This window comes from Agrobacterium sp. GW821-FHT02D03 (assembly GCF_059421725.1).
Map to the genome: position 1 here is coordinate 1,249,600 of NZ_JBWKVN010000001.1, position 115,343 is coordinate 1,364,942.

The 115,343-nt window shown below is 58.9% G+C and carries 102 protein-coding genes, 2 other RNA genes and 1 pseudogene (2 of these 105 only partly in view); 68 read left to right on the forward strand and 37 right to left on the reverse strand.

Translation table 11 applies throughout. The features are described from left to right. On the forward strand, nt 1-1,561 hold the 3' portion of the coding sequence (locus AC07U5_RS05800; RefSeq protein ID WP_494722521.1) for a methyl-accepting chemotaxis protein. Its footprint begins 782 nt before the window's first position; only the last 1,561 of its 2,343 coding nucleotides appear in the window; the start codon falls outside the window, past its left edge; its stop codon occupies nt 1,559-1,561. A 76-nt stretch (nt 1,562-1,637) separates the two neighbouring features. On the opposite strand, the gene AC07U5_RS05805 is transcribed toward AC07U5_RS05800, so the two are convergent. Then, nucleotides 1,638-2,108, reverse strand: coding sequence for a VOC family protein (locus tag AC07U5_RS05805; protein ID WP_494722522.1), 471 nt, complete (start codon nt 2,106-2,108; stop codon nt 1,638-1,640). 299 nt (nt 2,109-2,407) lie between these two features. On the opposite strand from AC07U5_RS05805, the gene AC07U5_RS05810 reads away from it, so the two are divergent. Continuing rightward, the gene (locus AC07U5_RS05810) at nt 2,408-3,421 is read left to right on the forward strand and encodes an ArsR/SmtB family transcription factor (protein WP_112360233.1); all 1,014 of its coding nucleotides are present in this window, start codon (nt 2,408-2,410) and stop codon (nt 3,419-3,421) included. A 1-nt stretch (nt 3,422) separates the two neighbouring features. Beyond that, nucleotides 3,423-4,319, forward strand: a complete 897-nt coding sequence (gene metF, locus AC07U5_RS05815) for a methylenetetrahydrofolate reductase [NAD(P)H] (RefSeq protein ID WP_062426501.1) — start codon at nt 3,423-3,425, stop codon at nt 4,317-4,319. 423 nt (nt 4,320-4,742) lie between these two features. On the opposite strand, the gene AC07U5_RS05820 is transcribed toward metF, so the two are convergent. From AC07U5_RS05820 to AC07U5_RS05850, 7 genes are all read right to left on the reverse strand, one after another. Beyond that, the gene (locus AC07U5_RS05820) at nt 4,743-5,969 is read right to left on the reverse strand and encodes a lytic murein transglycosylase (protein ID WP_494722523.1); all 1,227 of its coding nucleotides are present in this window, start codon (nt 5,967-5,969) and stop codon (nt 4,743-4,745) included. Nucleotides 5,970-6,206: 237 nt separating this feature from the next. After that, on the reverse strand, nt 6,207-6,998 hold the full coding sequence (locus tag AC07U5_RS05825) for a glycoside hydrolase family 25 protein (RefSeq protein ID WP_112956652.1): 792 nt from the start codon (nt 6,996-6,998) through the stop codon (nt 6,207-6,209). 155 nt (nt 6,999-7,153) lie between these two features. Beyond that, a complete protein-coding gene (locus AC07U5_RS05830; RefSeq protein WP_162723190.1) occupies nt 7,154-7,831 on the reverse strand; it encodes a class I SAM-dependent methyltransferase in 678 nt (225 codons plus the stop codon). Further along, a complete protein-coding gene (locus AC07U5_RS05835) occupies nt 7,828-9,078 on the reverse strand; it encodes a BtaA family protein (protein WP_494722524.1) in 1,251 nt (416 codons plus the stop codon). The genes AC07U5_RS05830 and AC07U5_RS05835 overlap by 4 nt, the downstream gene beginning before the upstream one ends. Before the next feature lie 206 nt (nt 9,079-9,284). Further along, a complete protein-coding gene (locus tag AC07U5_RS05840) occupies nt 9,285-10,397 on the reverse strand; it encodes a transglycosylase SLT domain-containing protein (RefSeq protein WP_494722525.1) in 1,113 nt (370 codons plus the stop codon). A 121-nt stretch (nt 10,398-10,518) separates the two neighbouring features. Beyond that, nucleotides 10,519-11,154: a LysE family translocator gene (locus AC07U5_RS05845; protein WP_494722526.1), complete on the reverse strand. Its 636-nt coding sequence runs from the start codon at nt 11,152-11,154 to the stop codon at nt 10,519-10,521. Between the two features lie 240 nt (nt 11,155-11,394). Beyond that, nucleotides 11,395-12,606 (reverse strand): pyrophosphate--fructose-6-phosphate 1-phosphotransferase, encoded by a 1,212-nt coding sequence (locus AC07U5_RS05850; protein WP_112521441.1) that lies wholly within the window; start codon nt 12,604-12,606, stop codon nt 11,395-11,397. Between the two features lie 309 nt (nt 12,607-12,915). On the opposite strand from AC07U5_RS05850, the gene AC07U5_RS05855 reads away from it, so the two are divergent. From AC07U5_RS05855 to murB, 18 genes are all read left to right on the forward strand, one after another. Then, nucleotides 12,916-13,656 carry a J domain-containing protein gene (locus AC07U5_RS05855; RefSeq protein WP_062426508.1) on the forward strand — a complete coding sequence of 247 codons (741 nt, stop codon included), beginning with the start codon at nt 12,916-12,918 and terminating at the stop codon, nt 13,654-13,656. Beyond that, the gene (locus tag AC07U5_RS05860; RefSeq protein WP_062426509.1) at nt 13,653-14,420 is read left to right on the forward strand and encodes an N-acetylmuramoyl-L-alanine amidase; all 768 of its coding nucleotides are present in this window, start codon (nt 13,653-13,655) and stop codon (nt 14,418-14,420) included. Before AC07U5_RS05855 ends, AC07U5_RS05860 begins: the two co-directional genes overlap by 4 nt. 247 nt (nt 14,421-14,667) lie before the next feature. Beyond that, complete coding sequence (locus AC07U5_RS05865) at nt 14,668-15,204, forward strand: lytic transglycosylase domain-containing protein (RefSeq protein ID WP_062598594.1); 537 nt, start codon at nt 14,668-14,670, stop codon at nt 15,202-15,204. A gap of 177 nt (nt 15,205-15,381) precedes the next feature. Next, nucleotides 15,382-16,569 carry an FAD-dependent oxidoreductase gene (locus AC07U5_RS05870; RefSeq protein ID WP_494722527.1) on the forward strand — a complete coding sequence of 396 codons (1,188 nt, stop codon included), beginning with the start codon at nt 15,382-15,384 and terminating at the stop codon, nt 16,567-16,569. A 96-nt stretch (nt 16,570-16,665) separates the two neighbouring features. Beyond that, nucleotides 16,666-17,859, forward strand: coding sequence for an NAD(P)/FAD-dependent oxidoreductase (locus tag AC07U5_RS05875; protein WP_494722528.1), 1,194 nt, complete (start codon nt 16,666-16,668; stop codon nt 17,857-17,859). A gap of 84 nt (nt 17,860-17,943) precedes the next feature. Next, nucleotides 17,944-18,347: RNase P RNA component class A (rnpB, locus tag AC07U5_RS05880), an RNA gene on the forward strand. A gap of 389 nt (nt 18,348-18,736) precedes the next feature. Beyond that, nucleotides 18,737-19,177, forward strand: coding sequence for a division/cell wall cluster transcriptional repressor MraZ (mraZ, locus tag AC07U5_RS05885; protein WP_062426513.1), 441 nt, complete (start codon nt 18,737-18,739; stop codon nt 19,175-19,177). A gap of 14 nt (nt 19,178-19,191) precedes the next feature. Next, complete coding sequence (rsmH, locus tag AC07U5_RS05890; protein ID WP_494722529.1) at nt 19,192-20,217, forward strand: 16S rRNA (cytosine(1402)-N(4))-methyltransferase RsmH; 1,026 nt, start codon at nt 19,192-19,194, stop codon at nt 20,215-20,217. A gap of 1 nt (nt 20,218) precedes the next feature. Continuing rightward, nucleotides 20,219-20,782 (forward strand): cell division protein FtsL, encoded by a 564-nt coding sequence (gene ftsL / locus AC07U5_RS05895; protein ID WP_062426515.1) that lies wholly within the window; start codon nt 20,219-20,221, stop codon nt 20,780-20,782. Next, nucleotides 20,782-22,521 (forward strand): peptidoglycan D,D-transpeptidase FtsI family protein, encoded by a 1,740-nt coding sequence (locus AC07U5_RS05900; protein WP_062426516.1) that lies wholly within the window; start codon nt 20,782-20,784, stop codon nt 22,519-22,521. Before ftsL ends, AC07U5_RS05900 begins: the two co-directional genes overlap by 1 nt. A gap of 58 nt (nt 22,522-22,579) precedes the next feature. Beyond that, nucleotides 22,580-24,040, forward strand: a complete 1,461-nt coding sequence (locus AC07U5_RS05905) for a UDP-N-acetylmuramoyl-L-alanyl-D-glutamate--2,6-diaminopimelate ligase (RefSeq protein WP_494722530.1) — start codon at nt 22,580-22,582, stop codon at nt 24,038-24,040. Continuing rightward, complete coding sequence (locus AC07U5_RS05910) at nt 24,037-25,470, forward strand: UDP-N-acetylmuramoylalanyl-D-glutamyl-2,6-diaminopimelate--D-alanyl-D-alanine ligase (protein ID WP_062426518.1); 1,434 nt, start codon at nt 24,037-24,039, stop codon at nt 25,468-25,470. Before AC07U5_RS05905 ends, AC07U5_RS05910 begins: the two co-directional genes overlap by 4 nt. Nucleotides 25,471-25,587: 117 nt before the next feature. Then, a complete protein-coding gene (mraY, locus tag AC07U5_RS05915; RefSeq protein WP_062426519.1) occupies nt 25,588-26,688 on the forward strand; it encodes a phospho-N-acetylmuramoyl-pentapeptide-transferase in 1,101 nt (366 codons plus the stop codon). A 3-nt stretch (nt 26,689-26,691) separates the two neighbouring features. After that, complete coding sequence (gene murD, locus AC07U5_RS05920; RefSeq protein WP_494722531.1) at nt 26,692-28,101, forward strand: UDP-N-acetylmuramoyl-L-alanine--D-glutamate ligase; 1,410 nt, start codon at nt 26,692-26,694, stop codon at nt 28,099-28,101. Nucleotides 28,102-28,105: 4 nt separating this feature from the next. Next, complete coding sequence (gene ftsW, locus AC07U5_RS05925; protein ID WP_062426521.1) at nt 28,106-29,260, forward strand: putative lipid II flippase FtsW; 1,155 nt, start codon at nt 28,106-28,108, stop codon at nt 29,258-29,260. Nucleotides 29,261-29,267: 7 nt separating this feature from the next. Further along, complete coding sequence (gene murG / locus AC07U5_RS05930) at nt 29,268-30,404, forward strand: undecaprenyldiphospho-muramoylpentapeptide beta-N-acetylglucosaminyltransferase (protein WP_494722532.1); 1,137 nt, start codon at nt 29,268-29,270, stop codon at nt 30,402-30,404. Next, the gene (murC, locus tag AC07U5_RS05935; RefSeq protein WP_438370402.1) at nt 30,401-31,816 is read left to right on the forward strand and encodes a UDP-N-acetylmuramate--L-alanine ligase; all 1,416 of its coding nucleotides are present in this window, start codon (nt 30,401-30,403) and stop codon (nt 31,814-31,816) included. Before murG ends, murC begins: the two co-directional genes overlap by 4 nt. After that, nucleotides 31,813-32,778: a UDP-N-acetylmuramate dehydrogenase gene (murB, locus tag AC07U5_RS05940; RefSeq protein WP_062426524.1), complete on the forward strand. Its 966-nt coding sequence runs from the start codon at nt 31,813-31,815 to the stop codon at nt 32,776-32,778. The genes murC and murB overlap by 4 nt, the downstream gene beginning before the upstream one ends. Nucleotides 32,779-32,897: 119 nt before the next feature. Here the strand turns inward: murB and AC07U5_RS05945 are convergent, their stop codons facing one another. After that, nucleotides 32,898-34,202: an MFS transporter gene (locus AC07U5_RS05945; protein ID WP_062426525.1), complete on the reverse strand. Its 1,305-nt coding sequence runs from the start codon at nt 34,200-34,202 to the stop codon at nt 32,898-32,900. A gap of 526 nt (nt 34,203-34,728) precedes the next feature. Here AC07U5_RS05945 and AC07U5_RS05950 point away from each other — a divergent pair. The 7 genes from AC07U5_RS05950 to recN all read left to right on the forward strand — a co-directional run bounded on the left by AC07U5_RS05950 (nt 34,729) and on the right by recN (nt 44,039). Then, complete coding sequence (locus tag AC07U5_RS05950; protein ID WP_494722533.1) at nt 34,729-35,655, forward strand: D-alanine--D-alanine ligase; 927 nt, start codon at nt 34,729-34,731, stop codon at nt 35,653-35,655. Beyond that, the gene (locus tag AC07U5_RS05955) at nt 35,643-36,572 is read left to right on the forward strand and encodes a cell division protein FtsQ/DivIB (RefSeq protein ID WP_062426527.1); all 930 of its coding nucleotides are present in this window, start codon (nt 35,643-35,645) and stop codon (nt 36,570-36,572) included. The genes AC07U5_RS05950 and AC07U5_RS05955 overlap by 13 nt, the downstream gene beginning before the upstream one ends. Then, nucleotides 36,569-37,903, forward strand: coding sequence for a cell division protein FtsA (gene ftsA / locus AC07U5_RS05960; protein WP_062426528.1), 1,335 nt, complete (start codon nt 36,569-36,571; stop codon nt 37,901-37,903). Before AC07U5_RS05955 ends, ftsA begins: the two co-directional genes overlap by 4 nt. 93 nt (nt 37,904-37,996) lie before the next feature. After that, entirely contained in the window at nt 37,997-39,757 is a 1,761-nt protein-coding gene (gene ftsZ, locus AC07U5_RS05965; protein WP_062426529.1) for a cell division protein FtsZ, read from the forward strand. A 297-nt stretch (nt 39,758-40,054) separates the two neighbouring features. Next, nucleotides 40,055-41,014, forward strand: a complete 960-nt coding sequence (lpxC, locus tag AC07U5_RS05970) for a UDP-3-O-acyl-N-acetylglucosamine deacetylase (protein ID WP_494722534.1) — start codon at nt 40,055-40,057, stop codon at nt 41,012-41,014. Between the two features lie 469 nt (nt 41,015-41,483). Continuing rightward, on the forward strand, nt 41,484-42,350 hold the full coding sequence (locus AC07U5_RS05975; protein ID WP_062426531.1) for an outer membrane protein assembly factor BamD: 867 nt from the start codon (nt 41,484-41,486) through the stop codon (nt 42,348-42,350). A 15-nt stretch (nt 42,351-42,365) separates the two neighbouring features. Then, a complete protein-coding gene (recN, locus tag AC07U5_RS05980) occupies nt 42,366-44,039 on the forward strand; it encodes a DNA repair protein RecN (RefSeq protein ID WP_494722535.1) in 1,674 nt (557 codons plus the stop codon). 26 nt (nt 44,040-44,065) lie between these two features. Here the strand turns inward: recN and AC07U5_RS05985 are convergent, their stop codons facing one another. The 3 genes from AC07U5_RS05985 to AC07U5_RS05995 all read right to left on the reverse strand — a co-directional run bounded on the left by AC07U5_RS05985 (nt 44,066) and on the right by AC07U5_RS05995 (nt 45,937). Beyond that, nucleotides 44,066-44,833 (reverse strand): EAL domain-containing protein, encoded by a 768-nt coding sequence (locus AC07U5_RS05985; RefSeq protein WP_440611846.1) that lies wholly within the window; start codon nt 44,831-44,833, stop codon nt 44,066-44,068. A gap of 110 nt (nt 44,834-44,943) precedes the next feature. Next, complete coding sequence (locus AC07U5_RS05990) at nt 44,944-45,306, reverse strand: VOC family protein (protein ID WP_494723262.1); 363 nt, start codon at nt 45,304-45,306, stop codon at nt 44,944-44,946. A 16-nt stretch (nt 45,307-45,322) separates the two neighbouring features. Then, nucleotides 45,323-45,937 (reverse strand): LysE family translocator, encoded by a 615-nt coding sequence (locus AC07U5_RS05995; RefSeq protein ID WP_494722536.1) that lies wholly within the window; start codon nt 45,935-45,937, stop codon nt 45,323-45,325. A gap of 128 nt (nt 45,938-46,065) precedes the next feature. Between AC07U5_RS05995 and ligA the strand changes: the two genes are divergently transcribed. Together ligA and AC07U5_RS06005 are read left to right on the forward strand one after the other, a co-directional pair. After that, a complete protein-coding gene (ligA, locus tag AC07U5_RS06000; RefSeq protein ID WP_494722537.1) occupies nt 46,066-48,240 on the forward strand; it encodes an NAD-dependent DNA ligase LigA in 2,175 nt (724 codons plus the stop codon). A 362-nt stretch (nt 48,241-48,602) separates the two neighbouring features. Then, nucleotides 48,603-49,352, forward strand: a complete 750-nt coding sequence (locus AC07U5_RS06005; protein ID WP_062440570.1) for a metalloprotease — start codon at nt 48,603-48,605, stop codon at nt 49,350-49,352. Nucleotides 49,353-49,515: 163 nt separating this feature from the next. On the opposite strand, the gene AC07U5_RS06010 is transcribed toward AC07U5_RS06005, so the two are convergent. Both AC07U5_RS06010 and AC07U5_RS06015 read right to left on the reverse strand, forming a co-directional pair. Then, a complete protein-coding gene (locus AC07U5_RS06010; RefSeq protein ID WP_113267739.1) occupies nt 49,516-50,046 on the reverse strand; it encodes a GNAT family N-acetyltransferase in 531 nt (176 codons plus the stop codon). A gap of 206 nt (nt 50,047-50,252) precedes the next feature. Then, nucleotides 50,253-51,152, reverse strand: a complete 900-nt coding sequence (locus tag AC07U5_RS06015) for a DMT family transporter (protein ID WP_416334272.1) — start codon at nt 51,150-51,152, stop codon at nt 50,253-50,255. Between the two features lie 147 nt (nt 51,153-51,299). Between AC07U5_RS06015 and AC07U5_RS06020 the strand changes: the two genes are divergently transcribed. Together AC07U5_RS06020 and AC07U5_RS06025 are read left to right on the forward strand one after the other, a co-directional pair. Further along, on the forward strand, nt 51,300-51,890 hold the full coding sequence (locus AC07U5_RS06020) for a 3'-5' exonuclease (protein ID WP_494722538.1): 591 nt from the start codon (nt 51,300-51,302) through the stop codon (nt 51,888-51,890). Nucleotides 51,891-51,954: 64 nt separating this feature from the next. Further along, nucleotides 51,955-52,443 carry a CreA family protein gene (locus tag AC07U5_RS06025; RefSeq protein ID WP_494722539.1) on the forward strand — a complete coding sequence of 163 codons (489 nt, stop codon included), beginning with the start codon at nt 51,955-51,957 and terminating at the stop codon, nt 52,441-52,443. Nucleotides 52,444-52,670: 227 nt separating this feature from the next. Here AC07U5_RS06025 and AC07U5_RS06030 read toward each other — a convergent pair whose 3' ends face one another. Next, nucleotides 52,671-53,138, reverse strand: coding sequence for a chemotaxis protein CheW (locus AC07U5_RS06030; protein WP_062426540.1), 468 nt, complete (start codon nt 53,136-53,138; stop codon nt 52,671-52,673). Nucleotides 53,139-53,357: 219 nt separating this feature from the next. Between AC07U5_RS06030 and AC07U5_RS06035 the strand changes: the two genes are divergently transcribed. From AC07U5_RS06035 to AC07U5_RS06045, 3 genes are all read left to right on the forward strand, one after another. Then, nucleotides 53,358-53,516: a hypothetical protein gene (locus AC07U5_RS06035; RefSeq protein WP_494722540.1), complete on the forward strand. Its 159-nt coding sequence runs from the start codon at nt 53,358-53,360 to the stop codon at nt 53,514-53,516. Nucleotides 53,517-53,667: 151 nt separating this feature from the next. After that, the gene (locus AC07U5_RS06040) at nt 53,668-54,267 is read left to right on the forward strand and encodes an SCO family protein (protein ID WP_062426541.1); all 600 of its coding nucleotides are present in this window, start codon (nt 53,668-53,670) and stop codon (nt 54,265-54,267) included. A 188-nt stretch (nt 54,268-54,455) separates the two neighbouring features. Beyond that, nucleotides 54,456-55,340, forward strand: a complete 885-nt coding sequence (locus AC07U5_RS06045; protein WP_062426637.1) for a 50S ribosomal protein L11 methyltransferase — start codon at nt 54,456-54,458, stop codon at nt 55,338-55,340. Nucleotides 55,341-55,477: 137 nt separating this feature from the next. Here the strand turns inward: AC07U5_RS06045 and AC07U5_RS06050 are convergent, their stop codons facing one another. Continuing rightward, nucleotides 55,478-55,651, reverse strand: a complete 174-nt coding sequence (locus AC07U5_RS06050; RefSeq protein ID WP_494722541.1) for a hypothetical protein — start codon at nt 55,649-55,651, stop codon at nt 55,478-55,480. A 323-nt stretch (nt 55,652-55,974) separates the two neighbouring features. Between AC07U5_RS06050 and AC07U5_RS06055 the strand changes: the two genes are divergently transcribed. Continuing rightward, nucleotides 55,975-57,804 (forward strand): aminopeptidase P family protein, encoded by a 1,830-nt coding sequence (locus AC07U5_RS06055; RefSeq protein WP_494722542.1) that lies wholly within the window; start codon nt 55,975-55,977, stop codon nt 57,802-57,804. 26 nt (nt 57,805-57,830) lie between these two features. Here AC07U5_RS06055 and AC07U5_RS06060 read toward each other — a convergent pair whose 3' ends face one another. Further along, entirely contained in the window at nt 57,831-58,145 is a 315-nt protein-coding gene (locus AC07U5_RS06060; RefSeq protein ID WP_062426543.1) for an AzlD family protein, read from the reverse strand. Beyond that, nucleotides 58,142-58,858 (reverse strand): AzlC family ABC transporter permease, encoded by a 717-nt coding sequence (locus AC07U5_RS06065; RefSeq protein WP_494722543.1) that lies wholly within the window; start codon nt 58,856-58,858, stop codon nt 58,142-58,144. Before AC07U5_RS06065 ends, AC07U5_RS06060 begins: the two co-directional genes overlap by 4 nt. Before the next feature lie 198 nt (nt 58,859-59,056). On the opposite strand from AC07U5_RS06065, the gene AC07U5_RS06070 reads away from it, so the two are divergent. Beyond that, nucleotides 59,057-59,305, forward strand: coding sequence for a DUF2164 domain-containing protein (locus AC07U5_RS06070; RefSeq protein WP_494722544.1), 249 nt, complete (start codon nt 59,057-59,059; stop codon nt 59,303-59,305). Nucleotides 59,306-59,582: 277 nt separating this feature from the next. On the opposite strand, the gene pncA is transcribed toward AC07U5_RS06070, so the two are convergent. After that, nucleotides 59,583-60,209 (reverse strand): bifunctional nicotinamidase/pyrazinamidase, encoded by a 627-nt coding sequence (pncA, locus tag AC07U5_RS06075; protein ID WP_494722545.1) that lies wholly within the window; start codon nt 60,207-60,209, stop codon nt 59,583-59,585. Between the two features lie 424 nt (nt 60,210-60,633). On the opposite strand from pncA, the gene AC07U5_RS06080 reads away from it, so the two are divergent. Further along, entirely contained in the window at nt 60,634-61,911 is a 1,278-nt protein-coding gene (locus AC07U5_RS06080) for a DUF2778 domain-containing protein (protein ID WP_494722546.1), read from the forward strand. Nucleotides 61,912-61,926: 15 nt separating this feature from the next. Here the strand turns inward: AC07U5_RS06080 and AC07U5_RS06085 are convergent, their stop codons facing one another. The 4 genes from AC07U5_RS06085 to AC07U5_RS06100 all read right to left on the reverse strand — a co-directional run bounded on the left by AC07U5_RS06085 (nt 61,927) and on the right by AC07U5_RS06100 (nt 66,713). Next, nucleotides 61,927-62,349, reverse strand: coding sequence for a DMT family transporter (locus AC07U5_RS06085; protein WP_062598572.1), 423 nt, complete (start codon nt 62,347-62,349; stop codon nt 61,927-61,929). After that, a complete protein-coding gene (locus tag AC07U5_RS06090) occupies nt 62,346-62,819 on the reverse strand; it encodes a DMT family transporter (RefSeq protein WP_111846941.1) in 474 nt (157 codons plus the stop codon). Before AC07U5_RS06090 ends, AC07U5_RS06085 begins: the two co-directional genes overlap by 4 nt. A gap of 323 nt (nt 62,820-63,142) precedes the next feature. Next, complete coding sequence (locus AC07U5_RS06095; protein WP_494722547.1) at nt 63,143-64,051, reverse strand: glycosyltransferase family 25 protein; 909 nt, start codon at nt 64,049-64,051, stop codon at nt 63,143-63,145. Between the two features lie 187 nt (nt 64,052-64,238). Continuing rightward, on the reverse strand, nt 64,239-66,713 hold the full coding sequence (locus AC07U5_RS06100) for an ATP-dependent helicase (protein WP_494722548.1): 2,475 nt from the start codon (nt 66,711-66,713) through the stop codon (nt 64,239-64,241). Nucleotides 66,714-67,078: 365 nt separating this feature from the next. Between AC07U5_RS06100 and AC07U5_RS06105 the strand changes: the two genes are divergently transcribed. From AC07U5_RS06105 to AC07U5_RS06120, 4 genes are all read left to right on the forward strand, one after another. Further along, on the forward strand, nt 67,079-68,230 hold the full coding sequence (locus tag AC07U5_RS06105; RefSeq protein WP_494722549.1) for an efflux RND transporter periplasmic adaptor subunit: 1,152 nt from the start codon (nt 67,079-67,081) through the stop codon (nt 68,228-68,230). Then, a complete protein-coding gene (locus AC07U5_RS06110; protein ID WP_494722550.1) occupies nt 68,227-71,391 on the forward strand; it encodes an efflux RND transporter permease subunit in 3,165 nt (1,054 codons plus the stop codon). The genes AC07U5_RS06105 and AC07U5_RS06110 overlap by 4 nt, the downstream gene beginning before the upstream one ends. A gap of 122 nt (nt 71,392-71,513) precedes the next feature. After that, a complete protein-coding gene (locus AC07U5_RS06115; RefSeq protein ID WP_494722551.1) occupies nt 71,514-72,923 on the forward strand; it encodes an FAD-binding oxidoreductase in 1,410 nt (469 codons plus the stop codon). Between the two features lie 95 nt (nt 72,924-73,018). Continuing rightward, nucleotides 73,019-76,726, forward strand: a complete 3,708-nt coding sequence (locus tag AC07U5_RS06120) for an AsmA family protein (protein WP_494722552.1) — start codon at nt 73,019-73,021, stop codon at nt 76,724-76,726. A gap of 48 nt (nt 76,727-76,774) precedes the next feature. Here AC07U5_RS06120 and AC07U5_RS06125 read toward each other — a convergent pair whose 3' ends face one another. From AC07U5_RS06125 to ssrA, 4 genes are all read right to left on the reverse strand, one after another. Continuing rightward, on the reverse strand, nt 76,775-76,987 hold the full coding sequence (locus AC07U5_RS06125) for a ribbon-helix-helix domain-containing protein (RefSeq protein WP_062426641.1): 213 nt from the start codon (nt 76,985-76,987) through the stop codon (nt 76,775-76,777). A 478-nt stretch (nt 76,988-77,465) separates the two neighbouring features. Next, entirely contained in the window at nt 77,466-77,663 is a 198-nt protein-coding gene (locus AC07U5_RS06130) for a DUF4169 family protein (protein WP_062426553.1), read from the reverse strand. A 48-nt stretch (nt 77,664-77,711) separates the two neighbouring features. Beyond that, nucleotides 77,712-78,221 carry an SspB family protein gene (locus AC07U5_RS06135; RefSeq protein WP_062426554.1) on the reverse strand — a complete coding sequence of 170 codons (510 nt, stop codon included), beginning with the start codon at nt 78,219-78,221 and terminating at the stop codon, nt 77,712-77,714. A 190-nt stretch (nt 78,222-78,411) separates the two neighbouring features. Then, nucleotides 78,412-78,784: a transfer-messenger RNA gene (ssrA, locus tag AC07U5_RS06140) on the reverse strand. Nucleotides 78,785-78,918: 134 nt separating this feature from the next. Here ssrA and AC07U5_RS06145 point away from each other — a divergent pair. From AC07U5_RS06145 to AC07U5_RS06190, 10 genes are all read left to right on the forward strand, one after another. Next, nucleotides 78,919-79,227 (forward strand): DUF2853 family protein, encoded by a 309-nt coding sequence (locus tag AC07U5_RS06145; protein ID WP_062426642.1) that lies wholly within the window; start codon nt 78,919-78,921, stop codon nt 79,225-79,227. A gap of 91 nt (nt 79,228-79,318) precedes the next feature. Continuing rightward, nucleotides 79,319-80,113, forward strand: coding sequence for a thymidylate synthase (locus tag AC07U5_RS06150; RefSeq protein WP_062426556.1), 795 nt, complete (start codon nt 79,319-79,321; stop codon nt 80,111-80,113). Beyond that, nucleotides 80,110-80,637, forward strand: a complete 528-nt coding sequence (locus AC07U5_RS06155; RefSeq protein ID WP_494722553.1) for a dihydrofolate reductase — start codon at nt 80,110-80,112, stop codon at nt 80,635-80,637. The genes AC07U5_RS06150 and AC07U5_RS06155 overlap by 4 nt, the downstream gene beginning before the upstream one ends. 146 nt (nt 80,638-80,783) lie before the next feature. Next, nucleotides 80,784-81,926, forward strand: a complete 1,143-nt coding sequence (gene hflK / locus AC07U5_RS06160; protein ID WP_062426558.1) for an FtsH protease activity modulator HflK — start codon at nt 80,784-80,786, stop codon at nt 81,924-81,926. A 1-nt stretch (nt 81,927) separates the two neighbouring features. Beyond that, a complete protein-coding gene (hflC, locus tag AC07U5_RS06165) occupies nt 81,928-82,866 on the forward strand; it encodes a protease modulator HflC (RefSeq protein ID WP_062426559.1) in 939 nt (312 codons plus the stop codon). 220 nt (nt 82,867-83,086) lie between these two features. Then, entirely contained in the window at nt 83,087-84,634 is a 1,548-nt protein-coding gene (locus AC07U5_RS06170) for a Do family serine endopeptidase (RefSeq protein WP_062440619.1), read from the forward strand. Nucleotides 84,635-85,014: 380 nt separating this feature from the next. Then, nucleotides 85,015-86,367 (forward strand): LLM class flavin-dependent oxidoreductase, encoded by a 1,353-nt coding sequence (locus AC07U5_RS06175; RefSeq protein ID WP_494723263.1) that lies wholly within the window; start codon nt 85,015-85,017, stop codon nt 86,365-86,367. 9 nt (nt 86,368-86,376) lie between these two features. After that, a complete protein-coding gene (locus tag AC07U5_RS06180) occupies nt 86,377-87,225 on the forward strand; it encodes an ABC transporter permease (protein ID WP_494722554.1) in 849 nt (282 codons plus the stop codon). A gap of 45 nt (nt 87,226-87,270) precedes the next feature. Continuing rightward, nucleotides 87,271-88,251: an ABC transporter substrate-binding protein gene (locus AC07U5_RS06185; protein WP_112521508.1), complete on the forward strand. Its 981-nt coding sequence runs from the start codon at nt 87,271-87,273 to the stop codon at nt 88,249-88,251. A gap of 9 nt (nt 88,252-88,260) precedes the next feature. After that, nucleotides 88,261-89,028 (forward strand): ABC transporter ATP-binding protein, encoded by a 768-nt coding sequence (locus AC07U5_RS06190; RefSeq protein ID WP_494722555.1) that lies wholly within the window; start codon nt 88,261-88,263, stop codon nt 89,026-89,028. A 119-nt stretch (nt 89,029-89,147) separates the two neighbouring features. Here AC07U5_RS06190 and AC07U5_RS06195 read toward each other — a convergent pair whose 3' ends face one another. Both AC07U5_RS06195 and serB read right to left on the reverse strand, forming a co-directional pair. Then, on the reverse strand, nt 89,148-89,708 hold the full coding sequence (locus AC07U5_RS06195; protein ID WP_494722556.1) for a GNAT family N-acetyltransferase: 561 nt from the start codon (nt 89,706-89,708) through the stop codon (nt 89,148-89,150). Further along, entirely contained in the window at nt 89,705-90,595 is an 891-nt protein-coding gene (serB, locus tag AC07U5_RS06200) for a phosphoserine phosphatase SerB (protein WP_494722557.1), read from the reverse strand. Before serB ends, AC07U5_RS06195 begins: the two co-directional genes overlap by 4 nt. Between serB and miaA the strand changes: the two genes are divergently transcribed. Continuing rightward, entirely contained in the window at nt 90,594-91,490 is an 897-nt protein-coding gene (gene miaA, locus AC07U5_RS06205) for a tRNA (adenosine(37)-N6)-dimethylallyltransferase MiaA (RefSeq protein ID WP_494722558.1), read from the forward strand. The two genes, serB and miaA, sit on opposite strands and share 2 nt — an antisense overlap. 173 nt (nt 91,491-91,663) lie before the next feature. On the opposite strand, the gene AC07U5_RS06210 is transcribed toward miaA, so the two are convergent. Then, nucleotides 91,664-93,622 (reverse strand): ATP-binding protein, encoded by a 1,959-nt coding sequence (locus AC07U5_RS06210; RefSeq protein WP_494722559.1) that lies wholly within the window; start codon nt 93,620-93,622, stop codon nt 91,664-91,666. A 387-nt stretch (nt 93,623-94,009) separates the two neighbouring features. Between AC07U5_RS06210 and AC07U5_RS06215 the strand changes: the two genes are divergently transcribed. The 3 genes from AC07U5_RS06215 to AC07U5_RS06225 all read left to right on the forward strand — a co-directional run bounded on the left by AC07U5_RS06215 (nt 94,010) and on the right by AC07U5_RS06225 (nt 98,785). Further along, on the forward strand, nt 94,010-95,803 hold the full coding sequence (locus AC07U5_RS06215; RefSeq protein ID WP_112521606.1) for an acetolactate synthase 3 large subunit: 1,794 nt from the start codon (nt 94,010-94,012) through the stop codon (nt 95,801-95,803). A 21-nt stretch (nt 95,804-95,824) separates the two neighbouring features. Further along, complete coding sequence (gene ilvN / locus AC07U5_RS06220; protein ID WP_062426570.1) at nt 95,825-96,397, forward strand: acetolactate synthase small subunit; 573 nt, start codon at nt 95,825-95,827, stop codon at nt 96,395-96,397. 546 nt (nt 96,398-96,943) lie between these two features. Further along, nucleotides 96,944-98,785 carry a methyl-accepting chemotaxis protein gene (locus AC07U5_RS06225; protein ID WP_494722560.1) on the forward strand — a complete coding sequence of 614 codons (1,842 nt, stop codon included), beginning with the start codon at nt 96,944-96,946 and terminating at the stop codon, nt 98,783-98,785. 127 nt (nt 98,786-98,912) lie between these two features. Here AC07U5_RS06225 and AC07U5_RS06230 read toward each other — a convergent pair whose 3' ends face one another. Beyond that, nucleotides 98,913-99,758 (reverse strand): aldo/keto reductase, encoded by an 846-nt coding sequence (locus AC07U5_RS06230; protein ID WP_494722561.1) that lies wholly within the window; start codon nt 99,756-99,758, stop codon nt 98,913-98,915. A gap of 142 nt (nt 99,759-99,900) precedes the next feature. Here AC07U5_RS06230 and AC07U5_RS06235 point away from each other — a divergent pair, with 142 nt between their 5' ends. Beyond that, a complete protein-coding gene (locus AC07U5_RS06235; protein WP_494722562.1) occupies nt 99,901-100,494 on the forward strand; it encodes a LysE family translocator in 594 nt (197 codons plus the stop codon). 28 nt (nt 100,495-100,522) lie between these two features. Here the strand turns inward: AC07U5_RS06235 and AC07U5_RS06240 are convergent. Next, a pseudogene (locus tag AC07U5_RS06240) lies at nt 100,523-101,007 on the reverse strand (DUF2269 family protein). Nucleotides 101,008-101,012: 5 nt separating this feature from the next. Next, complete coding sequence (locus AC07U5_RS06245) at nt 101,013-102,293, reverse strand: SDR family oxidoreductase (protein ID WP_494722563.1); 1,281 nt, start codon at nt 102,291-102,293, stop codon at nt 101,013-101,015. Between the two features lie 139 nt (nt 102,294-102,432). Here AC07U5_RS06245 and AC07U5_RS06250 point away from each other — a divergent pair, with 139 nt between their 5' ends. Further along, entirely contained in the window at nt 102,433-103,560 is a 1,128-nt protein-coding gene (locus AC07U5_RS06250; protein ID WP_062426576.1) for an ATP-dependent DNA helicase, read from the forward strand. 25 nt (nt 103,561-103,585) lie between these two features. Here AC07U5_RS06250 and AC07U5_RS06255 read toward each other — a convergent pair whose 3' ends face one another. Beyond that, nucleotides 103,586-104,257: a MerR family transcriptional regulator gene (locus AC07U5_RS06255; protein WP_494722564.1), complete on the reverse strand. Its 672-nt coding sequence runs from the start codon at nt 104,255-104,257 to the stop codon at nt 103,586-103,588. A gap of 204 nt (nt 104,258-104,461) precedes the next feature. Here AC07U5_RS06255 and AC07U5_RS06260 point away from each other — a divergent pair, with 204 nt between their 5' ends. The 3 genes from AC07U5_RS06260 to AC07U5_RS06270 all read left to right on the forward strand — a co-directional run bounded on the left by AC07U5_RS06260 (nt 104,462) and on the right by AC07U5_RS06270 (nt 106,722). Further along, the gene (locus AC07U5_RS06260; RefSeq protein WP_312809082.1) at nt 104,462-104,596 is read left to right on the forward strand and encodes a hypothetical protein; all 135 of its coding nucleotides are present in this window, start codon (nt 104,462-104,464) and stop codon (nt 104,594-104,596) included. Nucleotide 104,597: 1 nt separating this feature from the next. Further along, nucleotides 104,598-105,353 carry a pyridoxine 5'-phosphate synthase gene (locus tag AC07U5_RS06265; RefSeq protein WP_312809083.1) on the forward strand — a complete coding sequence of 252 codons (756 nt, stop codon included), beginning with the start codon at nt 104,598-104,600 and terminating at the stop codon, nt 105,351-105,353. An 82-nt stretch (nt 105,354-105,435) separates the two neighbouring features. Continuing rightward, the gene (locus tag AC07U5_RS06270) at nt 105,436-106,722 is read left to right on the forward strand and encodes an NAD(P)/FAD-dependent oxidoreductase (RefSeq protein ID WP_494722565.1); all 1,287 of its coding nucleotides are present in this window, start codon (nt 105,436-105,438) and stop codon (nt 106,720-106,722) included. A 63-nt stretch (nt 106,723-106,785) separates the two neighbouring features. On the opposite strand, the gene AC07U5_RS06275 is transcribed toward AC07U5_RS06270, so the two are convergent. Then, nucleotides 106,786-107,832, reverse strand: a complete 1,047-nt coding sequence (locus AC07U5_RS06275) for an NAD(P)-dependent alcohol dehydrogenase (protein ID WP_112954283.1) — start codon at nt 107,830-107,832, stop codon at nt 106,786-106,788. Nucleotides 107,833-108,018: 186 nt separating this feature from the next. On the opposite strand from AC07U5_RS06275, the gene AC07U5_RS06280 reads away from it, so the two are divergent. Further along, nucleotides 108,019-108,933: an AraC family transcriptional regulator gene (locus AC07U5_RS06280; protein WP_494722566.1), complete on the forward strand. Its 915-nt coding sequence runs from the start codon at nt 108,019-108,021 to the stop codon at nt 108,931-108,933. Nucleotides 108,934-108,984: 51 nt separating this feature from the next. Here AC07U5_RS06280 and AC07U5_RS06285 read toward each other — a convergent pair whose 3' ends face one another. Then, nucleotides 108,985-109,872, reverse strand: coding sequence for an SDR family oxidoreductase (locus AC07U5_RS06285; protein ID WP_494723264.1), 888 nt, complete (start codon nt 109,870-109,872; stop codon nt 108,985-108,987). A gap of 110 nt (nt 109,873-109,982) precedes the next feature. Here AC07U5_RS06285 and AC07U5_RS06290 point away from each other — a divergent pair, with 110 nt between their 5' ends. From AC07U5_RS06290 to AC07U5_RS06305, 4 genes are all read left to right on the forward strand, one after another. Continuing rightward, nucleotides 109,983-110,411, forward strand: a complete 429-nt coding sequence (locus AC07U5_RS06290; RefSeq protein ID WP_113267710.1) for a winged helix-turn-helix transcriptional regulator — start codon at nt 109,983-109,985, stop codon at nt 110,409-110,411. Nucleotides 110,412-110,566: 155 nt separating this feature from the next. Beyond that, entirely contained in the window at nt 110,567-111,220 is a 654-nt protein-coding gene (locus AC07U5_RS06295) for a TetR/AcrR family transcriptional regulator (RefSeq protein ID WP_062441132.1), read from the forward strand. Between the two features lie 44 nt (nt 111,221-111,264). Beyond that, entirely contained in the window at nt 111,265-112,284 is a 1,020-nt protein-coding gene (gene ilvC, locus AC07U5_RS06300; protein WP_062440673.1) for a ketol-acid reductoisomerase, read from the forward strand. Nucleotides 112,285-112,418: 134 nt separating this feature from the next. Then, entirely contained in the window at nt 112,419-112,616 is a 198-nt protein-coding gene (locus AC07U5_RS06305) for a type II toxin-antitoxin system Phd/YefM family antitoxin (protein WP_113267709.1), read from the forward strand. A gap of 48 nt (nt 112,617-112,664) precedes the next feature. On the opposite strand, the gene AC07U5_RS06310 is transcribed toward AC07U5_RS06305, so the two are convergent. Next, a complete protein-coding gene (locus tag AC07U5_RS06310; RefSeq protein ID WP_494722567.1) occupies nt 112,665-113,117 on the reverse strand; it encodes an RbsD/FucU family protein in 453 nt (150 codons plus the stop codon). 240 nt (nt 113,118-113,357) lie between these two features. Between AC07U5_RS06310 and AC07U5_RS06315 the strand changes: the two genes are divergently transcribed. Further along, on the forward strand, nt 113,358-114,602 hold the full coding sequence (locus AC07U5_RS06315) for an aminotransferase-like domain-containing protein (RefSeq protein WP_494722568.1): 1,245 nt from the start codon (nt 113,358-113,360) through the stop codon (nt 114,600-114,602). Between the two features lie 165 nt (nt 114,603-114,767). Next, nucleotides 114,768-115,343, forward strand: partial view of a PhzF family phenazine biosynthesis protein gene (locus AC07U5_RS06320; RefSeq protein WP_494722569.1) — the 5' portion only. The gene runs 258 nt beyond the window's last position; the window shows 576 of its 834 coding nt (coding positions 1-576); it begins with the start codon at nt 114,768-114,770; its stop codon lies beyond the right edge, outside the window.

The following is a 115,343-nucleotide window of genomic DNA, read 5'->3' on the forward strand; positions in this document are numbered from 1 at the left end:
TTTTGCTGGCTGGCGTTCGGCAATCGTCAGCAAGCTGAAGGCCGGTGAGCCTGGTGGCGTCTCCATCGACGAATGGCGCCCGAAGGTCACGGCTGCGCTGGGCACGATTGCCTCGGTCGCTTCGCTTGCCATGGACGAACTGAACCGCGTCGCGATGGCGCATGAAGCAGCGTATCTGCAGTCGCTTATCTTCTACTCGGTGCTTCTCGTTGCTGCCGTGGCGATCGGCGTCGCTGGTATCGTCATCGTCGTCAACCGTGTGACGAAGCCAGTCTCTGCCCTGACCCGCAGCATGCGCCAGCTTGCTGATGGCGATCTTTCCGTTACAATCGATGGTGCGAGCCGCAACGACGAGATCGGCGGCATGGCGAGCTCCGTGGCGGTCTTCCGCGAGGCTGCTATCCGTAACAAGCAGCTGGAAGCAGAGGCCGAAGCCAATCGTGTTCGTTCTGAGAACGAGCGCGTGGCGATGCAGCGGCAGGCGGAAGAAGAGGCCGAAGCACGACTGGTGCAGGCCACCGGCACCTTTGCCTCGGCCATGAAACGCCTCGCGGCGGGAGACATGCTGTGCGAAGTCAATGAGCCTCTCGCTGCACAGTTCGAGGGACTGCGCCACGATTTCAACACCTCGGTTCGCCAGTTGCGCGAAGCCCTGGTAAGCGTCGGGGGCTCTGTCGATACGGTCACCGGCGGCTCCAGGGAGATATCGGACGCGTCCGACGATCTTTCCAAGCGTACGGAACAGCAGGCTGCTTCTCTAGAGGAGACGGCTGCTGCGCTCGAAGAGATCACGGCGAATGTGACGGCGACATCCAGACGCACGAATGAAGCCCGCGACGTGGTGCTTGAGGCCCGCAAGAAGGCCGATCATTCCGGTGAGGTCGTCGGCAACGCCGTTGCTGCGATGGAGCGGATCGAAGGGTCTTCGAAGCAGATCGGCCAGATCATCAGCGTCATCGACGAGATCGCGTTCCAGACCAATCTTCTGGCGTTGAACGCTGGCGTTGAAGCGGCACGCGCCGGCGACGCGGGTAAGGGCTTTGCAGTCGTCGCGCAGGAAGTGCGCGAACTGGCGCAACGCTCCGCCAGTGCGGCCAAGGAGATCAAGCAGCTGATCAGCAACTCCGCCATCGCGGTCAGCGAAGGTGTGCGCCTCGTCAGCGATACCGGTTCAGGTCTTTCGCAAATTGCTGAGCTCGTACAGTCGGTCAATATCCACATGGACGCCATCGCCACTGCCGCGCAGGAGCAGTCTGTGGGGCTGGCCGAAGTCAATCACGCCGTCAACCACATGGATCAGGCTACCCAGCAGAACGCCGCGATGGTGGAGGAGATGAGTGCATCTGGCGCCGCACTTGCGCAGGAAAGCATCAAGCTCAAGGAGCTTCTCTCGCAGTTCGAGCTTGGCCACGCCGCAAGCCAATTGCGCGGCATGGGCGAAACGATGCGTCACGCAGCATCTTCGCGACCGGCGCCGCAGCCACAAGCCGCTCGCATGCGCTCGGCGCCGATGACGCATGGCAACGCAGCCGTCGCGGCAAATGAGTGGACCGAGTTCTGAAAGCGGCTCGCGTCCTAGGATAATGAGAGAGGTGGGAGATCATTCCGCCTCTTTTTTTTGTGGAGCGGTCTCTGCTTTAGGATTGGCCAGCGGCAATTTGCTTCCACTCGGAGAAGGTTAGCGTCCCTGGTATGTCTCTGCGGGGCTGGTCTGGCAGGAGCGCGATATACTCCAGTGAGTGGCCATCGGGATCATCAAAGTAGACGCTGGCAGCCGGCATCCAGGGGAAGATGATGGGCTCTTCGATCTCCGATCCCGCACCGTCGCGTGGAGTGATGTCCTTGGAGCGCAGATAGTCGGAAGACTTCAGCAATTGCTCAAGGCTTGTCTGGAAAGCGATGTGCAGCCGGTTTCGCAGTGGAGAACTGTGTATGGACCACAGGCCGAGCATGGAGGTTTCACGGCCTGCGACCCAGAAGAACGCAACATTCCTTTCGGGTATGACATGCGCCAGCTCCAATCCGACGACATCGCGGTAGAAATCGGTGGATCGATCGAGGTTCGAGACGGTCAAATGGGTTTCGTACAGACCTTTGAGGGAAATCATGAGCGTACTCCTGGTTATGCGCCTGCTTCGAGGCTGGCTTGTGAGTTGCTCGTGTTGGTACGACCTCAACCTTAGTTGAGGTCAAGGCATTATCTGAAGAAATTTCTCGTGGCGGAAAGCCGCTGATCTTGGTGGAAGCAATCCTTGGTGGCCGGCCGCGAGGTGTTCGGTCGCGGGAAGGACCATTTTGTGTGTTTGCTCCTCCACTGGTTTTCGCCTTCGGATACAAGTCCAGTCTTGCATCTCTCCGCTAATCGTATAAAGATATCTTTATATGTTGATTGGATGAGGTTTCGGCTTTGGCGCTCGGGTTGGATAATCTGGTGGATCTGTTGAAGGCAGCGGGGGAGCCGACGCGCTTTCGCTTGCTGGCGCTGCTGTCTGCCGGTGATTTGACGGTGACCGATCTCACCGAAATTCTCGGTCAGTCGCAGCCGCGCATCTCACGTCATCTCAAGCTTCTGGCCGAAGAAGATCTGATCGACCGCTATCAGGAAGGTGCCTGGGCTTACTTCCGCCTGAAGCAGGATGGCAAGTCTGCCGAACTCGTCAAGCAGTTGCTGTCGCTTGCGTCTTCTGCCGACGCCGTTTTGTCGCGGGACAATGAGCGACTTGCGGCCGTCAAGCGCGTGCGCGCAACGCGCGCGCAGGAATATTTCAGCCGTAACGCCTCTGCCTGGGACGAGCTTCGCCGCCTGCATGTCAGCGATGAGGCCGTCGATGCGGCACTTTTGAAGCTTATCGGTACGACACCGGTGGATTCGATGCTCGATCTCGGAACGGGTACGGGCCGTATCCTGCAATTGCTGAGCGGCATTTATCGTCGCGCCATCGGCATCGATGCCAGCCGCGACATGCTGGCTGTTGCGCGATCCAATCTGGACAAGGTGGGTGTGGCGCATGCCTCCGTGCGCCACGGCGATATTCTCAACCTGCCGCTCGAAGGCCAGGATTTCGATCTGGTCGTCGTCCACCAGGTTCTGCATTTTCTCGATCATCCGGAAATGGCGATTGCCGAGGCGGCGCGCATGCTGCGCCCCAATGGCCGTCTGGTGATCATCGATCTGGCGCCCCATTCGCTGGAATATCTGCGGGAAGAGCACGCGCATGTCCGCTTGGGATTTTCGAACCAGACCATGGAAGAGTGGCTGAAGAAGGCCGGTCTCTCGCCGGAAAAGTCGATGGACTTGCATTCCGGCAAGGCATCCGCCCAGTCGCTGGACGTCACCATCTGGGTTGCACGCGACCCGCGCCTGCTGATTGCCGGGGATCAATCCGCAGAGCCTCAATTCGTTTCCGCCGGGAGGGCATGACATGACCAAGACAGAGATCGACCGCAACCCTTCCAGCGACTTCAAGCTCTCCTTCGAGTTCTTCCCGCCGAAGAGTCCCGATATGGATGTGCAGCTTTGGGAGACGGTGGAAGACCTGTCGCGCTGGAACCCGGACTTCGTGTCCGTGACCTATGGGGCAGGGGGCACCACCAAGGCGCCGACGCTGGAAGCAGTGCGCCGGATGATCTCGGTGGCAGGCTTGTCGACGGCATCGCACCTGACCTGCGTGGATGCCAGCAAGCGCGAGACACACGAGGTCGTGGAAGAGCTGCGCAATGTGGGCGTCAAGCATTTCGTTGCGCTTCGCGGCGATCCTGCGACGGGAATCGGTACGGCCTACAAGCCGCACCCGGAAGGCTACGAGAACGCCGCTGCCCTGGTGCGCGGCCTGAAGGAACTGGGCGACTTCGAGATTTCCGTGTCCTCCTATCCGGAAAAGCATCCGGAGAGCGAAAGCAATGCCGTCGATATCGAGATGCTGAAGCTCAAGGCGGATAACGGCGCAACCCGGGCGCTGACACAATTCTTCTTCGACAATGATATCTTCGAGCGTTACATGGAGCGCGTCACCAAAGCCGGTATCAAAATACCGGTCGTGCCGGGCATCATGCCGATCCAGAACCTCACACAGTTGAAGCGTTTCGCCGGTCGCTGCGGCACCAGCATTCCAGCTTTCCTCGATGAACGTTTTGCCGGTTATGATGATGATCCGGTCGGTCGTGCCAAGGTTGCCGCCGATGTTGCTGCCGAGCAGATCTTCGACCTGCAGCGTCGCGGCGTTAACGAATTCCATCTCTACACGATGAACCGCGCACCACTGGTCAATGCTGTTCTTGAGAATGTCGGCTTCCGTCCGGCGCGCAAATCTGCCGCCTGATCGCGCCGCGATCAAATAGACATAAAAAAAGCGCAGGTAGAAAAACCTGCGCTTTTTTAATGGCTTATGAGGATCAACTTGCGGCCGGGCGTCCTAAACCCCAACGTCTCGTCAGATGAAAAGCATCAATCCGACAAACGCAAACGCCACGCCGACTGCCAAGGCATTAAGAGAATTTGTAAGTCCCATGCTCTGCCTCCTGTTCGTTGACAGTAAGCATTATGACCCTTTTGTGTCTTTTGAAAAGCGCTTTTTATGATGCGCTGCACACCAAGCAGGCCGCTTCTGGGTGAAATTGCGGCAGCAATCCATTGAAAAACAACTTATATTACACGGTGAAGATTTCGTTATCCCGGTCGTAAAAAAAGTAAATGGCCGAGGTTTCCCCCGGCCATTTTCATAGAATCCGATCGTCTCAGATTATTAAAGCTTGTCGAGGAGCTCGCGGGTCGGCCAGCCATCGGCGGGGAGGCCCAGACGCTGCTGTTCGCGCTGAACGGCGATGCGCGTCCCGGAGCCGAGAATGCCATCAATCTTGCCGACATCATGTGTCTTGGCATCCAGCTTCGTCTGCAGTTCCTTCATCTCGGCATCGTTGAGGCCGGGATCCGGGTTGCCCTTGTTATAGACCGGAGCGCCCATCAGGCGTGTGGCGAAATAGGCCGCAGAGGTCGTGTAGATGAAGGACTGGTTCCACTCGAGATAGATGTTGAAGTTCGGGTAGGTGAGGAAGGTCGGTCCCTTGCGGCCCTGCGGCATGATGAGCGCTGCCTGGAGATTGGCAAACTTCTTGTCGCCATCGCGCGGCGTAACGCCAAGGTTGAACCAGTCACCAGCGGTCATGGTGCCGCCAAGGCCGGATTTTTCCCACGGCAGGTTTTCCGGTACCGAGACCTCCTGGATCCAGGACTCGCCCTTCTTAAAGCCGAGGTGCTGGATGAACTTCGCGGCCGTCAGGATCGCGTCCGGTGAGCTACCCTTGACGTTGACGTGGCCATCGCCATCACCATCGACGCCGAATGCAATAATGTCCTTCGGCAGCATCTGCACCTGGCCGATTTCGCCGGCCCATGCACCGGTGTTGGTCGCAGGGTCGAGATCGCCATGCTGGACCATCTCGGTGAGTGCGATCAGTTGCGGACGGAAGAGCTCCGGACGGCGGCAATCATGCGACAGCGTGACCAGCGCATTGCGGGTGTTGAAATCGCCCTGTACGGCGCCGAAATCGGTTTCCATGGCCCAGAAGGCGGCGATGACGCCGGCGGGCACACCGAACTCGTCCTCGGCGCGCTTGAAGGTGGAGGAATATTCCTGAAGCTTCTTGCGACCCATGTCCAGACGGCCCTGGCTGACGGTGCGCTGTGAGAATTCGAGGAAGGTCTGGCGGAAGACGCCTTGGGCGCGGTCTCGCGAAAGAACCTTCTGGTCGATCTGGGCGCCGGCGAGCGCCTTGTCGACAGCCTCTGCCGATACGCCCTTGCCGACGGCTTCGTCCTTCACGCCCTTGAGGAAGGTCGAAAGATCGCCACCGCAAGGAACCTGCTTCGGATCATCGGGGGAGACGGTTGGGGTCACGGCGAGCGCGGAACCGCAGGACAAGGCAAAAAGAGTGGCAGCAAGAACCAGGCTGCGTTGCGAGAAGCTGAACATCAGAATTCCTCAAATGTGCGATTGGCCCACTGGTTTCCTTCCCTTTGTGGCGGAAGCATGGGCAAGATCGTGAAAGACAATCGCCGAGGTTTTGTTTCGTCGCCCCTGCGATTATTTCGTCGCACATCTGCCTGTATTGGCTCAAAAAGCAAGTCCAAAGCAGGTCGCGCAGAAGTAGTATACGCTTTTGTGCCAACTGAACCCGCTACCCACGGCGGTCTGGCGTTTCGTTCGTCGTCAGCTGCGGGCGTTGGAGGCAGACGCGACCCATGTGCGCCAGTTCTTCTCGCTTCCGGAGAAGACGTTGATGTCGGTCGGGGTGCTGATGCCCGGAATGACGCCCGTGCCGGTATATTGCCAGAAAGCCCATTGGCGCTGCGGATAGATTTCCGATGGATGAGCTGCGACCGAACGAACCCAGAAATGATAGTTCTTGAACTGGCCGACCAGATTGTCCCGGTGGAAATCGACGCTGGTATAGATGATCGGCCGCTTGCCGTAGTAGGTTTCGATGCGGGTGAGGAAGCGCTGGATTTCGGAGCGAACCACATCGGGTGACGGCCGCGTCTTGCAGGTCGGGGAGGCGGGGTTCCACTCCACATCGAGTACCGGCGGCAGCTTCATCGATTCCTTCGGAACGTTGCGGATGAACCAGTCGGCCTGCGCATCGGCGGGCGCGCAGAAGTAATAGAAATGATAAGGCGCGTGCGGCACACCGGCGGCGGCCGCGCCGCGCCAATATTCTTCGAATCGGGAATCGAGACGATCGGTACCTTCGGTCGCCTTGATGAAGGCGAAGGATACGCCGGACTTGCGCACGGTCGCCCACTCGATTTCGCCATTCCATTTGGAAACGTCGATGCCGTGGACCTCGTGCCTGTGTGGCGAATCGCGCCCGAAATCGTGCGGATCGTTATCCTTGAACTTCGGTCGTGCGACCGAGGCCGTCTCCAGGAAATCGTAACTGGTCGAGGTGCAGCCGCTAAGGACCAGCAAGGTGCCAAGAAGAGCCGGAATGAGCCGCCGCATGATGTTCCCAGTTGAATGAGTTCCCGCCGATTGCGCGCGCCGGCTCATTGGCCGGCGCGGCATATCGTTAATCCGCATTTACCATAACAGGGTAAACAAGCGGTTATGACAAGAGGACGGATGAGAATTCATTCCTGAGCGGTGAGGCTGCTTTCTCAAATTTTCGGCATTGTCAGAACGGCACGCCATGCATAGCCGCGGGCGAGCGGCTCGAACTCCAGGGATGCATTATGGCTTCCGGCAAGCGTCTCGAGCACGTAGCGCAGGTTTGCACGCGGCGTGACGTGGAACTTCGTCAGCCACGCCTGCAGCAGGCTGCGGAACCAGACGGGCAGGTGTTCCTGCTGGCCGAAATCGACGATGTGCAGTGATCCGCCCGGCGCCAGGGACAGGAGGGCACGTTCCACGGCCTTTTCCCATTCGGGAATCATCGAGATCGCATAGGAGATCATGATGCGATCGAACCCTTCGCTGCGACCGAACTCTCCTAGTCTGAAGGTGGTGGCGTCGGAAACGCGTAGCGTCGGACGCGCCACCTTGCCCGCGAAGTTCTCTGCCGCCGTGGTCAGCATCTCGGCGGAGATATCGAGACCATAGAGCCTGGCCAGCGGAAAATGACGGGCGGCGAGCAGTAGATTGCGGCCTGTGCCGCAGCCGACCTCCAGAAGGCTGCCGCCATGGGGAACATCCAGACGTTCAATCGTGCGGTCACGGCCGAGCAGATAGTATTTGCGGGTGATGTCGTAAATGTGCCGCTGATGGCGGTACATTCTGTCCATCATGGTCGCATGCTGGGCGTTTGCGAGGCCGACGCTGTCTCCGATGCTCTTCATGCCGATGCCCTCTGATAGATGTGGAAGCCGCCATAGATGGCTGACCGGTCCTTTGCATTGAGTTCAAGGGAGCGGTCTTCGAGATAGGACCATTGGGCACGGATATCGGCAGATAGGCGGCCTTCGATGACACTCTTTTCTGCCGCCGTGCGGAAGATCACGCGTGCGTCGGGTGTCGCGGTACGGCTGATCTGGGCCCATAGCTCGTTGATCTGCACGTCGCTCATCCAGTCCTGCGCATCGAGCAGAACATAGCGATCCACCGACGAGGCGGGTTTGGACGCAAGAAGCTCGGTGAAGGTGGCGTGATGGACGGTGACGCGATCGGCATTCTTGCGAATGGCGTCATAATATTCGGGTTTCAGATAATCCGGTAGCGTCCCTTCGCCGGCATCGGGGTAGCGGCGGGCAAAGGCCTGCCAGGCAAAGTAGTTGTCTTTCAGGGAGAAGTCGCAGGCGAGCTTTTCCAAGCGTCTGCGCAAGACGGGCGCGATGGTGTTGCCGTCCGAGAGGCTGGCAAGCTCGTCATATTGGCGCGGTGGAATGCCAAGGCCGAAGAGCGAGCTCTTGCGCTTGGTCAGCCAGCGGATCATCGGCTTGTCGAAGAGAGGCGCCACTTTCTCATCGAAGAACTGACGCTGCTCCTCCATCGAGCGGGTCTTTGCAATATCCTGGAGCTTGACGCCGTGCAGGCGCGCCAGGAGGTGTCCGGCGCCGATGAAGCGGCCGAGCAGTCCGGTACGGTAGATGTTGCGATCGAAAACGGAGATGCGACGGCGTCCCGCGATTGTGCGCTTCGACCAATAAGCGCGTGTCTGCGCGTCGAGGTTCGGGGCGATAAAGCGGTCATAGCCTTCGCTGTTGGAGCCGATATTGGCCTTGCCGAATTGGCGCACGACATCGCCATGGCTCGGCAGGTGGCGGAAGGCAGCGAGCTTCAGCCGATTGAGAGCAATGTGGTGGGGATTGAGATCGACGACGTCGATGCTTTTCGGGCTCTGCGACAGGTAGGCGAGCGCATTGCAGCCGCCCGAACCGATAGTCACGATGCTATGACCTTCGCAAAGCTCCATGGCCTGCATGTCGACATCCGGGTCTTCCCAGATTTGCGGATAGACGAGGCCGGAAAACAGCATGCCGAACAGCCGCTCCGACAGGCCGCTGGTCGAAAGCGCCTTGTGCTGGAGAAGGGCGGCCTTGAGCTTGGTATTCTTGCTGAAGCCGGTTTTGGGGGCAGCACTCGTCATATGATTCCACCTATCGTTCGGGTGACAGGCGTGTAGCGTCAGGACGCAACAGTTTAATGACGGGAGGAGCGGGAGGCAGTCGCAACGTTAGCCCGCGTTGATACAGACGGTGCCCGGAGCAATGCCGCAGACGCCAAAAGGCGTTCGACTGCCCTTTGTTCAAGGGCAGGTCAGATCATAGAGAGTTGAGGGATTAGAGCGTTCTGCTACTGACGCAGGACGTGGAGCATGTTCTTGCGCTTGGCGTCGTAATAATAGCCGCGGGCATAAAGACGCACAGCGCCGTCACGATCGTTCTCAGATACCTTCCACGCACCGCTCAGATATTTGACGGCATAGCGCAGATTTGTCTCTGCATCGAAAAGACCGGAGGCGGGGCCACTGAAACCCATGGAACGGGCGGTGGCATGCTTGATCTGCATCAGGCCAAAGTGGCCACGATTATAGGCGCCGGGATTGTAGCGGCTTTCGCGCATGACGACGCGGTGCACCAGATCTTCAGGCACGCTGTACATGGTGGCGTATTTGGAGATCAGACCGCTGAGCTTCTCGCGACCGACGGGCTGCGGCCCGGTGCTGAGCCCCTCGCGCGTGCTGATCGCAGCCAATGCTGCGTTCTGCGGGGCGGAAGCGTAGGCGAGAACGGTGCTGTCAGGCCTGGGCAGCGGCACGATCGTTTGCGCGCGCACCATGTCTTCCGTCAACTGCACAGGGGCCGCCGATGGCGTACCGGGTGGTGGCGGGGCCGGTGGGAAGGAGCCCTTGACGGCTACGACCTGCGGCAGGGATGCGGTGGCGGAGGTGTTTGCTGCGGCCTGAAGGCCGGCGGCGTGATTGGTCGTCATTGCCGTCGCGGCAACTGGCGTTGCGCCAAGCGATGCTGCCGTTGTAGCCGATGCCATTTGTGGCGTGCCGGTCGGCGATTGCATCTGTGCGAAGATTGCGGCTGCGGCTGCAATTTCTGCTGCCGGGGGAAGGGCGACACGACCGCCCTTTAGGGCCGGCGTGGAGGGCATAGGGGTTGTCGCGGAATTGGATGCGACCTGAACCGGGGAGGCCGCGTCGGCTGTCGGCGCGTTGGTCGCTGCCGCTGCTACGGTGCCGGGCTGATGGCCCTCGGTCGTCGTTTGCGTGCCGGGCGCTACCGTACCTGCCGCCGTTGCCGGCGCTGCGACGGGTGCGGCTGCAATCTTGGGGGAATGAACGTTGGAATTCGCTGAATATTCGACGCTGGTGCATCCTGCCAAGGCAAGCGTCAAGCCCATGGTGGACGACAAAAGTGACGCCGATTTACGGCGCAAATTGCCAGAAAATATCATGCTGCCGCCTCTACTTTGCCTGCCCGTCGATGCCCCCGTATCAAACGAAGCACGCAGTCTCCTGGGCGGATCATTAACCTATCGTAAGGATTCCGGCAAGACGGGAGGCGTCAGATGTGTTTCAGGCGGCGATGCGACGGTAGCCAGCAGAGACGGCGCGGCCGGTAATGAAGCGCGTTCCGCGGTTGTTTCGGACCTTTTTCGTCACCGATGCACGACGCACCATGGCGAGCGTCGAGCGGGCAAAAGTGGCCTGCAGAGTGAGGCAAAGAAGCGACAGGACCAGGGTCGCGGCCTGCATCTGCGTCAATGTTTCCACCACGTCGCGGGAGCGATTGATGAACTGCGACAGGAAGGCGATGAAGAAGGCGAAGTAGCGCAGGCGCAGCGCCGCCAAGACGAAGCAATCGACAAAGATGGCGCCGAGTGTTCTGGCGCGCAGATTGTCATTCTCCGCCTGTGATTCGCGCGCGGCAGGCGTTGCGATCGTCCACAGGCCAAACAGCATCAGCCAGCCGATTCCAGCCCATTGGATGACATCAAGAAAGGATGAGGGTACATAGGACGCGCCAGCTACCACGATGGCAGCCGCGGTAAATGTCGTCATGACGCCAAGCGTCGCGCCGCTGACCGAAGCGATCATGGTGCGCTTGCCGCGCACAGCTGCATAATTTGCAACCTTGAAAGCAATTGGCGATGGCAGCGCAAAAAGAATGGCACAGGCTGTGCAGAACACCAGCCAGACTTGTGCGGACATGACGACCTCCTTGCCCTTCACATCTTTTTACCAAGCGATGAGGCGATAATAAAGCCTTCGTCACGTGGAGTTTGGAACAATGCGGGCTTTCCCGCGCTGCGTTGTGCGAAAGCCACGCATTCCTCCAGGAGAAGACCATAGGGGAATAAATCATCGGCCCGGAAACCAAAACGGATTTCCGGGCCGATGGATGCATCACGTCAATCACGTCTTCCTAATTATTTAGGGAGACAGGAACTGTTACGCCGCTTTGAAGGGCTGGCCGATATGGTCCATCACCTCGGAGAACCAAGGCGTAGAGATATCGAAATGCTTGCCGCCCTTGATGCGCGGGAACTCGATGGTGCGCAGCTTGCCGCCCTGATCTTCGTCATGACCGGTGACGCCTGAGACCTTGTTCAGCGCGCTTTCGACTGCCAGATCCACCATGCTGTGGATCAAGCGCAGGTCTTCGCCATTGGCCGGGGCCGAACGCGCGTAGTAGCCGGACTTCTGTACCATGGTGCGCTCGGCGCCGATCAGGCTTGCAAACTGCTTCTGGAACCAGCCGCCGACATTGATCGTGTCGATCTTCACATGGCCGAAGGCGTCGCGCTTGACCGCTTCGCCGGCCGCTTCACGCTCCGCCACGATCGAATCGAGGCCTGCACCTTCGGAGACGAAGAGGGTGACGAAGCCGTTCTTCTCCATGATCTTCTTCAGGCGGTTCGCTTCCGCCTGAATGTCGAAGGCCATTTCCGGCAAATAAAGACCGTCGATGCGCTTCAACTCTTCTCCCATCAGAAGGCCCTCGACATAGTCGTTGCCCTTGACCTTCTGGATATAGGCGCGTGCGGTGGCAGCCGTGAGCCAGCCGCAGTGACGCCCCATGACTTCGTGGATGACGAAGGTCTTTGGTGCTGCACTCTGTTCATTGCTGACATTGTCGAAGAAATTTGCGCCGACTTCGGCAGCCGTCCAGGCGCCAAGCGACTGCTTGATCGGGACCACGTCATTATCAACCGTCTTGGGAAGACCGACGACGGTGAGGTTGTAGCCATTGGCGCCGAGATAGGCGGCAAGGTCGGCCGCGGTGGTGTTGGTGTCGTCGCCGCCAATCGTGTGAAGAATGGTGACGCCATCCTTGGCGAGACGATCGGCAGCAACCTGCAACGGGTTTTCGCCTTCCTTTACCAGTCCACGCTTGGCGCAGTCGGCCGCATTGGTCAGCTTCACGCGGCTGTTGCCGATCGGAGAGCCGCCATAGCGATGCAGCAGGGGAGCCTTCTCGCGCATCTCTTTGGTGATGGCGACGCTGTCGCCGAGAAGCACGCCCTGATAGCCGGAGCGGTAGGCCACGATGTCGATTTCGGGGGCGATGTCGGTGTAACGCTCGATCAATCCGCCCACGGCAGACGAGAGGCAGGGCGCCAGTCCGCCTGCGGTCAACATTGCGACTTTCTGTTTGGCCATTGGGGCTCTCCTTTGTCGGTTCTCAATGCGTGTTGGGGCAAATGGATGCGACAGCCTGTTTTGCATGTAAAGTGAATTTCTCAAGAAAAACGGGTATTTCGCGGTATTTTCGAATATCGGTGAACTGCTTGGCGAATATAATCGTTTCAATGCCAAGAAGTGTCGACGACCGCGGAACCGGCTTGTGAAAAAGCTGTTACGACGGTGTCAGACGATCAGCATAAAGCGAAGCTAAGATGACGAAAACTTAATGATCTGCGACCTTTATGCGTCTTGCATTCACACCATGGAGCCGTCATGCTGAGAGACATGATGTTCGATTTCGCCTGTTTGCACATTTCATCCCTCTGGGAGCGGCTGCTCGGCGCGATCGGCGAAGCGGCAGGAAACGTGCTGGGTCGAGTGATCGAAGCGGTTCGCACCGTTTTCGAAGGCGATCCTGAAACCCGCCGCAAGGTCTCCTTCTCCGTTGCGATCATTGCTCTTTCTGCCAAGATGGCGAAGGCCGACGGTGTCGTGAACGATGCCGAGGTGCGCGCCTTTCGCCAGATATTCGATTTTCCCGAAGAGGAAGCCAAGAACGTCGCAAGGCTCTATAACCTCGCGCGTCAGGACGTTGCCGGCTACGAAGCCTATGCCGAACGACTTGCGGGTCTCTGCGGTACGGGCCGTGAAAATTGCGAGATGCTGGAAAGCGTCGTCGATGGCCTGTTCCACATTGCCAAGGCCGATGGCCTGATTCACGAGCGTGAAATGGCCTTTCTCGGACGGATCGCGGAAATCTTCCGGATCACCGAGGATCATTTCGAGACGATCATGGCGCGCCATGTCCACATGGACGGTCGCGATCCCTACCGCGTCCTCGGCGTTTCGCCATCCGACGACTTCTCCGATATCCGCAAGCGCTACCGTCTGCTGGTGGCCGAGCATCATCCCGACAAGCTCATTGCCCGTGGCGTTCCGATGGAATTGCATGCGGCCGCGAATGAGCGTATGGCGGCACTCAATGCCGCCTATGCGGCCATCGAGAGAGAACGCCGCGTCGCATGAGTGACTTTCTGCCGGATTATGCCGGTGCCAGCGTCCAGCCCTCGCCAAACCATGGCGAGCGGGTGGGGGTAAGCGCACCCGACTCCATCATTCTTCACTATACGGGCATGGAAAGCGCCGAGCGCGCGCTGTCCTGGCTTTGCGAGCCGGAAAGTCAGGTTTCCAGCCACTATCTCGTTTTTGAAGACGGACATGTCATTCAGATGGTGCCGGAAAGCCGTCGCGCCTGGCATGCGGGCAAGAGCTTCTGGGCGGGCGAAATCGATCTGAACTCGCGTTCTATCGGCATCGAGATCGCCAATGGCGGCCACCCTGCCGGCCTTCCGGATTTCCCTAAAGCTCAGATCGACGCCGTTGCCGAATTATGTCGCGACTGTGGCGCGCGGTGGTCGATAGCTCCGGAGAGGGTGCTCGCGCACTCCGATATTGCCCCCGTTCGCAAGGTGGATCCGGGCGAGAAGTTCCCATGGGACATCCTGTCGCAGAAGGGTGTTGGCCATTGGGTCCAGCCCGCGCCAATCGGTGGCGGACGCTTCTTCCAGCGAGGCGACAGCGGACAACCGGTTGAGGCCTTGCAGTCCATGCTGTCGCTCTATGGCTACGGCGTTGAAATTTCGGGCAGTTATTGTGAAAAGACGGAAGGCGCAGTTGCAGCTTTCCAGCGTCATTTCCGGCCTGCGCTGGTGGATGGCATCGCCGATTTCTCCACCATCGACACGCTGCACCGGTTGATTTCGCAACTGCCCAAGTTCAAGCGCGCGTAGGCGTCGTTCTCGATAAAAGCGGCGTGATCGGCGCTGGTCCACATTGCGTTCCTAGGCCCTTGCCACAGTAAATCCTTATTGGCCGACTTTAAACGCCGCATCGAAATGCGGCTGGCTGGGTGTTGTCCTAGACGCCGTCAATATCAATGACGAAGATTTTCCGGAGGATCGTCCCCGTGACTTTCCTGATGCGCGCCCTCGCGCGTCCATTACTGGATGTCTTTGTGACTGGAGACTATTTCTACTGATGAGAAGAGTGATTGTTGCTGTCTCGGTCTGCATCTCGATGCTGGCCGCGCAGACCGGAATTGTTGTTGCCAAGGATGACGTGAAAACCAAGACCGTGACGCTGCAGACCTATTTCCGCAAACCCGGTTACCCCATCCCTGAGCGAACCCTTCCTGCGACGCTGAAGAACGATTACTCCGATCTCATCGTCAAATATGCCAAGCGGTACGGCGTGCCGACGAACCTCGCGCATGCGGTCGTTTCGGTGGAAAGCCGGTTCAATCCGAAGGCCCGCGGAAGTGCCGGCGAAGTCGGGCTCATGCAGATCAAGCCCGCCACCGCACGGATGATGGGCTATCGCGGCACGGTCAAAGCGCTATACGATCCGGAAACCAATATTCGCTGGGGTATGCAATATCTCGCCACGGCGCATCAACTGGGCGGCGGCGAAGTCTGCAGCACCATTCTGCGCTACAATGCAGGCCATGGGGCAACCCGCATGAACCCGGTGTCGAAGGCCTATTGCGGCAAGGTGCAGGCGCTGCTCCAGGGGTGATCGTATCGATGCGGTTTGGGCTTCTTTCTGCCGGCAGATTTTGTTAGTCGAGAACGGCGACAGCATCGGCCCGAAAATCGGATGCGATTTTCGGAAAACACGATGCGTCGATTCAAAAAGGTAAGGCGTCCTTTGTGCGTCCAATAGGACGCACGGCGCTCTACGAGGGAGCGCAGGATGACCGACTTCAGATATATCGTGATCGGCGCTGGAATGATGGGAGCCGCTGCGGCACGCCATCTTTCTTCGCAGACGGACGGCGTGGCGCTGATCGGTCCTGCTGAGCCGACAGACCGCAAGAATCACTACGGCGTCTTCTCCAGCCATTATGACGAGGCGCGGATCACGCGCGGTTTTGACGGCGACCCGGTATGGGCGGAACTCGCGAAGCGCTCGATCGAACGATATGCCGAGATCGAGCAAAAGAGCGGCATCCGGTTTTACCACGAGGTGGGCTGCCTCTTCACCGGCAATGGCAATGGGCTGGGCGGTGATTATGTCTCGGGCGCCATGAGCAGGAAAGACGCTCTGGGTCTGACAGTCGAGACCTACGAGCCGGACGCGCTTTCCTCTCGTTTTCCAATGTTCTCTCTGCCGGACGATCACCATGGCTGGTTCGAGCCGCACAATGCCGGTTACGTCAATCCACGCGCCTTGGTGAAGGCTCAAATCACGATTGCCGGGCAACAGGGTGCCTCGATCCTTCGTCAGACGGTGGTGAAGGTCTTCGATGGCGGTTCAGGCGTCGAAATAGAGACCTTGGAGGGCCATCGATACACGGCGGAGAAGGTAATCGTCGCAGCGGGCGGCTTCACCAATATGGCCGACATTCTGCCTGTTAAAGTGGACATGACGGCAACAGGCCGCACCATCGCCTTCTTCGAACTGAACGAGGAGAAGCAGGAAGCCTTTGCCGGCATGCCCTCCACCATCGTGCTGGCGGCGAGCGAAGACGACATTGTCTACATTCTGCCACCCGTTCGCTATCCGGATGGCAAGGTCTATTTGAAGATTGGCGGGGAGAGCGAAAAGGGCAGGCTGGAAACGCTCGATCAGGCGGTCCAATGGTTTCATTCCGACGGGACTGCAAGTGAGGTGGATTTCCTTGTCCGTCGCGCCATCGAGTTGATGCCCGCTCTTGTTGGATGCCCCGTCACCTCCGGCTCCTGCGTTGCCTCCATTACCCGCACTGGCTATCCGTATATCGGCTACACATCGTCTTCCAATATTGCGGTGCTGACCGGTGGCAATTTCGTTTCGGCCAAATCCTCGGATGAGATTGGCCGGCTTGGGGCGGTGCTTCTGCTTGAGGGGCAGTTGAGCGAGGATAATTTTGCGGCGCAGATGGCGCCGGTTTTTGTTTGACGGCCGTCTTCATCAAAACCTCAAATCCCTCTGGCAGTGAATCAGGAAGCCGCTACAAGTCTTTGACGCAGAATCTGAAATCGGTTGAGAGTAGTTATGGCAGCGCAGTTCAAATATATCGTCGTCGGTGCGGGCATGATGGGGGCTGCTGCTGCCCGGCATCTGTCTCTCGAATCGGATGGTGTGGCTCTGATCGGACCGCATGAGCCCGCCGACATCCAGAATCATCAGGGCGTGTTTGCCAGCCATTACGATGCGGCGCGGATCACGCGGACCATCGATGACGATGCGGATTGGGCGCGGCTCGCCAACCGTTCGATTGAGCGCTACCGGGAGATCGAGCGCGAGAGCGGGATAGGCTTTTACCACGAGGTCGGCTGCCTGATCGTCGGCAAGGCGCGTGGCACGGGTGTGCCTTATATCGAGAATGTCTGCTCTGCGGCCGAGACGCTTGGGGTGGATGCCGACGTTTTTGGGGATGCCGAGTTGATCCAGCGCTTCCCGTATTTTTCCTTCGAAATCGGTTGCGAAGGTGTCTTCGAGCGGCACAATGCCGGTCACATCAATCCACGCGAACTGGTGCGCGCGCAAATCCTGGCAGCGCAGAAGCGCGGCGCGATGCGCTATGACGATATTGTCGTTTCGGTCCGGGACGAGGGTGGTGTGGCGACCGTCACCACTGCCTCCGGCAAAAACTACACGGCGGAAAAGGTGCTCGTGGCTGCGGGCGGATTTTCGATTGCGGAAGGGCTGTTGCCGCAGGCACTTTCGATGAAAGTGTATGCTCGTACTGTTGCATTCTTCGAGGTCGATGATGCAGATCTTCGAGGCTTTTCAGAGATGCCGTCGCTGATCTATGAGCCGAGTGACCCGACCAAGCACATCTATCTTCTGCCGCCGGTCGTCTATCCCGATGGCAAGGCCTATCTGAAGATTGGCGGCGATCCGGAAAATATTCTGCTCGGTACGGATGCGGAGATCCGCGCCTGGTTCCGGACTGGCGGAAAGCCTGAGGTGCGGGATAATTTCGCAGCAATCATAGAGACGCTTGTTCCCAGCATCGATGTGGCAAGGCTCTCAATGGCAGGCTGTGTCACGTCCTACACGCCAAGCGGATATCCGGCGATCGGTTATTGCGGGTCTGAGCGGATTGCGGTTCTGACCGGCGGCTGTGGCGCAGCGGCAAAGAGTTCAGATGAGACCGGGCGGCTCGGCGCGGTGCTGTTGGCGCAAGGCCATATCGAGGACGAAGGTTACGAGACGGATTTCGCACCGGTCTTCGCCTCGTAAGTCTGGCGGCTCCCTTTAACCGCAGCCCAACTTGCGGCGATTTTCCGTTGGCTTTTCATCTTGAACCCGTCTAAGGAGCGCGTGCCAGTTGGCCGGGCAGCCGCGCTTTACCAATGTCGAAAGACGGTAAGGTGAGGAAAGTCCGGGCTCCACGGAAACACGGTGCCGGATAACGTCCGGCGGGGGCGACCCTAGGGAAAGTGCCGCAGAGAGTAGACCGCCACCTTTCAGGTGGTAAGGGTGAAAGGGTGGGGTAAAAGCCCACCGCGCCGCTGGTAACAGGGGTGGCATGGTAAACCCCACCGGGAGCAAGACCGAATAGGGATGACGTGGGGTGCCGCGAAAGCAGCGCCTACAGCCTGTTTCTGGGCGAGTCATCCGGGTGGGTTGCGCGAGGCGGCATGCAAATGTCGTCCCAGATGAATGGCTGCCACGTTCCGGGTCAAACCGGGGCCATACAGAACCCGGCTTACAGGCCAACTGGCGATTTCTCTCTTTTTCATTCCTCATGCGAAGCCGATTCCGGCGACCGCAATAGGTCATTGTTATCGTTCAATTATTTTTCATTAAAACTTCCGTTACGGAAGGCAGAGATGCCGCGTGAAACGGTTGCCGGTAAACCATTCGTTAAACTTAACGGGATATGAATATTCGAATCCGAAGTCGGTTCGCGCCGCCTTCTCCCATTGACGCCCATAGTGTCCCATGGTATCCCAAATGCACACCACAAGGGGTCGTGTTTTTGACCCGCAATCGCTGAAACGGAGACAAGGCCTTTCCAAGGCTGCAGGACTTTTTGTTCTGCCGGTCAGCGATTTGTCGTGCGTATCGGTGTCGCCTGAGCATGCGGCTTCAGGCGTTTCTGGCGAGTTGTCATATGGGGCGCTTTTTATCGAACGTGACGAACAGGATCGACGCCAAGGGGCGCGTTTCGGTTCCCTCGGCGTTTCGTTCGGTATTGGCGCAACGCGACATCCAGGAGCTTTATTGTCTTCAGGATTTCGCTTTTCCGGCCATCAGCATTGGCGGGCCGGACCTGTTGGATCGCTACGAGCGGCAGATCGCGTCGATGGATGCGTTTTCGCCGGAAGCCAATGCAATGTCGCTGCTGGTTCACGGTGGCGGCGTGTTCATGAAGCTCGACGGGGAAGGGCGGTTGATGGTCACGGATTTCATCCGGGACTTCACCGCTATCACCACCGAAGTGACCTTTGTCGGTCGGGCGGATCATTTTCAGTTGTGGCAGCCGGAAGCGTTTCACGAGGCGCAGACGGCGGCAAGAACGGGGCGCAGTTTTTCTGCTGTTCGTCCCGTATAAGGCGGGGACACGGAATGGCGGCGAATTCTGGCGGACGATCTTCTGATGCCGGTGGCGGACCTGTTCGCCACATTCCGGTTCTTCTTCGCGAAGTTCTAAGCGCGCTCGATCCCGCGGAAAGCAAGATCATTCTCGACGGAACTTTCGGCGCTGGCGGCTATACCCAGGCGATCCTCGAGCGCGGTGCGAATGTCATAGCTCTTGACCGTGATCCCACTGCCATCGCTGGCGGCCAGCCGATGGTTGCCGCCAATGGCGGGCGGCTCTCTCTTATTCAATCGCAGTTTTCCGACCTGGCAGCGCATGCGCCTGCACAAGGCCTTGATGGCGTCGTCTTGGATATCGGTGTCTCCTCCATGCAGATCGATGAGGCCGAGCGCGGCTTCTCCTTTCAGAAAAACGGACCGCTCGACATGCGCATGTCGGCGTCCGGCGTCTCCGCAGCCGATGTCGTCAACCGCTGCAAGGTCGGCGACCTGATCCGGATCTTCGGTTTTCTCGGTGAAGAAAAGCAGTCAGGACGCATTGCCCGTGCCATCGAAAAGAAGCGCGCGGAGGAGCCCTTCCGCACGACGCGCGACCTTGCCGGGCTGATCGAAATCGTCACGCCGCGCAAGGCGAAGGACAAGATCCATCCGGCAACCCGCGTTTTCCAGGCGCTGCGCGTCTTCGTCAATGACGAGTTGGGCGAGCTGGCAAAGGCCTTGTTTGCGGCCGAACAGGTGTTGAAGCCCGGCGGACGTCTCGTCGTCGTCACCTTCCACTCGCTGGAAGACCGTATCGTGAAGAAGTACTTCGCCGACCGTTCCGGTCGCGCGGCAGGGTCTCGCCACATGCCGATGGTGGAAGACAAGCCGGGGATCTTCGATTCGCTCGGCAAGCCGATGATTGCAGCGAGCGAGGAAGAGGCGGAGTTGAACCCGCGCGCCCGTTCCGCCAAGCTGCGTGCCGGCATCCGCACCACCGCTCCGGCACGTCCGGCAGACATTTCCATTTTCGAACTTCCCGATCTCGCCAGCCTTGAAAAGATGGGAGGCTGACATGCTGCGCACACTCGACCTCATTCTCGTCGGCGTGATGGTGTCAGCGGCCGTCGTCACCTATTCCATCAAGCATCAGGCCGATCTCAAGCTTGAATCCGTCAAGAAGCTTGAAGCCGAAATCAAACTCGAGCGCGATACGATCGATCTTCTACGCGCTGACTGGGCGCTTCTGACGCAGCCGAACCGATTGCATCGTCTGGTCAACGCCTATCAGGCCGATCTTCAATTGACGCCGACGCTGCCGACGCAACTCGCACAGCCGCAGGAGCTGCCCATGTTGCGTTCGCAACTGCCCCAGCCGCCAGAGCCGGAGGGCATGAGCGTCGAGGACGTGATTGCTGCTGCGGTCAACGGCTCCAAGCCGGGCGCCACACTTGGTGGTGCCAAGCCGAAATCGGCACCTGCCGGCCAGATCGTCGCCACGGGCGGCAAGCCTGTTCCGGCACCAGCGCCGCGCTCGCACGTGGCCCGTGTGCCCAAGCAGCCAATGCCTGCTGCGAAAGCGCCGATTGGCGACGAGTCCGGCGAAATGGATGAAACGATAACAGGATCGGTGGACTGATGTCTTTTCTCTCTCGCGTCATGGTTTTGAAGAGCAAGGCCCATTTTTCCGCCAGCACGATCGGTGGGGCGGACCATGCTGCCTTTGAGGGCGCACGCAAGAAGCGCGCTTCGCAGGCCAAGAGCCGCGTTGGCCTGTTGATCTTCGGCTTCGTCTGCTTCTATGGCGTCATCGGCGGTCGTCTGGTGCAATATGGCTTGGCCCAGCAGGAAACCGTTTCCAGTATTGCGCCCGCCGACAGGCTGATGGCCTCGCGTCCCGATCTTCTGGATCGCAATGGCGAAGTATTGGCCACCGATATCCGCACCGTGTCGCTGTTTGCCGAGCCGCATCGCATCGTTGACGTGGATGAGGCCATCGAGAAGCTGCGCACCGTTCTGCCCGATCTCGACACGCGCGGCACCTATCAGAAGCTGACGAACAATTCGCGCTTCCAGTGGTTGCGCCGTCAGTTGACGCCGAAGCAGCAGAGCCAGATCCTGGCCCTTGGCATTCCCGGCATCGGTTTCCGTCCTGAAAAGCGCCGCTTCTATCCGGGTGGTCCGACGGCGGCCCACGTTGTCGGTCACGTGAACATCGATAATCGCGGCGTTGCCGGCATGGAGCGCTATCTCGACAGCCAGGGGCTGGCCGATCTGACAGCGCTTGGCATGACCTCCGACCAGCCGCTTGAGCCGGTGAAGCTCTCCATCGATCTGCGCGTCCAGGCAATCGTGCGCGAAGTGGTGGTCAACGCCATTCAGAAGTTCCAGGCGATTGGCGCCGGTGCCGTCGTCATCAACGTGCATACGGGCGAAATCCTTGCCATGGCGTCGCTGCCGGACTACGATCCGAACAACCCGGCGGAAGGCGCCAAGGAAGGCTGGCTCAACCGCATGTCGAACGGTACGTTCGAAATGGGCTCGACCTTCAAGTCCTTCACCATCGCCATGGGTCTGGACGAAGGCGGTATCTCGCTCGGCTCCACCTTCGATGCGCGCTTCCCGATCCGCATCGGTGGCTTCACCATCAAGGATTTCCACGGCAAGGGACGCATCTTGTCGGTGCCGGAAATCTTCCAGTACTCGTCCAATATCGGTACGGCGAAAATTGCCGATACGGTTGGGACCGAAGGGCATAAGGAATTCCTGACGCGTCTTGGCCTGCTGTCCCGGATGCAGACGGAACTGCCGGAAGTGGCGATGCCCACACAGCCGCGCCAGTGGAAGAAGATCAACTCCATTACGATTTCCTTCGGTCACGGTGTATCGACCACGCCTCTGCAGACGGCAATTGCCGGTGCGGCCCTCGTCAATGGCGGCAAGCTGATCGAGCCGACCTTCTTGCCGCGCACCGTCGAACAGGCCGACCTTGTGGCCAAGCAAGTGATCAAGCCGACCACCAGCCGCGACATGCGCTTCCTGTTCGAATGGAACGGCGTCAATGGCTCCGGCCGTAACGCCCGCGTCGAAGGCTTCAACGTCGGCGGAAAGACCGGAACGGCCGACAAGGTGGTCAATGGCCGCTATGTCCACGACAAGAACTTCAACGCTTTCCTATCGGCCTTCCCGATGGATAAGCCCGAATATGTGGTCCTCTCCTTCATCGACGAACCGAAGACGGACAAGGGCAATGGTGCGGCACTTGCAGGTACGTCCGCGGCCCCGATGGTGCATGACATCATCACCCGCTCGGCTGCGATCCTTGGCGTCAAGCCGAAGTTCGGCAAGGATGGCTCGGCCTTGCTCGTGTCTTATTGATTGGTACAGCTTATGATGGACCGGCGATTCGCGTCGGGGGGACATGACGGACACATTAATGAATTTGCGAGATCTATCGGGACAGTCGTTTCCGGAACTGAATGAATTGCTTCGCGCAGATGCCGGAGCGCTGACCATCACCTCGATTACGGCGGACAGCCGCAAGGTCGAGCCGGGCGCGCTCTTTGTCGCCGTTTCGGGCAACAAAGCGGATGGCGCGACCTTCGTGCAGGACGCGGTTGCCAAGGGTGCTGCCGCGATCGTTTCGGGCCAGCCCGTTTCCGCAGATGTGCCGGTTCTCGTCGTTTCCGATCCAAGATTGTATCTCGCGCTTGCCGCTGCCCGCTTCTATGGGAAGCAGCCTGAGACGATGGTTGCCGTCACCGGCACGGCAGGCAAGACGTCGGTTGCGTCCTTCACCCGACAGATCTGGGCTTTCGCCGGTCATCCAGCCGCGCAGATCGGCACGACTGGCGTGATTGCGCCCGGCCGCGAAGAATATGGTTCGCTGACAACGCCCGACCCGGTTTCGCTGCATGCGCTTCTGGCCGAGTTGGCGTCCGAAGGTGTGACCCATGCGGCGATGGAAGCATCCAGCCACGGTCTTGATCAACGTCGTCTGGATGGCGTGAAACTCTCTGCTGCCGGTTTTACCAATCTCGGTCGCGACCATATGGATTACCATCCAACGGTCGAGGACTATATGGCCGCGAAGATGCGGCTGTTCGATACGCTGCTGCCGAAGGGCTCACCGGTTGTCATCTTTGCCGACGATCCATGGTCGGCTCAGGCGATAGAGGTGGCGACAAAGGCCGGTCACGATGTGCGCACGGTTGGCCGCAAGGGCGATTATCTGGCGTTGAAGCGCGTCGAGCACTTCCGCCACAAGCAGATGATCGAGGTGCATCACGAAGGCGCAATCCACGAGGTGGATATCCCGCTTGCGGGCGACTTCCAGGTTGCCAACGCGCTGGTCGCGGCGGGTCTTGCCATGTCGACCGGCGTGTCCGCACCGGTGGCGATGAAGGCGCTGGAAAAGCTGATCGGCGCTGCCGGTCGTCTCGAACTCGTCGGACAGACGAAGAATGGCGCGCTGGCTTATGTGGATTATGCCCATAAGCCCGATGCGCTGGAAAATGTCCTAACCTCCGTGCGTCCCTTCACCTCGGGCCGCATCATCACTGTGTTTGGCTGCGGCGGTGATCGCGACAAGGGCAAGCGTCCGATCATGGGCGAGGTGGCAACACGGCTTTCGGATGTGGTGATCGTCACGGACGACAATCCACGCTCCGAGGAGCCTGCCACCATTCGATCCGAAATCATGGCGGCGGCGCCCGGTGCAGTGGAAATCGCAGACCGCGCAGAGGCGATCCGCCATGCCGTGTCGATGCTGGGGAATGGAGACACATTGATCGTTGCGGGCAAGGGGCACGAGGAAGGTCAGATCATTGGTGGCGTGACGCTGCCGTTTTCGGACCATGAACAGGTGCGTTCGGCGCTGGAAGGATTGAGGATTTGAACTGGTTATGGACAGTTGCGGACATGATTGCCGTTACGTCGGGACGTCCGGTCGGCAATCTGCCGCAAGGTATCACGGGAATTTCCATCGACAGCCGCACGGTGCAGCAGGGCGAAGCCTTCTTCGCCATCAAGGGCGACCGGGTCGACGGCCATGATTATGCAAGTTTTGCCGTTGCCAATGGCGCGAGCCTGATGGTCGTCGCCGAGGCCAAGCTGCCGGCACTTGGACGGCTGACGGTGCCGATGATCGTCGTCGATGATGTTCTCTCCGCCCTCGTCAAGCTTGGTATTGCTGCGCGTGAAAGGACCTCGGCACGCATCATTGCGGTCACCGGTTCCGTTGGCAAGACCACCACCAAGGAAATGCTGCGGCAGGTGCTGGCCCCATCGGGCAAGGTGCATGCGGCGGTCTCGTCCTTCAACAATCACTGGGGCGTGCCGCTGACGCTGGCGCGTATGCCCGCCGATACCGAATTCGGCGTGTTCGAAGTGGGCATGAACCATCCGAACGAAATTCGTCCGCTGGTGAAGCAGGTGAAGCCGCATGTGGCCATCATCACCACCATTGCGGCGGCGCATCTCGGCAACTTCAACAGTCTCGAAGAGATCGCCGACGCAAAGGCTGAAATTTTCGAGGGCGTCTTGCCCGGCGGTGCGGTGATCCTCAACCGCGACAATGCGCAATTCGAGCGGCTTGAGGCGGCAGCACTTCATGTCGGCATCGAACATATTCTGACTTTCGGCCAGCACGCCAAGGCCGACTTCCGGCTGGCGGATTTCGAAAGCACGCCGAACGGCTCGACCATCTGGGCGATCATCAACGGCGAGACCAGCGAGTTGAATATTGGCACGCCGGGTCGCCATGTCGCAGAAAATGCCATGGCTGCTCTTGGCGTCGTCGCTGTGACCGGTGCCAACCTCGATCGCGCTTTCCATGCGCTCGGCGATCTTCGAGCCGTCAAGGGCAGGGGAGAGCGCCACCGCCTTTCGGTCGGCGATGGGTCGTTCCTTCTGATCGACGAGAGCTATAACGCCAACCCGGCCTCGATGCGCGCGGCGATTGCGCTTCTGGCGCAGGCGGAAGTGCGCGGCAACGGGCGTCGCATCGCGGTTCTCGGCGATATGCTCGAGATGGGCGAGTTTGCCGCGGAGGTGCATGAAGAGCTATCCGGTCCGATCCTTTCTGCCGGCATCGAACATGTGTGGCTTGCCGGAGAATCGATGGCGCATCTTCGCGATGCGCTTCCCGAAAGCGTCAATGTGTCCTGGTTCCCGACGACCGCTGAGCTGGCTGACTTCGTGTTGAAATGGGTGCAGCCGGGCGATGTGGTGATGATAAAATCGTCACTTGGCATCGGTTTTGGCAAGATTGTCTCGGCTCTTCTTGACAAGTATCCGGCATTCCCCGAGACGGAGCGCCAGAATTAGGAAGCCTGAAAGCCCGAAATCTTCGGCTTTCTGCGCTCGATACGGAAACAAGGACCTTGAAGCGGCGCTGGCCTTACCTCCCGCCCGCCGCTTCGACCGCCTTTCGAAAGGGCAAACATGCTGATCTGGCTCGTTGAACTGTCGGACAAAATTCAAATCTTCAACCTGTTCAGGTACATCACGTTCCGGGCGGGTGCAGCGCTCTTCACCTCCGCTCTCATCGTCTTCCTGTTTGGACCGGCCATCATCAATTCGCTGCGCATTCGCCAGGGCAAGGGTCAGCCGATCCGCGCCGATGGCCCGCAGACCCACTTCAAGAAGGCCGGTACGCCGACCATGGGCGGCTTGATGATCCTCGCAGGCATCCTCGGCGGCTCGCTGCTCTGGGGCGATCTGTCGAATGTCTACGTGGTTGCGGTTCTTCTCGTAACGCTCGGCTTTGGCGCCATCGGCTTTTACGACGACTACCTGAAGGTGACCAAGCAGAGCGACAAGGGTTTTTCCGGCAAGGCGCGTCTCGGCATCGAATTCGTTATCGCTGCCATCGCCACCTTCTTCATGATGAAGATTGCACTTGCGACGGCACCGCATGGCGGAACGCTTGGAAGCTCGGTCGCCTTTCCCTTCTTCAAGGAATTCGTGATCAATCTCGGCTACTTCTTCGTTCTCTTCGGCGCTTTCGTCATCGTCGCGGCCGGTAACGCGGTCAACCTGACCGATGGTCTCGATGGTCTTGCCATCGTGCCGGTGATGATTGCGGCTGCGACCTTCGGCGTGATTTCCTATCTCGTCGGTAATGCGATCTTTGCGAACTACCTTCAGATCAACTTCGTGCCCGGAACCGGTGAGCTTGCGGTGATCGTCGGTGCCGTGATCGGTGCCGGTCTCGGCTTCCTCTGGTTCAATGCGCCGCCCGCGGCCATCTTCATGGGCGACACCGGTTCTCTGGCGCTTGGCGGCCTGATCGGCTCCATCGCCGTCGCGGTCAAGCATGAGATCGTGATGGTGATCGTCGGGGGTCTGTTCGTCATGGAGACGCTCTCGGTCATTATCCAGGTCTTCTGGTTCAAGCGCACCGGACGGCGCGTGTTTTTGATGGCGCCGATCCACCACCATTTCGAAAAGAAGGGTTGGACGGAGAGCCAGGTGGTCATCCGCTTCTGGATCATCTCCGTCGGTCTCGCCATGCTCGGCCTCGCGACACTGAAGCTGAGGTAAGCGATGATCCCCGTCACCTCACTTGCGGACAAGAAGGTTGCTCTCTTTGGTCTTGGTGGCTCCGGCCTCGTGACCGCCAAGGCCCTGGTCGCCGGCGGCGCCGATGTCATTGCCTTTGATGACAATCCCGACAGTGTTGCGAAGGCGCAAAGCGAGGGTATCCCGACCGCTGACCTGCGCACGCTGGACTGGTCGAAGCTGGCCGTCTTCGTGCTGGCGCCGGGCGTGCCGTTGACACATCCGAAGCCGCACTGGTCTGTGGATCTCGCCAGGGCGGCGGGCGTCGAGGTGATCGGCGATATCGAGCTTTTCGTTCGCGAACGCCGCGCTCATGCGCCGGATTGCCCATTCATTGCCATTACCGGCACCAATGGCAAATCCACCACGACGGCATTGATTGCGCATATTCTGAAATCGGCAGGTCGCGACACACAGCTTGGCGGCAATATCGGCACGGCTGTTCTCAGCCTCGACCCGCCGAAAGCAGAACGCTTCTATGTCGTCGAGTGCTCGTCCTATCAGATCGATCTTGCTCCGACATTGAGCCCGACCGCTGGTATTTTGCTCAACCTGACGCCGGATCACCTCGATCGCCACGGCACGATGCAGCATTATGCCGATGTGAAGGAGCGTCTCGTTGCAGGAAGCGATACCGCCATCGTCGGCGTCGATGATAGCTACTGCACGCTGATTGCAGACCGCATCGAACGTGCTGGCGTGAACGTCACGCGGATATCCAAGCGCAATGTCGTGGCGGACGGGCTTTATGCCGAAGGCAGCCGGATCATGAAGGCCGAAGGGGGCACGTCCTCGCTGCTCGTCGATCTTGACGGCATCCAGACGCTGCGCGGCAGCCACAATGCCCAGAACGCGGCCGCTGCGATCGCGGCTTGCCTTGCGGTCGGCATCTCCGACGATGAGGTGAGGGCAGGGTTGACATCATTCCCGGGCCTGAAGCATCGCATGCAGCCCGTCGGGCGGCGTGGCAACGTCACCTTCATCAATGACAGCAAGGCGACCAATGCAGACGCTTCGGCGCCGGCGCTGTCGAGCTACGAGCGGATTTACTGGATTGCTGGCGGCTTGCCCAAGGCCGGCGGCATCACCAGCCTGTCACCGCTCTTTCCCCACATCGCCAAGGCCTATCTGATTGGCGAGGCGGCGGCGGAATTTGCTGCGACGCTGGGCGAAGCGGTGCCTTACGAGATCTCCGGCACGCTGGACAAGGCGGTACAGCATGCCGCGACCGATGCCCTTGCCGATGGTGCAAGCGGCAACGTCGTGATGCTCTCCCCGGCTTGCGCAAGTTTCGATCAATATAAGAATTTTGAAATACGTGGTGATTCGTTCGTTTCCCACGTCGCTGCACTAGATGGTGTGACGATGCTGGTGGAAGTGCAAAAGGAGCACTGAAGACATGGTAAGCCGTACTGACCGCGGTCCAGTCGCGGAGTGGTTCTGGACAATCGACCGCTTCTTCCTGGCGGCCTTCATTGCTCTCATCGGCATTGGCCTGATGTTGTCCTTTGCTGCGTCCCCCGCAGTTGCCGAGCGCATCGGTCTCAACAGCTTCTTCTTCGTCGAGCGCCAGGCGATGTTCATCGTCCCGTCGCTGGCGATCATGATCGGTCTGTCGTTTCTTTCGCCGCGCCAGGTGCGGCGCGTCGCCATCGTGCTGTTGATCGCCTCACTGCTGATGATGATCTTCGCGCTGTTCTTCGGCATCGAGGTCAAAGGTGCCCGCCGCTGGATTTCGATCGGCAGCTTCTCCATCCAGCCATCCGAATTCATGAAGCCGGCCTTCGTCATTGTCTGCGCCTGGCTTTTTGCCGAGCGGGCTCGTCATCCGGAAATTCCGGGCAATCTTTTCGCCATCATCACCTTCGGCATTGTTGCAGCCCTTCTGATTGCACAGCCGGACTTCGGGCAGACGATTCTGACATCCGTCGTCTGGGGCGGCATGTTCTTCATGGCCGGTGTGCCGTGGTTCTGGATCATCATGCTTGGCGGTCTTGGCGTCGGTGGTATCGTCACCGCGTATCTGATGCTGCCGCACGTTGCGGGTCGTATCGACCGTTTCTGGACGGGTGAGGGCGACACGTTCCAGGTGGACACGGCGCGTGAAGCGATCATTCGCGGCGACTGGTTCGGCCAGGGACCGGGTGAAGGCATCGTCAAGCGCATCATTCCCGATAGCCATACCGACTTCATCTTCTCCGTTGCTGCGGAAGAGTTCGGCATCGTCTTCTGCATGGCCCTGGTTGCGATCTTCGCCTTCATCGTGCTGCGCGGCTTAAGCCACGCCTTCAAGGAAAAGGACGATTTCGTCCGCTTTGCGGTGGCTGGTCTGGTTCTCCAGATCGGTATCCAGTCGATGATCAATATCGGCGTCAATCTCGAACTCATGCCGGCCAAGGGCATGACGCTGCCGCTGATTTCCTATGGCGGTTCTTCGATGATGGCTATATGCGTGACGGCTGGCTTCCTGCTGGCGCTGACACGACACAGGCCCGAGAAGCGCGCACAGGAGCGCAGCTTCTTCCGCGTCGGCGCGGGTCTTCCTGCGGAGTAAAAGAGTGATGAGCAAGGGTATCGTTTTGCTTGCCGCCGGCGGAACCGGCGGCCATGTTTTTCCGGCAGAGGCACTTGCCTATGAGTTGAAGGCGCGCGGTTACTCCGTGCATCTGGTGACCGACAGCCGTGCCGAGCGCTATGCGGGTAAATTTCCCGCAGACGAAATTCACGTCGTGCCGTCTGCGACGATCGGTTCGAAGAACCCGATCCGCGTGATCAAGGCGCTTGCCACGCTCTGGACCGGTCTTCGCTCTGCGCGCAAGCTGATGACGCGCTTGAAGCCGGTTGCCGTCGTCGGCTTCGGCGGCTATCCGACAGTGCCGCCGCTTCTCGCTTCGACCGGCATGGGTGTCCCTTCGCTGCTGCATGAACAGAATGCCGTCATGGGCCGCGCCAACAAGGCGCTGGCAAAGCGGGTTAAGGCGATCGCCGGTGGCTTCCTGCCGGAGAACCAGGGCGAGTTCGGTGACAAGATCGTCATGACGGGCAACCCTGTCCGCCCTGCGGTGCTGTCTGCTGCCGAAATTGCCTATACGCCATCTCAGGCGGGTGAAGATTTCAATCTCGTGGTGTTTGGCGGAAGCCAGGGCGCTCAGTTTTTCTCGGCTGCTGTTCCTGCTGCCATCTGCCTGTTGCCCAATGATCTGCGCAACCGCATCAAACTGACCCAGCAGGCTCGCGTCGAAGACAAGGACAGCGTTGTCGAATCTTACAAGAAGCTTGGCGTCAAGGCGGATATCTCGCCATTCTTCGGCGATATGGCCGAGCGGATCGCGCAGGCCGATCTGGTGATCAGCCGCTCCGGCGCTTCGACCGTCTCGGAGCTTTCCGTGATCGGCCGTCCGTCTGTTTTGGTTCCCTATCCGCACGCTCTCGATCACGATCAGGCGGCCAATGCGGCGGCTCTTTCTGCCGCTGGCGGCGCCAGCGTCATCAAGCAGCCCGAGCTTTCGCCGAAGGCACTTTCTGCCCTTCTGGCAGACGCGATGAACGACCCGGCGCGACTGGAAAAGACTGCCGTTGCCGCCAAGGCGACCGGCAAGCCGGATGCCGCCAAGCGCCTTGCCGATCTTGTGGAGGCGATCGCCGCAGGGACAAGCGTTCAGCAATTCAAATCGAAGAATGAAGGAGTGCATCCATGAAGATGCCGAAAGCCATCGGTCTTGTCCATTTCATCGGAATTGGCGGCATCGGCATGAGCGGCATTGCCGAAGTGCTGCACAATCTCGGCCATCGCGTTCAGGGTTCCGATCAGGCAGACAGCGCCAATGTGCAGCGTCTGCGCGACAAGGGCATCGAGGTTTTCGTCGGTCACAAGTCCGAGAACCTGGGTGACGCAGAAGTGGTCGTCGTGTCGACCGCTATCAAGAAGAACAATCCGGAACTGGTTGCCGCGCGCGAAAAGCACCTGCCGATCGTTCGCCGGGCGGAAATGCTGGCCGAACTGATGCGCTTTCGCAATGCGATCGCCATTGGCGGTACGCATGGCAAGACCACGACGACCTCCATGGTGGCGACGCTCTTGGAAGCCGGCAATCTCGATCCGACCGTGATCAATGGCGGCATCATCAACGCCTACGGCACCAATGCCCGCATGGGCGAGGGTGAGTGGATGGTGGTGGAGGCCGATGAGTCCGACGGCACCTTCCTGAAGCTTCCCGCCGATGTGGCGGTCGTGACCAATATCGACCCGGAGCATCTCGACCATTACGGCAATTTCGATGCCGTGCGTGAAGCCTTCCGCCAGTTCGTGGAAAACGTACCATTCTATGGCTTCGGCGTCATGTGCCTCGACCATCCTGAAGTGCAGACGCTTGTCGGCAAGATCGAGGACCGCAAGGTCATCACCTATGGTGAGAACCCGCAGGCCGATGTGCGCTTCTCCAATGTCCGCATCGACGGCACGAAGTCCATCTTCGACGTGGAGATCCGCCGTCGCCGCACGGGCAAGGTGTTTTCCTTCAAGGATCTCGTCCTGCCGATGCCCGGCCGTCACAATATCTCGAACGCCACGGCGGCGATCGCCGTTGCCAACCGCCTTGGCATTTCAGAGGCCGACATCAAGAAGGGGCTCGGCTCCTTCGGTGGGGTCAAGCGTCGCTTCACGTTGACGGGGGAGTCCAACGGCGTTCAGGTCTTCGACGATTACGGTCATCATCCGGTGGAAATCAAGGCGGTGTTGAAGGCCGCACGTGAGGCTTGCCAGGGCCGTATCATCGCCGTGCATCAGCCTCACCGCTTCACGCGCCTGTCGAGCCTTTTCGAGGATTTCGCCCATTGCTTCAACGATGCAGACACGATTCTTCTTGCTCCGGTTTATGCTGCGGGTGAAGATGCCATTGAGGGCGTGAACTCCGAGACGCTGGTTTCCGCAACCAGAGCTGCGGGACATCGCGATGCCCGATACCTCGCCTCGCGCGACGATCTGGCAAAGACGGTCGCAGCCATTGCGAATCCGGGTGATTTCGTGGTTCTCTTGGGGGCTGGTAATATTACGCAGTGGGCGGCGGCGCTGCCCTCGGAATTGGATAGCATTTCAGGAAAGTCTGCATGAGACAGGTGGATGGGGTAAAGTTGCTGGGAAGGCTCGGCGACGGAGTAAAGGAACTAAGAGGACGTGTGACGCCGGACTCGCCAATGGACCGCGTGACGTGGTTCAGGGCCGGTGGTCTTGCGGAACTGATGTTCCAGCCCCACGATACCGATGATCTCATCACCTTCCTCAAGCTTCTGCCGGACGATGTTCCGCTGACAGTTGTTGGCGTCGGTTCCAACCTGCTCGTGCGTGATGGGGGCATTCCAGGCGTGGTTGTGCGTCTCTCCGCCAAGGGCTTCGGTCAGGTGGAGCTTGCGGGCGAGAACCGCATCAAGGCCGGTGCGATCTGCCCGGACAAGCATATCGCTGCCATGGCGATGGACAACAGCATTGGCGGCTTCCATTTCTACTATGGCATTCCAGGCTCCATCGGCGGCGCGCTGCGCATGAATGCCGGCGCCAATGGTGGCGAGACCCGCGATCGCGTTGTCGAAGTCTACGCATTGGATCGCAAGGGCAACAGCCACGTCCTTTCCAATGCCGATATGCAGTATAGCTACCGTCACTCGGGTGCGGACAAGGATCTGATCTTTACCGGTGCGCTGTTTGAGGGGTATCCGGAAGACCGTGCAAAAATCCGCGCCGACATGGATGCTGTGCGTCATCACCGCGAGACGGTTCAGCCGATCCGCGAACAGACGGGCGGTTCGACCTTCAAGAACCCGGAAGGTCATTCCGCCTGGGAACTGATCGACGAGGCGGGTGGTCGCGGCATGGTGATCGGCGGCGCACAGATGTCGTCGCTGCATTGCAACTTCATGATCAATACCGGCCACGCGACGGGCTACGATCTCGAATATCTCGGTGAAGCCGTGCGCAAGCGGGTCTTCGAAAATTCGGGTATTCGTCTCGAATGGGAAATCAAGCGCCTTGGGCTTTTCATGCCAGGCCGGGAAGTCGAGCCGTTTCTCGGCGCATAAGCGCCGTCGTTAGCAGTCAAAGAAAAGCCCGCGAAGTCAGAAACTTCGCGGGCTTTTTTGTGAGCTTGATTCAGGGACAAGCGGCGCATCCTTGATGGTGCGCCGCTTGTCCGTGGTCCTTAGACTTCGTCCTTGCCGGAGGCCAGGATGCAGATCAGCGTGATGACAGCAGCAAGGCCGAGATAGTAGCCGACGGCTGCCATGCCGTAAGTCGTCTGCAGCCACGTCGCGATGTAGGGAGCGAGCGAGGCGCCGACGATGCCTGCGAAGTTGAAGGTCAGCGACGCGCCGGTGTAGCGCACGCTGGTGGGGAAGGGTGCTGCGAGTGCTGCACCGATCAGCGCATAGGTCATGCCCATCAGCGCCATCGCAGAAGCTGCGAAGATCGCAACGCCTGCTTCACCGCCGCCCAGCAGAACCGGAAGAAGGAAGGAGAAGGCGGCAATCAGGACCGTGATGACGATCAGGGACAGGCGACGACCGACCTTGTCACCGACGATGCCGGTCAGCGGAATGAAGATGCCGAAGACGACGGCGCTGAGGATCTGGATTTCCAGCGCGTCAAGGAAGGGGATCTTCAGGACCTTGACGTTGTAGGACAGCAGCCAGGCGGTTGCGATATAGAACAGCACGAAGGTGACGAGCGCTACGAAGGTGCCGAGGAACAGGCTGCGCTTGTACTTGGTGAAGATTTCCTTGGCAGGAACCGCGACGCGCTCATGCTTGTCGATGGCCTTCTGGAAGGCAGGCGTCTCTGAGATGGAGAAACGGACCCACAGACCAACCGCGATCAGCAGCGTGGAAGCGATGAATGGAATACGCCAGCCCCAGGAGATCAGCGCTTCATTCGACATGACATGCAGAAGCAGCCAGAAGATGCCGGAGGACAGGAAGAGGCCGACCGGCGCGCCAAGCTGCGGGAACATGGCGTACCAGTTGCGTTTGCCGGGAGGCGCGTTTTCCGTTGCCAGAAGAACGGCACCGCCCCATTCACCGCCAAGGCCAAAGCCCTGACCGAAACGGCATAGTGCCAGCAGCAGCGGAGCGAGAACGCCGGCGGTCTCATAGGACGGCAGAAGACCGATCACGACGGTGGAAATGCCCATTGTCAGGAGAGCCGCAACCAGCGTCGTCTTGCGTCCGACGCGGTCACCGTAGTGGCCGAACACCAGCGCGCCTAGCGGACGGGCAAAGAAGGCGATCGAGAAGGTGGCGAAGGATGCAAGAAGCGCCGTCATCGGATCGCTGTTGGGGAAGAACAGCGTCGGAAACACGAGCACGGCTGCGGTCGCATAAACGTAGAAATCGAAGAATTCGATGGTCGTGCCGACCAGGCTGGCAGTGAGAACTCGTGCAGGCGAATTTGTCTTTACATCGTTCGGCTTGTCAGCTGTCGGCGATACAGGCGATATCGCGTCAGTCATTATATTCGTTCCATTGTTAAGTAGGACTTATGACCTTCAAGAGGCTGCGGTTGCGTTAACGCAATTTTCGATCCTTTGAAACGCTTAAAGCGCAATAAGCAGCAAAAAATACGAGGGAAGGCAGGGCGTTTCCGTTCGCGGCGATTGCAACCGGCTTGCCGCTTGCCCGTGATAAGCGTGACGAATGGTGTCGCGAGGCGGTGTTAAAAACCCTGGGGACAAGCTGGCGATCTTAACGAATCGATCTTGCTTTCGATGCCGATGCTCAAACTCTGCGCAACGGATTTATTTGATCCGGTTGAAATTCTGAATCTTGCATCGACCGCAACACTCTGATTCCAAGGAAGGAATCCGTGCCTCATGTGATTCTTTAACAAAAATCGCATCGCGGGCCGTTTCGGTTAAGGAAAGTAAACGCTTCGTTAACCTTAATGACGTTTAAGTGTCTCGTACGGGTCGGGCGAGAGAATCGCGAACCATTCCGGTTCCGGTGCCTCGTCTGGAATTTCAGGTGTTAGAGGTTTTTATGAGCGGCAAGCACGTAGCTGTTCTTATGGGTGGGTTTTCTTCGGAGCGGCCGGTCAGCCTCTCGTCGGGAGAGGCTTGCGCGTCCGCGCTGGAAGGCGAGGGCTATAAGGTCACGCGTGTGGATGTTGACCGTAACATCGCTGCCGTTCTTGCGGATATCAGGCCCGATGTCGCCTTCAATGCGCTGCATGGTCCATTCGGTGAAGACGGTACGATCCAGGGCATCCTGGAATATCTTGAAATTCCCTATACGCATTCGGGCGTTGCCGCGTCTTCTCTGGCGATGAACAAGTCGCAGTCCAAGAAGATTGCTGCTGCCGCCGGCATTCCTGTTGCTGCTGAAAAGCTGATGAACCGTTTCGATATCGGTTCGGAGCATCCGATGGCGACGCCTTACGTCGTCAAGCCGGTTCGTGAAGGATCGAGCTTCGGCGTCGTCATCGTCAAGGAAGATCAATCCCATCCACCGCAAGTGCTTGGCTCCACCGAATGGCGTTATGGTGATTCGGTCATGGTCGAGCGCTATGTTCATGGCCGTGAAATGACCTGCGGCGTGATGAACGGCGAGGCTCTCGGCGTCACGGAAGTGGTGCCGCTCGGCCATAATTTTTACGATTACGACGCGAAATACGCCAATGGTGGCTCAAAGCATGTCATCCCGGCGGAAATTTCACCGAATATTTACCAAAAAATCCAATCATTGGCAGTCATGGCGCATCAGGTGATTGGCTGCCGTGGCGTGAGCCGTTCGGATTTTCGCTACGACGACCGTTTCTCAGAAGATGGCGAACTTATCTGGCTGGAGATCAATACCCAGCCGGGCATGACGCCAACCTCCCTCGTGCCCGAAATGGCGGCTTATCAGGGCCGTTCCTTTGGTGAGCTTGTCCGGTGGATGGTGGAGGACGCGTCGTGCTTGCGGTAAACGGCAAAAGATCGACAGCTAAAAAACGTGCGAACAACGCATCGGTCGGTGCGGACGATCGCCTCGTCCTTCCGCGTCCGCTGCGTCGTGTGTTCCGCTTCTGCGCCAGCCTTGCGACGGGGCGCATTCACATTCCAGCTCACACCGGTACGGCTTCGACACTGGTATTCTTCTCCGCCGTTGGTCTCTATGGCATGTCGCTTGGTGGCCACACGGAACTGGTCGCTCAGGCGACGACCTCTGCTGCCGGTTTTGCCGTCGAAGACGTGAAAGTCTCCGGCAATCTGCAGACCTCGGAGATCGAAGTCTTTCAGCTTCTTGGTCTCGATGGTGCGACCTCGCTGATCGCGCTCGACGTCAATGCAGCCCGCAAGAAGCTGACCGAGCTCCCCTGGGTCGAAGATGTCGAAGTGCGCAAGGTCTATCCGAAGACGATCGAAGTTCGTCTGAAGGAGCGCCAGGCTTTCGGCATCTGGCAGCACGGTTCGGAACTCTCGCTGATCGAAAAGAGCGGCAGCGTGATCGCACCGTTGCGGGACAATAAATATGCCGGCCTGCCGCTCTTCGTCGGTCGTGACGCCGAAACGGGCGCTGCAGGTTTCGTCGACGAGTTGGCCGACTGGCCGGAAATCCGCAACCGCGTTCGCGCATATGTCCGCGTTGCCGGTCGTCGCTGGGATCTGCATCTCGACAACGGGATCGTCGTCAAACTGCCGGAAGAAAATGTGCCGAAGGCGCTGCAGCTTCTTGCTCGCCTCGACATGGAGCAGAAAATCCTCTCGCGCGATGTCGCAGCCGTTGACCTGCGTCTTTCCGACCGCACCACGGTGCAGTTGACGGAAGGTGCGGCCGAGCGTCGCCAGACCGCCGTTGACGCCCGCAGCAAAGCCCTCAAGAAAGCGGAGAAGAGCACATGAGCTTATTCGGTTCTTCTCAGTTCGGTCTTCCGCGCCTGAAGCCCTTGTCGTCGAAGCGCAACCATGTGGTTTCCGTTCTCGATATCGGCTCCACCAAGGTGGTCTGCATGATCGGCCGCCTGACGCCGCGTCAGGAGAGCGAAGTTCTGCCCGGTCGCACCCATAAGGTGGATGTGATCGGCATTGGTCATCAGCGCTCGCGTGGCGTGAAATCCGGTGTGATCGCCGATCTCGATGCGCTGGAAGGCGTCATTCGTCTGGCCGTCGATGCGGCCGAGCGGATGGCAGGTCTCACGGTTGACAGCCTGATCGTCAATGTTTCGGCTGGCCGTCTGGCAAGCGATATCTACACCGCCTCCATCGATCTCGGCGGCCAGGAAGTGGAAGCCGGCGATCTGCGCAAGGTTCTGATTGCCGCAAGCCAGCAGTCGCTGCGTCAGGACCGTGCAATTCTCCACTCGCTTCCGACTGGCTATTCGCTGGATGGCGAGCGCGGCATTCGCGATCCGCTTTCCATGTATGGCGACCTGCTGGGCGTGGACATGCATGTGGTCACCGCTGAGCGCACGGCGCTGAAGAACCTCGAGCTCTGCATCAACCGCGCGCATCTGTCGGTCGAAGGCATTGTTGCCACCCCCTATGCCAGCGGTCTTGCGGCACTTGTGGATGACGAAGTTGAACTTGGATGTGCTGCCATCGACATGGGCGGCGGCACCACGACGATTTCGGTTTTTGCCGAAGGTCGCCTGGTTCACACGGATGCTATCGGTCTTGGCGGTCATCACGTCACCACCGACCTCGCACGTGGTCTTTCCACGCGCATCGAGGATGCCGAGCGTCTGAAGGTCGTTCACGGTTCCTCGCTTGCCAATGGTGGCGTGGACGATCGCGAGATGATCGCCGTTCCGCCGATCGGCGAGGACGATCGCGATCAGCCATCGCAGGTTTCGAAGGCACTGGTCAGTCGCATCATTCGCGCTCGTATCGAAGAGACGCTCGAACTGATCCGCGACCGTATCCAGAAGTCTGGTTTCAGCCCGATCGTGGGCAAGCGCGTGGTGCTGACGGGTGGCGCGAGCCAGCTCACCGGTCTGCCGGAAACGGCGCGTCGCATTCTGGCTCGCAATGTGCGCATCGGTCGTCCGATGGGCGTGGCGGGCCTGCCGGTTGCGGCCAAGGGCCCGGCCTTTTCCACGGCTTGCGGATTGATGATCTATCCGCAGATCGCGGACATTGAAATTCACGCGGCGCAGAGCGGAATGTTCTCGCCGTTTGGAATGGGCAGCGGGCGGATCGCCCGTGTGGGGCAGTGGCTGAAAGAAAGTTTCTGATCCTCTTCCTGCGTATCACGGAAGAGGAATGAGTGAAGTTCAAAGAAATTGGCCAGCGGGGCGTTGCCGGCCATCAAAAGAAGGAATGGTAAAATGACGATACAGCTGCAAAAGCCGGATATCACCGAGCTGAAGCCACGCATCACCGTTTTCGGTGTTGGCGGCGGTGGCGGTAACGCTGTCAATAACATGATCACGGCAGGTCTGCAGGGCGTCGATTTCGTCGTCGCCAACACTGACGCGCAGGCCCTGACAATGACGAAGGCCGATCGGGTAATCCAGCTCGGCGTCAACGTCACCGAAGGTCTCGGCGCCGGCTCGCAGCCGGAAGTCGGTCGCGCTGCTGCCGAAGAGTGCATCGATGAAATCATCGACCACCTGAACGGCACCCACATGTGCTTCGTCACCGCCGGCATGGGCGGCGGCACGGGCACTGGTGCGGCTCCGGTCGTTGCACAGGCTGCCCGCAACAAGGGCATCCTGACGGTCGGCGTTGTTACCAAGCCGTTCCATTTTGAAGGTGGACGCCGCATGCGTCTGGCCGAACAGGGCATCGAAGAGCTGCAGAAGTCTGTCGATACGCTGATCGTCATTCCGAACCAGAACCTCTTCCGCATTGCCAACGACAAGACGACCTTTGCCGATGCCTTCGCAATGGCCGACCAGGTTCTCTATTCCGGCGTCGCCTGCATCACCGACCTGATGGTGAAGGAAGGTCTCATCAACCTCGACTTCGCCGACGTTCGCTCGGTCATGCGCGAAATGGGCCGCGCAATGATGGGTACGGGTGAAGCGTCCGGCGAAGGCCGCGCAATGCAGGCTGCGGAAGCGGCTATTGCCAACCCGCTGCTCGACGAAACCTCGATGAAGGGCGCACAGGGCCTCCTGATCTCCATCACCGGTGGTCGCGACCTGACCCTCTTCGAAGTCGACGAAGCTGCAACGCGTATTCGCGAAGAAGTCGATCCGGATGCCAACATCATCCTCGGCGCGACTTTCGACGAAGCGCTCGAAGGCCTCATCCGCGTCTCTGTCGTTGCCACCGGCATCGACCGTGTACCGGGCCAGATGGAAAAGAACATCGCCGAAATGCGTGCAGCCGCCGCTGCAGCAGCAAAGCCCGTTATCCGTCCCTCCGCGGCCGTTGCATCCGCTCCGGCCGCAGTTCAGCCTGCCCCAGTTATGCAGGCACCAAAGTCCGTAGATCCGATTGCTCAGACCATCCGCGCTGCGGAAGTCGATATGGAGCGCGAACTCGCTCTGGCCGCTGCTGAACAGCAGTTGCGCCAGGCACAGGCAGAAGCCGAGTTCCGCCCACAGAGCAAGCTGTTCGCATCTGCTCCGGCCGAATCGCCGGTCGTTGCTCGCCCCGCAGCACCGGTTCAGGCTGCTCCGGCACCTGTATACCACGCTCCGGAGCAGGTCGCAGCGCCGGCTCCGCGCATGGCACAGCCACAGGCTCAGGTTTATCATGAACCAGCTCCTGTCGCGCGCCAGCCGGAGCCGGTTCGCATGCCAAAGGTCGAGGACTTTCCGCCAGTGGTGAAGGCTGAAATGGATCACCGTGCACAGGTTGCTCACGCAGCGCCTGAAGAGCGCGGCCCCATGGGTCTCTTGAAGCGAATCACAAATTCGCTCGGCCGTCGCGATGAAGAAGAAACTGTTCCTTCCGACATGATGGATGCTCCGAGCCTTGCTCCGCAGCAGCGCCGTCCGATGTCTCCGGAAGCGAGCATGTACGCACCGCGTCGCGGCAATCTGGATGACCACGGTCGCCAGTCGCCGGCTTCTTCCAGCCATCACGAAGACGATCAGCTCGAAATTCCGGCCTTCCTGCGCCGTCAGTCGAACTGATCGGATAGCCGGTCGGTGAACCGATCAGGCGATTCCGCGTTAAGCGAATACCCGGGTCTAAAAGGCCCGGGTATTTGTGTTTCACCGCCTCGGTGCGAGGGTGCTTCTCTCAATTCTTTCAAATGCTTGGGTCTGTAACAAAGCGAAATCAACAGTGATTTGTGATGGCGCTGCAGTGTGCGTATGTAAGAACATGGGAATGGGAAATAATGTCTCCGTGAGCGCTGCATTTCCCCTCTTTTGACTTCGGACCAAGCCGGCATCGCTGGCGGGGTCACATGAAAAGGCTTGATACGCATGACCATCGGATTGCTCGGTTTTCAGACAACTATCGCCAACCCTGTTCAACTCAAGGGTATCGGCGTGCATTCGGGCAACCCGGCTTCCATGACGTTTCAGCCGGCGGAAGCCGGAACGGGCATCGTCTTCAGCCGCACGCTGGAGAACGGTACCGTGGTGGAAGTGAAGGCGGTTTCTGCCAATGTCGGCAACACCGATCTTTGCACCGTGATCGGCCGTTCGCCCGCACAGTCCGTTGCAACCGTCGAGCATGTCATGGCCGGCATCTACGCCATGGGTATCGACAACCTGATCGTTGAAGTCGACGGTCCGGAAGTGCCGATCATGGATGGCAGCTCCGCGCCGTTCATCGAAGCGATCGAATCGGTTGGCATCGTCAATCTTGGCGTGAAGCGCCGCTACATCCGCGTCATCAAGCCGGTTCGTATTGATGCTGGCCCATCCTGGGCGGAGTTCCGTCCGTATGATGGTACGCGCTTCGAAGTCGAAATCGATTTCGATACGCCGCTGATCGGTCGCCAGACCTGGAAGGGCGACCTGACCGCTGAGACGTTCAAGAACGAGCTTTCGCGTGCTCGCACCTTTGGCTTCATGCGTGATGTGGAGCGCCTGTGGGCTGCCGGTTACGCGCTCGGCTCCTCGCTGGAAAATTCGGTCGTCATCTCCGACGACCATACGGTCATCAATATGGAAGGCCTGCGCTACGAGAAGGAAGAGTTCGTCCGTCACAAGACGCTCGACGCCGTTGGCGATCTGGCGCTCGCCGGCGCACAATTCATCGGCTGCTACCGTTCCTATCGCGGCGGTCACAAGGTCAATGCGAACGCACTGAAGGCGCTTTTGAGCGACCCGACCGCCTATGAGATCGTCGAGGCGCCTGCCGCTCGTCAGCCGGTCGTCCGTGCGCGTGAATTCGTGGCGATCAACCAGCCGGAATTTGCTCCCTGGTCTGCATAAGATCATCATTGCATTCGACTTTTCATAAAGGCTGTCCTCCAGGCAGCCTTTTTTCTTTTGTCCCTGCTGAGGCCTGATCGAGTGCAGTCGACGGGCGGTGGCTTTTGCCAGCTGGAAGGCTGGCAAAAGCGATGACAATCGTCAGAGAGTTTCTTGGGGTGAGGGTGGTTTGTCGGGGAATTGGTTGCCGCGGCAACGGTGATCGGCTTTTCTGTACCTGTGGGTACGCTCTTCGACGATCACCTTCGGCGCAAAGGAAATCTGCTCCGGCAGAACGCTTCCATTTAAAAAGGAAACGCTCTAATAGGAGTTGCAAGGGTGGAGGCCGGGATTATCGCGTTTCATGCGTGAGCCTGCCATAAAAATGCGTTAATGCGTCATCATTGCGTTGCCCTGCTGGTACTTTTGCGGCTAGAACCGCCTGCGAAAGCCTAAGCTCTGTAGTGACGCGGGAAGTGGGAACTGTCGAATGAAGCGTGTAGGGTCTGGTGCAATGAATGGAACGGTGCGGGTTGGGCTCGTATCGCTGATGCTGCTTGGCGCCGGAACGCTGGTCACTGCCTGCCAGTCCGATCCCGACATCGACATTACCAAGCTCGGCGTTGAAACCGATCCGCCGGATGTGCTTTACCGCCAGGCGCTTGCCAATATGAACAAGGGCAACATGACGGAAGCCGGTCGCAAGTTCACCGCGATCGACAAGCAGTACCCCTTCACCGAGTGGGGCCAGAAGGCTCTGGTGATGAACACCTTCATCGCCACGCGTCAGAACAAGAACGAAGCAGCGATCACATCCGGTCAGCGCTTCCTCAAGCAATATCCGCGCGCGAAAGACGCAGCCTACGTTCAGTACATGATCGGTCTTGCTTACTCCAAGCAGATCGCCGACGTGACGCAGGACCAGCGCGCCGCGCAGCGTACCATCGAAGCGATGAGCAAGGTGGTCAACGACTATCCGAATTCGGAATATGTCGCCGATGCGCAGGCGAAGATCCGCTTTGCACGCGACCAGCTTGCCGGTCGCGAAATGCAGGTCGGTCGCTACTATCTTGAGCGCAAGGAATATCTGGCTGCTGTGTCCCGCTTCCGCATTGTCGTGGAGCAGTACCAGAACACCAACCAGATCGAAGAGGCGCTCGCACGTCTCACCGAAGCCTATTACGCCATGGGCCTAGTGGATGAAGCCCAGACGGCAGCTGCCGTTCTCGGCAACAACTACCCGGACAGCCAATGGTATGCCGATTCCTACAAGCTCTTGAAGGGTCAGGGTCTGGAGCCGCGTGAAAACCGCGAATCCTGGATTTCCCGCGCCGGCAAGAAGCTGATCGGAGCGTAAGGCAAAGGCGTTCCCATGCTGGTCCAGCTTTCGATCCGCGACATCGTTCTGATCGAACGGCTCGACCTTGGGTTCGAGGCCGGTCTCTCCGTGCTGACCGGCGAAACCGGCGCCGGTAAATCCATTCTTCTCGATAGCCTGTCGCTTGCCCTCGGTGGGCGTGGCGATGGCGGTCTCGTGCGCCATGGCGAAGATAAGGGGCAGGTGACGGCCACCTTCGAAGTTGGCATGGATCATCCTGCACGTCTGCTGCTGCGCGAAAACGGTCTGGACGATGATGGCGATCTGATCTTTCGCCGCGTACAATCCGCCGATGGTCGCACCAAGGCCTATGTCAACGATCAGGCCGTTTCGGTGCAGATGATGCGCCAGCTTGGCCAGCATCTGGTGGAAATTCACGGGCAGCACGACGATCGGGCACTGGTGGACACCAATGCGCACCGTGCGCTTCTCGATGCCTTTGCAGGCCTCAGCGATGAGGTTATCTCCGTTCAAGGCCTCTACCGCACCTGGAAGGACGCCGAGCGCGGCTTGAAGGTGCACCGCGCCAAGGTGGAGGCGGCTGCCCGCGAGGCGGATTATCTGCGCTCGTCCGTGGAAGAGTTGGAAGCGCTTTCTCCTCGCGATGGCGAGGAGGAGGAACTGGCGGAACGCCGTTCTGTGATGCAGAAATCCGAACGCATTGCTGGCGATATCGCCGAGGCCAGCGAATTTCTGAATGGTAACGCGTCGCCTGTGCCGATCATCGCCTCGATGATGCGGCGGCTGGAGCGCAAGAGCCATGAGGCTCCGGGTCTGCTCGAAGACACCGTACAACTGCTCGACGCAGCACTCGACAATCTTTCCAATGCGCAGATGGAAGTGGAAGCGGCGCTTCGCCGGACAGAGTTCGACCCGCGCGAGCTGGAGCGCGTCGAAGAGCGTCTCTTTGCGCTTCGCGCTGCAGGCCGCAAATATTCCGTTCCCGTAAGCGATCTCCCAGCGCTGGCCGAGCGCATGGTGACGGATCTTGCCGACCTGGATGCAGGCGAAGAAAAGCTGGCGAAGCTCGAAGCGCAGCTTGGCGTCGTGAAGGCCGATTTCGACCGAGCGGCACTGTCGCTTTCCGACAAGCGGCGCAATGCGGCCGCGGCACTGTCCGAGGCGGTGATGGCGGAGCTTCCGGCCTTGAAGCTGGAGCGGGCGCGCTTTACCGTGGAAGTCACGAGCGATGCCTCGTCAGCGACAGCAGACGGTATCGATGTGGTCGAATTCCACGTTCAGACCAACCCCGGCACCCGACCTGGCCCGATCATGAAGGTGGCGTCCGGCGGCGAGCTTTCACGCTTCCTGCTGGCGCTGAAAGTGGCGCTTGCCGATCGCGGTTCGGCACCGACACTGGTCTTCGATGAAATCGACACGGGCGTGGGCGGTGCGGTGGCGGATGCCATTGGCCAGCGGCTGAAGCGGCTATCAAAGACAGTTCAGGTCTTGTCGGTGACCCATGCGCCACAGGTCGCAGCGCGTGCCTCAACCCATCTGCTGATCGCCAAGGGACCGGCAGGCGATGGCACCGAGCGGATCGCTACCCGCGTCGCGACCATGCAGCCGGAACATCGCACCGAAGAGATTGCGCGCATGCTGGCCGGTGCATCGGTGACGGATGAGGCGAGGGCGGCGGCTGCGCGACTGCTGGCCGCACAGGACTGAGCTCTCGATCGAAGCTTTCTTTAAGATTATGCGGCAGGCGCCAGCACATCCGCGATCGTGCTGGGCACGGTTATGGATTCGAAGGCGGGCTTTGCCAGAAGATATCCCTGCATCAGGTTGACGCCAAGGTCGCGGAGTGCTGAAAGTTCGTCAGCTGTTTCGACGCCCTCGCAAAGTGGTGTGATGTTCAGGTCGGCCAGCATGTTCAGCGTGTTGCGCAGGATCACGCGTCTAACCGGATCGCGATCAATGCCGCGGATCAGGTCCATGTCGAGCTTGACGATATCGGGCTGGAAATGGGTGAGAAGGTTGAGGCCGGAATAGCCTGCGCCAAAATCATCGATCGCTGTCATGAAACCGATGTCACGGTAGGTGCGCAGGATGTTCAGCACATGCACCGAGTCCAGCTTTTCGGTCTCGGTGAACTCGAAAATGATGCGGTTCAGCGGGAAGCCGGTCTTCATGGCGGTTGCCAGCGTCAGGCGGATGCAGGCGCGCGGCTCATAGACGGCGTTCGGCATGAAGTTGATCGAAAGCTTGGTGGTGTCCGTCGGATCGAACAGCCGCGCGGCAAGCTCGATCGCCTTGACGCGGCATTGCTGATCGAACGTATATCGGTTGCTCTCGTCGACCTTTGACAGAACCGTTCCCGCACCCTCGCCATTTGGGCCGCGCACCAGCGCTTCATTGGCAAAAACCACGCCGGTGTTGACGTCAAAGATAGGCTGAAATGCCATCGAGAATGGGAAGTCGAGTTCTTTGCCGTCGCGGCAACCTTCACATTTTGTCGACATGTCCGCCTTTTCTCCGTGATTTTTGCGGACAATCTAGCCGGGTAGTCTTAAGTATTCGTGTGAAGACGATGCTATATCTGCGTACAAAAACGTACGGTTCGAGGGCGCGCTCACCCCTCTTCTTCGTGAGACAGGATATTGATCAGCCGGCCAAAGGGGTCACGCAGATAGAAGCGCTTCACGCCCCATGGCTCACGGGCAGGGCCATATTCGAGCTTCAGGCCTGCCGCTTTCACACGCCGAAGCACTTCCTCAAGATCGTCAACCTCAATCGACAAATCCGGGACGGGGGTTCCTGATCCGCCTTGCGTCGCAATGCTCACTTGGGGTCGCGCCTCGATTATGGGCGCTGCGAAGGTGACGATCCAGCCATGGTCCATGACGAGGTCGAGGCCGATGATGTCGCCATAGAAGGCTTGGGCGGCTTTGACGTCTGTGGCGGCGATATTGGCGATGATCCTTCTAACAACTATGATTGCTTCGCTCGTTTCAGCGGCTGGCCGCAACGGCCACGCCGGAGCCGATCATCACTCCGCCCGCCACGCGGTTGACGCGGCGAACGATGCGTTCCGAGCGCAGCAGCTTTCGTGCTCTCACCGCAAGCAGCACGTGCCCGCCGATCACCACGACCTCGACGCAAAGAATGACGGCGGCGAGCGCTGCCAGATGATCCACGGTCAGCGATGCACCGACGATGTTTGGTAGGAGCGCGACATAAAAGAGCGGCATTTTCGGATTGCCGAGATTGAGAACGAAGCCGGTGACAAAGATGGAGAAGAGGCCACGTCTCTCACTCACGGGCTGAAGCTGCGGCACGACCGCCGGTGCCGTCCACATCTTCACTCCCATCCAGATCAGATAGGCCGCACCGCCATAGCGCAGAACCGTCATGGCGACGCCCATTTCCTGCGCAATCAGCGACAGGCCAAAGGCGGCCAGTGTGAGAAAGATCAGAATACCGGCAACGGTACCAAGCCCGTAGGCGATGCCGGAGGGCGCGCCATGAGTGATGGTTCGCGCAACGATGGTCATATTGTCGGGGCCGGGACTGGCTGCGAAGACGAAGAAGGCAGCGGCAAAGGCAATCAGGGTCGTCGTGTCCATGGGCAGCTCCAGAACAGAGGGATGATCCGGATGTTCAGAGTAATCGATTCCGTCCTGATGAAAAGGGGCCGTTTCGCCAGCTCCAATAATTGGATAAAAGCTCAGGCAGATTCCCGAATGAGGCCGCCATGTCGAACGACCAGACACCCGTCGAAAACCTGACCGAGCTTGAAGCGTCTTCCGAGCTTGCCTTTCTCGCGGCGGAAATTGCGCGGCACGATGCGCTCTATCACGGCAAGGATCAGCCGGAGGTTTCGGACGCAGAGTATGACGCGCTGAAACGGCGCAACGATGCGATCGAGGCGGCTTTTCCGGCACTGGTGCGCGCCGACAGCCCATCGAAAAAGGTGGGCTTTGCGCCGCTGCCGACTTTTGCGCCCATCGTCCACGCGCGCCCGATGCTCTCACTCGACAACACCTTTTCGGATGAGGATGTCGCCGACTTCGTCGCCTCGGTCTACCGCTTCCTCGGGCGGCTGCCGGATGATTCGATTGCCTTTACCGCCGAGCCGAAAATCGATGGGCTTTCCATGTCCATTCGCTATGAACGGGGCAGGCTGGTGACGGCGGCGACGCGTGGCGATGGCACGACGGGTGAGAATGTCACCGCCAATATCCGCACCATCAAGGAAATCCCAAACGAGCTTCCCGCCGGGGTTCCGGAAGTGGTGGAAGTGCGTGGCGAAGTCTATATGGCCAAGAGCGACTTTCTGGCGCTGAATGCGCAGATGGAGGCGGAGGGCAAGCAGACCTACGTCAATCCGCGCAACACGGCGTCCGGATCGTTGCGCCAGCTCGATCCGAATGTCACCGCACGGCGCAAGCTGAAGTTCTTCGCCTATGCGCTGGGTGAGGTCTCCAATGGCGGGCAGCCGACGCGCATTGCCGACACGCAGCACGGCATTGTCGAAAAATTTCGCGACTGGGGTTTTCCCGTCAATCCGTTGATGAAGAGATTCGCTTCCGCCTCGCAACTGCTTGAGCACTATCATGAAATCGGTATTGCGCGACCGGACCTCGATTACGATATCGACGGCGTCGTCTACAAGGTCGATGAGCTTGATGTGCAGGAACGTCTCGGCTTTCGCTCGCGCAGCCCCCGCTGGGCAACGGCGCATAAGTTTCCCGCCGAGCAGGCATTCACCACCGTCGAGGCGATCGACATTCAGGTCGGTCGCACAGGCGCGCTGACGCCCGTTGCGCGGCTGACGCCGATTACCGTTGGCGGTGTGGTGGTGACGAATGCGACGCTGCACAATGCCGATTACATCGAGGGGATCGGCAATCACGGCGAACGTATCCGGCCTGAGGAGCACGATATCCGGATCGGCGACACCGTCATCGTCCAGCGCGCTGGCGATGTTATTCCGCAGGTTCTGGATGTCGTTCTGGAACGGCGACCCGACAATCTGAAGCCTTACGAGTTTCCGAAGAAGTGCCCTGTCTGTGGCAGCCATGCGGTGCGCGAGCGCAATGAAAAGACCGGCAAGCTCGACTCCGTAACACGCTGCACCGGCGGCTTTGTCTGCCGGGCGCAGGCGGTGGAGCACCTTAAGCACTTCGTCTCGCGCAATGCCTTTGACATTGAGGGGCTCGGCACCAAGCAGATCGAGTTCTTCTTCGAGAGCGAAGATCCCGCGCTGTCGATCAAGACCGCTCCCGATATCTTCACGCTGAAAGAACGGCAGGAGAAGAGCCACCTCACCAGGCTTGAAAATATCGATGGCTTCGGCAAGGTCAGCGTCAAGAAGCTGTTCGATGCCATCGATGCCAGGCGCGAGATTGATCTGCACCGGCTCATTTTCGCGCTCGGCATTCGCCATGTGGGGGAAACGACCGCGAAGCTTCTCGCCCGCAGCTATGGCACCTATGCGCATTTCGAGGAGTCGATGAAGGCTGCCGCCGATTCTTCCGGCGACGCCTGGAACGAACTCAACAGCATTGATGGCATCGGTGAAGTGGTGGCGCGCGCCATTGTGGAGTTCTACAAGGAGCCCCGCAATCTCGATGTCATCGACCGGTTGATGAAGGAGCTTCGCCCGAAGGAGGCGGATAAGCCATCGACGGAAGGAAGTCCTGTTGCTGGAAAGACGGTGGTCTTCACCGGATCGCTGGAAAAATTCACCCGCGACGAGGCAAAGGCGCGGGCCGAAAGCCTTGGCGCCAAGGTCGCAGGCTCGGTGTCGAAGAAGACGGATATTGTCGTGGCGGGTCCGGGTGCCGGATCGAAGCTCGACAAGGCGCGCGAGCTTGGTGTGCAAACGATGGATGAGGATGAGTGGCTGGCTCTGATCGGCGGGTGACGATATCAAAATCGTTCTGTCGGTTTGATACAGTCATAGAGAGGGCCTCACGAGCGATCGGCTGGAGACGGTAGCGCGGCTGATTGCCGAGCAGTTTCCGCGATGGGCCGATTTGCAAGTTAGGCCCACGCGCCACAGCGGTTGGAAGAGAGTAACGGGGACGAAGCTGCGTGCTGTGGGAGACCATCATTGTGATTGCCGCACAGCACAGGTGAGATGAGAGGATGAGCGGATGGTCCCGGGAGGACCCTCCGCGACGGTGATGGCTTCAAGACGCGCTTTGCGCAATAATACCTCGACCTCTTTGATGGTATGGTCCACATAAGAACGACCGTAGATGTGAAACTGCGCCGGGAGCACACGTGAAATTCAGCCACTATGATGACGGTGTAGAGCTATCGCTCGGAAACGCCCCGCCTGTGTGGATACACGGCAGCATAATTATCCTGGTTACAGCCCTGACGTTCCCTATCTGGTACAAGTTCTCATCTCGCGGGTTTGCCACTGCCAGCGTTGTTGCCATCGGAATCGTGTTGTCGATTTTCATTCATGAGGCTGCACATGCATGGGCAGCCATAAAACTTGGCCACCGTGTCGTGCTAATCCGTCTTCATGTGAGAGGAGGAGAAACGCTTTGGGAGACCGACCGATACAGCAGAAGAGATGACTACCTCGTTACTTTCGCCGGGCCGTTGGCCAATCTCTGCGCGGGCATAATTGGGCTTGTATTGTATTACGTATTCCTTCCCGATCCCGTTTCTGTTGGGACGGATCAACTATGGCATCGGCCTCCGCCGACATCGCGACCTTTCATTTTTGCCGCAATCTTTTGGCTTTCCAATTTCAATCTGGTTCTAACCGTGATTAATTTGCTTCCAGCTTATCCCCTTGATGGAGGTCATATCCTTCATAACGTCCTGGAAACCCGGTACGGTATACACCGTGCTTTGTTTTGGACGGGCCTTGCCGGAACGATCCTCGCGGTTATATCCAAGTTGATCTTCGTGGTATCGATCATGGGCGGCGTGCTGATATGGTCCCCGCCAAATTTCCAGGTGAACTACAATGCGATGCAAGCTGGTCGGCAAAAATGGCCGCGACGCGTGACGTAGCCCAAACTCAGCAGGCGAAATTCAAAGTAAGCAGAGAAATCGTTGTGCTGACAAAAATTCTTCGCTCCGCTTTTGTTAAAGGGTTGATCCCACGTACGCGGCCTTACGTCGAGCGCAAATTTTCAATTCGCGAAACGTATTTATAAATGCAGTCGAAGCAGGGCTACCTCACCCGTGCCATCAGATAGCAGTCGGCATAGACGCCGTTTCGAAGAGCGTATTGGCGCATTGTTCCTTCCCTCTCGAAGCCAAACTTTTCATACAACCGGATGGCGGGAGCGTTGTCGGTGAAGACATTGAGCTCGATCCGTTTCAAGTCATGCCAGTTATCGGCTGCATCCAGCAATGTTTTGATGAAGAGCGTTCCGAGGCCCTTGCCGGTAAAATCATCGTGGATGCCGAGCCCTAACGAAGCGGCATGGCGCCTGCGACCCCGCTCCGCGTGGAGGCCAGCATTGCCGATCAGTCGACCGCGCCATTCAGCAACGATCATGATATCGGCTGGTGTAAGGGATTCCATATATCGGCGAGTATGAGCAACGCTCTGAAACGGCTGGCGAAGGGTACCGTAGCGGACGCCCGGCATGTTCAGGACTTCTGTCAGGGCTTCCGCATCATCCGGACGGAAACCACGGATGATGACGTCATCGAGGGAAAAATCGGCGGGTGAGGGTGGTTCCTGGGATTGCGACATGCTGTTTCCTTTCAATCGGAAGAGCAGGTGCATTGTGTTGCCCTGCTGCTTCGGCAGGGCTTCGGTGGAATGATCGCGAGACCTATCGCGAAAAGGCTCCACACAAGGCTCCACCGTCCACCGGCGCGCCGGTGGTACCCACGGTAAGCATCATTGTGTTGGTCTTTGCGATCATGGCTACAGGATGCGGTGGCCGGTCGGTGCTGTCAAGTCTTGAAGGACTTGCGCTGCAACAGCCGCCCGTCGATGGCGACGAGACCGGCGGCGATCATTGCCATGCCGATAAAGTGCTTCAGGGCAAGCTGTTCTCCCAGGACCAGCGAGCCGAGGACGATGGCACTGACCGGAATGAGAAAGGTAACGAGCGCAAGGTTTGTCGCGCCAGCTGAAGAGAGAATGCGGAAGAAGATGAGATAGGCGAGTGCGGTGGAAAGAAGCGCGATGCCGAAGAGGGCGGCCCATGTTTCGCCGCTCGGCATGGCAAGCGTCCAGGGCCTGTCGATAAGGAGTGCAACAGGAATGAGAACGAGGCTTGAAGCGGAAATCTGGCCTGTGGCGGTTACCAGAGGCGGCACGCCCATGGCCTTGAAACGCCGTCCGAAAATGCCGGCGAAGGCGTAGGAGATGGCAGCGCCGAGGATGGCAAGCTGGCCCCAGAGGCTCGAGCGCTCACCTGTGAGGGCCGCAGGGCCGATCATGGTCGCGACGCCGACAAAACCGATGATGACGCCGGCAAGTTTGTTGGCGCTGAGCTTCTCGTCCGTCGTCATCATATGGGCGACAAGCACGGTGAAGAGCGGCGTCGTGGCGTTGAGAATAGAGGCGACACCGCTGGCAATATGGGTCTGTCCCCAGACGATCAAGGAGAAGGGGATAATATTGTTGAGGAGTCCCATGATCAGGAAGGCGCGCAGCACCTCCGGCTTTCGTGGCAGGCTGTAGCCGAGGACACGGCACACGGTGAGAAGCGCGAGCGCGGCGATGGTGACCCGCAGCGTGACGATGGTGATCGGCGGCAGTTCCTTGACCGCGATGCCGACAAAGAAGAAGGAGCCGCCCCAGAGGATGGACAGCGCGACGAGCATTGCCCATTCCGTTGCATTCATTCGGCTGTGTACGCTCATCTCGATCATCCCCATCGCGTTATCGGGTTCTAAGCTGTTGAGGTTGTCGTTCCCACCCGTTTCTTGCCTGGTGGTTCATTTCCAAGCCATTTTGTTCTATGCCGTTTGCAACGCACCGGGAATCGCCTCTTGAAAACAATCGCCATCGATTTTGAAACCGCCAATGAAGAGCGTGGCAGCGCCTGTTCCGTCGGGCTGGCATGGATCGAGGATGGTGTGATCACGCGGGTGGAAGAGCGGCTGATTCGACCGAAGGAGATGCGCTTTTCCCACTTCAACATTGCGGTGCACGGCATTCGCCCGGCCGATGTGGAAGATGCGCCTGAATTTCCCGAGGTCATGGACGAGTTCGTCGACGATTTTCGAGAGGCGACGATGATTGCCCATAACGCGGCCTTTGATTTCAGCGTCATGCGCGCGAGCTTCGACAAGTACCGCCAGAGCTATCCGTCGCTCTCTTACTTCTGCAGCGTGAAGATGGCGCAGCGCGTCTGGCCTTCTCTGCCGTCGCATAAGCTCAACATCATCGCCCATCATTTGCAGCTTCGCTTCGTCCACCACAATGCGGCTGAGGATGCCGTGGTTTGCGCCTCTGCGGCCATTGCCGCTGCCAAGTCTCTCACCTTGCAGCATGTGCGCGATATTCCTGCGAAGATCGGCATGGTGGCGGGGCGCCTGCACGCGATGGGTTATGAGCCCTGCACGATGAGAAAACGCTAACACGCCGATCTTGTTACGCTGACGCGCCTTCCTATCTGTTGTCTCAGACATGGAGGTAAAGGCGATGACATCAAGAAAACTTCGGGCGATCCTGGTTGCGGGACTGGCACTTTTCCCACTTGGCGCATTGGCGCAGGTGGTGGGCAAGGTCGGTGTCGACTGGACCGGCAATGATATCGTCGTGGAAGCCATCTCCGATCCTAAGGTGAAGGGCGTCACCTGCCACATCACCTATTTCGAGCGCGGCGTGATTGATCGCCTGAAAAACGGCAATTGGTTCGAAGACCCTTCGAACAACGCCATTTCCTGCAGCCAGACAGGGCCGGTTGAAGTGGGCGATATCGATCTCTCAAAGGGCGGCGAAGAGGTCTTCCGCCAGGGCATGTCGCTGGTCTGGAAGAAGATGGTGGTCAACCGGATCTACGATAAGACAAACGACACGCTGGTCTATCTGGTCCATACGCGCGAGCTGACGGACGGTTCGGCGAAGATGGCGATCTCGACCGTGCCACTCTATGGGCAGACCGTGACGTGGAAAAACGGCAAGCCATAACAGTCTATCCAATAATCGCATTTGGTCGCCTGCAAATGGTAACTTCTGCGCTTCCGGTGCTCACGTACCGAAGTACGCTGCGCTCCGGTTCTCGAAATCACCCTGTTCGGCAGACCAACCACAATTCTTGAACAGACTGTAGGTACGGGTGGGTATACAGGAAGTCGCCCAACGAAAAACGGCGGACCAAAGGCCCGCCGTTCTAGGAAAATCCAAGGTGCCTGAGGTTATGCGGCTTCGCGCGACAATTCGTCGGCAATGACCGTGTCGAGGTTGAGGAAGCAAACCATGCTCTTTTCCAGCGCCACGATGCCGCGGCAGAAATTGCGCTGCTCTTCCGGGATAATTTCCGGGGCGGGCTGGAGGTCTTCGGAGCGGATGGTCATCATGTCAGAGACCTGTTCGACCAGAAGGCCGACCAGCTTGCCGCCGATGTCTGTAACGATGATCGCGGAACGCTCGGAGGGCTCGGTCATCTTCATGCCGAGGCGGCAGGCCATGTCGATAACCGGGATCACCGCACCGCGAAGGTTGATGAGGCCGAGAACGTAGGGCGGTGTGTGTGGCATCGGGGTCACCGGCGCCCAACCGCGGATTTCGCGGATCGCCATGATGTCGATGCAGAATTCCTGATCGCCGAGATGGAAGGAAACGATTTCGAGGTATGCGCCGGATTGTTTGATGGCGTTCGACATGGTCGTTGCTTGTCCTGGCGGCTCTCTGGCGGGCCGTGTGCTGGGAAGGATGAATGCGGCGTCCAGGTGAAATCCGGTGACATCATGTCGTGCGCTTGCGCGGACCGCTGGCGACGATGATGGCAAGAATCGTTTAAACTTTCACTAACGGATGTGAAAGCTTACAATCCAGGACGGTCCGCGCTTCTCCTTGGGGCCGCCGTGGAGTAAGGTAGGAAGATGAGCGCATTATTGTCCCACTCCGGCAAGCTTCTGCTTGCAGCTCTTGCCACGGGCGCTGTTCTTTTCGGCGTGATCGCCACCTTTGACAGCTGGCTTCGACACGGCACCGATATCTTTATTGCGTCTGTGCAGAATGGCATCGCCTGGTGCTTCTGACAGGCGGCTCTCAAGGCTGCGGCACATTAGGGTATTGAGACAAAAGAGCGCGGTTGCGCTTTCCAGCCGTTCTTGATTTGCGCAACCTCAATGGCTTGGCTATCACTCGCATAGGGCGCCTGCCGCCAATTATCGCATGGTGAGGAACAGCATGAAATCGATCCGTCTCGCGCTCTGGGGTGCCGTCGTCGTTCTCTTGGGCGTCATGGGCTGGTTGACGATGGAATTGACCAACAGCCGTGAGCAGATGGTGGAGGAGGCCTATGGCACGCCCTTCCAGCTTGTTGCACAGAACGGTCAGCCGATCACCGAGAAGGCGTTTCAGGGCAAGCCGACAGCGCTGTTCTTCGGCTTCACCCATTGCCCTGAAGTCTGCCCCACCACGCTGTTCGAACTGAATGGCTGGATGGAGAAGGTCGACCCGGCGGGCGACAAGCTGCAGGCCTATTTCGTTTCGGTCGATCCCGAACGCGATACGCCCGAGGTGATGAACCAGTATATCTCCAACGTCTCCAAGCGCATTACCGGTATTACCGGCGCACCGGACAAGATCGCCGAAACGCTGAAGGGTTATCGCATCTACGCCAAAAAGGTCCCGGTCGACGAGAAGGACCCGAATGGTGATTACACCATGGACCATACGGCCTCGGTGATCCTGCTTCGCCCGGACGGTTCCTTCGGCGGCACCATTGCTTACGGCGAAAATCCTGATGTCGCCGTTCAGAAGCTGCAAAATCTCGTCAAGTCCTGACACGTCGGCGTAAGAAACGCCTTCCGCTCCATTGGATTGCCGCGTGTTTTGTGGCAAAGGCTGACGCTTCAACCAGCTGAAGCGTGTGGCGATTGATCCTCACGCTTGAAGCCCTCGTTTCGTTGCATGTCATCATCGCAAGATCGCTTACCGGGATTGCGCAACATGCCTTAGGGAAAGCGTCTGTCGTGAGCGAAATCCGTCTCTATGTCACCACAACCGAAGTTCAGGCAGGCGACGTGCTTGATGTGATGTCGGAAGTCTTCGGCGAGGAAGATATTGCGATCGCGACCACCGAGGTCGATGAGAAGCGCGATATCTGGGAAGCATCGATCTATTTGCTTCTGGAGCAGGAAGACGAGATCACCGAGCGCTTTCAGACGCTGTTGCAGGCTTCTTTTCCGCATCTTACGATCGAGCGCGAAGTCATTCCCGATGTCGACTGGATCGCCAAGTCGCTGGAAGGACTAAAGCCCGTGCGGGCAGGGCGCTTCCTGGTGCATGGTTCGCATGACCGCGACAAGGTTCGTCCAAACGATCTTGCCATCGAAATCGAGGCCGGTCAGGCTTTCGGCACGGGGCATCACGGCACCACGTCAGGCTGCCTGGAGATGATCGAGGACGTGCTGCGTTCGCGCACAATCCGCAACGCGCTGGATCTCGGCACGGGCAGTGGTGTTTTGGCAATCGCGACGGCAAAGATGCGCAAGGTGCCGGTACTGGCCACCGATATCGATCCGATCGCGACGCGCGTCGCCAAGGAGAATGCTAAGCTGAACGGTATCGTCTCCGGCATCGCCTTCGAGACGGCGCCCGGTTTCCATTCGGATTCCTTCCGCCGTCATGGGCCATTTGACCTCATCATTGCCAATATCTTGGCGCGACCGTTGATCAAGATGGCGCCGCAGCTCGTGGCGCATCTGGCGCCCGGCGGCACAGTCATTCTATCGGGTATTCTCAGCAGCCAACGCTGGAAGGTTCTGTCGGCCTATAACGGCATGAAGCTCAGCCACATCCGCACCATCTGGCGCAACGGCTGGGTCACCATCCATCTCCGTCGCGACATGCTCTGACGACATGAAAAAGGCGACGCTTGCGCGCCGCCTTTTCAATCGGTCCTGCCGACCGAATCCGCGAGCCTTGGGAGGAGAGGCTCAAGCGGATAAACGTATTCCTTGTTCAGCGAGCCGGGAGGAAGATCGCCTCACGATCAGAATACGTAAGTGGATTTCGCTTTGCGACGCAGCTCTTCGCGCGTAGTGCCGAAAGCGGCAATGGTGGTGTCGTCCAGGTTCAGCATTGCGCTGCTGACATAACGGTCTGCCTGCCGCTGACGGGCTTCGACGACACGTTGAAATGCGGTGCGAAAGATCGACTTCGACATGTTGGACATCCTTGTTCTGCGGGGTTTTCGTTGCCCCTTCGATGCTTTGGAATTTAAGGCAGTGCAGCTCGGGACGCCATAGCCGCTTCGACATTCGTGCTATGCGTTATATGCAATCCTGAGCGTGATCGCCCCTCATATTTGTGCGATCTGCCTAACTATTGGGCGGATGGAGGTGCCGTGGGATGGCGCTCGCTTTGATCTGGACCTGCGAGAGGCTGCCGCGCTATGGTCTGTAAAAGATGCGTAGATTCCAAAAGACAGAGCGTCCTTTGTGCGTCCAATAAGACGCACGGCGCTCTGGACAATCCAGAAAGCATGCCATGTTCCAGTCCTTTGACAACAAGTCCACTCCGCAGTTCGGTGAGGCCCGCGTGGAGGCGTTGCGCTCGACCTTCGATGCGCTCGGCATAGACGGGTTTCTCATTCCCCGCGCCGATGAATACCAAGGTGAGTACGTACCGGAATGTGCCGAGCGGATGGCGTGGCTGACGGGCTTTACCGGTTCTGCCGGTGTGGTGCTGGTGACCCGGTCGCAAGCCATCGTGTTTGTCGATGAGCGCTATACGACCCAGCTTGCGTCACAGGTTGACCCGGCGGTGTTCACGGGCGGTGATCTTGTCGGCGCACCGCCAGCCAAGTGGCTGGGTGAACATGCGCCGAGCGGCTTCCGTCTCGGTATCGACCCCTGGCTGCATACGAGCGCGGAACTGCTCCGCCTGGAAAAGGCTCTTGCCGAGAAGGGTGGCTCCGTCGTGCTGCTGGCTGCCAACCCGCTCGATCCTCTGTGGGAAGGGCGCCCTGCGGAGCCTCTGGAGCCAGTCACGATTCAGCCGGAAGCCTTTAGTGGAACGCCCGCGCGGCAGAAGATCGACAACATTGCCGAGGATGTGAAAGGCCGCAAGGCGGATGCGGTTCTCGTGACCGATCCATCGTCGATCGCGTGGATCTTCAACATCCGCGGCAACGACGTGCCGCACACACCGCATCCGCTGGCTCGCGCGATCATCTATGCCGATGGCAAAGCCGATCTCTTTTTGGATGAGCGGAAATTAAACGGCGAGGTCAAAGCCTATCTCAAAGACCTCGTGAAGCGTCACGCGCCGACAGAAATCGAGCAGACTCTTCGCGGACTTGCTGAGAAGGGCGCGTCGATCCTGGTGGATGCCGACGTGGTGCCGGTGGCGCTGACGCGTGTCATCAAGGACAATGGCGGCACGGTTATCGAGGCGATCGACCCCGTCAAGCTGCCGCGTGCCTGTAAGAACGAAGCGGAGCTGGCCGGTTCCGCTGCCGCTCATGTTCAAGATGGCGCGGCGATGGTGGAATATCTGGCATGGCTCGATAGCCAGCAGCCCGGTACCGTCAGCGAAATCCAGGCGGTAACGAAGCTGGAGCAGGCACGGGCGCGCCTTGGCGAAGCGATGCAGAACCCGCTCAAGGACGTTTCCTTCGATACGATTTCCGGCTCCGGCCCGAACGCAGCGATCATCCATTACCGCGTGACCACCGATAGCGACCGCCGCCTGCAGGATGGCGAGATGTTTTTGGTGGATTCCGGTGCGCAATATGTGAACGGCACCACCGATATCACGCGCACCGTTGCCATCGGCAATGTGCCAGACGAGCAGAAGCGCTTCTTCACGCTGGTGCTGAAGGGCATTATCGCCATCAGCGACGCGAAGTTTCCGAAGGGAACGCGCGGTTGCGATCTCGATCCGCTGGCGCGCATTGCGCTTTGGAAGGCGGGGGCTGATTACGGCCACGGAACCGGTCACGGAGTCGGCTCCTATCTGTCAGTGCATGAAGGCCCGCAGCGCATTTCCCGCGTGTCGCAGCAGGAAATTCTGCCGGGGATGATCCTGTCCAACGAGCCTGGCTATTACCGTCCCGGCGCTTTCGGCATCCGCATCGAGAACCTGATCTATGTGCGAGAGGCCGAGGCAATCGAAGGCGGTGATCAGCCGATGCTTTCCTTCGAGACGCTGACCTGGTGCCCGATCGACCGCAGACTCGTTATCGTTGCGCTGCTGACGGGAGACGAGCGCATTTGGCTGAACGATTATCACGCCAAGACGCGCGAGAAGCTGATGCCGCTGATCAGCGATGAGAGTGTAAAGCAGTGGCTGGTGGCTGCGACCGAAGCCATCTGATGTGAGCCTGTGACGGCATTTTCAATTCATGAGAGCTGAAAATGCCGGAGCGCCACGACCAGCGCCCAGCCGGCGAAGAGCATGATCAGGCCGGGGAAGCGCAGACCGACGATTAGCGCCACGATCAAGCCGAGCTTCACATCATATCCGCCTTCGAAAAAGGCGGGTGCGACGAGCGTCGTCAGAACGGCGACGGGGACAGCATTCAACCCAGCTTCCACGCGCGGCGGGATGGATTTCATCCGCGTCATCAGCACGTAACCGCCGACGCGGGTGAGGTAGGTCGCAACAGCACCGGCAACGATGATGATGAGTGTCTGGAGGTGGAAGAACTCGCTCATGGGGTCTGCACCTCGGGCTCTTCGATGGTTTCACTTTTCGCGGGCGGCAGGATGACGGCGATGATGATGCCGGTCATCGCGCCGATGCTGACATGCCAGGGCGAGCCAACGAAGTGGAAGGAAGCGATCGCGCCGACGGCGCTTGCCAGCATGACAGGGTAGAAGCTGTTGCGCTTGCGAAAGCCGAGCACCATGCCCATGAAATAGATCGGCAGCAGCACGTCGAAGCCAAGCGCTTTTGGATCGCCGACGAGATTGCCGAGCGAGGCGCCGACGACGGTGGAGATCATCCACAGCGCATAGACGACGAAGGCGTAGCCCATATAGAGCGAATAGCGCACCTCGCCATGCATTTCCTTCTGCCGGACGGATTCGGCAAATTGCGGGTCGACCAGGAAGAAGAAGCCGATGGCTTTGCGGACAAAGGACCATTCCGGAACGATGCGGACCATGGCGGCGGAATAGAGCACATGCCGGAAGTTGACGGCAAAGATCGACAGCACCACGAGCCATGCCGGCAGATTTTGATTGAAAAGCTCGATGCCGACCAACTGGCTGGCCCCGGCATAGATGATGCCGCTCATCAGCGTCGCTTCATAAATGGTCATGCCATTGTCGATGGCGACGGCGCCAAATAGCGCGCCGAAGGGCAAGACGGCAAGAGCAACGGGGAGGCCAAGGCGGATGCCCGACCTGAAGGGTGACTGTGTCATGGGGTAGCCGGTCCTGTACCGGAGAACATGGGATGTTCGTCTCCTACAGTCTCGGGCGTATGCGCACAAACAAAAATAAGGAATAGCTTGATTGATTTATTTGAAGCTTGGCCTACCTTTCCACCTCTTGTTCTGCCGCATATCGTTGTCGCACAGTCGCTTTATGCTTTGCACGACCGGCGAGAGGAGGGCCGCATCTTGGAACTGAAAATCGACAAGCAGCAGAAAGCAGGGCTGGCCAAGGCATTCCAGGATTATCTGGTGAATGAGCTGGATGTCGATGTCAGCGGGCTGCAATGCGAGATGTTGCTGGACCACGTGGCGGAGGTGATCGGTCCGGCATTCTACAATCAGGGACTACGGGACGCGCAAGCAGTGATCTCACGTCGAATGGACGACGCAGCGGCTGATATCGACGTGCTGGAGCAGCCATTGAACGGCCGCTGAAGGGGGTAGAGCGTTTCCTTGCTAAATAGAAACGTTCTGCCGGAGCAGGTTTTCGTCAGGGCAAAGGCGATTGGCGAAGGGCATACCCAAAGGTACGGTCGAGCCGATCGCCTTTGAGCCTGGCGGAAAGATGCCCGGCCCTTTGGGTTGGTTGAAACGGGCCACCTGCTTGCCCGGACGGCTTGGCCGTATGATTTGGCTACGGCACGCGCCGCCCGGACAATCAGTCGATCCCGTTTGAACCAACAGAACTGCTTCTATTTAGCAAGGAAACGCTCTAAGCTTTCAGAATATCGCTGCTGTTGACCACCGCAATGCCCTTGGCGCGCATGGCGGCAATGGCGGCCTTGATGCCTTCCGGGTCGATGCCGCGGCTGGCATCTTCGATGAAGCGCACTTTCACATCCGGCAGCATGTCGCGCGCATCGAGTGCGGAGAAACTGACGCAGTAATCCGTTGCAAGCCCGCAGATGTCGAGAACGGTTACGCCCTGGCGATTGAGGTAATCGGCAAGGCCCGTTGTTGCCGACTGATCATTGTCGCGAAAGGCTGAGTAGCTATCGACGGCTGGGTTCTCTCCCTTTTGCTGGACGTGATCGAAGGCTTGAGTATTGAGATCCGGATGGAAGTCCGCATCCGGCGTTTCCTGAACGCAGTGATCCGGCCACATGATCTGCGGCTTGCCCGACAGTTCGCCCATCTCGAAGGGCTGCTTACCGGGGTGTTGAGATGCGAAGCTGCCATGATTGGCCGGGTGCCAATCCTGCGAGGCGACGATCAGGTCGTAGCCGCCATTTTCGATCAGCGCATTGGCAATCGGCACGATCTTGTCGCCATCGGCCACGGGAAGATTTCCGCCGGGGCAAAAGCCGTTCTGGATGTCGATCAGCAGCAGCGCCTTCATTTGTCGTTCCTTCAAGTCGATTGCTTGTGGCGGAGCTTAGAAGGTTTTCGTCAAAATGAAAACGACGGGATGACCGGGGTCGCCCTCATCGCCGCATTTTAGGCAAAGTCGAAAGATACAGGCTTTGCCCAGAAGAGGGGACCCCGACTCAGCCATATGTGTGCTGCACGGACAGCCTTGCTCTTCGGTTTCGACGCCCGGAAAACAATGGGGCGCGAACATCGGATCTTACCTGCATGAACATGGCTTGCGCTTTTAGGGACAGCGTTTTCAGGGGACTCGTAAAGACTTTGGTTACCATAATTCGGCATGCTTCGAACCTGTTCGCTTCGAGGATGGTGCGATTCGCATCTGACGATCGAGGCCAACGCCAAGTCGCCGGCGACAAGCCGGTTTTGCGTAAACGGTTCGAGTAACGAGTATCATGGCGTCATCAGTCGTGACCTATCAGGGCGTGCCCATGCGCGGTGCAGCCCATGCAAAAAAACGTGCTGGCCTGTCGTCAGGCGGCCTCTCCGCTCTTCTGGGCGGCGGGATCCTTGCCAGTGTCTGCGCTGTGGCGGCTTTCGCTTCGCTTCATGGTATGGCGCAAGCGTCGCATGGCACTCAACGTTTTGACAAGATGCTGCTGGCTCAGCTGGATCGGCCCGTGAGCGAGGCGCCCGATGACGTGCAGCCAACCATTCACGTCCATAAGTTCTCGCGCCTTTCGGCCAATCCCGAAGGCCACCAGAAGATGACGCGCTTGGCAGCAGAGCACCACCTCAATGCCAAGCTCTTTGCAGCGCGCTTCGGCACGGCAGCGGCCATCGACGCTCAGGGCCAGGCGACGGTCACGGAACTGGCAGCGCTTCGCCCGTCGGCAATCGTCGATTCAGCGCTTGGACGCGGGCCTGAGACCGCCATGCTGGAACCACAGGAAGCAAAAGAGCATCCTGCGTTTGAAGCCGCGCTCGGTCGCCCGCAGGCGAAGGCCGATGAAGAGATCGATCTTCTGCCGGAAACCGTCCCGCTCCCGAATTTCCGCCCTGAGATCGCAAAAGCTTTCGAGGTCGAGCCAACACCGCGTCCTGCCAGCCCATCTGTCGTAGAGAAGGAGATCGCTGCGCAAGCGACCGTTCCGACGCCCGCCAAATCACCGGTGCAGCAGCCTGCGACATCCACGATGGTTGCCTTCGCGCGGCCCGACAATCCGATGCGCGAAACGAAAATGGACGCCGTCGTTCCGTGGCCGGATCGCGGTAATGGCACCGCCATCTATGATATTTCTGCAGGTGTCGTGCATCTTCCAAGCGGCGAGAAGCTTGAGGCCCATTCGGGTATCGGCAAGATGCGTGACAATCCCGATTTCGTGCACGTCAAGATGCGCGGTGCGACGCCACCGTCAAGCTATCGCCTGACCATGCGCGAATCGCTCTTCCACGGCGTGGAAGCCATTCGCCTGACGCCGGAAAGCGGCGTCAATCCCCATGGCCGTAACGGACTTTTGGCGCATACCTATATGCTGGCGAAGCGCGGTGAATCGAATGGCTGCGTCGTCTTCAAGGAATATCCAAAGTTCCTGGCAGCCTTCAAGCGCGGTGAGGTCAAGCGTCTCATCGTCGTGCCGAAGCTGAACGGTCGTCCGTCCGCTGTTGCAGCCAGCAGCGGTGGAAAGAGCGGCGGCAAGACATTGTTCGGCAGCCTGTTCGGCAAGAGCTGAGGTCGCGGACCAGATTTAACGGCGGCGTTGGGTCAGTACCATGCCGCCGAGAATGAAGATCACGCCGAGCGCAGTCGCCCAGATTTTCGGCGGCTGGTCGCTAAAGAAATCCAGGACGACACCTGAGACCATCTGGCCGCTGATGACGAGGAGTGCCGTGTTGACGGCACCGATGCGCGCGATCAGCCAGCTGCCGGAGGCGATGAAGACAACGCCGATCGGCCCGCCGATAAAGGCGTACCATGGCGCATCGCCCGCACCTGGCGGGAAAAGACCACCAATCACCAGTCCCACCAGCGTCAGCACGACCAATCCGACAAAGTGATTCCAGAAGGATGCAGTCAGCGGTGACGTGGACAGGCTGAGGCGGCCATTGATCTGGCGGCTGAGCGAAACGAAGACGCCGCCGACAAAGGCCATTGCGATCCAGACGATCATGTCGCTCTCCCCACCAGAATGATGAGAGCGCTGCCGCCGAGGATGAGGGCGATTGCGAGAATGTCCTGTCCCTGTGGCCGGCGCTTGGGAAAGCCGAACAGGCCCCAGAAATCCGCCGCTAGGCTGAAAATCACCTGCCCAGCCAGTCCAAGGGCGATCGTGCCGGAAAGTGCAAGAGGCGAATTCACCGCCGTGGAGGTCAGCATGACAAGGACAGCGCCGATCATCCCGCCCATATAGGCCCAGAGGGGTGCCTTGGGTTTTGCCGGCTGTCCCGGCTCCGGTTTGCGGTAGAGCAGCCCCATGACGATGATTGCCGCGACCGTTCCTGTGGCGTGAGCCGTCCAGGAGGAAAACAGCGCATTGCCATAATGGGCGAGCATTCCGTTGAAATGCACCATCAAAGTCAAAAGACCGCCGCTGGCGAAAGCGGCCGCCAGGTGAAGCGGATTGGAACGTGTCGGCGTCATGGGAAACTTTGTCTGTTTGAGATGGCCCTGAAGAAGTCATCTGGCTTTAGAACCTTACGGCGCAAAAACAAAACGAAATGCGTTGATGGGTTCGGCCATTCGCAGTGATGGGTGAGGCATCACCACAGCGCCACGCGTCCATTTCTACACACAAGGGACGCTTCATCTCTTTTGAGACGACGCGTCGTGCTTCCGATGTTTTAGGGAACAAAATCAGCGCAAAGTTGTTGTTTGCGCATGAAGAAAACGACACGCAAACCACTGAGCCGGATGACGATCTTCGTCATCTCGATCTTTATCATCGCCGCTATTGTTGCCGCAGTTTACCTGATCGGGTTTACGCCGGGCGAGACGACCGCGTGAACCGGTGCCGGGTCGTAGGAGGCCGGGTGGGCCGGCACTGATGTGCCCGAAGAATCACTCTTCCTCTTTGCAGCTGGCAGTGCTCGCGGCGTGCGCATATTTCCCGCATAGCCCAAAAGGAGCCTCGCCCCTCTGAACACGAAGCGGGTCACCTCCAGGTATGCGCGGAAGGACAGGACGGTGAAGTACCGCCAGCGGGGCAGCTTGTAAGCGCGAGCGACGCTTTGAATAGAACTGGTGTTGTCTGCATCCTGAGAGGCGCAGAGAGGATATATGAAGGCTGACTTGAGGCCCGCCAGATATTCCAGATCGTAGGCGATATCGTATGCCAGCCGCATCGGGACCAGCTTCTCCGCGATCCACTTGGCCGCTTTGCGATTGACGATATAGGCACCCGAGCCTTTTTCGCGCGTCAGTGCGATGCTCAACGAGCGATCAGCCGTCAGCTTGCGGAAGGCATGTTTTTTCCCGTGGCTGACTGTCGATAGCCGCAGAATATCCCAATCGTTTCGATAATCGATTGCCGCCTCTATCGATTCCATGAAACCCTGCCTGAAGACCACGTCGTCCTCGAGGATCAGCGCAAACTCGGCATCGCTTCGCAGCAGTCGGCGTGCGCATTCCACGTGGCTCAGATAACAGCCAATTTCCGGCGGACAGGTCCGGCGGCCGTGCATGAGCTTGTAGGAAAGCTCGCTGAATGCCGGGATCGGAAATGTCAGGGCTCTGCCATCCACCGCTTCGACACGCTCTGCCGTGAGCCCGATGGCAGAGAGCTTGTCGACCATGGCCTGCTTGCGTTGCTGTGCATTGGCCATGTTGATGAGGTAAACTGCAAGTATTGAATTAGAATTCTCGAATATATGCAATTTAACCTCAGGAGGACGACTCTGCGAAACCATGTGGTTATTGCCGAGAATCGCCCCGAGGGAAATAGTCGAAGCCGTCAGTTACTCAAAAATACGAGGTGAAAACTTAGGGGCCAGCGCGCCTTTTTTGGGCGCATGAGGCACGCTTATCTTCTTTAAGCTGGCGAGGCTTCTTTATGTTTGGGAATCAGGCCTTTTCGACGAAGCCGTCGAGCACGCGTTTCTGGCCTGCTCGGTCGAAATCGATCGTCAGCTTGTTGCCTTCGACGGTCGCGACATTGCCGTTCCCGAACTTGATATGGAAGACGCGATCTCCGACCGCAAATTTCGAGGGCGCGTCGGCCACCGACTTCGCGACCAGTTCTCCATCGATGGTTCGGGCACGCGGACCGCTCTCACCATAACCGATCCGCTCTACCGCATGTCCTGACCGGCTGCCCCAGTTGTCGCGCGTCGCATCGGAGCGGTTGGCTTGAGCGCGCTTCCAGCCGGGCGTGGTGTAATTATTGGCAAAGGGTTCGGCCTTGTCGAAGCGGGACTGGCCGTAGCCGCCGCGACCGCCATAGCCACCATAACTGCTTTCTGATGCCGTGACTTCGACATGGGATGCCGGCAGCTCATCCAGGAAGCGTGAGGGCAGGGTGGATTGCCAGAGACCGTGTATACGGCGGTTGGAGACGAACCAGATGTGGCAGCGGCGCTTGGCGCGGGTAATGCCGACATAGGCAAGGCGTCGTTCTTCCTCCAGACCGGAGCGTCCGCCTTCGTCCAAAGAGCGCTGATGTGGGAACAGACCTTCTTCCCATCCGGGCAGGAAGACGGTTTCGAATTCCAGGCCCTTGGCGGAGTGCAGCGTCATGATCGAGACGGCATCGAGCTCTTCATTCTGCTCGGCATCCATGACGAGCGCCACATGCTCCAGGAAGCCGCGCATGCTCTCGAAGGAGTCCATCGAGCGAATGAGTTCCTTCAGGTTTTCCAGGCGTCCCGGCGCTTCTGCGGTCTTGTCGGCCTGCCACATGGCGGTGTAGCCGCTTTCATCCAGGATCTGTTCTGCAAGCACCGTGTGTTCGGTGTTTTCCAGTAGCCCTTGCCAACGGCGAAAATCCTGCACCACATCGAAGAGCGCCCTGCGCGCCTTGGGCTTCAGCTCGTCCGTCTCGATAATATCGGCGGCGGCCGCCAGCATGGGGATATCGCGGGCGCGGGCATAGTCATGCAGCGTGCGAATGGTCGTGTCGCCAAGCCCGCGCTTCGGCGTGTTGACGATGCGCTCGAAGGCCAGATCGTCGGCCGGTTGGCAGACGAGGCGGAAATAGGCCATGGCATCGCGGATTTCCATGCGCTCATAGAAGCGTGGGCCGCCGATGACGCGGTAGTTGAGACCTAGCGTGACGAAGCGATCTTCGAATTCGCGCATCTGGAACGAGGCACGCACGAGGATCGCCATGTCGTTGAGATTGTGCTTCGTGTTGCGTTGAAGCGCCTCGATCTCTTCGCCGACGGCACGGGCTTCCTCTTCGGAATCCCACGCAGCATGCACCACGACCTTTTCGTCGTTCGGGTCGACGCGATCGGTGAAGAGTGTTTTGCCCAAGCGACCTTCATTATGGGCGATCAGATGACCGGCGGCGCCCAGAATATGCTCGGTGGAGCGATAGTTGCGCTCGAGCTTGATGACCTTGGCACCGGGAAAATCCTTGTCGAAGCGCAGGATATTGTCCACTTCGGCACCGCGCCAGCCATAGATGGACTGATCGTCGTCGCCAACGCAGCAGACGTTCTGCGGCTCGCCCTTCGCGCGCTGCGCCAGAAGCCGTAGCCACATATATTGGCAGGTGTTGGTATCCTGATACTCGTCCACCAGAATGTAGCGGAAGCGCTGGTGATAATCCTTGAGGATATCGCCATGGCGGCGGAATATGGTGATTGGGTGCAGCAGAAGATCGCCGAAATCGCAGGCATTCAGCGTCTTCAGTCTTGCCTGATAGGCTGCATAAAGCTCGCGGCCCTTGCCATTGGCAAAGGCGCGGCTATCGCCTTCAGGAATATCGGGCGGTGTCAGGCCCTTGTTCTTCCAGTTGTCGATCATCCCGGCGAACTGCTTGGCCGGCCAGCGCTTGTCATCCAGACCTTCGGACTGGATCAACTGCTTGATGAGCCGCACCACGTCATCGGTATCGAGAATCGTGAAGTCCGATTTCAGCCCGACGAGTTCGGCGTGCCGACGCAGAAGCTTCACGCCGATGGAGTGGAAGGTGCCAAGCCATGGCATGCCTTCGACCGCGCCGCCGACGAGGACGCCGATACGTTCCTTCATTTCGCGCGCCGCCTTGTTGGTGAAGGTCACGGCGAGGATCTGGCTTGGATAGGCTTTGTTGGTTGCGAGAATGTGGGCGATACGTGTCGTCAGCACGCGGGTCTTGCCCGTGCCGGCACCGGCAAGAACCAGCACTGGACCATCCACCGTTTCGACCGCCTCCCGCTGCTCCGGATTGAGGCCGGAGAGATAATCGGGCGTGCCACGTGCCTGATCACGCGCCGCCATGGCGCGCGCGGCAATGCCCAGGCCACCGGGGGCGGGAGCTGCGTTTGGGGCCAGACGGCGCGGCTCGTTTGGTTCTTCGTCGAAGAACGGCATATCGTCGAAACTATTGCTCATGCGGCTCAATGTAGTGATTCGGGATATAAACGCTAGAACGTCGTTCTGCTTTTATTCCCGTATTCACGGTGATCGCGACCAATAGAAGGCGAAATGCCGGTTTTATGCATGCTCGCGACCTCGCGGGACAGGCGCGTCCGATGCTGAGCCGAGGACGGCTTCGAAGCGGAATTACAACTGCCGATAAAGTATATCGTCGATTTTTCGATGTCTTGCCGCAAAATTTTCGCAAATTACAATTCGGTAAGAAACGAAATGTTGCGTTGCGTTGTTAAGCAGCAGCAAAGATACTGCCCCAAATCATTCGCCTGCCCGTCCGCGCTGCGGCACGGCTGCGGTTGTGGATGGATCACACGGAGAATTGCATGCGGGTTTGGAAGCAGGTTGGTGTCAGTCTGGCGGTCGTCGGGGCTGGTTTCTTTTTGTGGGCGTTCAATTCGTCCACAGGGCAGAACCTGCTGGCGAAGGCTGGCATCGTCACGACGGGAGAGCCTGCCGCAAACAATGCCGCAAGTGCTTCGTCCAGACCTGCAGGCCAAGGTGGCGGGGGCGGGCGCAGCAATGCCACGCTCGTGATGACCGCGCCTGCCAAGACCGGCACAGTTAACGATCGCCTCAATGCCATCGGCAACGGTGAGGCGATCCAGACCGTCGTCGTGACACCTCAGGCGTCCGGATTGATTTCCGAGATCCTCGTGTCGTCCGGTCAGAAGGTGAAGAAGGGCGATGTGCTGGCGAGGCTTGATGATGACGAGCAACTGATCGAGCGCGACAAGGCGCAGGTCGCGCTCAAAAGTGCGGTCGAAAAATCGTCCTCCTATAAAAATCTTCAGTCGGTGGCCCGTCTCGATGTTCTCGACGCGCAGATTGCCGAAGAGTCGGCCAAGCTTGCGGTCAGCACGGCCGAACTCAATCTGAAACGGCGCAATATCGTCGCGCCGATCGACGGCATTGCCGGCATCGTCGCCATTAATGTCGGCGATAATGCAACGACACAGACCAGCATCGTCAGCATCGATGATCGCTCTAAGATCCTCGTCAACTTCTGGGCACCGGAACGATTTGCCACGGCGATCAAGGTCGGCATGCCGGTGGAAGCGACCTCGATTGCCCGCCCGGGTGAGACCTTTACAGGCGAGGTGGAGGCGGTCGACAATCGCGTGGACGAAGCAAGCCGCACCGTTCGTGTGCGCGCCGTTTTCGATAACGCCAAGGATGAGCTGCGCGCCGGCATGTCGTTCAGCGTCACCATGAAGTTCGAAGGCGAAACCTATCCATCGGTCGATCCGCTGGCCGTGCAGTGGGACGCCGACGGTTCGTATGTGTGGCGCGTGAAGGACAACAAGTCGAACAAGGTCCGCGTTCAGGTGGTGCAGCGCAACCCTGACGCTGTTCTGGTGAAGGCCGAGCTTTCACCCAATGACCCCCTGGTAACGGAAGGTCTGCAGCGCGTGCGTGAAGGCGGCGCTGTGCGCATCGGCAACGAACCGAAAGCACCGGAGGTCGCCAGCCAATGAGCGGTTCATCAACTGGACAGACGCCGCCCGCAGGGCAGGACTCGAAGCTTGCTTTTACCGCGCTCTTCGTAAGACGGCCGATCCTTGCCGCGGTGATCAACACGTTGCTCGTGGTCGCGGGTCTCGCGGCCCTTGTCGGCGTAGAGGTCCGTGAATTGCCGGATGTGGACCGTCCGGTCATCTCCGTGCGCACGACCTATGACGGTGCGTCGCCGCAGACGATCGACCAGGAGGTGACGCAGACGATCGAAGGTGCTGTCGCCCGTGTCAGCGGGGTCAAGTCCATCTCGTCGGCCTCGCAGTTCGGTACCAGCCGTGTAACGCTGGAGTTTGGCGACAATATCGATCTCGCGGTTGCCGCCAATGATGTGCGCGACGCGATCGGACGCGTCACCAATCAGATGCCGGAAGATGCCGATGAACCGCAGATCATCAAGGCCGATTCCGACAGCCAGCCGATCATGCGTCTTGCTGTCACATCCTCCACGCTCAGCATGGAAGACCTGACCAAGCTTGTCGAGGATGAGGTCGTCGACCGCCTGGCTGCCGTCGACGGCGTTGCCGATGTGGAGCTTTACGGCGACCAGGAGAAGGTGTTCCGGATCGATCTCGATCAGGCAGCACTTGCAAGCCGCGGTCTCACCGTAACCGATGTCTCCAATGCGCTGGCAACCGCAGCACTGGATGTTCCGGCGGGCTCGCTGAAAAGCTCCACGCAGGACATCGTGGTGCGCGCGACAGCCAATCTCACAACGCCTGCCGAATTTGAAAATCTGCTGATCAAGGACAAGGTGCGTCTTCGCGATGTGGCGAGCGTGCAGCTTGGTGCCGATGATGAAAGCACGTCCCTGCGTTCCAACGGCGTGCAGGGCGTTGGCCTTGGCGTGATCCGTCAGGCACAGTCCAACACGTTGAACATTTCGACCGGCGTCAAGGCAGCTGTCGATGCGATGACGCCGAACCTGCCAGAGGGCACACGGATCGTTGTCACCAGCGACGACGCTGTCTTCATCGAAGGCGCGCTTCACGAGGTGGAACTGGCGCTTGGTCTTTCTGCGCTGATCGTCGTTGTGGTTCTCTATCTCTTCCTGCGCGACTGGCGCGCTACGCTTATTCCAGCCATCACCATGCCGGTCGCGCTGATTGGCACGCTGGTTGCCATCTATATGGTTGGCTTTTCCATCAACATTCTGACGCTGCTTGCCATCGTGCTGGCGACGGGTCTTGTGGTGGATGATGCGATCGTGGTTCTGGAAAACATCGTGCGCCGCAGAGCCGAAGGGATGGGGCCGCGTGCCGCCGCCGTGCTTGGTACGCAAGAGGTGTTCTTCGCAGTTCTCGCGACAACCGCGACGCTCGCCGCTGTCTTCATTCCGCTGTCCTTCCTGCCCGGCCAGTTGGGCGGCCTGTTCCGTGAGTTTGGCTTCGTGCTGGCCTTTGCCGTTGGCTTGTCCTCGATTGTGGCGTTGACGCTCTGCCCTATGCTCGCGTCACGCATGTTGAAGAAGACTGTGGAGCATAAGACCGGCCCGCTTGCCTGGTTTGGCAATCTCTTTGCCAGCACCTACAAGAACACGCTGTCGAGCTGTCTTAACAATCCGCTGATCGTTATCGTCGTGTCGATCGCCTTTGCAGGCGTCTCCTGGGTCGCCTTCGGCATGGTGCAGAACGAATTGACGCCGCGCGAGGACCGCTCGTCGATCTTCCTGCGGGTGACTGCGCCGCAGGGCGTCAGCCTGGAATATACGCGCGACCAGCTGCAGCGGATCGAAGAGAATCTGATGCCGCTGCGCGAAAGCGGGGAAATCCGTAACGTCTATTCAATCACCGGGATGAATGGCTCGTCCAATACCGGCTTCATGGTGCTGACGCTGGCACCATGGGCGGATCGTGATCGCACGCAGAACCAGATCGCTCAGGATATCAATGCCGCCGCACAAAAGGTGCCGGCGCTTCGCGGCACGGCGCAGCAGCCGAACAGCCTGCGCATTCGCGGCGCAGGCAATGGTCTCAGCATGGCGATGGTCGGCTCCAACTATCAGGCGCTGACCGAGTCCACGCAGAAGCTGCTGTTGTCGATGGAAGAAACCGGCATGTTCGACACGCCGCGCTTCGATAATGAGCCGAACCAGGCGCAGCTTTCCGTCTCCATCGATCGCGAGCGGGCATCCGATCTCGGCATCGACATCACCGGCCTGTCGCGCGCCATGCAGTCGCTTCTCGAAGGCCGCTCCATCGTCGACGTCTTTGTGAATGGTGACGCGATCCCTGTCAGGCTTCTTGCCTCCACCCGGCCGATCAACGATCCGACGGATCTTGAGAACATTTTCTTGAAGACAGACGATGGCAAGATCGTGCCGATGTCGGTGATCGCGTCGCTGAAGGAAAATGCGGTCTCGCCGCAGCTGAACCGCGAGCAGCAGCTGCCATCGGTTGGCTTCTCCGCCAACCTGCGCGAAGGTGTTTCGCTCGGTGATGCGGTCGCCAAGGTCAATGAACTGGCGGGCCAGATCATGCCATCCGGTGCGCGGCTGATCCCGCTCGGTGAAGCCGCCACGCTTCAGGAAAATTCCAGCGGCATGTTGCTGACCTTCGGCTTTGCCATTGCGATCATCTTCCTAGTGCTGGCAGCGCAGTTCGAAAGTGTCCTGAGCTCGCTGATCATCATGACGACGGTGCCGCTCGGTCTTGCCTGCGCGGTGATCGCGCTGCTCGTTACCGGATCAAGCCTCAATGTCTATAGTCAGATCGGTCTTGTGCTTCTGGTCGGTGTGATGGCGAAGAACGGCATTCTGATCGTGGAATTCGCCAACCATCTGCGTGATCAGGGCGCGAGCGTACGCGAAGCCATCGAGAAGGCTTGCAGCATTCGCCTTCGCCCGGTGATGATGACGATGATCGCCACCATTCTCGGCGGTGTGCCGCTGGTGCTGGCACAGGGTGCGGGTGCTGAAGCCCGTATCGCGCTGGGTTGGGTCATCGTCGGTGGTCTCGGCTTTGCGACGCTGGTGACGCTCTACATCACCCCGGTTTCGTACCTGCTCCTGGCACGCTTCGCCAAGCCGCAGGCGGATGAGGAAATTCGTCTGCATCGCGAACTGGAGACCGCCATTCGCCGCCGCGCCCTGGAGGAGGAAAAGCCACTTCTCGCCGCGGAATGATTTGGCGTCAAACACCGGACAGTCGCAAAGCCCGCGCTGGACAAAGTGAGAGCCTTGTCACATACCACGCCGTGGCCCGCGCGCGACGCGGGCTAAAAACTTGCAGCGTGGTGGAGCATGTCATGGCTTTGAAGGATGTCGTATCGGGAACACGAAACGAGGCTGGCATTGCCGCTGTTCTGACGATGCTGAAGCGCGATCTCGGCGAAAAATTCCAGACGGGCCAGTCTTTCCGCGAACAGCACGCCCACACCACGACCTATCTGACGACCCAGCTTCCCGATGGTGTTGCCTTCGTTGAAACCGCCGATGACGTGAAGACGGTGGTGAAGGCCTGCGCGGAGCACAAGGTGCCGGTCATTCCCTTCGGCATAGGTTCTTCGCTGGAGGGCCAGGTCAACGCGCCATCCGGTGGCATTTCCATCGATTTCAGCCGGATGAACCGCATCATCGAGGTCAATGCCGAGGATTTGGACGTGACGGTGGAGCCCGGTGTCAACCGCGAGCAGCTGAACACCTATCTGCGCGATACCGGGCTTTTCTTTCCGATCGATCCGGGCGCCAATGCGTCGATTGGCGGAATGGCATCGACGCGCGCATCCGGCACGAACGCGGTGCGCTATGGGACGATGAAGGATAATGTTCTGGCCGTTACCGCTGTCACTGCCAATGGTGAGGAAATCCGTACCGGCAGGCGCGCGCGCAAATCCTCTGCCGGCTACGATCTGACTCGGCTTTTCGTCGGTGCGGAGGGCACACTCGGTGTGCTCACATCCGTTACGCTTCGTCTTCAGGGCATTCCGGAGAAGATCGCCGGCGGCGTCTGCACTTTCGAAACGATCAAGGCCGCCTGCGATGCGGTGATCATGACCATCCAGATCGGTATTCCGGTGGCTCGTATCGAGCTGCTGGACGAGGTCCAGATCCGTGCCTGCAACGCTTATTCCGGTCTGGGATATGAGGAGAAGCCGACGCTCTTCGTCGAATTTCACGGGACGGAAGAAACGACTGCGCTGCAATCGCAGCAATTCGCCGAAATCGTCGCCGAGTTTGGCAGCACGGATTTCAAATGGACCGGTGACGCGCAGGAGCGCAACAAGCTGTGGAAAGCCCGCCATGATGCCTATTGGGCATCGCGTGCGCTGGCGCCGCATCTCGACGGCCTTTCGACCGATGTTTGCGTTCCGATCTCCCGCCTTGCCGATTGCGTCGTGGAAACGCAGCGCGACATCATGGAAAACAACATGCTGGCGCCGATCGTCGGGCATGCGGGGGATGGCAACTTCCATGTTCTCGTGCTTTTCGACGGCAAGGATCCAGAGAGCGTGGCGAAAACCGAAGCCTTTGTGGCGCGCCTCAATCGTCGTGCGCTGTCCATGGATGGTACCTGCACCGGAGAGCACGGTGTGGGGCAGGGGAAGATGAGTTTTCTGGAAGAAGAGGCCGGTCCTGCACTCGATACGATGCGCGCCATCAAGCGGTCTCTTGATCCGGATAATATTTTCAATCCTGGCAAGCTCTTTCGTCTTTGATCTGGTTAGAGAGCAAAGGGCTTTCGACCAAATGATGCTTGCCCTAGGGCGAAAAACCGCTAGTTTTCAGCGGTGATTATGGGAGACGACGGGTCGTGCTCGGACGCATATTGGTTTTTCTGGGCGGACTGCTGGTTGTGGCGCTCTTCGCGGCGCTTCTGATTCCCTATTTCATCGACTGGACCGACTTTCGTCGCGACTTCGAAGATCAGGCAAGCCGCATTCTGGGCAAGAAGGTGGTGGTCCACGGACCGGTCGAAGCCCGGCTTCTGCCGTTTCCATCGGTGACGCTGCATGATGTGAGAGCAGGCACCGACGCCGATGGTTCGCCACTCATTCAGGTGGCACGTTTTTCCATGGATGCCGAACTCGCGCCGTTTCTTTCAGGAGAAGCGCGCATCTTCGACATGCGTATCGAAGAGCCAAAAGCGAAAATCCGGCTGCTGAAGGATGGCACGCTGGACTGGATGCGTGGCGGTCGCGTCGAGATCCCCGCCCGCACCGTGGTGCTCGAAAGCGTCAACATTGAAGATGGGCAGATCGAGTTCATCGACGAGCAATCTGGTCGTAACCGCACCATCACCGGGCTGAATGCGGCGATGTCGGCAAAATCACTGGCTGGACCATGGCGGGCGGAAGGCCGGGCCGCGATTGATGGCCACGCCGGATCGTTCTCGCTTTCAAGCGGCGAGCCGGACCCGACGGTCGGCCGCATGGGACTTCGCCTGCGGCTGCAGCCGGATGAGTATCCCGTCGAGATCGATCTCGATGGCGGCATTGGCGCGACGGCTGGTCGTCCTGTCTATAGCGGCTCCTTCGCCTTCAATTTCCGCCGTGACGACAATCAACAGCAAAAAGCGCAGCAGAAGCAGGATCAGTCGATCTTCTCGGCGCCGCGCACACGCGGCAGCTTTGAACTGACCAACGGGCGCCTGCGTATTCCCAGCTACCGTATGGAGCTGGGCGCTATCGACAATCCCTATATCGTCACCGGCGAAGCCACGCTCGATACGGGTGCGGCGCCCGAATTCCTGCTGACCGCCGACGGACAGCAGATCGATTTCAACCGCTTGACGCCGGTTCCGGTCCCGTCCAGCGGCAAGACATCCCGTGTACCGACAGTGTCGGTGCGCCAGCGTATCGAGGCTTTTGCCGATCTGATTGCACGCATTCCGGTGCCGCAGGTGCCGGGTAAGGCCAGTATCAGTCTGCCCGCACTCATCTCCGACGACACGACCATTCGCGATATTCGGCTTGATGTACGACCGGATGGGGCAGGGTGGCAGGTGGTGAACGCCGTTGCCGTGCTGCCAGGTCGCACACAGTTCGAGGCCAAGGGCTCGCTGACGCTGACGGACGGCCCCGCCTTTAACGGCGATCTTCTGGTGGCCTCCAACCAGCCGTCCGGCCTTGCCAATTGGCTGACGGGCAGCGTCGATCCGGCCATTCGCCAGCTCAACGCTGCCGGCTTCTCATCCAAGGTCTCGCTGACGACCAAGGCGCAGCGCTTCAACGATCTCGAACTTGCCATCGGTCGGGCATCTTTGCGCGGCAGCCTGCTGCGTCAGACGACGGATAAGGGGGCAAGCATCGATGTCGATCTTGCCGGCGACGAGATCGATCTCGACGCGCTGAAAGCGCTTGGGAGCCTTGTTCTTGGCGATCCGAATGGCGCATCCGTCTTCGATGAGCGCATCGCCGCGAAATTCAAGGCCGACCGCTTCAATATGGCGGGTGTGACGGCGAACAAGGTGGAGACCGCCTTTACGGTGTCGGACGGCGTTCTCTCCCTCGATACGATGACGGCTGGCGATATTGCCGGTGCCGAGGTGCATGCCAAGGGACAGTTGCAAGGCACTCTGCTGAAATATGGCGGCAAGGGCACCATCAATCTGCGCGCCGCAGACATGCAGCCGGTGCTTGAACTGATCCGGCAGAAACTGCCACACCATCCGCTGCTGGATCGTCTGGTGAGAAGCGCGCCCTGGTACGCCAATTCGGATGTTACCGTTGATCTTTCCGTCTATAGCAACAGTGGTGGCGCCAATGCCGCCGTCTCCGGCACGATCAATGGCAGCCGTCTGTCGGCAGTTGCCAAGTTGCCGGACTTCTTCTCGATCACGGACGATACCGCGCTGACGCTGGAAGCGGTTCTCAAGAACCAGTCGACTGCGATTCTCTTCGGCCAGGCGGGGCTTGATCCGCTGCCCTTTGATGCGGACGGCGAAGGTCTGCTTTCGGTCAAGCTCAATGGCAGCCTCGGCTCCGCGATGCAGACGGATTTCCGCTTCTCGACGGAACGCACCCATTTTACCGCCGGCGGCAGCTTTTCACTTGCGCCCGAGACCTTCGGTGAAGGCAGCGCCGATCTCGCGCTCGAAAGCGCGGATATCGAGCCTTACCTTATCATGAACGCCGTTGGCTTGCCGCAGCTCGGTGGCGGGATGTCGACCAAGGCAAATGCCAAGCTTTCCGTCGACAAGGAAAAGGCCACCTTTGCCAATCTGACTGGCCAGGCCGGCGGCAACGCCTTTTCCGGCAATGTCGCACTATCGCGCGCCGCACCCTACAAGGTGACGGGCGATGTCTCGCTTGCGAGCGTCGATATGGCGTGGCTGGGTGACGCCATGTATGGACCGGTCATTGATCCGGAAAGTGGCGGGCTGAACGCCAAGCCGGTCGCGCTTCCGTCCTTCCCGAAGATCGAGGCGGCACTGTCCGTCAAGGCGGCGAAATTCGAGGTCGGCCCTTTCGGCACCGTTACCGGATCGTCCTTCTCGATGACCCATGGAAACGGCACGCTGTCGCTCGATAACATCGCGGGCGACTGGATGGGCGGCAAACTGTCCGGAAGAATGGCGATGGCGACGGGCGAGGGGGCTGGAATCTTCCGCACCAAGCTTGCCATCTCCGGGGCCAATCCGGAAGGCATCATCTGGAAGAGCGGCAACAGCCCGGTGGCAACGGGTCGCTATGCGGCTGATCTGACGGCGGAAGCAACCGGCAAGAGTGTCCGCGAATTGCTGACATCCGCCAGCGGCTCAGGTGAAATCCGCACCAATGATCTGGTTCTGCGCGGCATCAACCCGAATGCCTTCCAGCCCTGGCTTCAGGCGGCTGCTAGCCTGCAGGGCAATATCGACGCGGCAAAAGTTCGTCCATTGGTGGATCAGCAACTCTGGCAGGGCGACGTTGCGCTGGGTCAGATCTCCATGCCTTTCACCATCAGCGATGGCAGCCTGAAGATGCAGAATGTCACGGCATCCACAGACCAGTTGTCCCTCAAAGGCGATCTGTCGCTGAACATTGCCGACGAAACACTGACCGGAGGTCTTGAGCTCGACTACAAGCCGGGCATCGAGGAGCTTGCCGGTGCCACGCCTTCCATCCGGCTGAACTATGTCGGTCCTCTGGCGCAGCCAGCTTTGACGACAGATGTTTCCGGTCTCACCGGCTATCTCTCTCTTCGCGCCTTCGAAAAGGAGCGCCGCCGTGTGGAAGCGCTACAGGCGAGCGTGCTGGAAAAACAGCGACTGCGACGCGAGGTTGCGCTTTATCGCTTCCAGGCGGCGGAGCGGCAGGCGGCAAAAGAACGGGCAGAGGCGGAAGAAAGAGCAAGAAAGGCGGAGGAGGAACGGCTGAGGGCTTTGGCGCAGGAGCGTCTGCAGGCAGAGAAGGAGCAGCAGGAGCGGTTGCAGCGCCAGCAGCAAACACCTGAGGCAACACCGACGCTCAGAGTTCCGCCGACGCAGGATGTGATCAGGCAGTTCTCCGATCCGTCGAACGCATCCCCACCTCAATAAGCGTTTAACGCTTGCTGCCATTTGTGTTGGGCAAAGTGGGTGGATCGACTACTTCTGACTCTTGAGCCAGATCAGCACATAGACCCTCAGCGCCGATGACAGGTTGCTGCTTTCCGATCTGTTGTCGTCTATCTCCGCCAACAGGGACGCGAAGCTCATCTTCCGCTTTTCCGCAATCGCGCGGAGTTCGTCCCAAAACGCATCCTCCAATGAGATGCTTGTGCGGTGACCATGAAGAGTCGTGGAGTGCTTGCGTATCAAGGTCGCTGCTTTCCAAGCCGATTCAAGAGGGTGCCAATCTGATTCATTTTCTGCCTGCAAGTCCATGAAATGTATAGGAGCTTGCGTTCGATAACGTTGTTATGTGTCCTCGGTTCCACCACTTCTCATCCAGGATGGGCGATATCGAAAGACAGGCCGAAAAAAAGTCCGATGCCGTCGACACGATCCGGAATGTCGGGTGGGATGCGTGCTTTGGTGTGTGGTGAGAAGCTCGGCCCCGTGCGCGCTCTAGCAGAAAGCACCAGAGCTTCGCGATCAAGAGGGCAGGCAGCATACTGCCTTCAATGAACCAGGTGCTTAAAGCGCCTTGCGTTTCTGCATCGACGCATCGTGCCTTCCGAAAATCGAATCCGATTTTCGGGCCGATGCTGTGAACCCGAGTTCGAGAACTGAATGCGGCAAAGCTTTTGGAGGGAGGTTGCCGTGAGGTGGTAGGCGATGATCTTGGCGGCTGGCCCTATTCGGACTCGCCATCCTGACGATCGAGCTTGCCCTGATCGAGCTGGCGCTCAGCCTTGTCATTCAAGGCTGTCGTCAGAGACTTTTCCGATTTCGTTCTGCCAAATGACAGGCGGTTTTGCTCCGCCTGTTTTTCCTTTTCGGAGCGCGCCTTTTGCTTGCGAAACTGGCGCAGGTTGACGACATCACCCGTCATGAGGCCCTCTCATTGGTCAGCACCGCGTTGAGGACAGCGCCAGACGCCTTACTTGTTCTTGCGGAAAGCATCCAGGGAGACGACCGAGCCGGCCTTCTTTTCTTCGTCCGTCTTCTTCTCTTCAGAAGGCTGAACCTTGGCTTCAGCGGGTGCAGGATAGGCGGTGATTTCCGCTTCCTGAACTTCTTCCTCTTCGGCCAAAGGCACGTCGAATTCGAGTTCGAAGTTCACCGACGGGTCGTAGAATCCACGGATGGCGTTGAAGGGGATGACGAGCTTTTCAGGCGTGTCGGAGAAGGACAGGCCGATCTCGAAAAGGGTCTCGGTCACCTTCAGATCCCAGAACTGATGCTGAATGACGATCGTCATCTGCTCGGCATATTTCGCCTTGAGATGCTGCGAAATCCGCACACCCGGCGCGCCGGTGAGGAACGTGATGAAGAAGTGGTGATCGCCCGGCAGCCGGCCAGTGGCCGCAACCTCGCTCAGAACCTTGCGGATAACGCCGCGAAGGGCATCCTGTGCGAGAATGTCGTAACGGATATGATCCTGCCCCATACGGTCCTGTCTTTCCTTATTCGAACGTCTTTTACCTGAGTATACGCAATGTCTTAGTGCGCAGCAACGAAAAAGCCTTCATCGCCTGCAGCATGTTTTAGCCTTCAACCGCGGCAAATATATGCGCGATCTCAAGCGTACCAGAAGCGAGTCAGGCGCACCATATAGCGAATTTCAAGAGAGGGGAGAAGGTGGAGGTTTCTGTTGCCAGGTACCTCCGAACCCCGCCTTACGGGGCTAACCGTAAGGACTTAGAGCGGAATTCCCGCACCGCCATTAGGCAGCGAGAGCGTATTCCTTAGCGTTGTTGTCATTTGCAACTACACTTGTGACCCGATAACGGCGGTATCATGCCGAGCAAAAGTTCGATCTTTACGCCCTTGTCGATCCTATTTCGCCCCCATCAAAAGCCGGCCTTTTCTCAAGAAGCCGCCGGTTTTTGGTGGAGGCGCCGGGTACCGCCCCCGGGTCCAATAGGTTTATTCCATCGACCGTTTATCGCCATAGCCGGATTTGCATCCGGCAAAGGTCATATAGGCATTTCCGCGCGCTGAGGAAAGAGGCCTTGTGACATTTCGGTAAAGGACTGACCTGCAGACGGTTGCATGAGATTCTTGACGCGGTTGCAGGCTTGGAACATCTTCTCCCTGAAGTGGCCGTGGATACGATCCGGCTGCTCAACATGGAGGATGAGGACATGACGGACTATCTTGCAGATGTGAAGAAGTACGATGCCGATGCCGATGAAGGTGTGGTGAACAAGATCGTCAAATATTTGGGTATTGCGCTTCGCAATCGCGACTCGGCGCTGGTGTCGTCGTCGGACCCGGAGGAGCTTGCGCGGGTCAAGAGCGGATGGTGCGCCAAGAAGCTCGGCGTCGATGGCGCGGAGGCGGATGCAGCGATCGACGCAACCGCCAAGGCGATGGCGGCAGACCGCAGCAAATCCCGTGTGACCTTCTACTACCTCGTGGCCAAGCATCTCGGAAAGCTTGATACGGTCTAGGCGCAAAAGTTGTGACGAACCGAGTCCATCGATTGGTTCCGCTGCCGGGAAGGGGTATAACAACCCCATAGAGACTCGGTGGCGGAACGACATGAAGCAATATCTCGATCTTCTTCGGCATGTGATGGAAACGGGCAGCGATCGTGGCGATCGCACCGGTACGGGCACCCGCTCTGTCTTCGGCTACCAGATGCGTTTCGATCTCTCAGAAGGCTTCCCGGTGCTGACCACCAAGAAGCTTCATCTCCGCTCCATCATCCATGAGCTGCTGTGGTTCCTCAAGGGCGACACCAACATTGCCTATCTCAAGGAACACGGCGTGACCATCTGGGACGAGTGGGCGGATGAGAAGGGCGATCTCGGGCCTGTCTACGGCGCGCAGTGGCGCTCATGGCCCGCACCGGATGGTCGCCATATCGACCAGATTCAGCTTTTGATCGAAGGCCTGAAGACCAATCCCAATTCGCGCCGTCACATCGTTTCGGCATGGAATCCGGCGCTGGTGGACGAGATGGCGCTTCCGCCATGCCACTGCCTGTTCCAGTTCTATGTTTCGGATGGCAAGCTCTCCTGCCAGCTCTACCAGCGCTCGGCCGATATCTTCCTTGGCGTGCCGTTCAACATTGCCTCCTACGCCCTGTTGACGCTGATGGTGGCGCAGGTCACGGGTTTGAAGCCTGGTGATTTTGTCCATACGCTGGGTGACGCGCATATCTATGCGAACCACTTCGAGCAGGCAAAGTTGCAGATGACGCGGACGCCGAAGGCCTTGCCGACCATGCGGCTCAATCCGGACGTGCGGGATCTGTTTGCCTTTAAGTTCGAAGACTTTACGCTGGAGAACTACGAAGCCGATTCAAGCATCAAGGCGCCGATTGCGGTATGAGTGAACCCCGCATCATTCTGATCGCTGCCGTGTCCTGCAACAATGTTATCGGGCGCGAGCTGGACATGCCCTGGAAGCTGTCTTCCGATCTCAAGCGCTTCAAGGCTGAGACCATGGGCAAGCCGATGATCATGGGGCGCAAGACGTTTCTCTCCGTCGGCGAGCGGCCGTTGCCCGGTCGTCCACATATCATCATCAGCCGCAACCCGGATTATCGCCCTGACGGCGTGGAGGTCGTTTCCTCGCTTGAGGAAGCGCTGTCTCGAGCAAAATCCAAAGCTCGAGAGCTTGGTGTGGAAGCGGTTTATGTGGCCGGTGGGGGCGAGATTTACCGCCAGGCCATGCCCTTCGCCGATCAACTTTCCGTCACCCATTTGGAGGTCGAACTGGATGGCGACACGTTTTTCCCGGAAATCGATCCAGCCGTTTTTGAGAAAACCGACGAAACTGCCCTGCCAGCCGGGGAAAAGGACGATTACGCCGTGCGTTTCGCAACCTATCAGCGGCGCGGTGCGGCAAAGTGAACTATTTGGGTCTATCTGGTACTAAGTTACCGCCCCTGCGTTGAAACAGACGCTTCGCCTTCTTATAACGAGGACGATATTCCCGCCGGCATCGCAAAAGCGCGTTGGAGAGGGAGCGGGAAAGTTTTTATAACAAAGAGGTATGAATGCCCTGGAGCAATCAGAATGGCGGCGGTGGCCCTTGGGGCGGCGGCGGCGGTAATAGTGGCGGCGGCGGAGGAAACAACCAGGGTGGACCTTGGGGACAAGGGCCAAACCGGCCACGCGGCGGTGGCGGAGGCGGCGGTAACGGCAATGGCGGCCCGCCCGATCTGGAAGAAATCATCCGTCGCAGTCAGGATCGTTTCAAGCGCATGCTGCCGGGCGGCTTCAATGGTGGCGTCGTGGCCATCCTTGTTCTCGTGGTTCTTGCCTTTATCGGCATTCAGTCCATCTACACCGTCCAGCCGGACGAGCGCGGCGTAGAACTTCGTTTCGGCAAGCCGAAGAACGAAGTGTCGATGCCGGGTCTGCACTATCACTTCTGGCCTATCGAGACTGTCGAGATCGTCAAGGTGACAGAGCAGCAACAGAATATCGGTGCACGTGCGACGTCTTCGTCGGCTGCCACCGGCGTGATGCTGACCGGCGACCAGAATATCGTCAACGTCCAGTTCTCGGTTCTCTACACGGTCTCCGATCCGAAATCATATCTCTTCAACGTCGATACGCCGGCTGAAACCCTTCAGCAGGTGTCTGAAAGCGCGATGCGCGAAGTCGTTGGTCGCCGTCCGGCGCAGGATATTTTCCGTGACAATCGTCAGGCGATTGCCGCCGATGTTCGCTCCATCATTCAGGCGACGATGGACAGCTACGGTGCCGGTATCTCCATCAATGCGGTTGCGATCGAGGATGCGGCACCGCCGCGCGAAGTCGCCGATGCTTTCGATGAAGTGCAGCGTGCCGAACAGGATGAAGATCGCTTCGTGCAGGAAGCCAACCAGTATGCCAACCAGAAGCTTGGTGCGGCACGCGGTCAGGCAGCCCAGATCGTCGAAGAGGCGAACGCTTACAAGAGCCGTGTCGTCAACGAATCTCAGGGTGAGGCTCAGCGCTTCATCTCGATCTACGACCAGTACCAAACGGCACCGGAAGTGACCCGCGAGCGCATGTTCATCGAAACGATGGAGCAGGTCCTCAAGGGTTCGAACAAGATCATCATCGATGAAAAGCAGGGCGTGGTGCCATATCTGCCTCTGAATGAAATGATGCGCGGCAATACCGGCGCAGCACAGCAGGGAGGCAACTGATATGAGCAATCGTCTTACGGCAATTCTCGTTGGCCTCGCGATCCTGTTCTTCCTCGTCTACTCCTCGGTCTTCGTCGTGAATGAGCGGCAGCAGGCAATCGTCGTCCGCTTCGGTCAGATCCAGGATGTGAAGACGCAGCCGGGCCTTTACTTCAAGCTGCCATTCGCCTTCATGGATGCCGATCGCGTTCAGTATATCGAAAACCGCGCGCTGCGCTTCGACCACGACAATATTCGTGTTCAGGTTTCGGGCGGCAAGTTCTACGAAGTCGATGCTTTCGTGGTCTATCGCATCACCGATGCACGTCGCTTCCGCGAAACCGTGTCGGGCGATCAGCTCTCGGCTGAAACGCGTCTGCGCACGCGTCTCGATGCATCGCTTCGCCGGGTCTACGGTCTGCGTGGCTTCGAATCCGCGCTGTCGGATGCCCGCGCATCGATGATGCAGGAAGTGCGTGACGATCTGCGTCCTGACGCCGAGTCGCTCGGTATCAGCATCGTCGACGTCCGCATCCGTCGTACGGACCTGACGCAGGAAGTCTCACAGCAGACCTTCGAGCGCATGAAGTCTGAGCGTCTGGCGGAAGCCGAACTGATCCGCGCCCGCGGTAACGAAGAGGGCCAGCGTCGCCGCGCTATCGCCGATCGTCAGGTCGTCGAGCTTGAATCCGATGCCCAGCGCCAGTCCGAAGTGCTGCGCGGTGAGGGTGATGCCGAACGCAACCGCATCTTCGGTGAAGCCTTCCAGCGTGACCCGGCCTTCTTCGAGTTCTATCGCTCGATGACAGCCTACACCAACGCGCTGACGGGTAACGGTACGACCCTGGTTCTTTCGCCAGATTCGACCTTCTTCCGCTATTTCAACAATATCAACGGCACGCAGCCGCAGGGTGCAGCACCCGCAGCTCCGCCAGCGCCGGCACAGGCGCCAGCGAACTGATTGTTGGATATGTGAGACTGAAAAGGCCGCCTCGAGCGGCCTTTTCTTATGGAAGAAAATAGGTGTGATCGTCGGGGCTTTACGATAGGCCTGCATTTGCAGTGGAAGGAGCGCGAAGATTCGCGTGCTCTTCACGAAAAGGTTTTTCACACTTCATCATTCCGCCTTATGCTTGGCTACTAAAGCTTGAGGCTACTATTTGCAGATGCGAGGACGCTTGATGCCCGTGACCCGATTTTCGCCCTTCCGCAGCAGCGTTGCCGGTCTGGCCGCCTTTGCCATCGTGACCGGTGGTGTGGCTGTGCCGGTAGGCGCGATGGCGCAGACCAATGGGCCAGCTTCCGTGGCCGATCTCGCGGCGCCGCTTCTTGATGCGGTGGTGAATATTTCGACATCGCAAAGCGTCAAGGCGGAGGGCAAGGGGCCGACGCCGCCGCGTATCCCGGATGGTTCACCCTTCCAGGAGTTCTTCAAGGACTATTTTGACAACCAGAAGCCGGAGAGCGGGGAGAAGGTCAATTCGCTCGGCTCCGGCTTCGTCATCGATCCGGCGGGTTACGTCGTCACCAACAATCACGTCATCGAAGGCGCTGACGATATCGAGGTGATCTTCCCCAATGGTACCAAGCTCAAAGCGAAGCTCGTGGGAACCGACACCAAGACGGACTTGTCCGTTCTGAAGGTCGAGCCGAAAGCGCCGCTGAAGGCGGTGAAGTTCGGGGATTCCCGCACCATGCGCATCGGCGACTGGGTTATGGCGATCGGCAATCCTTTCGGCCTCGGCGGCTCGCTGACCGTCGGCGTTGTTTCGGCCCGCGGCCGCAACATCAATGCCGGTCCCTATGACAACTTCATCCAGACGGATGCCGCCATCAACAAGGGCAACTCCGGTGGTCCGCTCTTCAACATGAAGGGTGAAGTCATCGGCATCAATACGGCGATCATTTCCCCAAGCGGTGGCTCGATCGGTATCGGCTTTGCCGTACCAACCGAGCTTGCGCAAAACATCGTGCAGCAGCTGATCGAGTTCGGCGAAACCCGGCGCGGCTGGCTTGGCGTGCGCGTTCAGCCGGTCACCGACGATATTGCCTCCAGCCTTGGCATGGACACCGCCAAGGGCGCGCTGATTTCCGGCGTTGTGAAGGGCGGTCCGGTTGAGAACGGGCCGATCAAGCCCGGTGATGTGGTGCTGAATTTCGATGGCAAGCCAATCCAGGAGATGCGCGACCTGCCGCGGATCGTGGCCGAAAGCCCGGTGGGCAAGGAAGTCGATGTCGTGGTGCTCCGCGACGGCAAGGAAGAGACGGTCAAGGTCAAGCTCGGTCAGTTGCAGGATAGTGCCGAAGATCAGCAGCCCGGTGCCGGCAGCGACGACGCCATGCCTGAAGATGGTGAGGGTGGCGAAATGACCGCGCCTGAGCAGAAGAACGGCGAGACCGAGCAGCAGGCGCCCGATACACGCGAGGCAGCACAGACGGTGCTCGGCATGAACCTCGTGACGCTGACCGACGAGTTGAAGACCGAGAAGGGCGTCGCCGAAAGCGTCGAGGGCGTCTATGTGGCAAGCGTTGCGCCGGGTTCCATTGCAGAGCAGAAGGGCGTCAAGGCGGGCGATGTAATCGTCGAAGTCGGACAGGATTTCATGGAAGTTCCCGGCGACGTGATGGTACGCGTCAATGGCCTGAAGTCTGCTGGACGCAAGAATGCGCATATGATGATTGCCGATGCGCAAGGTAATCTGCGTTTCGTCGCGATACCGCTGGAATAGTCTGCTCCACGCCAAGCGTTGTGCTTGGTGAGCTTGAATTGAACGGGCTGTCTTTTTTGTTGGCGGCTTACAAATTGAAGGCCGGAACATCGGATATGATGTTCCGGCCTTTTTTGTCTTGAGGTTGGCTGCCACGCCGTTGACACGGAGTTGCATGAGCTCCTCCACTGCCGAACATATTTTGCGCTCGTTCTGCCTCTGCGCTCAAGAACAGAAATATTTTTGCTCATGATGCGTAACAGAGCAATCTCCTTTCTATATAAAAATAGTAGACAATGTAGGGTTCTTCTCAAGCGGCACGTGGTGAACGGGTGCTGCAGCTGGATGGTCCGCTTCTCTGCCTGAAGGCAGATGCGGCAAAGCTTCAAAGCGAGGAACCAATGGCACGCAAGATCAGACTGGGCGCATTCCTGCCGGGCGGTGGACAGCATATCGCATCATGGCGTCATCCCGATCAGCCGGTGGATGGCGCGGTGAGCTTCGAGTTTCACAAGCAATTGGCGCAAACCGCCGAACGTGGATTGTTCGACGCCTATTTCCTGGCAGACAATCTGGCTGTCGGCTTTGGTGGCGCGCGGGAAGGTGGCAATGCCAGGGTGGCGGGTTTTGAACCGACGACGCTGTTCTCGGCGCTGGCGCCTTTCACCAAGAACCTTGGCTTCATCGCCACCTCGTCAACCACCTATGAAGAGCCTTATCTGACCGCGCGCAAGTTTGCGTCTCTGGATCTGATTTCCGGCGGCCGGGCAGGTTGGAACGTGGTGACGACCACTGGCGATTCCGCCGCACAGAACTTCAATCTGGACACCCAACTGCCCCATGCCAGCCGCTACAAGCGCGCTGCCGAGCATGTGGATGTCGTCAAGGCGCTGTGGGACAGTTTCGAGGATGATGCCTTTGTCCGCGATGTCGAAAGCGGCGTCTTCTATGACAAGGCCAAGCTGCACGAGACCAATCATCGCGGTGAGCATTTTCAGGTGCGCGGTCCGCTGAACGTGCCGCGCTCGCCGCAGGGTCACCCCGTCATCGTTCAGGCGGGGCAGTCCGAAGATGGCCGCGATCTGGCGGCCGCGACCGCCGAGGTGATCTTCACCGCGCACCAGCATATCGAGACGGCCCAGGAGTTTTATCGCGACATCAAGACACGCGCTCGCCGTCTTGGCCGAGATCCGAACCATATTCTCGTCATGCCGGGTGTGTCGCCCTTCGTTGGCAGAACCCTGGCGGAAGCGCAGGAGAAATATGAAAGGCTGACCTCGTTCATCCTCGAGGACGACGGCGTCGGTCTTCTGAACGGTCTGACGGGCGGCACGCTGGACCTTAAAGGCTACGATCTCGATGGACCGCTCCCTGTCGCGCCGCCGACGGAAGGGATGAAGAGCCGGCAGGCGCTGCTGCGTCAGATTGCCGACGAGAACAACTTCACCATCCGCCAACTCTATCAGTGGGTCGCTTCTGCCCGTGGCCACTACACGATCGTCGGTACGCCGGAAACCATCGTCGACACGCTGCAGGAGTGGTTCGAGAACGAGGCCGCCGACGGTTTCAACATCCTGCCGCCATGGCTTCCGACTGCGCTCGACGATTTCGTCGATCTCGTCATTCCCGAATTGCAGCGTCGCGGGCTCTTCAGGACGGAATATGAAGGGACGACTCTTCGCGAGAATCTCGGCCTGCCATATCCCGTCAATCGCTGGTCTGTAGAGCGGCCAGTTGCCCAGGCAGCGGAGTGAGGTGCGATCATGTCCTATGACGAAGTAAAGTCCACGCATTCAGGGGTTCTGGATTATCGGGGCGAGAAGCCAGCACCCGTCGCTCTACAGGTGGCGAACCGATACGTCGCGCCGTTCCTCTCCCGCTACGGGCTCGTGCTTGGTTTTCTGGCAGCCTGGCAAATTTCGAGCACGCAGGGGTGGATCAACCCGGCGGTCTTTCCGCGGCTCGACATCATCGTCGCCGCTCTGTGGAAGGGCATTGTCGGCGGGGCGCTGATCGATGACATCGCTATCAGCCTCCAGAGATCTGGCATTGCCTTTGCAGCGGCTGTCGCCATCGGCATTCCGCTCGGCCTTTTCATGGGGCAAGTGGCGGCCGTTGAGCGCGCGCTCGACCCGCTGCTGCAATTCTTCCGCCAGACCTCGGCGCTCGCCCTCTATCCTGTCTTCATTCTGATGCTGGGGCTGGGTGAAGCATCCAAGGTCTTCGTCATCTTCTGGGCAACGCTCTTTCCGATCCTGCTGTCCACCATTGGCGGCGTGAAGGAAGTGGATCGCAAGCTGATCGAAATGGCGCGCACCTATGGCGCAGGACCGATCGCGATCTTCCGCCGTGTGGTGTTGCCTGCTTCCGTGCTGGCGATTTTCGTCGGCTTGCGTCTTTCCGCCACCACCGCGCTCCTCCTGCTCATCGCTGCCGAGATGATCGGTGCGAATAAGGGTGTCGGCTTCCAGGTGATGAACGCCCAGTACAATTTCCAGATTCCGCTGATGTATGCGTCGATCCTTCTTCTGGCGCTTCTCGGGCTCGCGGCCAATGCCGGGCTCGTGCTGCTCCAGCGCAAGCTTTGCCGCTGGTCTGCGCCGTCCCATTGATCCCCGCATCGATCCCCGTTTTTTTCAAATTCAAAGGATAAGACCATGACGTTCCATTCCCGCAAGCTGCTGCTCTCGGCAGCCATCCTTTTCGGTCTGACCAACATCGCCTCGGCGGAAGAGGTGAAGCTGCGCTATCTCGCAAGCCAGGGCGGTCTTGCCGCCCATGAGCTTGCCGAAAAGCTCGGCTACTTCAAAGGTACCGGTGTGAGCTTTGAAAATGTCGGCTATGCCCAAGGTGGCCCGGCCTCACTCTTTGCTCTTGCTTCCGGTGATGTCGAAATCGGCAGCGCTGCGACATCCGCCGTGTTGAACTCGATTGCCGGCGGAAACGACTTCGTCGCCGCCTATCCGTCGAATGGCATCAACGATCAGGTCCAGTCGGTCTTCTACGTTCTGGATGACAGCCCGATCAAGTCGATCAAGGATATTGCCGGCAAGACGATTGCAGTGAATACGCTTGGCGCCCATCTGGACTACACGATCCGCGAGGCACTGCATTCGCAGGGACTGCCGGTCGATGCGGCAAAGCCGGTGGTCGTGCCGGGACCGCAGCTGGAGCAGGTGCTTCGCTCCAACCAAGTGGACATCGCCGCCTTCGGCTACTGGCAGACGACCTTCGAAGGGCTAGCGAAGACGCATGGCGGTATCCGGCCGGTTTTCGATGACACGGATGTTCTCGGCGATATTGCCGGCGGCTTCGTGGTCTTGCGCCGCGATTTCATCAAGGCGCATCCAGAAGCGGCCAAGACCTTCGTCGAACAGTCTCAACGCGCGCTTGATTACGCGCGCGAACATCCGGAGGAAACCAAGGCAATATTTGCCAAGGCCCTGGAAGAGCGCGGCGAAAATCCCGAACTGGCGAAGTATTTCCTCGGTTATGGCGTCCGCCCCGGCGGGAAGGCTGTCGATCGCGACCTGCAGTTCTGGATCGACGTGCTGACGCGCGAAGGCAAGGTAGAGCAGGGCCAGCTCTCGACGGAGAAGATCCTCTATTCGCCTGAAACCGCGACCGCCAGCAATTGAGGTGACGTGATGAGTGCCGTGCAATCGTTACGGGGAGAGGTGGCGATCCGCCACCTCTCCAAATCCTACCAGTTGAACGGCAAGCCGTTCCAGGTGCTGAAAGACTTGAACCTGACGATCCGATCCGGCGAGAGTCTGGCGATCGTCGGCGCCAGCGGTTCGGGCAAGACGACACTGCTGAGGGTGCTGGCTGGGCTTGAAGAGGCCGATCGTGGTGATGTGCTGATCGATGGAAACGCGGTGCGTGGCGTCGGTCGTGAGAGGGCGGTGATTTTTCAGGAGCCGCGGCTTCTGCCTTGGTTGACCGTGCTTGACAATGTTGCCTTCGGGCTCGAGACGCAAGGATTGAGCCGGGAAGAGGCACGCAGCCGCGCCCGTCGCTACATCAACCTCGTTGGCCTGCAGCAGTTCGAAAGTGCCTATCCGCGGCAGCTCTCCGGCGGCATGGCGCAGCGTGTGGGCATTGCCCGCGCTCTCGCCGTTCAGCCGGAAATCCTGCTTCTGGACGAGCCGCTCGGCGCGCTGGATGCGATGACAAAAATCGGCATGCAGCAGGAATTGGCAAGGATCTGGCGCGAGGAAGACGTGACCACGGTTCTCGTGACGCATGATCTCGAAGAGGCGATCTATCTCGCTGACCGGATTCTGATCCTGCCACGGGAAAAGGGCGCGACACCCCGTCTGATCGATGTCGATCTTCCGCGCCCTCGTGATCGCAGTTCAGCTGCCTTCGTTCGCCAGCGCGAGGAGCTGCTCAATCTCTTCGGTCTTCACTAAAGCGCGGCGCGACCTTTCAGATTCGCTGTCGCGCTTTGCATTCTTGTTGTTCGCATGTCGTCATCGCAACACCGCTGCACAGTCTTGCTTGCACCATGCGTTGGCGAGGAGGCGTGACGTTATCGCGCGCGCCACTCCTCCAGCGTCAGCGCGTAGGTCACGTGGGGCCTCAGATGCGGATGTGTCTCTTCCGGCACGCGCGGATGATCGAAATCGCGTGAGGGGTTACGTTTCAAACCAATGCGCTTCATCACCGCGGTGGAACGATGGTTATTGTGGACGGCGAAAGAGACGACCTCTGTAAGGCGCTTGTCGTCGAAAGCCATGGCCAGCAGCGCTTTGGCCGCCTCGGTCACATAGCCCTTTCCCCAGTATCGGGTAGCAAGTCGCCAGCCGATTTCCATGGTGCCGGGCGCAAAGACGTCGTCGACCGTGACGGGGGCGACGCCGCAAAATCCCATGGGTTCGCCGGTCTCGCGATTTTCCATGGCATAGAAACCGAAGCCGGTGGCGTGGATCATGGCATTGATCCGATCCATCATGGCGTCGGATTCTTCATCGCTCCGACGAACGGCAAAGAACTCCATAACCTCGGGATCGGCATTGATCTCGCGGAAGAGGGCGCGGTCGCTGTCCTTCCAGTCGCGCAGGATGAGGCGCGGTGTGCCGTGAATGATCATGCGGTAACGAAATCCGACTTGCGATAGCCCTGGAGATAAAGAAGGGCGGTCAGATCGCCGTGATCGATGCGGATCTTTGCTTCGGCTGCGACGGCAGGCTTGGCATGGAGTGCCACACCGCTACCAGCAAGGTGAAGCATGCCGAGATCGTTTGCGCCATCGCCAACGGCCAGCGCATCTTCCGGCGAGATACCGAGCGTGTCGGCAATGTCGATCAGGGCGTCGACCTTGGCCTGCTTGCCGAGGATGGGTTCGGCCACGGTGCCGTCCAGTTGTCCGTCCTGCTCACCCAGAATGTTGGCACGATTTTCCTGGAAGCCGATCATGTCCGCGACGCGTGTGGTGAACACGGTGAAGCCACCGGAAACGAGCGCGGTATAGTATCCCTTCGCCCTCATCGTCGCCACGAGTTCCTTGCCACCGGGGGTCAGCGTGATGCGCTTTTCAATGACCTCATCGATGACGGAGACAGGCAGGCCCTTCAGTAGCGCGACGCGCTCGCGCAGTGCAGGCTCGAAGGCGATCTCGCCATTCATTGCACGCGCGGTGATCGCCGAGACCTTGTCCTTCAATCCAACCTCGGCAGCCAGTTCATCAATGCATTCCTGGCCGATCATGGTGGAATCCATATCGGCGATCAGGATTTTCTTGCGGCGGGTGTCCTGATCCTGAATGACGATATCGATCGGCTGGCCGGCTATCGCGGAGGACAGGGTCTTGTGCGCCGCGTCCGTATCGGCGCCTTGCGGCAGCACGATATCGCAGGCAATGCCGTCTGCCAGCCAATAGAGCCCGGACGCGCCAACGGCCTGCGCCGCGGTTTCGCCAAGGGCTGGGCCGAGAACAGGATTTGACGGATTGGCGATAAGCGTGGCAACGAAAGCCATGATGAAAAACCTTGATGAACCATTCGATGCGATCCTGATAACCGGCCCGACGGCAAGCGGCAAGTCCGCGCTTGCGCTTCGTCTGGCGCGCGAACACGGCGGCGTCGTCATCAATGCAGACAGCATGCAGGTTTACGACACCCTACAGGTGCTGACGGCCCGGCCTTCGGTGGCGGAGATGGAGGGTGTGCCGCATTATCTTTACGGTCACGTCCCCGCCAACGCGCTCTATTCGACGGGTGAATGGCTGCGGGACATAACGTCACGTCTCGATGAGGTGAGGGGAAAGGGGCAGCTCCCTGTGATCGTGGGAGGCACGGGGCTCTACTTCAAGGCGCTGACCGGTGGGTTGTCGGACATGCCGGCGATTCCTGCGGAAATAAGGGAAGGGTATAGGCAGCGGCTGTTGGACGAGGGAAGCGCTGCTCTCTACCGCGAACTGGAAGCGCGAGATCCGGAGATGGCAGGGACGCTGATGCCGACGGATGGCCAACGGATCGTGCGAGCACTGGAGATTTTCGAGACGACCGGGCAATCGATCCGGTCATTTCAGACTGCAACGGGTCCGATGATCGTCAATCCCGATCGTGCGCGCAAGATCGTGGTTCTGCCGGAGCGCAGCGTTTTGCATGATCGCATCAACCGCCGTTTTGCCGGCATGATGCAAAGCGGGGCGGTTGAGGAGGTCAAGGCGCTTCTTGCTCTTGCGCTTCCCTCAGACTCGACTGCGATGAAGGCGATCGGCGTATCGCAGATTGCCGAGATGCTGGACGGTCGAATGACTGAGGCCGAGGTCATCGAGAAAGCCGCAGCGGCGACCCGTCAATATGCCAAGCGGCAAATGACCTGGTTTCGCAACCAGATGGGGCCGGACTGGCAGCGCATCATCCCGTGAGCCTCTTACCGCATCGGCCCGAAAGTCGGAATCGATTTTCGGAAAGCACGATGGGTTGATCAAGGAAGAGAGCGCGCGTCACGATCTCTCAGATTCGCTTCCTGCGCTATAGTCTTTGTTGTGTCGCATGTCGTTATCGCAAAACCGGTGCACAGTTTTGCGTGGACCATGCTTCAGTCCTTCTTGTAGAGGCTTCCCAGAGGTTTCTTCAGCAAGGTCTCGCGAATGGATGAGCGTGTCTCATTGGTGAAGAACGGGCGGGTGGTGTCCGGCGCTGGAGAGGCTGGTGGCTCCGGTTCCGGCTTCGATGCGGCGGCTTTGTTGATACGCGGAAGCATGTCGGGACGGTAGGGTTCGCAGTCTCCGCCGTTGGTCTCGGACGAGTCATAGGTCCAGCCCCCCATCTCGACCTCGCCGACATCCTTGGCAACCGTTGCCTCATAGCTCTGCCGGAAGCCGGAGATATCCGGGCCCGAGATTGCGCGCATCCTTTTTACGATGGAGCGCAGGTCCACATTGTCTGGCACATCTTCATGGTGGTGGCTGATGATGCCATTTGCCTTTGGCAGCATGTGCGGCGGCAGGCGGTTGAAGCGCATGCGCATCGGCACGTTGATCGCTTCGCCGAAGGCAATCGCTTCGCCATTGCCAAGCGAGGACAGGAAGCTGATCGTCGACGTCGATGAATTGGAAATCGCCGAGCGGATGATCTCCTGGTCGTTGTCGTTGGACAGGCGCATGGCAAAGACCGTGGAGCACTGCGACAGGATCGTCTGGTCGAGTTCACCGGGGCGCTGCGTGATGATGCCAAGCGAGACGCCGTATTTGCGGCCTTCCTTGGCGATGCGGGCGATGGCCTGGCGCGTTGGGAAGAAGCCGAGTCCCGGATTGGCCGGAACGTAGCGGTGCGCCTCTTCGCAGACCACCAGAGTATGGATCGAGCCTTGGCCCCAAAGCGCCAATTCGAAGGCCATGCGGCAGAGAACCGAGGCGACGGAGTTGACGACTTCAGACGGGATGCCGGCGAGCTGGAATACCGAAATCGGCTTGCCATCTCCCGGCACGCGGAAGATATGCGCCACCGTCTCCATGATCGTGTCACTGATGGTGCTGTTGGAGAACATGAAGTGGTAGCGCGGATCGTTGATCGCCGCCATGATGCGCAGCTTGAGGGTGCGAAGGACAGGCTTTTCTCCGCGCCCCTCCAGCCGTCCGATGCGCTCGTCGATAAGCGCCAGAAGATCGGCAATACGGTATGGGACCGGCGTGTCGGCGGTCAGTGCGGTTTTTTCCGAGGCACGACGCATGGTCGAGGCGTCGGTTCCGCGGAAAGCGCGCTTGGCTTCCGGGATGAGATCGCGCAGGACATCCAATTCGTCGGCAGGCGGCTCTTGCCCACGAAACAACACTTCGGTGAACTCTTCGAGCTTCATCAGCCAGAAGGGCAGATCCAGCGTATCGGTGTCGATGACGACGGAAGTGTTGGGAAAGGCCGCGGCAAATTCATTATGTGGATCGAGGACCAGCACCCGGAGCTTGGGGTCCTTCTCGATGGCCTTGTTAAGAAGCAGGGTGACCGCTGTCGTTTTGCCGACGCCGGTGGAGCCGACCACGGCAAAGTGCTTGGAGAGCATTTCCGGAATATTGACGATGGCATCGACGCTCTGATCCTGGCTCAGATGACCGATGATGCAGCTGCCTCTCGCGCTATTCTCATAGATGCGGACGAGGTCGCTGGAGCGGATGCGGTGCGCGATGGCGCCGAGATAGGGATAGCGGGTGATGCCGCTTGTAAATTGTTCGATGCCTTCTGGCGTGGAGTAGATTTCACCGAGCAGTTCGACATCGATGAGCAGCGTGTTCGGTTCGCGTTCGGACCAGAGCGGGCCATCGACATTCATGGCATAAGTGAGGGCCGCGACACGGGTTTCACCGAGATCAATGGAGATGAGGCGCCCGACGGACCACAACTGAGCAAAGCTTGGATTGGCGCTATCGGTGGTGACGGAGATTCTGGCTTTCGAGCCGCTGCAGAAGATCACGCGTCCGAGCATGCGGTTGCCCGCTGTCTGAGCGTCGCGGCGGTCGTGATTTCCAGCTTTCGCCGATGTCTGCAGATCTTCGTTAAGCACGTGTTGTCCCTGCCAGGTCGATGCCGATGTCTTCACAAGGCCGTCTTTTTCTTGTCGGCAGGTTATAGACCTCCTGGCTTTAACAAGTGGTGTAATGCTCGCGCATTTTTATTGCGTTGGCGGGCGGTCCGCGGCAATAAAGTTAAGAACCGGTGCATTTTCTCGGCATTTTGCGTTGACGCCAATCCGGTTTCTGTCTAACACTCCGCTCCATGAAAAATCTTAACGTACTTATCGTGGTGGGACGGCGCATGGGCAGGATGGTGTAACCATCCGGCGAAAGCACCCATGCGCTGAACGAGGCTCCTCTAGGGGCCTTTTTTTATGTCTCCACTTGGGCGGTCACGCTCAGCGATATCCAAGAGCCAAATCGGGATGGAACAGGCAATGACGGATAAGGATACTACGGACAACAGCAATCGCATGACCGGCGCGGAAATCGTTTTGCGCGCGCTCAAGGACAATGGCGTCGAGCATATTTTCGGCTATCCGGGCGGTGCAGTTCTCCCGATCTATGACGAGATTTTCCAGCAGGAAGAAATCCAGCACATCCTGGTTCGCCACGAACAGGGTGCCGGCCACGCTGCGGAAGGTTACGCGCGCTCCACCGGCAAGGTCGGCGTCATGCTCGTGACGTCCGGTCCAGGTGCGACGAACGCTGTTACGCCTTTGCAGGATGCGCTGATGGACAGCATTCCGCTCGTCTGCATCTCCGGCCAGGTTCCCACCACGCTGATCGGCTCCGATGCCTTCCAGGAATGCGATACCGTCGGCATTACGCGCCCCTGCACCAAGCACAATTGGCTCGTCAAGGACGTCAACGAGTTGGCGGGCATCATTCATGAAGCCTTCCGCATTGCTCAGACGGGTCGCCCGGGCCCGGTCGTCGTCGACGTTCCCAAAGACATCCAGTTCGCCACCGGCACCTATACGCCACCATCCGCTGCCATTCAGCAGAAGAGCTATACGCCGAAGGTTCAGGGCGATTTGAACGCCATCCACGCGGCAATCGAACTGATGTCGAAGGCGAGACGCCCGGTTTTCTATACCGGCGGCGGTGTCGTCAATTCCGGTCCGGAAGCCACCCGGCTGCTGCGCGAGTTGGTCGAGCTGACTGGTTTCCCGATCACCTCCACCCTGATGGGTCTCGGCTCTTATCCCGCCTCCGGGGACAAGTGGCTGGGCATGCTCGGCATGCATGGTTCTTACGAAGCCAACATGACCATGCATGATTGTGACGTCATGGTCTGTATCGGCGCGCGTTTCGACGACCGTATTACCGGCCGGCTGAATGCCTTTTCGCCCAATTCCAAGAAGATCCACATCGATATCGATCCGTCCTCGATCAACAAGAATGTTCGCGTCGACGTTCCGATCATCGGCGATGTCGGTCATGTTCTGGAAGATATGGTTCGTCTGTGGCGGGCACTGCCTGCCAAGCCTGAAAAGGCGCAGACAGCAGAGTGGCATAGCCAGATCGCTCGCTGGCGGGCGCGCAACTCGTTTGCCTACAAGAATTCCAACGACGTCATCATGCCGCAATATGCGCTGGAGCGTCTGTCGGAAGCGACTAAGGGGCACGATACCTACATCACCACCGAAGTCGGCCAGCACCAGATGTGGGCGGCACAGTTCCTCGGCTTCGAACAGCCGAACCGCTGGATGACCTCCGGTGGCCTCGGCACGATGGGTTACGGCTTTCCGGCCGCCATCGGCGTTCAGGTCGCTCATCCGGATGCGCTGGTCATCGACGTTGCCGGTGACGCCTCGATCCAGATGTGCATTCAGGAAATGTCCTGCGCCATCCAGTACAATCTGCCGGTCAAGATCTTCATTCTGAACAACCAGTATATGGGCATGGTCCGCCAGTGGCAGCAGCTGCTGCACGGCAACCGTCTGTCGAACTCCTATACCGAAGCGATGCCGGATTTCGTCAAGCTGGCGGAAGCCTACGGCGCTGTCGGCATGTATTGCGACGATCCGAAGGAGCTGGACGACAAGATTGCCGAGATGATTGCGGTGAAGAGACCGGTGATTTTCGATTGCCGCGTTGCCAATCTTGCCAATTGCTTCCCGATGATTCCGTCTGGTAAGGCACATAACGAGATGCTGCTGCCGGATGAAGCAACGGACGAAGCCGTCGCCAATGCCATCGATGCCAAGGGCCGCCAGCTCGTTTAAGCGTGGGAAGAGGATAAAGACATGAACGCACACCTACAGCCCACCGGCTCCGCATACTTCATCCAGACGGAAACGGCGATGGTGGAAAACCACACGCTTTCCGTTCTCGTCAACAACGAGCCGGGCGTCCTTGCCCGCGTGATCGGCCTGTTTTCCGGCCGTGGCTACAACATTGAAAGCCTGACGGTTTCGGAGACCGAGCACGAGGCGCATCTGTCGCGCATCACCATCGTGACGCGTGGTACGCCTGGTGTCCTGGAGCAGATCAAGGCGCAGCTTGAGCGGATCGTTCCTGTTCACCGCGTGGTGGATCTGACGGTGCGTGCCCGCCAGGCCGGGCAGGAGCGTCCAATCGAACGCGAAGTAGCGCTTATCAAGGTCGCAGGACGCGGCGAAGATCGCGCGGAGACATTGCGCCTTGCGGATGCCTTCCATGCCAAGGTGGTGGACGCGACGCTCGATCACTTCATTTTCGAGATCACCGGCAAGTCCTCCAAGATCGATCAGTTCGTTTCGATCATCAAGCCGCTCGGCCTGATCGAGATTTGCCGTACCGGCATTGCGGCGATGAACCGCGGTCCGGAGGGTATGTAAGCTCTTTTGATTGTCGATCGAATGCTGAGGAAGGTCCCACTTCGTGGGGCCTTCTTTTTTGCTTGTTGCCTCGCCAGTGGGAGCGTGATGCGCCTAAGTCCCTGTCTGTCACGTGGTGGGCATCGCTCGAGCACGACCTGTCGCTGTGCGCCCTTACATCTTCCGGTGTAAATATGGAGGGCAGAGCTCTGGTATGAATGCAGGGCAGGCGAGGGTCTGCTGCTGTTGCGCGGACGCTCCTCACGTTACGTAAACTTATGATGCATAACGGTTTTTCTTGAAATTTTTGGCGCAGGGCGGGTCGATTAAACTTTTATACATTTGTTCTTTCGCATAGTGGCGGCCGTTCTTCGCGCCATGACGGTGCGTTTCATCATGATAGACAAAGCAATGATCCGTGGCCTCGGAGGGGTATCGGTTGGCGGTCGCTATTGTCATCTGCAGCCTGATTTAAGCGAGGACAAATGTCGTTTTTCGAGAACGCAAAAATTCGCACCAAGATACTGAGCCTGATACTCCCGGTTTCCCTGGTTGGTCTGGGGGGGTGTGGGCGCTGTTGCTATCAACTACAAGAATGCCGACACCGCCTATTCCGACCTCATTTCAAAGAATAGCGCCGCCACGACTGAGCTATTTCGTGCAAATACATCTCTTGTGGCCCTAGGTTACGATACGACGCTTGGTTTATTGCAAGCGGAGCAAGGCCGTAAGCCAGCCGAAATCCAGGATGATTACAAGAAAGACGTTGGTGCGCTTTTTGCCAGGCTTGAGGCAGCGCCTAAGCTTCTTCCAGAAATTAGTTCATCTCTGTCTGGCATTACCGACCGGGCACGCGCCATCGTGAAGGCCACTGATGAAGTCTGGGTGATGATGAAGAACGGCGATTTCCTGACTGCGCGCCGTAAGCTGACTGACGTCAACGCGCAAATTGCCGATTGGCGAGCCGATATCCGGGCGTTGAATGAGAATTCTCTGAAGGAGGTCGTTGATCAGTCTGACACTCTGTCCGCCCTCACCAATTCCACCATACTTTACTCTCTTATCGCACTCGGGTTGCTGTTCTCATCCGCTGTAGCCATCTCATTGCTGGTATCGTCCCGTGGAATTACCGGCCCGATCGCTCGGCTTTCCACGCGCATGGTGTCGCTTGCAGGCGGTCAGACGCGCGAAGAGGTAGACGGCATTGGTCGCAAGGACGAGGTTGGTCAAATGGCGCAGGCCGTTGCCGTCTTCCGCGAGAATGCGCTTGAGCGCATCCGTCTGGAACAGGAAGCAGATGCCAATCGCAGCCTGTCGGAGAAAGAGCGCATTGCCCGCGACGAGCAGAAGGCCAAGGAAGCCGCGGACACGCAGTTTGCCGTCGACAATCTCGCCAACGGATTGTCACGCCTGTCGGATGGCGATGTCTCTTATCGCATCAGCCAGCCTTTCGTTGCCCATCTCGATACGGTTCGCGAGAACTTCAACGCCTCTGCCGAAAAGCTTCAATCCGCTCTGACCCGCGTGGCCGAGAATGCCCGTGGCATCGATGCCGGTGCAAACGAAATCCGTGCCGCGGCCGACGATCTTGCCAAGCGCACCGAACAGCAGGCAGCCTCGGTCGAAGAAACCGCAGCGGCACTGGAAGAAATCACCACCACGGTGAAGGACTCCACCCGTCGCGCCCAGGAAGCCGGTCATCTGGTTGCCAAGGCCCGCACCGGTGCCGAACAGTCGGGTGAGGTCGTTCGCAAGGCTGTCGTTGCCATGGAGCGGATCGAGAAGTCGTCGGGTGAGATTTCCAACATCATCAGCGTCATCGATGAGATCGCCTTCCAGACCAACCTTCTGGCGCTGAATGCCGGTGTCGAAGCTGCCCGTGCCGGTGAAGCAGGCAAGGGCTTTGCGGTCGTTGCCCAGGAAGTGCGTGAACTGGCACAGCGTTCTGCCAGTGCCGCCAAGGACATCAAGGGTCTGATCTCGACGTCCAACACCCAGGTTCAGGAAGGCGTTGAGCTTGTCGGCGAGACCGGCCGTGCGCTGGAAACCATCGTGGCCGAAGTGCAGGAAATCAACCGCCACGTCATGGCGATCGTGGAAGCGGCACAGGAACAGTCCTCCGGTCTGCAGCAGATCAATACGGCTGTGAACCAGATGGACCAGGACACGCAGAAGAATGCGGCGATGGTGGAAGAGACGACGGCTGCCAGCCATGGTCTTGCCCGCGAAGCCTCTTCGCTGAACCAGCTTCTCGGCCAGTTCAAGCTGTCTGCCACCTTCGAAGCACCGATCAGAACCGCAACGCCTGCGGAACGTCCGGCATCGTCACCCGCCCGCGCGCTTGGTCGCAAGCTTGCAACCGCCTTCTCCGGCAATGCAGCCGTCAAGCAGGACTGGGAAGAGTTCTGAGAACACCCAAACGACAAGTTCAAATGATGAGGCCGGGCGTGAAGAACGCCCGGCTTTTTTGTTTCGTCTTTATGCTGCGAGCCTCAGAAATAGAATCCGCAAACGGCGCTAAGCCGATGAAATGGAATCACAACATCGCCAGTGACGTCTTTCTGGTCGGTGGCGGAAAAGCAGCATCGAGCGATGCCCAGTCCTCATCGCTGATATCGAGATCGGTCGCGCCGCGATTTTCCTCGACCCGTTCCGGCTTGGCGCTCTTGGGGATGGCAAGCACGCCGTCACGTTCCAGAAGGAAGGCGAGTGCCACCTGGGCCGGCGTTGCCTGATACGCCTTGGCGATGCGGATCAGTTCATGATTGTTGAGAATTCGCCCCTGTTCGATGGGGGAATAGGCCATGAGTGGCAGGCCCTTCTCCTGGCACCAGGGCAGGAGGTCATATTCCACGCCGCGCCGGGACAGGTTGTAAAGCACCTGGTTGACCGCGCAGTGGCGACCGTTCTCAACCTCGAACAACTCCTCCATGTCGTCCGTATCGAAATTCGACACGCCCCAGTCCCGGATCTTGCCGGACTGCTTCAACGTTTCAAATGCCGCGACCGTTTCCTCCAATGGGTGGGAGCCTCGCCAGTGGAGAAGGTAGAGATCCAGGTGATCGACACCGAGACGTTTCAGGCTGCGTTCGCAAGCCTCGATCGTTCCCGTCGCGCTGGCGTTGAAGGGATAGACCTTGCTGACGAGGAACACCTCGTCGCGCAGATCCGCAATTGCCGTCCCAACGATCTCTTCCGATCGCCCGTCGGCATACATTTCCGCCGTATCGACAACCGTCATGCCGAGCTCGACCGCTTTGCGGATGCTTGCCACCTCCTGTGCCTCTTCGGCATGGCTCTCGCCCATGTTCCAGGTGCCGATGCCGAGAGCGGGAATGTCTCTTCCCGAGGGTAGGGTCAGCGTTGGGATATCGTCATACATGAAGGCCTCCTCTTATCTTTCTCAGACAATAAACCAGAAGCAGTCCCTCTCGATCCATCAAAACTTGTGCGACATGCCATTTGAGCCGACTGCTGGTTTTCTCCCTAGCTGGTGAATAGGATGGCGCTTCAAGGGGATATTCATGACGATCGAGACTTTCATCGCGCTTCTGGTGTTTGCATTCACCACATCGATCACGCCAGGGCCGAACAATATGATGCTGTTTGCGTCCGGTGTGAATTTCGGCTTTCGCCGGACTATTCCGCACATGCTTGGTATTGGCGTAGGTTTCCTATCGTTGCTGATCGGCGTCGGGCTTGGACTTGGCGCGCTGCTGCACTCGATCCCGGTGCTCTACACCGCTTTGAAATTTGCCGGCGGCGCCTATCTCGTCTGGATGGCCTGGAAGATTGGAACGTCTCGCAGCCTGGGTGACGGAAAGGTCGGTGCAAGGCCCATGACATTTTTCGGTGCGGCTGCGTTTCAGTGGGTCAATCCAAAAGCGTGGGTGATGGCGGTCGCTGCCATGGCGACCTACACGGATGAGAGCCAGTATATGCTGACGGTCCTGCTTGTCGGTCTTGCATTTGCGGCTGTGAACCTTCCGAGCGTTTCAACATGGGCGGGGTTCGGCTCTGTGCTGCGCGAATGGCTCTCCGTTCCGGCGCGGTTGAAATGGTTCAACATCACCATGGCGGTGCTGTTGGTGCTCAGCCTTTGGCCGATGTTGAAGTGAAGCTCAAGGGCCGGCCAAGCTTCTCGCGTCATCCAATTCCGAAAGGAAGATCCGGCTTCGTCAGCATCAGCCAAACGATCGCGATGACAGCGAAGAAGGCCGGGAAGCCGCAGGCAAACCAGATTCTGTACAGTTTGAACCACTGAGGCGGTAGAGCCGAACCGGCATCTGCCGAGGCCCTGGCAATATCGCGCAGCCTGATCTGAATCCAGACGACCGGAAGCCAGAAGAGACCGACGAAGACGTAGAGTAGGAGCGAGAGCCAGACCCACCCTTGCGTCAGCGGCCAGCCTATCAGGCGTGCCAGAAGATAGCCGGTGATCGGTTGAAGGATGGCGGCCGTTGCCGTGAAGATGGTATCGGCGATCACCACCGTTTCTGCAACATGGGCAATCAGAGTCGGGTTCTCGCTGCGACGGGCCATGACCATGAAGAGGCGATGCCCGCCCCGGTTCCGAGCAGCACCGTGGCGCCGATGACATGAGCGAGGCGGAGCATGTCTTCCAGCGTCATGCGGCTTACCGTTCTTCCAGCGTCGCCAGCGCCGCCAGAGTGAGAACGATCGATGGCAGCACCTTCACAAGTGGCCCGAGCGGATCGAGCCAGAGCGACGGTTCAAGGACCGTTGCACCAAGAAGATAGAGTACCGTCAACAACAGCATTCCCTGCATGGCTCTTCTGGAAAAGCGCTTGATGAGGACGGCAAGGCCGAGGCCGATGTCGAGTACACAGGTTGCAAGTGTGAGGGCGGTGGCCGCAGATGGTGGCAGTAAGGTTAGGAAGTGGCTTGCAGCACCCTCGAGATTTGCCAGCGGAACGAGGCCGGACAGCAGCCAGAAGAGCGACAGGCAGAGAATAACGATCGGTTTCAGCAGATAGAGGCGAGCGAACCAGAGGTCCTGCACGGCAGATGGATGACGCGCCAACGTCTCGGCGGCCGTTGCGACCGAGAGCGTGTTCGTCTGTGCCTGGGTCGACACGCCTTCCGACATCACCGCCATGGCCGTGGATCGAAGCGGCGAGCGCCAGCCGAGATAACCTGCGAGATCCGCCAACATGCTGACAGGCTTGGCTATGGCGGGTGAGAGGGAAAGAAACTTTGCAGGTGGAAGGCCGAGCCATTGGCGATGCAGCGCAACGAGGTCTTTCAGCGTCACGGTCTCATCGGCTGCCAGATGCAGGTCGCTTCCCGGCGCAATGTGTCCGCTGACGGCCCGCGATACGGCCGAGGCGACATCGTTGACCGAAACAACGCGAACGGGGCTCTCCGCATGCGTGAGAGGAACGACGCGGGGCAGACCGGCGAGTGCCCGGATGAGTGCTGTGCCGCCATGGGCGTTGCGACCGATGACGAGGGCAGGGCGGAAGATGACGTGCGGCAAACCACTCGCGGCAAGGGCTTCGTCGGCGCCGCGTTTGGTCGCCAGGAACGGCAAGTTTGCAGCGGTACCGGAGGTTTGCGCGGAAATTTGAACGATGAGCCTGCCGCGTGCCAGAATGCAGGCTTCATAGAGCGCCAGCATCGCGTCCAACTGCGTGGCGGAGAGATTGTCTGCCAGACCATCTTGAAGTGCACCTGCGCAATTGACGATGACCTCATGGTCCGCCACCAGTTCTGTCCAACTGTCGGCATCCTTCATCCGCGCAAGATCACCATCGATCCAGTTGGCGAGGGGGAATTTCCGGCGGGCCGTGACGGTATTGCGCGCCAGACCGGTGACGACATGGCCGTCATTGTGCAACCTGCGAAGAATGTCCGAGCCGATGAAGCCGCTTGCACCAAGAATCAATATCTTCATGCATCTATCTAATCAAATGTGACGTGGGATGCCATTGCCAGCGTCCGCCAGTTGCGTCTTCCCGTCGCGCTCGGGCGGAACATTCTTCTTTCGTTCTTTTTCTGTTGCGCTTACGGCTCGAATCCTGCGAAGAGGATGGATGCAATTTTCTCCGCAACAGGATGAAGCCCTCAAGGCTGTTTCGCGCTGGTTGAAGGAAGGCCGTTCGCCGGTATTCCGTCTCTTCGGCTATGCCGGCACGGGCAAGACCACGCTCGCCAAGCACTTTGCCGAGCATGTCGATGGCGAGGTACTGTTTGCCGCGTTCACCGGCAAGGCCGCGCAGGTTCTGCGTTCGCGTGGCGCTTCCAATGCCCGCACCATCCACTCGCTGATCTATCGGCCGCGTGGCGAAGAAGCCGTCGAGGACGAAGAAACCGGCAAGACATCGATTGCGCCGATGTTCACCATCAATCGCCAAAGCCCGCTTGCCAAGGCCGCGCTCATCATCATCGATGAATGCTCGATGGTGGATGAGCAGCTCGGCAAGGACCTGATGAGCTTCGGCACGCCTGTTCTGGTGCTGGGCGATCCCGGGCAGTTGCCGCCGGTTTCAGGCGGTGGTTACTTCACCGAGCAGGAGCCGGATTATCTGCTGTCGGAAATCCATCGTCAGGCGAAGGACAACCCGATTATCCAGCTTGCCATGGATGTGCGAGAGGGACGCGAGATCATGCGTGGCGACTACGGCACCGCGCAGGTGATTTCCAAGTCGGAGGTGACCCAGTCTCTGGTGCTGGACGCGGATCAGGTCCTGGTCGGGACAAACCGGACGCGCAAGCGCTACAATCAGCGGCTTCGCGAGTTGAAGGGCTTTTCGGCGGAATACCCGCAATCCGGCGACAAGCTGGTATGCCTGCGCAACGACCCGGCCAAGGGTCTGCTCAATGGGTCTCTCTGGCAGGTGATGAGTTCGTCTCGGGAGACGGTCAAGCCGGGCATCAATCTGATGATCAGGCCGGAAGACGACGATATGGATCGCGGTGCGGCGAAGATCAAATTGCTCAAAGCGGCCTTCGAGGAGACGGATACGGAAATTCCGTGGTCGACGCGCAAGCGCTATGACGAGTTCGACTACGGCTATGCACTGACGGTCCACAAGGCGCAGGGTTCGCAGTGGAACAATGTCGTGCTCTTCGATGAAAGCTACGCGTTTCGCGACACGCGCGAACGCTGGCTTTACACCGCAGTGACCCGCGCGGCGGAAACGCTGACCATCGTCCGGTAGGTTTTGTGGGTCTTGTCAGTGCGTCTCAGTGTTCGATGATGCCCATTGTCAGCGCTTTTGCGACCACCTGAAAGCGGTTGTTGACGCCGAACTTTCCAAGAAGGCCTTCTTCCAGCCCGCTCAGCTCATCTGCCGACATGCCGAGGCTGCGGCTGAGGCGTGTCGATGAATAGCCTTCCGCCATCAATTCGAGGCAGTACTTTTCCTGCTCCGTCAGATTGGAAACCGTGTCGTAGACAGGCTCGGGATAGGTCTCGTCAGACACGTCCATCAGGTTGCTGATCTGGTCGATCTGGCGATGAACGGTGGAAATCTCCAGCGTCAATTCGCGCTTGCGGGTTTCAAGCGCAGTCTGGAAAATGTCGTCTGCTGCCTCCTGGGAGGGGGCATGATCAAGCCTGCCCATAATCTCCTGAATGACCGCAACCGCGACGCCGATATCGCGCAGCAGGTTGATGACGGCCATACGGCGAACGTCGTGGTGCGAATAGATGCGCATCAGCCCCATGCGGCGGGAGGAGAGGATCTTCTTCTCTTCATAAAAATGCAGAGTTCTGTGCGTGACCCCGAACAGGTTTGCCATGTCTGCGATGACGACGGGCTCTGGCGGGAGGGAAGATGGAACCTTGACGTCCGGTAGGAAGCCCTTTGAGACCTTCGATCCCGGCGCTGCGGTTGTCTCGGTTACCTTTTTCATGGATTTTCTGCTCCATGACCCGGTGGTGAGAACGACCGTATCGCGGCCATCCTGGCCCGGCATGGTCATATCCCGGACATCCAGCTCCGGCATGGCGGCTGCGCCCATATCAGTAGCGAAAGCGGCGTCTAAACTCAAATCGATATGAGAGTCTTCTAATGAAAATGATTGCGTCATGTCGGTCCCCGATCCTTAGGGGCGAAAATGCGCGCGCGTGAAGATGGTTCCACAAAAATCTCGATTTTTTTTGGTGGCTTGCAAAATGATGCGATAAGGGGAGAGATGACGTCCGATCTGGGTCGTCATGCAGCGCCCTTCACCATGAACGCCGGGGAATGAAATGTCGACCAAACTGTCCGTCAATTTGAACGCGATTGCCATGCTGCGTAACCGGCGCGACTTGCCCTGGCCGGATGTGGCGTCATTCGGACGTATCGCGCTGCAGGCGGGGGCCAGCGGACTGACGGTTCATCCACGACCGGACCAGCGCCACATCCGCTTTCTGGACTTGCCACTGCTTAGGGCGTTGATCGATGACGAGTTTCCGCAAGCCGAATTCAACATGGAAGGCTATCCCACTGAGGACTTCCTTCTGCTCTGCGAAGAAAATGAGCCGGAGCAGGTGACGCTGGTACCGGACGATCCATCGCAGGCGACCTCCGATCATGGTTGGGATTTTCGCAAGCATGGTGATTTTCTCAAGCATGTCACCTCGCGTCTGAAAGCAGGCGGCATGCGGGTTTCGCTCTTCGCCGACGGCGATGCAGACCGTTCCGTCATGGAAATGGCAGCAGCCACGGGCGCCGCGCGGATCGAGCTTTACACCGGTCCCTATGGCGGCTGCTATGATGACCCGGAAGCGGCTGAACGTTGGATTGAAAAACTCGGACAGACGGCTGATTTTGCGAAGGAATTCGGACTTGACGTCAATGCCGGACACGATCTTACCGTGGACAATCTTCCGGCGCTGGTGAAGCGCATTCCTCATCTCGCTGAGGTATCGATCGGCCACGGCCTCACGGCAGATGCTCTCGAATATGGCATGGCCGAAACGGTTCGGCGTTTTTGCCGGGCCTGCGGTCAGGCTATTTCATAACTCACGTCAATTTTTGCCCCTACAATGAAACCGCGTACAACCTGCGCGGTTTGATTTTCTGATTGTAATGAGGGCAAGTCTTGTGCAGGAACATCATGTCGTCGTCGTTGGGGGAGGCTTCGGCGGGCTACAAACTGTCCATGGTCTGAAGGGTGTGCCGACACGGATCACCCTGATCGATCGCCGCAACCACCATCTTTTTCAGCCGCTTCTTTATCAGGTCGCAACGACGGCACTCTCGACATCGGAGATCGCATGGCCCATCCGCCATCTGTTTCGCGACAGACCCGAAGTCTCGACCTTGCTTGCCGAGGTATCCGGCATTGACCGGACGAACCGCACCGTTCATCTGACCCATGGCGAGACGGTCTCCTTCGATACGCTGGTGCTCGCGACCGGTGCGCGCCACGCCTATTTCGGCAATGACGCTTGGGAGAAACATGCCCCTGGTCTGAAGACCTTGGAGGACGCAACGACAATCCGCAGGCGGTTGCTTCTTGCCTTCGAGCGTGCCGAGCTGGAGAAGACGGAGGAGGTCAAGCAGGCCTATCTCACCTTCGTCGTCATCGGCGCGGGTCCCACTGGCGTCGAGATGGCGGGCATGATCGCCGATCTCGCCAAAAAGGTTCTGCCGCCGGAGTTTCGCAACATCGATACGCGCAAGACGCGCATCATCCTCGTCGAGGCAGGCAAGCGCGTACTGCCTGCCTTTACCGAGGAGCTGTCGGAGTACAGCAAACGCGCGCTGGAAAAACTCGGCGTGGAAGTCATGCTCGGGACGCCCGTCTCGGATTGCACCGAAGAAGGCGTCAAGGTCGGCGATCATTTCATTCCCGCACGGACCATCATCTGGGGTGCTGGCGTACAGGCCTCTCCCGCCGCCCAGTGGCTCGGCGTCAAGGCGGACCGCGCCGGGCGCACCGAGGTTGGCCCTCATCTCCACATTCCAGAGGACCCGAACATTTTCGTCATCGGCGATACGGCATCCGTTCAGCAGGCAGACGGCAAGCCCGTGCCTGGCATCGCGCCTGCAGCCAAGCAACAGGGAGACCATGTCGCGAAGGTCATCAAGGCGCGACTGACGGGGAAGGCGGAGCCCGCGCCGTTCAAATATGTGCATAAGGGGAACCTTGCCACCATCGGCAAGCGAGCTGCGGTCATCGATTTCGGCAAGATCAAGCTGAAGGGCGTCATCGCCTGGTGGATATGGGGCCTTGCCCATATCTACTTCCTCATCGGAACACGCTCGAGGCTCGCCGTCGCCTGGAGTTGGCTGTGGATCTACCTCAGCGGTCAGCACAGTGCGCGTTTGATTACCCAGCGTGACACGCTGAAGGATGAGGCGCAGCCTGTGGGAAAGACTCTCTAACGAAAAGAGGCGGGTCCTGATCAGGTCCCGCCTCGGTTTTGTCTACGTGTTGTGACGCTTGGATCAGGCGTCGAGTGTCGCCATGTCGATGACGAAGCGATAGCGCACGTCGCTCTTCAGCACGCGCTCATAGGCTTCGTTGACGTCCTTGATGTCGATCTTCTCGATCTCGGAGACAATGTTGTGTTGCCCACAGAAATCCAGCATTTCCTGGGTTTCCTTGATCGAACCGATCATCGAGCCGGAGAGGCTCTTGCGGCCTGGGATCAGCGAGAAGGCATGGACGGGAATCGCGTTTTCAGGCGCGCCGACCACCACCATGGAGCCATTGACCTTGAGCAGGCCGAGATAGGCGTTCCAGTCGATTTCTGCCGATACGGTGCAGATGATAAGATCGAAGGTGCCGGCGAGCTTCTCGAAGGTCGAGGCATCGCTTGTCGCGTAGTAATCCTTCGCACCGAGCTTCATGCCGTCTTCCTTCTTGGAAAGCGACTGAGACAGCACGGTGACATCCGCGCCCATGGCTGCACCGATCTTCACGCCCATATGGCCAAGACCACCCATGCCGACGATAGCGACCTTCTTGCCGGGACCTGCGTTCCAGTGCTTGAGCGGCGAATAGAGCGTGATGCCGGCGCAGAGAAGCGGGGCAGAGGCGTCGAGCGGCAGGTTGTCCGGAATGGACAGGACATAGCCTTCCTTGACGACGATGTGGTCGGAGTAACCGCCCTGGGTCGCCGTCTTGCCATCGCGTTCGACCGAGTTGTAGGTCTGGACGAGGCCCGGCATGTATTGCTCGTTGTCGACGTCACGGCTGGCGCAGCCAACGCAGCTGTCGACGAAGCAGCCGACACCGACATGATCGCCAACCTTGAAGCGGGTAACCTTGGAGCCGACGGCCGTCACGACACCAGCAATCTCGTGACCGGGGACGATGGGATAGACCGCATTCTTCCATTCGTTGCGAACGGTATGAATGTCCGAATGGCAGATGCCTGCATATTTGATGTCGATGACGACATCGTCCTCGTTTGGCTCGCGACGTTCGAAAGTGAACGGTGTAAGCGGCTTGGATGCGTCTGTTGCAGCATAACCTCTTGCAGTGGCCATCTGAAGTTCCTTTCAATTGGGAAATGGGATGGTCGATCATGCGCCTAGAACATGAAAGAGCGTTAGAGCGATCCTCCGAGCTTCTTGCATAATTCTACAAAATTGCGGTGCGCCCTCTTTGCGAAGAGGGGAAGGCATTTTAGATATGTCTCAACGGAATTGCCGTTTGCCCCAAGGTTTTCGCCCATGACGCTGCCTTTCAGCCCTTATCAGGAAATCGTCTCGATTGCCGCCCGCTATGCCAAGGCCGAGGGGGAAGTGACGACCGACATCGATGCCTTGCGGCTCAGCAAACGCTCAAGCCCGAGTGCGCCTTGCCACGGCAGCTATCATCCCTGTTTCGCCATGGTCATTCAGGGCGCCAAGAGCCTGCAACTCGGCACCGACACCATCAATTACGGGGCAGGGGATTACCTGCTGACCTCCTTCGATCTTCCGGTGGCGTGGCGTGTGGTGGAGGCAAGCTACGAGGTGCCGCATTTTTGCATTTCGATTGCGATCAACAGTGAGAAGCTTCTCGACGTGATGAGCCGGGCGCAGATCGCTCGCCCGCCAACGGCCGTCCTCAGCCAGCGTGGCATCGTGGTGAATGCCGCAACGCCCGAGCTTTTGGACGCGACGACGCGGCTTTTGCGCTTGCTCGATCGTCCAGCCGATATACCTGCCATGGCGCCTCTGATCGAGCAGGAGATTCTCTACCGCATTCTGACAGGCCCCGCAGGTGGACAGTTGATGAGCATTCTGGCGGCGGACAGCCATGGCAATCGGATTGCCCGGGCAATCGCGTGGCTTCGTGAGAATTACGCCCGCCCGATCCGTATCGAGGATGTCGCAGAACGGGTCGGCATGAGCGTCTCGTCCTTCCACCAGCATTTCAAGGCGGTGACGGCGATGACGCCTGTGCAGTATCAGAAGCAGTTGCGCCTCCATGAGGCGCGCCGCCTCATGCTGTTGGAACGGCTGGATGCGGGCACTGCCAGTCACCGGGTGGGCTACCAGAGCCCGTCGCAGTTCAGCAGGGAATATGCCCGCGTCTACGGCCTGTCGCCAGCGCGCGATGTGGAAGCGTCGCGTGAGAGCATGAGTACCGCTGCAGAGTGATCCGGCTTCCCATGCCCCGGCTCTAGGCCGGGGTATGGGAGGCAGACCATGTCAGCCGATCAGAGCGGCTTTGTGGGCCTTGAAGAACTCCGCGGAGGTCTGCGGCTTCTTGCCCGTCAGCGTTTCGTAGTCAGTGGTCAGGATTTCGAAGTTGCCGGCTGCGATATTGGCATCCGCCGAGGCCAGCATTGCAGCGACAAAACCGGGAAGGCCAGCACCTTCGATGCCCTTCTGAAGGTCTTCGGGTGAGACCTTGACCGCTGTGAGCGGCTTGCCGGTTGCCTCGGAGACGAGTGCGGCAATCTGGTCTGCATCGAGCAGTTCCGGTCCCGTCAGCGTGTAGGTCTTGTTTTCCGCCTTGCCCTTGGCGAGGGCGGCTCCGGCTGCGCGGGCGCAGTCATCCCGCGAGATATTGGAGACCTTGCCGTTGCCCGATGCGGTGAACCACTGACCACCTGCCAGATTATGCGGCATGCCGTGAAGGTAATTGTCGAGGTACCAGGCGTTTCGGATGATCGTGTAGGGAAGACCGCTTGCCTTGACCGCCTCTTCCGTTCCCAGATGGTCAGGGGCAAAGGTGACGAGCGATTTGTCCGGGTTCGGCATCGACGTGTAGGCAAGATGCTTGACGCCGGCCTTGGTCGCGGCGGCAACGGCTGCCTTGTGCTGCGTCAGGCGCTGGCCTGGAACAGCAAGAGCGTCGGTGGAAATGATGAGCAGCGTGTCGATCCCCTGGAATGCCGTCTCAAGAGAGGATGCATCATCGAAATCGGCAGCGCGTGTCTCCACACCCTTTGCGGCAAGACCGGCGAGCTTGCTCGTATCGCGGCTGGCCGCAACGATGTTGGCAGCCGGAACCTCATAGGTTTCCAGGAGATGACGGATGATAGCCTGGCCGAGATGACCAGAGGCGCCGGTCACGAGAATCTTGCTCATAATATCTGTCCTTTGTTGGTCTCAAAAAGAGAGTAGCTCTAAAATAAGAATTGACCCGGTGCTGTAAAGGAGGCATTTCTGACGCCCTACGTTACCAGAAGGGAACCACCGCCATGGGCGCGACAGTCTCACGGTTGAAGCCGACAGCAGCGAGTGCTTCCGCTCAGGCCTCAGCGCCTCTTCCAGATTTCGCCAATCTCGATTTCGACAATTGCCCCGTGCGCGATCTGCTCAATCATATCGGCGGTAAATGGTCGACGCTGCTGTTGCAGGCGCTCGCCGAGCGCCCCTATCGCTTCGGTGAATTGCGGCGCATGGTGCCCGATATCTCACAACGGATGCTGACCCAGACGCTGCGTGATCTGCAGCGTGATGGCTACATTCACCGCGAGGTGTTTCCGACCAAGCCGCCCAGCGTGGAATATAGCATGACGCCGCTCGGGCGGTCGCTCTATCTGCCTTTGTCGCAGGTCATCAATTGGGCGCTCGATCATCATGATGCGGTGAAGCAGGCGCGCGTGACGTTCGACGCCACGGCGTAACCCCTTGTTCCATCTCTAAATTTCAACCCGCCTTATATTGCGGCGCGTCAATTCGCACCATGGGTTCAAAAATCTTCTTGACCCTGAGAAGCGCTCCGCTTAAATGTCGCTCGAACCGTACCGTACGGTACATAATCGAGAGTGGAGTGGACAAGGTGGGGACCGATCCGATCACAGCGCAGGAATTTTCGCCGCGACAGAACGCCGTTCTGGAGCAGGCATTGCGTCTTCTGGTCGAGGGTGGAGAAAAGGCGCTGACGACCTCTGGTCTGGCACGCGCTGCCAATTGTTCCAAGGAAAGCCTCTACAAGTGGTTTGGCGACCGCGATGGTCTGCTGGCGGCGATGATCAGCTTCCAGCAGAGCAAGGTCCGCACCTTTGAAAAGGCGGGCGATCGCGTCACCGCGCCGCAGCTTGTCGATCACCTCGAAGTCTTTGCCCATGATCTGCTCGACGTTCTGGCTGGCGACGTGTCGCTGGCGCTCAACCGTCTGGCCATCGGGCAGGCGAGCCGCGATGGCTCGAAGCTCGGCAATCTTCTACTGGAACGTGGCCGCCGTCAGATCGACAAGCGTGCCCGTGGTCTGATCGAAGCCGGTCGCCGTTGCGGCTACCTGCGTTTTGACGATCTGGAAGATGCCTATCGTAGTTTTTACGGCCTGATCGTTTCCGACTTGCATGTGCGCATGCTGCTCGGTGAGGCGCAGACCAAGGATTTTTCTGCCCGGGCACGGAAGGCGGTTGCCGCCTTCCTGACGCTTTACGGGACGGAGAAGGTACATTCGGAAAAGGGCGGCAAAACCGCCTGAGCTCCGGTTCAATCATCTGGTTTTGAATAGGGAAGGACCAAGAAATGCGCGTTTATTACGATCGTGATGCCGATCTCAATCTCATCAAGGCGAAGAATGTCGCCATCGTCGGTTACGGTTCGCAGGGCCGCGCGCATGCGCTGAACCTGAAGGACAGCGGCTCCAATAACGTCGTCATCGCTTTGAAGGCCGGTTCGCCGACCATCAAGAAGGCAGAAGCCGACGGCTTCAAGGTCATGACCGTTGCCGAAGCTGCCAAGTGGGCCGACCTGTTGATGATGGCAACGCCTGACGAACTGCAGGCCGACATCTACAAGGCCGAGATTGCCGGCAACATCCGCGATGGCGCTGCGATTGCATTTGCCCACGGCCTCAACGTTCACTTCGGCCTCATCGAGCCGAAGGCTTCGGTCGACGTCGTCATGATCGCACCGAAGGGCCCAGGCCATACGGTTCGCGGCGAATACCAGAAGGGCGGCGGCGTTCCTTGCCTCGTTGCCGTTCACCAGAACGCTTCCGGCAACGCTCTTGAAGTTGCGCTCTCCTACGCCTGTGGCGTTGGCGGCGGTCGCTCCGGCATCATCGAAACCAACTTCAAGGAAGAGTGCGAAACCGACCTCTTCGGCGAACAGGTCGTTCTGTGCGGCGGTCTCGTCGAACTGATCCGCGCCGGTTTCGAAACGCTGGTCGAAGGCGGCTACGCGCCTGAAATGGCCTATTTCGAGTGCCTGCACGAAGTGAAGCTGATCGTCGACCTGATCTATGAAGGCGGTATCGCCAACATGAACTACTCGATCTCCAACACGGCCGAGTGGGGCGAATACGTCACTGGTCCGCGCATCATCACTGCCGAAACCAAGGCTGAAATGAAGCGCGTTTTGCACGATATCCAGACCGGCAAGTTCACCTCTGACTGGATGCAGGAATACCGTTCGGGTGCTGCCCGCTTCAAGGGTATCCGCCGCATGAACGACGTTCACCAGATCGAAGAAGTCGGCGCGAAGCTGCGCGGCATGATGCCTTGGATCGGCAAGAACAAGCTGGTCGACAAGGCTGTCAACTAAGACGGTTTGGAGCCTGCGCTGTCAGACCAAGCACACGGAAAATGCGAGGGCGCGGAGGGAAACTTCCGCGCCCTTTTTCTTGCTGATATCAGAGAAAGCTGGTTCCATGTGCGGGAATTGGGAAGGGCGATATCATGCATGAACACGACGCATCATTCTCTGTGCCTGATCAGGATGGCATGCGAAAGCTGGAAGGGGGGACGCCTGTTGGCGTCAATCTGGATGAAACATCCCACCTGTTGTCCAGTGAAGCCAATAGAAAAAGGCTGCGCGAGTCCATCGCGCAACTCGAGAACGGTGATCTGATTGAGCGAGAACTGCCCCAGGCCTAATGGTTCGCTAAGCCGGAATTTTCAGTTCACGCTGCGCTCGCGGTTAAATCATGCCGCTGGATAAATCACGCCCTTGGTCAGAATGAAGCAGCCGTAGAAGCGAAGCTCACCCGTGGTGATGACGCAATAAGCGTCCTTGGCCTTTTCGTAGAAAGCAAAGCGCTCAATGCCGTACATCGGTGCCGACTTGCCTTCGGCAGCGTCGATCTCAGCCTGGACTTCGCGTTGGACCGGCTCGATCTGATCCGGTGCGCCCATGACTTCCATGCGACCAACGGAGGGCTGCAGCGGCGTGTCGAGCGGGAAGACCGAGAGGATCGCCTTGATCGCCTGGGCCGAGGTGAGGTTTTCCATACGCAGCACCTGGCCGACGGCGGTGTGCTTGGCAATGCTGTCGGATGGGAAGTTGGTGTCGGTCACGACGAGCGTGTCAGCGTGGCCCATGGCGCGCAGCGCGTGCAGCACATCGGCGTTCAGCGCAGGGTGGATATTCTTGAGCATTTCGTCTCCTCCGGACAGCAAATCAATCGGTGCGCAATCCATCCTTAAATTTGCCGCCCGTCAATCCACTGCCGAGCAGATTGTGAAGTCGTCGAAGAGATTGTATGGGAAGTCCGCAACTTGGGAGAGGACGCAAAAAATCTCATAAACCGTACCGAAAACTGATAAGTCAGTATTGCTGACCTATCGATGTTTTTGTACATGTTTGCGTCATAAAACGAAATATGAGGAAACAGACCCATGCTCGATTGGGAACAAATCTTCGCCACCCGCTCGTCGCGGATGAAAGCGTCCGAAATCCGGGAGCTTCTCAAGCTTCTGGACCAACCCGACATCATTTCCTTTGCGGGCGGTATTCCCGATCCGGCGCTGTTTCCCGATGCGGAATTCAAGGAAGCCTATGCGGACATCTTCTCCGGTCCGCAGGTCAATTCAGCGCTGCAGTATTCGGTGAGCGAAGGCTACAAGCCGCTGCGCGAATGGATCGTCAAGGACATGGCGAAGATCGGCATTGAATGCTCGGTCGATAACGTCTTCATCACGTCCGGCTCGCAGCAGGCGCTGGATTATCTCGGCAAGCTGTTCCTGTCGCCGAACGATACGGCACTTGTCACATGGCCGACCTATCTCGGCGCGCTGTCTGCCTTCAACGCCTATGAGCCGAACTACGACCAGCTGAACCCGGGCGGCAATCGCACGCCTGACACCTATCGCGACAACGCGACCAAGGCCGGTGGCTCCGTCAAGTTCGCCTATCTTTCTGCCGATTTCTCCAACCCGACGGGTGAGACGGTCGATCTGGCAGGTCGCAAGAAACTGCTGGAACTCGCCGATGAGCTCGATATCGCGGTCATCGAAGATGGGGCCTATCAGAACCTGCGTTTCGACGGTCAGCCTGTCACGCCGATCATGGCGCTGGACATCGAGCGCAATGGCGGTATCGAAAAGACCCGTACCATCTATTCCGGCAGCTTCTCCAAGACGCTGGCGCCGGGCCTTCGCGTCGGCTTCGTCGTTGCCGCAATGCCGGTCATCCGCAAGCTGGTTCTGATGAAGCAGGCTGCCGACCTGCATTCCTCCACCATCAACCAGATGGCGATCGAGCATGTCGCATCCCGCGGTTTCGACGGTCAGGTCGCTAAGATCAAGGCTGCCTATAGCGCCCGCCGCGACGCCATGCTGACCGCGCTCGACAAATACATGCCGAAGACGGCACGCTGGACGAAGCCGGAAGGCGGCATGTTCGTCTGGGTGACGCTGCCGGAAGGTCTTGACGGTGCGGAGCTTCTGGCGCAATCGCTCTCCAGCGAGCGCGTGGCCTTCGTTCCAGGCAAGGCCTTCTTTGCCGATGGTTCGGGCAGCAACACGCTACGCATCAGTTTCTCCTGCGCCAATGAGCAGATGATCGATGAAGGCATCAAGCGGCTCGGCCGCCTGATCGCCAATGCCGAGACCACGACCAGAGCGACGATGCCGATCGTGTGAGGTCAGGGAAGGGCGGTGTCCCTTCTCACGATGACAGACTGATGCTGGCCGACTTTGAAAGCGGCCAGCATTCGAAGCGAGCCTTCGCTCCATCATCTAAAGGATCTTTGCGCTGGTGCCACGCATCGCGCAACACCTCCGCTTTCCATGTGAAGGATATGCGCCATGGCCAGAACCTACCCCTTCTATCAAGTCGATGTCTTTTCCGCCAAGCCCCTGAAGGGCAATCCGCTTGCCGTGGTCTGCGATGCCGATGACTGGTCGGATGAGGAGATGGCTGCATTTGCCAACTGGACCAATCTCAGCGAGACGACCTTTCTGATGAAGCCGACGGTTGAGGGTGCGGACTACCGTGTGCGGATTTTTACGCCGGTGGGCGAGTTGCCATTTGCCGGTCATCCCACACTCGGCACCTGCCATGTCTATCGCTCGCATTCCGGGCAGACAGGCAAAGACGAGATCATCCAGCAATGCGAGGCAGGTCTGATCAAGATCAGGATCACCGGCGAAAGGCTTGCTTTTGCGGCTCCGCCGTTGCGGAAGTTCGGCGCGGTCGATCCAACATCTATTTCGCAGGTGGCAGCGGCACTGGGGCTCACGCCTGAGGTGATCCTGGATGCAAGCTGGACGGATAATGGTCCGGGTTGGGTGTCGCTGCTTCTAAAGAGCCGCGCCGATGTTCTTGCCATCAAGCCGAATTTCTCTGCAATCGGTGGCTTCAAAGTCGGTGTCGTCGCGCGC

Excerpts from the sequence above, each read along its gene's own strand:
- AC07U5_RS05805 (WP_494722522.1), bottom strand. The coding sequence starts at position 2,108 with ATGATTTCCCTCAAAGGTCTGTACGAAACCCATTTGACCGTCTCGAAC.
- metF (WP_062426501.1), top strand. The coding sequence starts at position 3,423 with ATGACCAAGACAGAGATCGACCGCAACCCTTCCAGCGACTTCAAGCTC.
- AC07U5_RS05820 (WP_494722523.1), bottom strand. The coding sequence starts at position 5,969 with ATGTTCAGCTTCTCGCAACGCAGCCTGGTTCTTGCTGCCACTCTTTTT.
- AC07U5_RS05825 (WP_112956652.1), bottom strand. The coding sequence starts at position 6,998 with ATGCGGCGGCTCATTCCGGCTCTTCTTGGCACCTTGCTGGTCCTTAGC.
- AC07U5_RS05830 (WP_162723190.1), bottom strand. The coding sequence starts at position 7,831 with ATGAAGAGCATCGGAGACAGCGTCGGCCTCGCAAACGCCCAGCATGCG.
- AC07U5_RS05835 (WP_494722524.1), bottom strand. The coding sequence starts at position 9,078 with ATGACGAGTGCTGCCCCCAAAACCGGCTTCAGCAAGAATACCAAGCTC.
- AC07U5_RS05840 (WP_494722525.1), bottom strand. The coding sequence starts at position 10,397 with ATGATATTTTCTGGCAATTTGCGCCGTAAATCGGCGTCACTTTTGTCG.
- AC07U5_RS05845 (WP_494722526.1), bottom strand. The coding sequence starts at position 11,154 with ATGTCCGCACAAGTCTGGCTGGTGTTCTGCACAGCCTGTGCCATTCTT.
- AC07U5_RS05850 (WP_112521441.1), bottom strand. The coding sequence starts at position 12,606 with ATGGCCAAACAGAAAGTCGCAATGTTGACCGCAGGCGGACTGGCGCCC.
- AC07U5_RS05855 (WP_062426508.1), top strand. The coding sequence starts at position 12,916 with ATGATGTTCGATTTCGCCTGTTTGCACATTTCATCCCTCTGGGAGCGG.
- AC07U5_RS05860 (WP_062426509.1), top strand. The coding sequence starts at position 13,653 with ATGAGTGACTTTCTGCCGGATTATGCCGGTGCCAGCGTCCAGCCCTCG.
- AC07U5_RS05865 (WP_062598594.1), top strand. The coding sequence starts at position 14,668 with ATGAGAAGAGTGATTGTTGCTGTCTCGGTCTGCATCTCGATGCTGGCC.
- AC07U5_RS05870 (WP_494722527.1), top strand. The coding sequence starts at position 15,382 with ATGACCGACTTCAGATATATCGTGATCGGCGCTGGAATGATGGGAGCC.
- AC07U5_RS05875 (WP_494722528.1), top strand. The coding sequence starts at position 16,666 with ATGGCAGCGCAGTTCAAATATATCGTCGTCGGTGCGGGCATGATGGGG.
- mraZ (WP_062426513.1), top strand. The coding sequence starts at position 18,737 with ATGGGGCGCTTTTTATCGAACGTGACGAACAGGATCGACGCCAAGGGG.
- rsmH (WP_494722529.1), top strand. The coding sequence starts at position 19,192 with ATGGCGGCGAATTCTGGCGGACGATCTTCTGATGCCGGTGGCGGACCT.
- ftsL (WP_062426515.1), top strand. The coding sequence starts at position 20,219 with ATGCTGCGCACACTCGACCTCATTCTCGTCGGCGTGATGGTGTCAGCG.
- AC07U5_RS05900 (WP_062426516.1), top strand. The coding sequence starts at position 20,782 with ATGTCTTTTCTCTCTCGCGTCATGGTTTTGAAGAGCAAGGCCCATTTT.
- AC07U5_RS05905 (WP_494722530.1), top strand. The coding sequence starts at position 22,580 with ATGAATTTGCGAGATCTATCGGGACAGTCGTTTCCGGAACTGAATGAA.
- mraY (WP_062426519.1), top strand. The coding sequence starts at position 25,588 with ATGCTGATCTGGCTCGTTGAACTGTCGGACAAAATTCAAATCTTCAAC.
- murD (WP_494722531.1), top strand. The coding sequence starts at position 26,692 with ATGATCCCCGTCACCTCACTTGCGGACAAGAAGGTTGCTCTCTTTGGT.
- ftsW (WP_062426521.1), top strand. The coding sequence starts at position 28,106 with ATGGTAAGCCGTACTGACCGCGGTCCAGTCGCGGAGTGGTTCTGGACA.
- murG (WP_494722532.1), top strand. The coding sequence starts at position 29,268 with ATGAGCAAGGGTATCGTTTTGCTTGCCGCCGGCGGAACCGGCGGCCAT.
- murC (WP_438370402.1), top strand. The coding sequence starts at position 30,401 with ATGAAGATGCCGAAAGCCATCGGTCTTGTCCATTTCATCGGAATTGGC.
- murB (WP_062426524.1), top strand. The coding sequence starts at position 31,813 with ATGAGACAGGTGGATGGGGTAAAGTTGCTGGGAAGGCTCGGCGACGGA.
- AC07U5_RS05945 (WP_062426525.1), bottom strand. The coding sequence starts at position 34,202 with ATGACTGACGCGATATCGCCTGTATCGCCGACAGCTGACAAGCCGAAC.
- AC07U5_RS05950 (WP_494722533.1), top strand. The coding sequence starts at position 34,729 with ATGAGCGGCAAGCACGTAGCTGTTCTTATGGGTGGGTTTTCTTCGGAG.
- ftsA (WP_062426528.1), top strand. The coding sequence starts at position 36,569 with ATGAGCTTATTCGGTTCTTCTCAGTTCGGTCTTCCGCGCCTGAAGCCC.
- ftsZ (WP_062426529.1), top strand. The coding sequence starts at position 37,997 with ATGACGATACAGCTGCAAAAGCCGGATATCACCGAGCTGAAGCCACGC.
- lpxC (WP_494722534.1), top strand. The coding sequence starts at position 40,055 with ATGACCATCGGATTGCTCGGTTTTCAGACAACTATCGCCAACCCTGTT.
- AC07U5_RS05975 (WP_062426531.1), top strand. The coding sequence starts at position 41,484 with ATGAAGCGTGTAGGGTCTGGTGCAATGAATGGAACGGTGCGGGTTGGG.
- recN (WP_494722535.1), top strand. The coding sequence starts at position 42,366 with ATGCTGGTCCAGCTTTCGATCCGCGACATCGTTCTGATCGAACGGCTC.
- AC07U5_RS05985 (WP_440611846.1), bottom strand. The coding sequence starts at position 44,833 with ATGTCGACAAAATGTGAAGGTTGCCGCGACGGCAAAGAACTCGACTTC.
- AC07U5_RS05995 (WP_494722536.1), bottom strand. The coding sequence starts at position 45,937 with ATGGACACGACGACCCTGATTGCCTTTGCCGCTGCCTTCTTCGTCTTC.
- ligA (WP_494722537.1), top strand. The coding sequence starts at position 46,066 with ATGTCGAACGACCAGACACCCGTCGAAAACCTGACCGAGCTTGAAGCG.
- AC07U5_RS06010 (WP_113267739.1), bottom strand. The coding sequence starts at position 50,046 with ATGTCGCAATCCCAGGAACCACCCTCACCCGCCGATTTTTCCCTCGAT.
- AC07U5_RS06015 (WP_416334272.1), bottom strand. The coding sequence starts at position 51,152 with ATGAATGCAACGGAATGGGCAATGCTCGTCGCGCTGTCCATCCTCTGG.
- AC07U5_RS06025 (WP_494722539.1), top strand. The coding sequence starts at position 51,955 with ATGACATCAAGAAAACTTCGGGCGATCCTGGTTGCGGGACTGGCACTT.
- AC07U5_RS06030 (WP_062426540.1), bottom strand. The coding sequence starts at position 53,138 with ATGTCGAACGCCATCAAACAATCCGGCGCATACCTCGAAATCGTTTCC.
- AC07U5_RS06035 (WP_494722540.1), top strand. The coding sequence starts at position 53,358 with ATGAGCGCATTATTGTCCCACTCCGGCAAGCTTCTGCTTGCAGCTCTT.
- AC07U5_RS06040 (WP_062426541.1), top strand. The coding sequence starts at position 53,668 with ATGAAATCGATCCGTCTCGCGCTCTGGGGTGCCGTCGTCGTTCTCTTG.
- AC07U5_RS06050 (WP_494722541.1), bottom strand. The coding sequence starts at position 55,651 with ATGTCGAAGTCGATCTTTCGCACCGCATTTCAACGTGTCGTCGAAGCC.
- AC07U5_RS06055 (WP_494722542.1), top strand. The coding sequence starts at position 55,975 with ATGTTCCAGTCCTTTGACAACAAGTCCACTCCGCAGTTCGGTGAGGCC.
- AC07U5_RS06060 (WP_062426543.1), bottom strand. The coding sequence starts at position 58,145 with ATGAGCGAGTTCTTCCACCTCCAGACACTCATCATCATCGTTGCCGGT.
- AC07U5_RS06065 (WP_494722543.1), bottom strand. The coding sequence starts at position 58,858 with ATGACACAGTCACCCTTCAGGTCGGGCATCCGCCTTGGCCTCCCCGTT.
- pncA (WP_494722545.1), bottom strand. The coding sequence starts at position 60,209 with ATGAAGGCGCTGCTGCTGATCGACATCCAGAACGGCTTTTGCCCCGGC.
- AC07U5_RS06080 (WP_494722546.1), top strand. The coding sequence starts at position 60,634 with ATGGCGTCATCAGTCGTGACCTATCAGGGCGTGCCCATGCGCGGTGCA.
- AC07U5_RS06085 (WP_062598572.1), bottom strand. The coding sequence starts at position 62,349 with ATGATCGTCTGGATCGCAATGGCCTTTGTCGGCGGCGTCTTCGTTTCG.
- AC07U5_RS06090 (WP_111846941.1), bottom strand. The coding sequence starts at position 62,819 with ATGACGCCGACACGTTCCAATCCGCTTCACCTGGCGGCCGCTTTCGCC.
- AC07U5_RS06100 (WP_494722548.1), bottom strand. The coding sequence starts at position 66,713 with ATGAGCAATAGTTTCGACGATATGCCGTTCTTCGACGAAGAACCAAAC.
- AC07U5_RS06105 (WP_494722549.1), top strand. The coding sequence starts at position 67,079 with ATGCGGGTTTGGAAGCAGGTTGGTGTCAGTCTGGCGGTCGTCGGGGCT.
- AC07U5_RS06110 (WP_494722550.1), top strand. The coding sequence starts at position 68,227 with ATGAGCGGTTCATCAACTGGACAGACGCCGCCCGCAGGGCAGGACTCG.
- AC07U5_RS06115 (WP_494722551.1), top strand. The coding sequence starts at position 71,514 with ATGGCTTTGAAGGATGTCGTATCGGGAACACGAAACGAGGCTGGCATT.
- AC07U5_RS06130 (WP_062426553.1), bottom strand. The coding sequence starts at position 77,663 with ATGACGGGTGATGTCGTCAACCTGCGCCAGTTTCGCAAGCAAAAGGCG.
- AC07U5_RS06135 (WP_062426554.1), bottom strand. The coding sequence starts at position 78,221 with ATGGGGCAGGATCATATCCGTTACGACATTCTCGCACAGGATGCCCTT.
- AC07U5_RS06145 (WP_062426642.1), top strand. The coding sequence starts at position 78,919 with ATGACGGACTATCTTGCAGATGTGAAGAAGTACGATGCCGATGCCGAT.
- AC07U5_RS06150 (WP_062426556.1), top strand. The coding sequence starts at position 79,319 with ATGAAGCAATATCTCGATCTTCTTCGGCATGTGATGGAAACGGGCAGC.
- AC07U5_RS06155 (WP_494722553.1), top strand. The coding sequence starts at position 80,110 with ATGAGTGAACCCCGCATCATTCTGATCGCTGCCGTGTCCTGCAACAAT.
- hflK (WP_062426558.1), top strand. The coding sequence starts at position 80,784 with ATGCCCTGGAGCAATCAGAATGGCGGCGGTGGCCCTTGGGGCGGCGGC.
- hflC (WP_062426559.1), top strand. The coding sequence starts at position 81,928 with ATGAGCAATCGTCTTACGGCAATTCTCGTTGGCCTCGCGATCCTGTTC.
- AC07U5_RS06170 (WP_062440619.1), top strand. The coding sequence starts at position 83,087 with ATGCCCGTGACCCGATTTTCGCCCTTCCGCAGCAGCGTTGCCGGTCTG.
- AC07U5_RS06175 (WP_494723263.1), top strand. The coding sequence starts at position 85,015 with ATGGCACGCAAGATCAGACTGGGCGCATTCCTGCCGGGCGGTGGACAG.
- AC07U5_RS06180 (WP_494722554.1), top strand. The coding sequence starts at position 86,377 with ATGTCCTATGACGAAGTAAAGTCCACGCATTCAGGGGTTCTGGATTAT.
- AC07U5_RS06185 (WP_112521508.1), top strand. The coding sequence starts at position 87,271 with ATGACGTTCCATTCCCGCAAGCTGCTGCTCTCGGCAGCCATCCTTTTC.
- AC07U5_RS06190 (WP_494722555.1), top strand. The coding sequence starts at position 88,261 with ATGAGTGCCGTGCAATCGTTACGGGGAGAGGTGGCGATCCGCCACCTC.
- AC07U5_RS06195 (WP_494722556.1), bottom strand. The coding sequence starts at position 89,708 with ATGATCATTCACGGCACACCGCGCCTCATCCTGCGCGACTGGAAGGAC.
- miaA (WP_494722558.1), top strand. The coding sequence starts at position 90,594 with ATGATGAAAAACCTTGATGAACCATTCGATGCGATCCTGATAACCGGC.
- serB (WP_494722557.1), bottom strand. The coding sequence starts at position 90,595 with ATGGCTTTCGTTGCCACGCTTATCGCCAATCCGTCAAATCCTGTTCTC.
- AC07U5_RS06215 (WP_112521606.1), top strand. The coding sequence starts at position 94,010 with ATGACGGATAAGGATACTACGGACAACAGCAATCGCATGACCGGCGCG.
- ilvN (WP_062426570.1), top strand. The coding sequence starts at position 95,825 with ATGAACGCACACCTACAGCCCACCGGCTCCGCATACTTCATCCAGACG.
- AC07U5_RS06230 (WP_494722561.1), bottom strand. The coding sequence starts at position 99,758 with ATGTATGACGATATCCCAACGCTGACCCTACCCTCGGGAAGAGACATT.
- AC07U5_RS06235 (WP_494722562.1), top strand. The coding sequence starts at position 99,901 with ATGACGATCGAGACTTTCATCGCGCTTCTGGTGTTTGCATTCACCACA.
- AC07U5_RS06245 (WP_494722563.1), bottom strand. The coding sequence starts at position 102,293 with ATGAAGATATTGATTCTTGGTGCAAGCGGCTTCATCGGCTCGGACATT.
- AC07U5_RS06250 (WP_062426576.1), top strand. The coding sequence starts at position 102,433 with ATGCAATTTTCTCCGCAACAGGATGAAGCCCTCAAGGCTGTTTCGCGC.
- AC07U5_RS06255 (WP_494722564.1), bottom strand. The coding sequence starts at position 104,257 with ATGAAAAAGGTAACCGAGACAACCGCAGCGCCGGGATCGAAGGTCTCA.
- AC07U5_RS06260 (WP_312809082.1), top strand. The coding sequence starts at position 104,462 with ATGCGCGCGCGTGAAGATGGTTCCACAAAAATCTCGATTTTTTTTGGT.
- AC07U5_RS06265 (WP_312809083.1), top strand. The coding sequence starts at position 104,598 with ATGTCGACCAAACTGTCCGTCAATTTGAACGCGATTGCCATGCTGCGT.
- AC07U5_RS06275 (WP_112954283.1), bottom strand. The coding sequence starts at position 107,832 with ATGGCCACTGCAAGAGGTTATGCTGCAACAGACGCATCCAAGCCGCTT.
- AC07U5_RS06280 (WP_494722566.1), top strand. The coding sequence starts at position 108,019 with ATGACGCTGCCTTTCAGCCCTTATCAGGAAATCGTCTCGATTGCCGCC.
- AC07U5_RS06290 (WP_113267710.1), top strand. The coding sequence starts at position 109,983 with ATGGGCGCGACAGTCTCACGGTTGAAGCCGACAGCAGCGAGTGCTTCC.
- ilvC (WP_062440673.1), top strand. The coding sequence starts at position 111,265 with ATGCGCGTTTATTACGATCGTGATGCCGATCTCAATCTCATCAAGGCG.
- AC07U5_RS06305 (WP_113267709.1), top strand. The coding sequence starts at position 112,419 with ATGCATGAACACGACGCATCATTCTCTGTGCCTGATCAGGATGGCATG.
- AC07U5_RS06310 (WP_494722567.1), bottom strand. The coding sequence starts at position 113,117 with ATGCTCAAGAATATCCACCCTGCGCTGAACGCCGATGTGCTGCACGCG.
- AC07U5_RS06315 (WP_494722568.1), top strand. The coding sequence starts at position 113,358 with ATGCTCGATTGGGAACAAATCTTCGCCACCCGCTCGTCGCGGATGAAA.